The organism is Candidatus Pedobacter colombiensis (genome assembly GCA_029202485.1).
Classification (GTDB): Bacteria; Bacteroidota; Bacteroidia; order Sphingobacteriales; family Sphingobacteriaceae; genus Pedobacter; species Pedobacter colombiensis.
The window spans coordinates 3,402,617-3,517,959 of the sequence record CP119313.1 but is presented as its reverse complement, the minus strand read 5'-3'; the positions used below and the strand labels follow the sequence as shown (position 1 = coordinate 3,517,959).

General features: G+C 38.3%; 102 protein-coding genes, 3 tRNA genes and 1 pseudogene (2 of these 106 running past the window's edge). 56 read left to right on the top strand and 50 right to left on the bottom strand.

From position 1 onward, the window contains the following. The 11 genes from P0Y49_14790 to P0Y49_14740 all read left to right on the top strand — a co-directional run. Positions 1-229, top strand: the end of a protein-coding gene (locus tag P0Y49_14790) for a DUF5017 domain-containing protein (protein WEK18060.1). It extends 689 nt beyond the left edge of the window; only the last 229 of its 918 coding nucleotides appear in the window; its start codon lies beyond the left edge, outside the window; it ends in the stop codon at positions 227-229. Positions 230-333: 104 nt separating this feature from the next. Beyond that, on the top strand, positions 334-1,728 hold the full coding sequence (locus tag P0Y49_14785) for a DUF5009 domain-containing protein (protein ID WEK18059.1): 1,395 nt from the start codon (positions 334-336) through the stop codon (positions 1,726-1,728). 34 nt (positions 1,729-1,762) lie between these two features. Further along, entirely contained in the window at positions 1,763-3,079 is a 1,317-nt protein-coding gene (locus tag P0Y49_14780; protein ID WEK18058.1) for an MFS transporter, read from the top strand. 33 nt (positions 3,080-3,112) lie between these two features. Next, positions 3,113-3,787, top strand: coding sequence for a GDSL-type esterase/lipase family protein (locus P0Y49_14775; protein WEK18057.1), 675 nt, complete (start codon positions 3,113-3,115; stop codon positions 3,785-3,787). 1 nt (position 3,788) lies between these two features. Further along, positions 3,789-4,481, top strand: coding sequence for a GDSL-type esterase/lipase family protein (locus P0Y49_14770; protein WEK18056.1), 693 nt, complete (start codon positions 3,789-3,791; stop codon positions 4,479-4,481). Then, positions 4,478-5,413, top strand: a complete 936-nt coding sequence (locus P0Y49_14765) for a DUF4434 domain-containing protein (GenBank protein ID WEK18055.1) — start codon at positions 4,478-4,480, stop codon at positions 5,411-5,413. Before P0Y49_14770 ends, P0Y49_14765 begins: the two co-directional genes overlap by 4 nt. Positions 5,414-5,421: 8 nt before the next feature. Then, entirely contained in the window at positions 5,422-6,636 is a 1,215-nt protein-coding gene (locus P0Y49_14760; protein ID WEK18054.1) for an AGE family epimerase/isomerase, read from the top strand. A 101-nt stretch (positions 6,637-6,737) separates the two neighbouring features. Then, positions 6,738-7,628: a hypothetical protein gene (locus tag P0Y49_14755; GenBank protein ID WEK18053.1), complete on the top strand. Its 891-nt coding sequence runs from the start codon at positions 6,738-6,740 to the stop codon at positions 7,626-7,628. 86 nt (positions 7,629-7,714) lie between these two features. Continuing rightward, positions 7,715-9,877 (top strand): S46 family peptidase, encoded by a 2,163-nt coding sequence (locus P0Y49_14750; GenBank protein WEK18052.1) that lies wholly within the window; start codon positions 7,715-7,717, stop codon positions 9,875-9,877. Between the two features lie 184 nt (positions 9,878-10,061). Continuing rightward, a complete protein-coding gene (locus P0Y49_14745; protein ID WEK18051.1) occupies positions 10,062-10,529 on the top strand; it encodes a VOC family protein in 468 nt (155 codons plus the stop codon). Positions 10,530-10,584: 55 nt separating this feature from the next. Further along, positions 10,585-11,529, top strand: coding sequence for an SGNH/GDSL hydrolase family protein (locus tag P0Y49_14740; GenBank protein WEK18050.1), 945 nt, complete (start codon positions 10,585-10,587; stop codon positions 11,527-11,529). A gap of 28 nt (positions 11,530-11,557) precedes the next feature. Here P0Y49_14740 and P0Y49_14735 read toward each other — a convergent pair whose 3' ends face one another. The 7 genes from P0Y49_14735 to purL form a co-directional block, all read right to left on the bottom strand. After that, the gene (locus P0Y49_14735) at positions 11,558-12,739 is read right to left on the bottom strand and encodes an AIR synthase-related protein (protein ID WEK18049.1); all 1,182 of its coding nucleotides are present in this window, start codon (positions 12,737-12,739) and stop codon (positions 11,558-11,560) included. A gap of 87 nt (positions 12,740-12,826) precedes the next feature. Beyond that, a complete protein-coding gene (locus P0Y49_14730; GenBank protein WEK18048.1) occupies positions 12,827-15,013 on the bottom strand; it encodes a glutamine synthetase III in 2,187 nt (728 codons plus the stop codon). Between the two features lie 243 nt (positions 15,014-15,256). Beyond that, entirely contained in the window at positions 15,257-17,641 is a 2,385-nt protein-coding gene (locus tag P0Y49_14725) for a DUF2339 domain-containing protein (GenBank protein ID WEK18047.1), read from the bottom strand. A gap of 57 nt (positions 17,642-17,698) precedes the next feature. Next, positions 17,699-18,430 carry a DUF2807 domain-containing protein gene (locus tag P0Y49_14720; protein WEK18046.1) on the bottom strand — a complete coding sequence of 244 codons (732 nt, stop codon included), beginning with the start codon at positions 18,428-18,430 and terminating at the stop codon, positions 17,699-17,701. A 120-nt stretch (positions 18,431-18,550) separates the two neighbouring features. After that, positions 18,551-18,793 (bottom strand): hypothetical protein, encoded by a 243-nt coding sequence (locus tag P0Y49_14715; GenBank protein WEK18045.1) that lies wholly within the window; start codon positions 18,791-18,793, stop codon positions 18,551-18,553. 115 nt (positions 18,794-18,908) lie between these two features. Next, positions 18,909-19,871 carry a glycoside hydrolase family protein gene (locus tag P0Y49_14710; protein ID WEK18044.1) on the bottom strand — a complete coding sequence of 321 codons (963 nt, stop codon included), beginning with the start codon at positions 19,869-19,871 and terminating at the stop codon, positions 18,909-18,911. Between the two features lie 110 nt (positions 19,872-19,981). Next, positions 19,982-23,650: a phosphoribosylformylglycinamidine synthase gene (gene purL / locus P0Y49_14705; GenBank protein WEK18043.1), complete on the bottom strand. Its 3,669-nt coding sequence runs from the start codon at positions 23,648-23,650 to the stop codon at positions 19,982-19,984. 165 nt (positions 23,651-23,815) lie between these two features. On the opposite strand from purL, the gene P0Y49_14700 reads away from it, so the two are divergent. From P0Y49_14700 to fbp, 3 genes are read left to right on the top strand one after another with little or no spacing between them, the layout of a single operon-like run. Continuing rightward, positions 23,816-24,520 (top strand): methyltransferase, encoded by a 705-nt coding sequence (locus P0Y49_14700; GenBank protein WEK18042.1) that lies wholly within the window; start codon positions 23,816-23,818, stop codon positions 24,518-24,520. 6 nt (positions 24,521-24,526) lie between these two features. After that, positions 24,527-25,018 carry a metallophosphoesterase family protein gene (locus tag P0Y49_14695; GenBank protein WEK18041.1) on the top strand — a complete coding sequence of 164 codons (492 nt, stop codon included), beginning with the start codon at positions 24,527-24,529 and terminating at the stop codon, positions 25,016-25,018. Positions 25,019-25,039: 21 nt separating this feature from the next. Further along, positions 25,040-26,125: a class 1 fructose-bisphosphatase gene (gene fbp, locus P0Y49_14690; protein ID WEK18040.1), complete on the top strand. Its 1,086-nt coding sequence runs from the start codon at positions 25,040-25,042 to the stop codon at positions 26,123-26,125. A 94-nt stretch (positions 26,126-26,219) separates the two neighbouring features. Here fbp and rnhA read toward each other — a convergent pair whose 3' ends face one another. Further along, complete coding sequence (rnhA, locus tag P0Y49_14685) at positions 26,220-26,693, bottom strand: ribonuclease HI (protein WEK18039.1); 474 nt, start codon at positions 26,691-26,693, stop codon at positions 26,220-26,222. 178 nt (positions 26,694-26,871) lie between these two features. Between rnhA and P0Y49_14680 the strand changes: the two genes are divergently transcribed. Together P0Y49_14680 and P0Y49_14675 are read left to right on the top strand one after the other, a co-directional pair. Next, positions 26,872-26,948, top strand: a tRNA-His gene (locus tag P0Y49_14680). A 272-nt stretch (positions 26,949-27,220) separates the two neighbouring features. Beyond that, positions 27,221-27,997, top strand: a complete 777-nt coding sequence (locus P0Y49_14675) for an ATP-binding protein (GenBank protein WEK18038.1) — start codon at positions 27,221-27,223, stop codon at positions 27,995-27,997. Between the two features lie 79 nt (positions 27,998-28,076). Here the strand turns inward: P0Y49_14675 and P0Y49_14670 are convergent, their stop codons facing one another. Together P0Y49_14670 and P0Y49_14665 are read right to left on the bottom strand one after the other, a co-directional pair. Then, a complete protein-coding gene (locus P0Y49_14670) occupies positions 28,077-28,268 on the bottom strand; it encodes a cold shock domain-containing protein (GenBank protein ID WEK18037.1) in 192 nt (63 codons plus the stop codon). A gap of 92 nt (positions 28,269-28,360) precedes the next feature. Then, on the bottom strand, positions 28,361-29,332 hold the full coding sequence (locus P0Y49_14665; GenBank protein WEK18036.1) for a c-type cytochrome: 972 nt from the start codon (positions 29,330-29,332) through the stop codon (positions 28,361-28,363). 383 nt (positions 29,333-29,715) lie between these two features. Here P0Y49_14665 and P0Y49_14660 point away from each other — a divergent pair, with 383 nt between their 5' ends. Then, the gene (locus tag P0Y49_14660; protein WEK18035.1) at positions 29,716-31,845 is read left to right on the top strand and encodes an ATP-binding protein; all 2,130 of its coding nucleotides are present in this window, start codon (positions 29,716-29,718) and stop codon (positions 31,843-31,845) included. Here P0Y49_14660 and P0Y49_14655 read toward each other — a convergent pair. Next, on the bottom strand, positions 31,842-33,062 hold the full coding sequence (locus P0Y49_14655) for a dicarboxylate/amino acid:cation symporter (protein ID WEK18034.1): 1,221 nt from the start codon (positions 33,060-33,062) through the stop codon (positions 31,842-31,844). The two genes, P0Y49_14660 and P0Y49_14655, sit on opposite strands and share 4 nt — an antisense overlap. A 179-nt stretch (positions 33,063-33,241) precedes the next feature. Here P0Y49_14655 and P0Y49_14650 point away from each other — a divergent pair, with 179 nt between their 5' ends. Next, entirely contained in the window at positions 33,242-33,565 is a 324-nt protein-coding gene (locus P0Y49_14650) for a hypothetical protein (protein ID WEK18033.1), read from the top strand. Between the two features lie 3 nt (positions 33,566-33,568). On the opposite strand, the gene P0Y49_14645 is transcribed toward P0Y49_14650, so the two are convergent. The 7 genes from P0Y49_14645 to yiaK form a co-directional block, all read right to left on the bottom strand. Then, positions 33,569-34,339, bottom strand: a complete 771-nt coding sequence (locus P0Y49_14645) for a polysaccharide lyase family 7 protein (protein ID WEK18032.1) — start codon at positions 34,337-34,339, stop codon at positions 33,569-33,571. A 146-nt stretch (positions 34,340-34,485) separates the two neighbouring features. Then, positions 34,486-35,238 carry a glucose 1-dehydrogenase gene (locus P0Y49_14640; GenBank protein WEK18031.1) on the bottom strand — a complete coding sequence of 251 codons (753 nt, stop codon included), beginning with the start codon at positions 35,236-35,238 and terminating at the stop codon, positions 34,486-34,488. A 13-nt stretch (positions 35,239-35,251) separates the two neighbouring features. Next, on the bottom strand, positions 35,252-36,535 hold the full coding sequence (locus tag P0Y49_14635; GenBank protein ID WEK18030.1) for an MFS transporter: 1,284 nt from the start codon (positions 36,533-36,535) through the stop codon (positions 35,252-35,254). Positions 36,536-36,552: 17 nt separating this feature from the next. After that, positions 36,553-37,434, bottom strand: coding sequence for an alpha/beta hydrolase (locus tag P0Y49_14630; protein ID WEK18029.1), 882 nt, complete (start codon positions 37,432-37,434; stop codon positions 36,553-36,555). Between the two features lie 64 nt (positions 37,435-37,498). Beyond that, positions 37,499-39,634, bottom strand: coding sequence for a heparinase II/III family protein (locus P0Y49_14625; GenBank protein WEK18028.1), 2,136 nt, complete (start codon positions 39,632-39,634; stop codon positions 37,499-37,501). Between the two features lie 34 nt (positions 39,635-39,668). After that, entirely contained in the window at positions 39,669-40,406 is a 738-nt protein-coding gene (locus tag P0Y49_14620; GenBank protein WEK18027.1) for a FadR/GntR family transcriptional regulator, read from the bottom strand. A 67-nt stretch (positions 40,407-40,473) separates the two neighbouring features. After that, the gene (yiaK, locus tag P0Y49_14615; GenBank protein WEK18026.1) at positions 40,474-41,457 is read right to left on the bottom strand and encodes a 3-dehydro-L-gulonate 2-dehydrogenase; all 984 of its coding nucleotides are present in this window, start codon (positions 41,455-41,457) and stop codon (positions 40,474-40,476) included. A 221-nt stretch (positions 41,458-41,678) separates the two neighbouring features. On the opposite strand from yiaK, the gene P0Y49_14610 reads away from it, so the two are divergent. Then, a complete protein-coding gene (locus P0Y49_14610; GenBank protein ID WEK18025.1) occupies positions 41,679-42,920 on the top strand; it encodes an MFS transporter in 1,242 nt (413 codons plus the stop codon). Positions 42,921-42,922: 2 nt separating this feature from the next. On the opposite strand, the gene P0Y49_14605 is transcribed toward P0Y49_14610, so the two are convergent. Genes P0Y49_14605 through P0Y49_14595 form a run of 3 tightly spaced genes read right to left on the bottom strand, consistent with a single transcriptional unit; the run spans position 42,923 to position 45,642 of the window. Next, positions 42,923-43,504, bottom strand: a complete 582-nt coding sequence (locus P0Y49_14605; GenBank protein WEK18024.1) for an LUD domain-containing protein — start codon at positions 43,502-43,504, stop codon at positions 42,923-42,925. Beyond that, positions 43,497-44,876, bottom strand: a complete 1,380-nt coding sequence (locus P0Y49_14600) for a lactate utilization protein B (protein ID WEK18023.1) — start codon at positions 44,874-44,876, stop codon at positions 43,497-43,499. The genes P0Y49_14605 and P0Y49_14600 overlap by 8 nt, the downstream gene beginning before the upstream one ends. A 31-nt stretch (positions 44,877-44,907) precedes the next feature. Continuing rightward, positions 44,908-45,642 carry a (Fe-S)-binding protein gene (locus P0Y49_14595; protein WEK18022.1) on the bottom strand — a complete coding sequence of 245 codons (735 nt, stop codon included), beginning with the start codon at positions 45,640-45,642 and terminating at the stop codon, positions 44,908-44,910. 147 nt (positions 45,643-45,789) lie between these two features. Between P0Y49_14595 and P0Y49_14590 the strand changes: the two genes are divergently transcribed. The 5 genes from P0Y49_14590 (at position 45,790) to P0Y49_14570 (ending at position 50,853) form a co-directional block, all read left to right on the top strand. Beyond that, a complete protein-coding gene (locus tag P0Y49_14590) occupies positions 45,790-46,833 on the top strand; it encodes a LacI family DNA-binding transcriptional regulator (protein WEK18021.1) in 1,044 nt (347 codons plus the stop codon). Positions 46,834-46,889: 56 nt separating this feature from the next. Beyond that, positions 46,890-47,732 carry a 5-dehydro-4-deoxy-D-glucuronate isomerase gene (kduI, locus tag P0Y49_14585; protein WEK18020.1) on the top strand — a complete coding sequence of 281 codons (843 nt, stop codon included), beginning with the start codon at positions 46,890-46,892 and terminating at the stop codon, positions 47,730-47,732. A gap of 15 nt (positions 47,733-47,747) precedes the next feature. Next, positions 47,748-48,878 carry a DUF4861 family protein gene (locus P0Y49_14580; protein WEK18019.1) on the top strand — a complete coding sequence of 377 codons (1,131 nt, stop codon included), beginning with the start codon at positions 47,748-47,750 and terminating at the stop codon, positions 48,876-48,878. Positions 48,879-48,902: 24 nt separating this feature from the next. Beyond that, the gene (locus tag P0Y49_14575; protein WEK21802.1) at positions 48,903-49,667 is read left to right on the top strand and encodes an SDR family oxidoreductase; all 765 of its coding nucleotides are present in this window, start codon (positions 48,903-48,905) and stop codon (positions 49,665-49,667) included. A gap of 88 nt (positions 49,668-49,755) precedes the next feature. After that, on the top strand, positions 49,756-50,853 hold the full coding sequence (locus tag P0Y49_14570) for an SGNH/GDSL hydrolase family protein (protein WEK18018.1): 1,098 nt from the start codon (positions 49,756-49,758) through the stop codon (positions 50,851-50,853). A 3-nt stretch (positions 50,854-50,856) separates the two neighbouring features. Here P0Y49_14570 and P0Y49_14565 read toward each other — a convergent pair whose 3' ends face one another. After that, positions 50,857-51,726: a helix-turn-helix domain-containing protein gene (locus P0Y49_14565; GenBank protein ID WEK18017.1), complete on the bottom strand. Its 870-nt coding sequence runs from the start codon at positions 51,724-51,726 to the stop codon at positions 50,857-50,859. 387 nt (positions 51,727-52,113) lie between these two features. On the opposite strand from P0Y49_14565, the gene P0Y49_14560 reads away from it, so the two are divergent. From P0Y49_14560 to P0Y49_14545, 4 genes are all read left to right on the top strand, one after another. Then, a complete protein-coding gene (locus P0Y49_14560) occupies positions 52,114-52,680 on the top strand; it encodes a UbiX family flavin prenyltransferase (protein WEK18016.1) in 567 nt (188 codons plus the stop codon). A gap of 67 nt (positions 52,681-52,747) precedes the next feature. Then, positions 52,748-54,067, top strand: a complete 1,320-nt coding sequence (mtaB, locus tag P0Y49_14555) for a tRNA (N(6)-L-threonylcarbamoyladenosine(37)-C(2))-methylthiotransferase MtaB (GenBank protein WEK18015.1) — start codon at positions 52,748-52,750, stop codon at positions 54,065-54,067. Between the two features lie 31 nt (positions 54,068-54,098). Then, positions 54,099-55,253 (top strand): prolipoprotein diacylglyceryl transferase, encoded by a 1,155-nt coding sequence (locus P0Y49_14550; protein WEK18014.1) that lies wholly within the window; start codon positions 54,099-54,101, stop codon positions 55,251-55,253. A 12-nt stretch (positions 55,254-55,265) separates the two neighbouring features. Next, complete coding sequence (locus tag P0Y49_14545) at positions 55,266-56,057, top strand: inositol monophosphatase family protein (protein WEK18013.1); 792 nt, start codon at positions 55,266-55,268, stop codon at positions 56,055-56,057. A gap of 53 nt (positions 56,058-56,110) precedes the next feature. Here P0Y49_14545 and P0Y49_14540 read toward each other — a convergent pair whose 3' ends face one another. From P0Y49_14540 to P0Y49_14530, 3 genes are all read right to left on the bottom strand, one after another. Further along, entirely contained in the window at positions 56,111-56,662 is a 552-nt protein-coding gene (locus P0Y49_14540) for a NifU family protein (GenBank protein ID WEK18012.1), read from the bottom strand. 91 nt (positions 56,663-56,753) lie between these two features. Further along, positions 56,754-58,100 carry an adenylosuccinate lyase gene (purB, locus tag P0Y49_14535; GenBank protein ID WEK18011.1) on the bottom strand — a complete coding sequence of 449 codons (1,347 nt, stop codon included), beginning with the start codon at positions 58,098-58,100 and terminating at the stop codon, positions 56,754-56,756. A 138-nt stretch (positions 58,101-58,238) separates the two neighbouring features. Then, positions 58,239-58,454 (bottom strand): hypothetical protein, encoded by a 216-nt coding sequence (locus P0Y49_14530; protein ID WEK18010.1) that lies wholly within the window; start codon positions 58,452-58,454, stop codon positions 58,239-58,241. A 522-nt stretch (positions 58,455-58,976) separates the two neighbouring features. Between P0Y49_14530 and P0Y49_14525 the strand changes: the two genes are divergently transcribed. From P0Y49_14525 to P0Y49_14510, 4 genes are all read left to right on the top strand, one after another. Then, complete coding sequence (locus P0Y49_14525) at positions 58,977-59,543, top strand: sigma-70 family RNA polymerase sigma factor (GenBank protein ID WEK18009.1); 567 nt, start codon at positions 58,977-58,979, stop codon at positions 59,541-59,543. Between the two features lie 7 nt (positions 59,544-59,550). Beyond that, on the top strand, positions 59,551-60,639 hold the full coding sequence (locus P0Y49_14520) for a serine protease (GenBank protein ID WEK18008.1): 1,089 nt from the start codon (positions 59,551-59,553) through the stop codon (positions 60,637-60,639). 296 nt (positions 60,640-60,935) lie between these two features. Beyond that, a complete protein-coding gene (locus P0Y49_14515; protein ID WEK18007.1) occupies positions 60,936-61,421 on the top strand; it encodes a hypothetical protein in 486 nt (161 codons plus the stop codon). A gap of 481 nt (positions 61,422-61,902) precedes the next feature. After that, positions 61,903-63,396 carry a WG repeat-containing protein gene (locus P0Y49_14510; protein ID WEK18006.1) on the top strand — a complete coding sequence of 498 codons (1,494 nt, stop codon included), beginning with the start codon at positions 61,903-61,905 and terminating at the stop codon, positions 63,394-63,396. 803 nt (positions 63,397-64,199) lie between these two features. Here P0Y49_14510 and P0Y49_14505 read toward each other — a convergent pair. The 6 genes from P0Y49_14505 to P0Y49_14480 all read right to left on the bottom strand — a co-directional run bounded on the left by P0Y49_14505 (position 64,200) and on the right by P0Y49_14480 (position 67,500). Further along, positions 64,200-65,051 carry an IS3 family transposase gene (locus P0Y49_14505; protein ID WEK18005.1) on the bottom strand — a complete coding sequence of 284 codons (852 nt, stop codon included), beginning with the start codon at positions 65,049-65,051 and terminating at the stop codon, positions 64,200-64,202. Beyond that, a complete protein-coding gene (locus P0Y49_14500) occupies positions 65,048-65,326 on the bottom strand; it encodes a transposase (GenBank protein WEK18004.1) in 279 nt (92 codons plus the stop codon). Before P0Y49_14500 ends, P0Y49_14505 begins: the two co-directional genes overlap by 4 nt. Before the next feature lie 23 nt (positions 65,327-65,349). Beyond that, positions 65,350-65,667 carry a hypothetical protein gene (locus P0Y49_14495; GenBank protein WEK18003.1) on the bottom strand — a complete coding sequence of 106 codons (318 nt, stop codon included), beginning with the start codon at positions 65,665-65,667 and terminating at the stop codon, positions 65,350-65,352. A gap of 143 nt (positions 65,668-65,810) precedes the next feature. Next, positions 65,811-66,017, bottom strand: a complete 207-nt coding sequence (locus P0Y49_14490) for a hypothetical protein (GenBank protein WEK18002.1) — start codon at positions 66,015-66,017, stop codon at positions 65,811-65,813. Positions 66,018-66,116: 99 nt separating this feature from the next. After that, positions 66,117-66,710: a hypothetical protein gene (locus P0Y49_14485; protein ID WEK18001.1), complete on the bottom strand. Its 594-nt coding sequence runs from the start codon at positions 66,708-66,710 to the stop codon at positions 66,117-66,119. A gap of 553 nt (positions 66,711-67,263) precedes the next feature. Further along, positions 67,264-67,500 (bottom strand): hypothetical protein, encoded by a 237-nt coding sequence (locus tag P0Y49_14480; GenBank protein WEK18000.1) that lies wholly within the window; start codon positions 67,498-67,500, stop codon positions 67,264-67,266. A gap of 505 nt (positions 67,501-68,005) precedes the next feature. Here P0Y49_14480 and P0Y49_14475 point away from each other — a divergent pair. The 8 genes from P0Y49_14475 (at position 68,006) to P0Y49_14440 (ending at position 75,626) form a co-directional block, all read left to right on the top strand. Then, entirely contained in the window at positions 68,006-68,524 is a 519-nt protein-coding gene (locus tag P0Y49_14475; protein ID WEK17999.1) for a GNAT family N-acetyltransferase, read from the top strand. Between the two features lie 282 nt (positions 68,525-68,806). Beyond that, complete coding sequence (locus P0Y49_14470; GenBank protein WEK17998.1) at positions 68,807-68,968, top strand: hypothetical protein; 162 nt, start codon at positions 68,807-68,809, stop codon at positions 68,966-68,968. 204 nt (positions 68,969-69,172) lie between these two features. Then, on the top strand, positions 69,173-70,117 hold the full coding sequence (locus P0Y49_14465) for a DUF72 domain-containing protein (GenBank protein WEK17997.1): 945 nt from the start codon (positions 69,173-69,175) through the stop codon (positions 70,115-70,117). Between the two features lie 73 nt (positions 70,118-70,190). Then, a complete protein-coding gene (locus P0Y49_14460) occupies positions 70,191-70,826 on the top strand; it encodes a peroxiredoxin (protein WEK17996.1) in 636 nt (211 codons plus the stop codon). A gap of 162 nt (positions 70,827-70,988) precedes the next feature. After that, positions 70,989-73,100, top strand: a complete 2,112-nt coding sequence (locus P0Y49_14455) for a carboxypeptidase-like regulatory domain-containing protein (GenBank protein ID WEK17995.1) — start codon at positions 70,989-70,991, stop codon at positions 73,098-73,100. 34 nt (positions 73,101-73,134) lie between these two features. Next, on the top strand, positions 73,135-73,782 hold the full coding sequence (locus P0Y49_14450; GenBank protein ID WEK17994.1) for a hypothetical protein: 648 nt from the start codon (positions 73,135-73,137) through the stop codon (positions 73,780-73,782). Between the two features lie 4 nt (positions 73,783-73,786). After that, positions 73,787-74,878 (top strand): histidine kinase, encoded by a 1,092-nt coding sequence (locus P0Y49_14445; protein ID WEK17993.1) that lies wholly within the window; start codon positions 73,787-73,789, stop codon positions 74,876-74,878. Beyond that, positions 74,871-75,626: a response regulator gene (locus P0Y49_14440; GenBank protein ID WEK17992.1), complete on the top strand. Its 756-nt coding sequence runs from the start codon at positions 74,871-74,873 to the stop codon at positions 75,624-75,626. Before P0Y49_14445 ends, P0Y49_14440 begins: the two co-directional genes overlap by 8 nt. Before the next feature lie 36 nt (positions 75,627-75,662). Here P0Y49_14440 and P0Y49_14435 read toward each other — a convergent pair whose 3' ends face one another. The 6 genes from P0Y49_14435 to P0Y49_14410 all read right to left on the bottom strand — a co-directional run bounded on the left by P0Y49_14435 (position 75,663) and on the right by P0Y49_14410 (position 83,259). Beyond that, entirely contained in the window at positions 75,663-78,659 is a 2,997-nt protein-coding gene (locus P0Y49_14435; GenBank protein ID WEK17991.1) for a DUF2723 domain-containing protein, read from the bottom strand. Between the two features lie 134 nt (positions 78,660-78,793). After that, positions 78,794-79,978 (bottom strand): hypothetical protein, encoded by a 1,185-nt coding sequence (locus tag P0Y49_14430; protein ID WEK17990.1) that lies wholly within the window; start codon positions 79,976-79,978, stop codon positions 78,794-78,796. 8 nt (positions 79,979-79,986) lie between these two features. Further along, the gene (locus tag P0Y49_14425) at positions 79,987-81,261 is read right to left on the bottom strand and encodes an aspartate kinase (GenBank protein ID WEK17989.1); all 1,275 of its coding nucleotides are present in this window, start codon (positions 81,259-81,261) and stop codon (positions 79,987-79,989) included. A 4-nt stretch (positions 81,262-81,265) separates the two neighbouring features. Next, positions 81,266-82,072, bottom strand: coding sequence for a DUF3298 domain-containing protein (locus P0Y49_14420; GenBank protein WEK17988.1), 807 nt, complete (start codon positions 82,070-82,072; stop codon positions 81,266-81,268). Between the two features lie 11 nt (positions 82,073-82,083). Beyond that, positions 82,084-82,560, bottom strand: a complete 477-nt coding sequence (locus P0Y49_14415; GenBank protein WEK17987.1) for a GNAT family N-acetyltransferase — start codon at positions 82,558-82,560, stop codon at positions 82,084-82,086. A 6-nt stretch (positions 82,561-82,566) separates the two neighbouring features. After that, on the bottom strand, positions 82,567-83,259 hold the full coding sequence (locus P0Y49_14410; GenBank protein ID WEK17986.1) for a YggS family pyridoxal phosphate-dependent enzyme: 693 nt from the start codon (positions 83,257-83,259) through the stop codon (positions 82,567-82,569). A gap of 70 nt (positions 83,260-83,329) precedes the next feature. Here P0Y49_14410 and P0Y49_14405 point away from each other — a divergent pair, with 70 nt between their 5' ends. Together P0Y49_14405 and P0Y49_14400 are read left to right on the top strand one after the other, a co-directional pair. Beyond that, positions 83,330-83,884: a DUF4296 domain-containing protein gene (locus P0Y49_14405; GenBank protein WEK17985.1), complete on the top strand. Its 555-nt coding sequence runs from the start codon at positions 83,330-83,332 to the stop codon at positions 83,882-83,884. Between the two features lie 7 nt (positions 83,885-83,891). Next, positions 83,892-86,264, top strand: a complete 2,373-nt coding sequence (locus P0Y49_14400; GenBank protein ID WEK17984.1) for an endonuclease MutS2 — start codon at positions 83,892-83,894, stop codon at positions 86,262-86,264. Here P0Y49_14400 and P0Y49_14395 read toward each other — a convergent pair. Both P0Y49_14395 and P0Y49_14390 read right to left on the bottom strand, forming a co-directional pair. Then, positions 86,257-87,186 carry a hypothetical protein gene (locus P0Y49_14395; GenBank protein WEK17983.1) on the bottom strand — a complete coding sequence of 310 codons (930 nt, stop codon included), beginning with the start codon at positions 87,184-87,186 and terminating at the stop codon, positions 86,257-86,259. The genes P0Y49_14400 and P0Y49_14395 overlap by 8 nt on opposite strands. A gap of 1 nt (position 87,187) precedes the next feature. Then, the gene (locus P0Y49_14390; GenBank protein WEK17982.1) at positions 87,188-88,453 is read right to left on the bottom strand and encodes an MBOAT family protein; all 1,266 of its coding nucleotides are present in this window, start codon (positions 88,451-88,453) and stop codon (positions 87,188-87,190) included. Between the two features lie 368 nt (positions 88,454-88,821). On the opposite strand from P0Y49_14390, the gene P0Y49_14385 reads away from it, so the two are divergent. Together P0Y49_14385 and P0Y49_14380 are read left to right on the top strand one after the other, a co-directional pair. Continuing rightward, on the top strand, positions 88,822-89,523 hold the full coding sequence (locus P0Y49_14385; GenBank protein ID WEK17981.1) for a CoA transferase subunit A: 702 nt from the start codon (positions 88,822-88,824) through the stop codon (positions 89,521-89,523). 17 nt (positions 89,524-89,540) lie between these two features. After that, complete coding sequence (locus tag P0Y49_14380) at positions 89,541-90,197, top strand: CoA transferase subunit B (protein ID WEK17980.1); 657 nt, start codon at positions 89,541-89,543, stop codon at positions 90,195-90,197. A 37-nt stretch (positions 90,198-90,234) separates the two neighbouring features. Here the strand turns inward: P0Y49_14380 and P0Y49_14375 are convergent, their stop codons facing one another. Together P0Y49_14375 and P0Y49_14370 are read right to left on the bottom strand one after the other, a co-directional pair. Then, a complete protein-coding gene (locus P0Y49_14375) occupies positions 90,235-90,876 on the bottom strand; it encodes a uridine kinase (protein ID WEK17979.1) in 642 nt (213 codons plus the stop codon). After that, complete coding sequence (locus tag P0Y49_14370; GenBank protein ID WEK17978.1) at positions 90,866-92,038, bottom strand: LysM peptidoglycan-binding domain-containing protein; 1,173 nt, start codon at positions 92,036-92,038, stop codon at positions 90,866-90,868. The genes P0Y49_14375 and P0Y49_14370 overlap by 11 nt, the downstream gene beginning before the upstream one ends. A 186-nt stretch (positions 92,039-92,224) precedes the next feature. On the opposite strand from P0Y49_14370, the gene P0Y49_14365 reads away from it, so the two are divergent. Together P0Y49_14365 and P0Y49_14360 are read left to right on the top strand one after the other, a co-directional pair. After that, entirely contained in the window at positions 92,225-92,704 is a 480-nt protein-coding gene (locus P0Y49_14365; GenBank protein WEK17977.1) for a DNA starvation/stationary phase protection protein, read from the top strand. An 81-nt stretch (positions 92,705-92,785) separates the two neighbouring features. Further along, the gene (locus tag P0Y49_14360) at positions 92,786-94,618 is read left to right on the top strand and encodes a UbiD family decarboxylase (GenBank protein ID WEK21801.1); all 1,833 of its coding nucleotides are present in this window, start codon (positions 92,786-92,788) and stop codon (positions 94,616-94,618) included. Positions 94,619-94,673: 55 nt separating this feature from the next. On the opposite strand, the gene P0Y49_14355 is transcribed toward P0Y49_14360, so the two are convergent. Then, on the bottom strand, positions 94,674-96,209 hold the full coding sequence (locus P0Y49_14355; GenBank protein ID WEK17976.1) for a hypothetical protein: 1,536 nt from the start codon (positions 96,207-96,209) through the stop codon (positions 94,674-94,676). Positions 96,210-96,227: 18 nt separating this feature from the next. Beyond that, complete coding sequence (locus P0Y49_14350) at positions 96,228-97,160, bottom strand: hypothetical protein (GenBank protein WEK17975.1); 933 nt, start codon at positions 97,158-97,160, stop codon at positions 96,228-96,230. 104 nt (positions 97,161-97,264) lie between these two features. Between P0Y49_14350 and proS the strand changes: the two genes are divergently transcribed. From proS to P0Y49_14325, 5 genes are read left to right on the top strand one after another with little or no spacing between them, the layout of a single operon-like run. After that, positions 97,265-98,737 carry a proline--tRNA ligase gene (gene proS, locus P0Y49_14345; GenBank protein WEK17974.1) on the top strand — a complete coding sequence of 491 codons (1,473 nt, stop codon included), beginning with the start codon at positions 97,265-97,267 and terminating at the stop codon, positions 98,735-98,737. Between the two features lie 9 nt (positions 98,738-98,746). Then, positions 98,747-99,442, top strand: a complete 696-nt coding sequence (locus P0Y49_14340) for a hypothetical protein (protein WEK17973.1) — start codon at positions 98,747-98,749, stop codon at positions 99,440-99,442. Then, positions 99,439-100,578 carry a cystathionine gamma-synthase gene (locus P0Y49_14335; protein WEK17972.1) on the top strand — a complete coding sequence of 380 codons (1,140 nt, stop codon included), beginning with the start codon at positions 99,439-99,441 and terminating at the stop codon, positions 100,576-100,578. Before P0Y49_14340 ends, P0Y49_14335 begins: the two co-directional genes overlap by 4 nt. 6 nt (positions 100,579-100,584) lie before the next feature. Continuing rightward, on the top strand, positions 100,585-101,445 hold the full coding sequence (locus P0Y49_14330; protein WEK17971.1) for a TIGR02757 family protein: 861 nt from the start codon (positions 100,585-100,587) through the stop codon (positions 101,443-101,445). 41 nt (positions 101,446-101,486) lie between these two features. Next, a complete protein-coding gene (locus P0Y49_14325; GenBank protein WEK17970.1) occupies positions 101,487-102,002 on the top strand; it encodes a YdeI/OmpD-associated family protein in 516 nt (171 codons plus the stop codon). Positions 102,003-102,004: 2 nt separating this feature from the next. On the opposite strand, the gene P0Y49_14320 is transcribed toward P0Y49_14325, so the two are convergent. The 5 genes from P0Y49_14320 to P0Y49_14300 form a co-directional block, all read right to left on the bottom strand. Next, positions 102,005-102,742 carry a polyprenol monophosphomannose synthase gene (locus P0Y49_14320; protein WEK17969.1) on the bottom strand — a complete coding sequence of 246 codons (738 nt, stop codon included), beginning with the start codon at positions 102,740-102,742 and terminating at the stop codon, positions 102,005-102,007. Between the two features lie 103 nt (positions 102,743-102,845). Continuing rightward, positions 102,846-104,399 (bottom strand): peptide MFS transporter, encoded by a 1,554-nt coding sequence (locus tag P0Y49_14315; GenBank protein ID WEK17968.1) that lies wholly within the window; start codon positions 104,397-104,399, stop codon positions 102,846-102,848. 85 nt (positions 104,400-104,484) lie between these two features. Continuing rightward, on the bottom strand, positions 104,485-106,254 hold the full coding sequence (locus tag P0Y49_14310; protein WEK17967.1) for a peptide MFS transporter: 1,770 nt from the start codon (positions 106,252-106,254) through the stop codon (positions 104,485-104,487). Between the two features lie 104 nt (positions 106,255-106,358). After that, positions 106,359-107,282: a hypothetical protein gene (locus tag P0Y49_14305; protein ID WEK17966.1), complete on the bottom strand. Its 924-nt coding sequence runs from the start codon at positions 107,280-107,282 to the stop codon at positions 106,359-106,361. Next, complete coding sequence (locus P0Y49_14300) at positions 107,283-108,461, bottom strand: acetyl-CoA C-acyltransferase (protein WEK17965.1); 1,179 nt, start codon at positions 108,459-108,461, stop codon at positions 107,283-107,285. It abuts the gene before it with no gap. 242 nt (positions 108,462-108,703) lie between these two features. On the opposite strand from P0Y49_14300, the gene P0Y49_14295 reads away from it, so the two are divergent. From P0Y49_14295 to P0Y49_14285, 3 genes are all read left to right on the top strand, one after another. Next, positions 108,704-110,713, top strand: coding sequence for an HDIG domain-containing protein (locus P0Y49_14295; GenBank protein ID WEK21800.1), 2,010 nt, complete (start codon positions 108,704-108,706; stop codon positions 110,711-110,713). A gap of 68 nt (positions 110,714-110,781) precedes the next feature. Continuing rightward, positions 110,782-110,868, top strand: a tRNA-Ser gene (locus tag P0Y49_14290). A gap of 88 nt (positions 110,869-110,956) precedes the next feature. Then, positions 110,957-111,030, top strand: a tRNA-Pro gene (locus tag P0Y49_14285). Between the two features lie 658 nt (positions 111,031-111,688). Here P0Y49_14285 and P0Y49_14280 read toward each other — a convergent pair. Beyond that, a pseudogene (locus P0Y49_14280) lies at positions 111,689-112,672 on the bottom strand (recombinase family protein). A gap of 413 nt (positions 112,673-113,085) precedes the next feature. Here P0Y49_14280 and P0Y49_14275 point away from each other — a divergent pair. Further along, positions 113,086-113,802 carry a hypothetical protein gene (locus tag P0Y49_14275; protein WEK17964.1) on the top strand — a complete coding sequence of 239 codons (717 nt, stop codon included), beginning with the start codon at positions 113,086-113,088 and terminating at the stop codon, positions 113,800-113,802. Positions 113,803-114,061: 259 nt separating this feature from the next. Then, positions 114,062-114,901: an abortive infection system antitoxin AbiGi family protein gene (locus tag P0Y49_14270; GenBank protein WEK17963.1), complete on the top strand. Its 840-nt coding sequence runs from the start codon at positions 114,062-114,064 to the stop codon at positions 114,899-114,901. Between the two features lie 200 nt (positions 114,902-115,101). On the opposite strand, the gene P0Y49_14265 is transcribed toward P0Y49_14270, so the two are convergent. Continuing rightward, positions 115,102-115,343: the 3' portion of a hypothetical protein gene (locus P0Y49_14265; protein ID WEK17962.1), read on the bottom strand. The gene runs 382 nt beyond the window's last position; 242 of the gene's 624 nt are visible here — the last part of the coding sequence; the start codon falls outside the window, past its right edge; the stop codon is at positions 115,102-115,104.

Below are 115,343 nucleotides of genomic sequence, written 5' to 3'. Positions count from 1 at the left end.
TAGTACGTTGTTGCCTAGTGAGGATTGGGCGGTAAGCCGTGCTTTTTTACCAAATGCAACAAAGCCTGATGTTGGTGTTGGAATTAAGGATTATCTGAAGCCGATGAGAGACTACAAGTATACATTTACTAAAGAAGGTAAATACACAGTCACATTCGTCGGTAAAAATGTGAATAACCTTGGTGAAGAAGCGGTGGTTAAAACATTAACCATTGTAGTTACAAAATAAGACACACCACACATAATTGAAACTATTTTTAAAATTAACTTTTGCTTGCTTTTTCATCAGCCTTTGCGGGCTGGTGAAAGGGCAGTAAAAGCATTTTAACGGTGATGAAAAAAAGAGAAGAAGCTTTAGATGCGCTTAGGGGATTGGCCATATTGCTGATGGTTTTATCGAGCAGTATTTCCTTTGGGATTTTACCTGCATGGATGTACCATGCACAAGTGCCGCCACCTTACCATGTTTTTAAACCAGAAGTTCCTGGAATAACCTGGGTAGATTTGGTGTTCCCATTTTTCTTGTTTACGATGGGGGCCGCTATCCCACTAGCATTGCAAAAGAAACTAGAGGAACAGTCAGTTTTAAAGACAGTCTTACAGGTTGTTCAACGGTATCTATTGTTGGTTGTATTTGCCTTGTTTACCTTTTACGCACGTGCCTGGGTAATGAGTGGTACGGCAGGATGGAAAGAGCATTTGCTTTCTATTGGCTGTTTCTTTGTGCTTTTTCTGATGTATGCACGCTTTAATAATTTAAAGAATAAAGCGATTTCCTCTGGTATTAAAATCGTTGGTTTTGCTTTGGCTGCTACATTTTTAATGCTCTATCCATTTAAAAATGGATTTAGTTTAAGCTCTAGTGATATCATCATTATCGTCTTGGCCAATATGGCTTTTTTTGGAACCTTAATCTGGTGGCTTACACGCAATCAACCATTATTAAGGATTGGTATCCTACCCCTGCTCATGGCAATATTATTAACAGCTAAGGATGCCGGAACCTGGAATAGTGCCGTTTTTAACTGGTCGCCCTTACCTTGGATGTATAAATTGTATTACCTTAAATATCTATTTATTGTATTACCTGGGACGTTCGCGGGAGAATGGTTGCTAAATAGAAGTGCTTCGCCGATTCAGGATTTGATTGCAGGGGCTAAAGCAAAACTATTAAGTGTAGGTGCTTTATGCTGGCTATTGCTGATCTGTAATGTGGTTTGCTTATACATGCGATGGCTGGTACCCAATCTTCTGCTTACAGGAGCATTATCGTTATTGTTGCTGCAACGATTAAAAGGACTAAATGAAGGAAGCGATAAAACATTCTTTACAAAACTTGCAAATGCAGGAGTTTATCTACTCATCTTAGGTTTGTTTTTTGAAGCTTTTGAGGGGGGGATTAAAAAAGATATATCTACTTTTAGTTATTATTTTGTAAACACTGGATTGGCTTTCCTGGTACTGTTGTCTTTCACCATTTTTGAAAGGTTGGGCTATTTCTCAGCTATAATCACTTATCTGGGTAATAATGGCAAAAACCCTATGGTAGCCTATACGGCCGGAAACTTATTCCTGATCCCTTTATTGAAGCTTACTGGCACTGATGTATATTTGGACAGCGTGGCAAGTTTACCTGCTGGAGGATTTTTAAGGGGCTTAATATTTACCGGAGTGGTGTCATTAATTACCTTGTATTGCACTCGTGCCAAACTATTCTGGAAAACCTAATCGACCAAACTAATCATATAAAATCAACAATATTGTGTCAAAACTTAAAACGAAGAAAACCATAAATCCCATCTTTTGGATACCAACTACTTGGTTTGCTATGGGATTACCTTTTGTTGCACTATCGGGGGCAAGTTCTATCATGTATAAAAACATGGGGATTTCTGATACGCAAATTGCCTTCTGGACTTCACTAATTATGTTCCCATGGACGATCAAACCGCTTTGGGGACCATTTTTGGAAATGTATAAAACAAAGAAGTTTTTCGTTTATACCACCCAAATTTTTACGGGTTTATTGTTTGGGCTTTTGGCTTTAACCTTACAGATGGACCATTTTTTCAGTTTCTCCATAGCCATTTTAACGATAATTGCCATTAGTGGCTCCACTCATGATACAGCTGCTGATGGTGTGTATTTAAACGAGCTGAGCCCAAAGCTGCAGGCCAAATTTGTAGGTTGGCAAGGAGCTTTCTATAACATTGCAAAGGTTTTATCTGGCGGTGTTTTGGTATATATGGCTGGACAGTTGGAAAAGGAAATCGGTATTCATAATGCCTGGATGGTGGTTATGTTCGCCTATGGGATTATTATGGTCTTGCTTGGGGTATATAATATGAATGTCCTTCCTTCAGGGAATGAAGCTAAACAAGTTAGCTCTGTTCAGGAGGGCTTTGCTACTTTGAAGGATGTAATCATCACTTTTTTCCAAAAAAAGAACATTTGGTTTAGTCTGTGTTTCATCGTTTTCTATCGTTTTGCAGAAGGACAAGCCATTAAAATTGTTCCCTTATTTTTTAAAGCATCCAGAGAATCAGGTGGATTGGGTTTAAGTACTTCTGAAATTGGTTTGCTGTATGGTGTTTTTGGCTCAATAGCTTTCGTATTGGGATCTATCGTTGCTGGTTATTACGTTTCGAATAAAGGTTTAACCAAAAAAACGCTTCTTATTTTGTGTACCTTTTTTAACCTGCCATTCGCAGCTTATGCTTTTCTGGCTGTAACCATGCCTCAGAATATGTATATCATCGCATCGGCAGTGGCTATAGAATATTTTGGGTACGGGTATGGGTTTGTTGGTCTGATTCTGTTTATGATGCAGAATATTGCTCCTGGTAAATATAAAATGGCGCATTATGCTTTTGGAAGTGGCTTAATGAATTTAGGTTTTATGATTCCTTCCATGATCAGTGGTTTGCTGAGCGACTATTTAGGTTATAAGGAATTTTTTATCTGGGTGTTGATCGCAACAATTCCGGCTTTTCTGGTGACCTGGCTGGTGCCACTAATGCCTGTAGAAAAAGAATCAGAGGAAGAAATGAATACTGCTATAGAAGAGGCTATCGCTTAAAATAATTATATGATTAATTTAAATAGGTTTATAATGAAGGGACTTTTTATTGGAATATTACTCGCATTGCCTTTTTATGGTAGCTCACAAGAGCAAGTTGTAATAGACAGCAGTTATATCAATGGTCATTATTTACAAAGACTGGAATTTTTTAAAAAAGTGCCTAAGCAGAAAAATGAAATTGTTTTTCTAGGCAACAGCATTACCGAGGGCGGGAAATGGCAGGAGCTTATTCCCAATAAGCATGTGGTAAATAGGGGAATCAGTGGTGATGTAACTTTTGGTACAATAGCAAGGATGGATGTGATCTTGGCATCGAAACCTGACAAGATCTTTATACTGATTGGAATTAATGACATGAAACGTGGGATTCCTCAAGAGATTATCTTGAATAATTACAGGAAAGTGATCCATATGATTAAAACGCAATCGCCTGCTACAAAAATATATGTGGAAAGCATATTACCGGTAAATAAGGCAATGCTTCCTGCATCTTATGCCAAATTATCTAATCCGGCGATTATTGAAATAAACAACCAGATAAAAGTGATCTGTGAAAAGGAAAAGCTGAATTATGTAAATCTGTATGAGGTATTTGCCAGACCTGATGGCGAATTAAAAAAGGAATTAAGTATAGATGGCCTTCATTTAAAGCCGGTAGCCTATATTCAATGGGCCGATTATTTAAGGAAAATCAAAGCACTGTAAAATGAAACGTACTAAAATATTTATTGCGACTTGTGGTTTGCTAGGCATAACAATGGTTGCAAATGCACAAAAAGAAGTGAAGATTGACAGCAATTATGCCAACTCATATTATTTACAACGTATGGAGTATTTTAAAAAGATGCCTCATGTTAAGAATGAAATTGTGTTTTTGGGCAACAGTATTACCGAGCGGGGGGAGTGGCAGGAAATCTTATCCAATAGTCGATACCCAATTGTTAATCGTGGGATTGGTGGTGACAATTCATTCGGCATTTTGGCTCGCATGGATGAGATATTGACGGCTAAACCGAAGGCTATTTTCTTGATGGATGGAATTAATGATCTGTTTAGGAAATTACCTTATGAAGTAAGTATTTATAATTATAAAAGGATTATCAGAATGATCAAGGCAAAATCACCTAAAACCAGGATTTATATCGAAAGTGCTTTGCCAATAAATGAAGAAATGACTACAGCCGATTATACTAAGGGACGTAATGTAATGGTGCCGGTGTTGAATGCTAAAATTAAGCAGTTGGCAGAGGAAGAAAAGATTACTTATATCAATATAGTTCCTTTGTTTCAGGACGACAAAGGAAATTTAAAAAAGGAGATGACCATCGATGGTGTACACCTTAAAGCAAGCGCTTATATTGATTGGGTAGCTTATTTAAAAGAATTAAAATATTTATGAAAATAACAGGAACTTTTATAGACGAAATTTCGCACGATATTCCCCATCAAAATTGGGGTAGGGTAGAATGGGATAGAGATTTTGCGCACATGAAGTCTGTGGGGATCGATACTGTAATTATGATTAGAAGCGGCTACCGTCGCTTTATTACCTACCCATCAACTTACTTGCAAGACAGCTTTGGCTGTTATCGCCCGCCAGTGGATTTGGTAGAAATGTTTTTGCAACTGGCTGATAAGTATAACATGAAGTTTTACTTCGGTTTGTATGATAGTGGTAAATACTGGGATACGGGAAACCTCCAGCATGAAATAGATTCCAATCGCTATGTAATTGATGAGGTATGGAAGCAATATGGGCATTACAAAAGCTTTGGTGGTTGGTATTTGAGCATGGAGATCAGCAGAAGGACCAAAGGGGCTACGGAAGCATTTAGGACACTTGGGCAGCAATGTAAAGATGTGAGTGGTGGTTTGCCTACATTTATTTCGCCATGGATAGATGGTAAAAAGGCAGTAATGGCTGCTTCATCTGAATTGACCAAGCAGGATGCTGTTTCTTTACAGGAACACGAAAAGGAATGGGGAGAAATATTTGATGGAATACGGGGCGCCGTTGACGCGGTAGCTTTTCAAGATGGTCATATTGACTATCATGAGCTGGATGATTTTTTTGCCGTAAATAAAAAGATTGCTGATCAGTATGGGCTGCAGTGCTGGACAAATGCGGAGAGTTTTGATAGGGATATGCCGATCAAGTTCCTGCCAATAAAGTTCGAGAAATTGCGGTTGAAACTGGAAGCCGCCAAAAGGGCCGGGTACGATAAGGCCATTACATTTGAGTTTTCACATTTTATGAGCCCACAGTCTGCATATATGCAGGCAGGCCATTTATTTAACCGATATAAAGAATACCTAGGATTAACAATTTGAGTGACGCGATGAAGAACTACAGTGAAATTTACGAGCAGGAATTAATAGATAATGTGATTCCTTTTTGGATGAAACATTCGAAAGATGAAGTGGGTGGAGGCTATTTTAATTGCCTGGACCGTTTTGGAAACGTGTTTGATACAGATAAATTTATGTGGCTGCAGGCCAGGGAAGTGTGGACTTTTGCTACGTTATATAATGAGCAGGAGGCCAGACCGGAGTGGTTAGAAATGGCTAAGCATGGAGCCGATTTTATAGAAAAACATGGTCGGGATAGTGAAGGGAACTGGTATTTTTCATTGGAACAATATGGCAAACCATTGGTGCAGCCTTACAATATTTTCTCTGATTGCTTTGCCAGTATGGCTTTTGCAGCGCTTTATAAAGCTGATCCGCAGGAGAAATACGCCAGGATTGCAAAGGATACTTTTTATAATATCTTAAAACGTCAGGCTAATCCCAAAGGAGAATACAATAAAGCTTATCCGGGAACACGCAATCTTAAGAACTTCGCTTTGCCGATGATCCTGAGTAATTTATCACTGGAGATGGAGCATTTGCTTGATAAAAAAACCGTTGATGATTTGCTTAAAACAGTGATCCATGAAGTGATGGATGTTTTTTATCAGCAAGACAGTGGATTGATTCTGGAAAACGTGAATGTAGATGGTTCTTTTTCTGATTCTTTTGATGGTCGGCTGATCAATCCGGGACATACCATCGAAGCCATGTGGTTTATGATGGACTTGGGTGTTCGTTTAAAAGATCAGCAATTAATAGAAAAGGCTACAGAAATTGCCCTTCATACACTTGATTATGGCTGGGATAAAGAGTTTGGCGGTATTTTCTATTTTATGGATATAAAAAATCAGCCTGTACAACAATTGGAATGGGATCAGAAATTATGGTGGGTACATCTGGAAGCGCTGGTTTGTATGGCTAAAGGTTATGAGTTGACTGGTAGAGCAGAATGTATGGAATGGTTTGAAAAGCTACATGATTATTCCTGGGAACGTTTTAGAGATCCGGAGCATGGTGAATGGTTTGCTTATTTGAACAGACGGGGTGAGGTTTTATTGCCTTTAAAAGGTGGTAAATGGAAATGCTGTTTTCATGTGCCCAGAGCTTTGTTTCAAGTGAACAGAACATTTGATAAAATAAAAAATAACCATTCTCCTCTGAGTCTGGAACCTTTTGCCCTGAAGGAGAGCAAAACTTCCTAGGTCTCTTCGGAAAAGGTAATTTTTTCCTAAAGCAAGGTGGCTAGGCATGATGCTTAGCCATTTTTTTTCTTATAATTTTTATTCCTAACAATTTTTATGATATGAAGAACTTATTATTTGGGTTGGTGATTCCTCCCATTTTTGCATTGCTTTATGCGAATCATCATTATCCAAAGTCTATTGCAATTAATGATACAATTCCGAAAGGAGCTTATTCTTTTTTTGAAAATGAGGTGAAACCTGAGAAGAGCAAACCTTGTTTTAATGGTGCTTATTATAGAAAGGTTGTGTCTAGTAAAGACATTTGGTTAGGCATTGCAGGAACTGTTGTATTGCCAAAAATAACATTTGATACCTCAAGACGAAATGAACATAAACCAGGGCAGTTTCTAGATAATCCATCTATTTATATGGGGGGAAGTATGAACGGGCAGGAAACTGATGTAGGCCTGACCTGGGCAGTGATCAGGGAGGAAGATGGGAAAGTTAGTGCGGAAAGAAAAGCATTTCGTCCATTCTTTAGGAGGGCAGCGTACCCGAAAACCGGGCAAAAGGATAGGTGGCAGGATGCTCCGGCCAAAAAGGAATTTTATTGGTATCCCGGAGAGAAGGTGAGCATGTCGATTCAGATTGTAGGTGATGGTAAACTGAAGTTTATTGTTGAGGGGGCGGGAAAGCGTTTTGAATCGGACTTTGAAAGTGACGGATATAGGATGAACGAGATCGGAGAGTTTAAGCGGGTTAATGCTATTGATCAGGTTAGAAATGAAGGAAAGCCGGCACAACCTACCGGAACACGTGTGGAAAAGGCAGTTTGGAAAGAAACAAAACTATTTAGGATGCATGATGGAAAAGTTGTTCAGGTTCCGATGCATAAATATAGGTTTACAGACATGCGTTGTCCGGATGAGAAGTATATCAATGTTAGCTCTAGTAAGAAGGAACAGGAGATAGGGGCTGAAACCATTAGCCTGTATGGGAGTGCAAATTAATCCAATCATATAATTATACATTGGGGATGAGTACATTTGATTTATCATTATTAACTTTGCGATAACACTAACTAATATATTATCATATGAAAAGAACAGTTTATCTGCTGTTGTGCGTAATGTTATTGTCTTTCGCCAACATGGTGAAGGCAGACGAAGGGATGTGGATCCCGATGCTGATAGGTAAGAACTATGAGCAAATGAAAAAGCAAGGTTTTAAGTTGACTGCTAAAGACCTATATAATGCAAATGGTTCCAGTTTAAAAGACGCAATTGTTCATTTTGGCGGCTTTTGTACAGGTGAGATTGTATCAGATAAAGGTTTGATCTTTACCAATCACCATTGTGGTTATGATGCTATCGCTTCTAATTCTACGCCTCAGAATAACATTTTAGATAATGGCTTCTATGCAAAGAATTATGGAGAGGAAAAACCTATCAATGGGTTGTTTGTCCGCTTCTTGCAAAGAATGGAAGACGTTACTGCTAAAGTTGACCAAGCTACTAAGGGCCTGAAAGGAGCTGAAAAGGAAGCAAAAATGACGGAGGTTTTTAATGAGATTGCCAAGGCCGCCATAACGGGTCCTTCAATTGAAGCCAATGTAAAGGATTTTTATAAATCTAACCAGTTTATCCTTTTTGTTTATGAACGTTTTGATGATGTTCGTTTGGTAGGTACACCTCCTCAAAGCATTGGTAAATTTGGTGGTGATACAGATAACTGGGAATGGCCACGTCAAACAGGTGATTTCTCGGTATTCCGTGTATATTCATCAACAGGTAACCAACCAGCAAAATATAATGTTCAGAACGTTCCTTACAAGCCTAAGAAGTTCCTTCCGATTTCTATTAAAGGGGTAAAAAATGGCGATTTTTCAATTGTTTACGGTTATCCCGGTCGTACGGATAGGTACCTGACTTCTTATGGAGTTGATTTGGCTACGGAGAAAGTAAATCCAACAATTGTTAAACTTCGCGATATCCGTTTAAAAGCATGGAAGGCGGAAATGGATAAAGACGTAAGTTTGCGTTTAAAGTTATCTTCGAAATATGCGCAGATTGCAAATTACTGGAAATACTTTATCGGACAAACAGAGCAATTAAAACGCTTAAAAGTGGCAGATGCTAAAAGAGCTGAAGAGAAATCCTTTACACAATGGGCTGCACAAAAAACAGAGTTTGCAGGTTTAATGGAGCAGTACGATCAGATTTATAAAGAGATCGATCCTATTTCTGTACAACGTACTTACATCAATGAAGGTTTTATGGCTTCTCAATGGGTTGCCAATGCACCTGGTATAGGTAAAGCTTTAATCAGCTTGACTAAGAAAAAGGATGATGCCGCTTATGTTAAGCAAATTCAAGGTAATCTGGCTACTGCAGTAGCTACTTATGATGAAACGTATACTGAAGCTGCCGACAAGAAGATCTTTGCGCAGATTCTTACTTCATTCTATAAAGATGTTCCGGTTAAGTCGCAGCCTAAATTCTTTGCAGAAATTGCTGAAAAATATTGGTCTGGAACTCCGGAAGCTACTTTTGAGAAATTTGCGAATTACCTTTGGGAAAATAGTAATTTTATAAAACCTGCGAAATTGAAAGCATTTATTGCTTCAAATCCTTCTGCTGATGCAGTAACTAATGATCCGGGCTACCAGTATGCTTTAAATGTTATCCCAGCTGAATATGTTAAGACTAATTTCGGGTCATTGGTAGCTGATTTTGAGAAGAAAAAAGCAGAATTGGATCATTTATATCTGAACGCAATTTTAGAAAAGAATGCTGGTAAAATTATGTATCCGGATGCGAATTCTACCATGCGTCTTTCTTATGGAAATGTTCAGGATTATTCTCCAAAAGATGGCATCGTGTATAAAACTACAACTACAATTGAGGGGGTTATGCAGAAATATATTCCGGGAGACAGTGAGTTTGATTTGCCTGCAAACCTGATTGAAAACTATAATAAAAAGAATTTTGGTCAGTATGGTAATGATGGTACATTAACTGTTGGGTTTATTACTAACAATGACATTACTGGTGGTAACTCTGGTTCTCCGGTTATCAATGGAAATGGTGAGCTGATCGGTCTTGCTTTTGATGGCAACTGGGAGGCTATGAGTGGTGATATCGCTTTTGATAAGAAATTTAAACGTACGATTAGTGTTGATGTTCGCTATGTGTTGTGGTGTATTGATGTGTTGGGTGGAGCGAAGAATCTTATTAATGAGTTGAAAATTGTTAAGTAAAAAATAACCGCCTTCTTCAAGAGTTGCATTAATTCTCGCAGAAAAAGCTCGAAAGAATGCTGAGGCTCTTTCTGAGAGCGTGATTTTTTAGAAAGCAGGGTGGCCAGGCAAGATGATTGTCTGGCCTTTTTTTTTGTTTAATTTGGTTATTTTTAAATGATGAAGATTTTTTTGATTTTAGATTATGAAAGCATTTATATTAACCGCATTATTAGCCATTATATTGACACCCTTTCAAAGCGCTATGGCACAAACAGAAAAGAAGAAAAATACAGTGGTTTTAAATCACATTGCAGTATATGTAGCAGACTTAAAAGTCGCTACTGATTTTTACCAAACTGTATTTGACCTGGAGATTATTCCAGAGCCATTTAAAGATGGCAGGCATACCTGGTTTTCTATTGGCGCAGCTGGCCATTTGCATTTAATTCAGGGGGCGAAAAGCAACGTGGTACATGAGAAGAACGATCATTTGTGTTTTAGTGTAGCTTCTGTAGATGAGTTTGCGGAAAAATTGAAGGTAAAGCAGATTAATTTCGAAAATTGGGCAGGTGCCCATAATACGATAACCAAAAGGGTGGATGGGATAAAACAAATTTATTTTAAGGATCCTGATGGACATTGGCTTGAAGTTAATGATGATTATAAGTGAAAATAGCTGAATTAATAGCTAATTCTAAATAGCACTAAAGTGTTAATTTAGGAAGATGAAATCATTCATTACATCAAGGGTATTTGTATTACTGATCTTGTTCTTTTTAGCAAGCGTTTCAAATGCACAACCATTTTCTGCAGGAACTAAAAAGATACTTTTTTTAGGGAACAGCATCACTTATGCCGGCCAATATATTACGGATATTGAAGCCTATTGTGCCATAAATTACCCAGATCGCAAAATGGAGTTTATCAATATGGGACTACCTAGTGAAACGGTTGCCGGATTGTCTGAGCCAGGACATGCCGGAGGTAAGTTTCCCCGGCCTGATCTTCATGAGCGTTTGGATAGGGTATTGGAAGTTACCAAGCCAGATCTTGTTTTTGCTTGCTATGGGATGAATGATGGATTGTATATGCCTTTTGATCAGGAACGCTTTGAAAAGTTTAAGGCAGGTATAAACTGGTTGCATGATAAGGTTGCAGGTACCGGTGTAAGAATTATTCATGTTACACCACCAATTTATGATGAATTGAGAGGAGGAAAGCAAGGTTATGCGGTTGTGCTGGATCGGTATGCAGATTGGTTACTTGGTCAGAAAAAAACTGCCGGATGGGAGGTTGCTGATATACATTATCCGATGAAGAAGTACCTGGAGGCACATAGGAAGATTGATGCAGCTTTTAATATTAATGGATTCTACTTAGCCGCTGATGGTGTACATCCTGCTGAGGTGGGACATTGGATTATGGCGAAGGAGTTGTTGCTTTATATGGGTGAAAAACAGGTTGTTTCGGGGACTGATGTGCTGGCTGTAATTAAACATTCTAAAAAGGAAGAATTGTTTAAGTTGGTTGCCCTAAAACAATCGATGATGAAAGACGCCTGGTTAACAGCTGCGGGGCATAAGCGCCCAATGAAGGCCGGACTACCACTAGAGGAGGCTAAAAAGAAAGCTGCTGAAATTGATGAACAAATCAGCAGCTTAATAAAGTAGTATTTTTATTTATAGGTCTGCTTTTTACTTAGAAGTAAATGAAATTCCCTTTTTCGCTGTTAATGGTAACTTGCTTTTGAGCGGAGCTTTCTACGCGACCAATGATTTGCGCATCAATATTGAAACTTTTAGAAATCGCAATGATATCTTCCGCAATTTCTGTAGGAACATAAAGTTCCATACGATGACCCATATTAAAGACTTTATACATTTCTTTCCAATCTGTACCTGATTGCTCCTGAATCAATTGAAATAGAGGCGGAACAGAGAATAGATTATCTTTAATGATGTGTACATCATTGTTTACAAAATGAAGCACTTTAGTTTGTGCACCACCACTGCAATGTACAATACCATGGATTTGACTTCTGTAACCTTCTAATATCTTTTTAATTACCGGCGCATAAGTACGGGTAGGAGATAAGACCAGTTTACCTGCCGTAACTTCTGTATTTTCATCAATCTTAATTTTATCAGTTAGTTTTTTGCCACCTGAAAATACCAGGTCAAAAGGTACAGCGGGATCAAAGCTTTCAGGGTATGCATTAGCAATAGATTTATCAAACACATCATGACGCGCAGAAGTTAATCCGTTAGAACCCATTCCACCATTGTATTCAGTCTCATAGCTGGCTTGTCCTGAAGAAGATAATCCAACAATCACATCACCAGCCTGTATATTGTCATTGCTGATGATTTTATCACGCTCAATACGACAAGTTACTGTAGAATCTACAATGATTGTACGTACCAAATCACCTACATCGGCAGTTTCACCACCTGTAGAATAGATAGAAATACCTTGTGAACGTAGTTCGGCAAGGATCTCTTCTGTACCATTGATAATGGCTGCAATTACTTCGCCTGGAATCAGGTTTTTGTTACGGCCAATAGTTGATGACAGGAGGATATTATCTGTAGCACCCACACAAATCAAATCATCAATGTTCATGATGATAGCATCCTGAGCAATACCTTTCCATACAGAAATATCGCCGGTTTCTTTCCAGTAAACATATGCCAGAGAAGATTTTGTACCCGCACCATCAGCGTGCATGATGTTACAAAATGCATCATCATTACCTAAAATGTCGGGGATGATCTTACAGAAGGCTTGTGGGAAAATACCTTTATCTATATTCTTGATGGCCTGGTGCACATCTTCTTTCGAGGCAGAAACGCCACGTTGGTTGTACCTGTTATCACTCATGTTGATGCAAAGATAGAAAAAAATAACCCCTGCCAATTAAGACAGAGGTTATAAAACTAAAAAATAGTTAAAGTATTGTGGTTTGGTTTATTTTAAAAACAATAACTCTCTGAATTTAGGTAGAGGCCATACACTGTCGTCGACAATTTGCTCTAATTTATCTGTGTGGTAACGGATCGTATCGAAGTGTGATTTAACTTTCTCATCGTAAGCAATTGCTTTATCACGGCTATCCTCGATCGTATTTACTTTTTTACGTTGCTCCAGCATTGCATCAATGCTGGTTTTAACAACATTTAAGTGCTCAGATAATTTGTTAATGATCGTTAACGGAGTAGCCAAAGCGTCACCAGAAAGACCAAGATCTTTTAATCCTTTAGCATTTTCAATTAACGTATTTTGGTAAGCAATAGCAGCAGGAATGATCATGCTGTTGGTAACTTCACCCATTACTCTGGCTTCGATTTGGAGTTTTTTGAAATAGCTTTCTAACAAGATTTCGTGACGAGCGTGTAATTCACGTGCACTAAAGATATTTAGTTTAGTAAATAACTCAGTAGATTTTTCGCTAACGTAAGCATCTAAAGCTTTAGGTGTAGTTTTGATGTTTGATAGACCACGTTTTTCAGCTTCAGCAGCCCACTCATCGCTGTAACCATTACCTTCAAAACGAATATCTTTAGATTCTTTGATATATCTTTTTAATACAGTTAATAGAGCAACATCTTTTTTCTCCCCTTTTTTGATCAATTTGTCTACTTCAACTTTGAACTTGATCAATTGCTCTGCAACGATAGCATTTAAAACTGTCATTGGTGCTGAGGAATTTTCAGAAGAACCAACTGCTCTTAATTCAAATTTATTTCCTGTAAAGGCAAATGGTGAAGTACGGTTACGGTCAGTCGTATCAAAAGAAATCTGAGGGATTTTAGGGATACCTAACCATAAAGAATCTTCATTTTTTACTTTCTTGATAATGCTTCTTGAAGATTCGATTTCGTCAAGGATTTCATCTAATTGAGAACCAAGGAAGATCGAAATAATTGCTGGAGGAGCTTCATTAGCACCTAACCGGTGATCGTTGCTTACCGAAGCAATACTTGCTCTTAATAAATCTGCATGCTCATGTACCGCTTTGATGGTGTTAACGAAGAACGTTAAGAACATCAGATTGTTTTTAGGCGTTTTACCTGGCGACAATAAGTTTTTGCCAGTATCAGTAATTAACGACCAGTTATTGTGTTTACCTGATCCGTTAATACCTGCATAAGGTTTCTCATGTAAAAGCACTTTAAAGTTATGTCTTAAAGCAACTTTTTCCATTAAGTCCATTAACAATTGGTTATGGTCAATGGCAAGGTTAATTTCTTCATAAATTGGTGCACACTCAAATTGAGAAGGAGCAACCTCATTGTGACGGGTTTTCAAAGGAATACCCAGTTTCAATGCTTCATTTTCGAAGTCAACCATGTAAGTAAATACACGCTCAGGAATAGACCCGAAATAGTGATCTTCTAATTGTTGTCCTTTTGCAGACATATGTCCGAATAATGTACGGCCGGTTAAAGCTAAATCCGGACGTGCATTGTATAGTGAAAGGTCAACCAGGAAATATTCCTGCTCGATACCTAATGATGCATTAACTTTTGTGATGCTTTTATCAAAATACTGGCAAACATCAACAGCGGCTTTATCCATAGCAGAAAGTGCTTTTAATAAAGGTGCTTTATAATCTAAGGCTTCGCCGGTGTAAGCAACAAATACGGTTGGAATACAAAGCGTTTTACCGGCTTTTCTTTCCATAATGAAAGCTGGAGAAGAAGGGTCCCATGCAGTATAACCACGGGCTTCGAAAGTGTTACGGATACCACCATTAGGGAAACTTGAAGCATCCGGTTCTTGTTGAACTAATGCACTACCGGCAAACACCTCAATTGCACCATCGCTGCTTGGCTCAAAAAAAGAATCATGTTTTTCAGCAGTTGTACCTGTTAATGGTTGAAACCAGTGCGTATAATGTGTAGCTCCCTTGCTCATTGCCCAGCTTTTCATGGCTGTTGCGATGTGATTGGCGTCTTCGTGGTTAATTAATTCACCTTGGTCAATTGATGAAATAAGTTTCTGAAATACTTCTTTTGATAAGTAGTCTTTCATCTTTTTCTTATCGAAAACATTCACGCCAAAAAACTCAGAAATTTTAGTCGAAGGAGACTTTATCTCTGGTGAAATTCTTGTTTGTGCCTCTTTTAATGCAATTGTTCTTAAGCTTTTCATTTATTTGTTTAAAGTTTGGTCAAAAATAGGTTTTTTATCAGTTGTTTTCAATGAATTGTTTGTAAAAATACGAATGTCGGTAGATATTCAAAGAAATATTTGATTTTTTAGACAATTTATGGTAAAATAATGTGGAATTAGTGAAAAAGTCATTTTTTTCTCTTTTGCATTTCCTTTACTATATGATAGGATGCATACCCGCAGAGTACAATTACTGAAATTAATATGGTCCAAATACGTGATTTACTCATTTTTTTTCTTGTCGCTAGCTAATAACAGGTTTTTTAAACGTTGATACATGAATGAGATAACCAATAGTAGTATTCCCAATGATATAAAGGCCGCAATTTTGCCGCCCTCTGATAAGCCTCTTAAATCAAAGATGAAGAGTTTAAGTAAAGTAATGGCAAAAATGGTGATAGAGACGATACGAATATTTTTCGATTTAAATCGCATACCTATATATATACATATGAAAGCAAAACAGCCCCATAAAATGGCAAACCCGATTTTATGGCTATTGTCGAGAATATCACTTATGGATTTATCTTTTGCATATTGCGACATCACCAGAGAATGATCCAGCTCGGCACTGGCTACATAAAGTACAATAAAGGCGATAAACCACTGTAAAGCTGCTAAGCCTACCGGAGAGTTTATGCGTTTTTCATTCCTATATAATGTATAGAGGCTGAATGCCATTAAAACTACCAGAAGGTAATGGAAAAGGTAATTGTTTAGGCTGCTTGTATGGAGCTGGAGGTAACTGTTTCTTAAAAAGATGGTTTCCGGATTAAAAATTAGGGGATAGCACAACAAGCAAATTGCGGTTAGCGCTCCAACAATATATTTAAACTCTTCTTTTTCTTCGTTGCGTATAGCAATCAGCAGGATGGAGATAAACAGATAACTATAACAACCCAGAGCAAGTATCCTTGTTAGCGGGAAATAATAGTATGCCTGATAATTTAATTCAAGGGCAAAGACAAGGTAGGCAATAATAACTCCGGCAATAGCCAGGATAGTTCTTGATATTTTAATTTCTCGAAATAGAATAGATTTGATTTCGGATTTAAGCAATTTTGAATACAATATCAATGCGATGACTACCATGATGCCGGTTATAAATCCTTTGTTTACCAAAGGGCTGAGGTGATTGTTTGCGTGGTTTAAACCACTTCTGTAAATCTGCTGCCAGTCCATTACTAGGCTGATTGTCAATAATACCAGTACAATTACTGATGACTGTTTGATGAGGGTAATTCCGGATTTTTGCGATAGCCACAACAGTAGTACACTTTCGGCAGCCCAGAACAAAGTAATATGGTTTCCTTTAAGCTGTACCGGAGCGGCCAAACTGATAAAGGTAAGTACCAGGCCAATTAGTAAATAAATGAGGTTCCTGTCTATTTTATCATTTTTATATAAGGTGTATGCAAAGATCAGATTAATCACACCTATCAATGCGGTGAATAGCCCCTGGTAGTTACCTCCACCGGTATGGCTTAGAATCAACATTCCGGCAGTATAATACAAAAAAGTATTACTAAGTAATATTCCAATTTCTAATGCATTGAATTCTGTTTTTTCTTTAATGTTGTTGACGATGTTCATCAGTAGGAACACCAGATAAAATAAGGTTGCAAATATTAAAGCACCCATATATGGCGGTGTTTTCTCGTCGGTAATTAATAGTTTGGTAGTTAACCAACCTCCAAACAGTATAATGGTAAATGCATAGCAAACAATATTTATGATTGCCCACTTTTTATAATATGCCAATACCAGCATTCCAATATTTAATGTCAATAGGTAGGTGAAAAGTACAATATAATTGCCCTCACCTGTACTCACCATAAAGGGGGCGCCAAAGCCACCAAGGATGGCAAAAAGCGCAAGTTCTTTACGGTCGTAGTTGAGGGACAGCAATACGGTAAATGCTGTTGTAAGTATGGTAAGGATAAAGGCTAGTGTTTGACTAAACAAGTGATATTCCTGAAAGCCTATGGTCACTGTAAAGTATAATATGGCTACACCACCGCCCACCAGTACAGAACTGAAAGTCGAAAATGATTTGCGGAGCCTATGGGCAAGTCCAATTAAAAGACCACCACAAATGAAACCGATACTTAGGCGGCCTACCTCATTGATCCAGTCTTTATCGATCGCGTATTTCAGGAAGAACCCCATGCCCAGGACCAGAATTACAATTCCTATTTTATTAAATAAGTTCTCTCCTATAAATTTTTCCAGATCGGGGTTTCGCTCGCTGAAAGAAGAAGTTTTAATTGGAGGAGGGGACAAATGTTCAGTCCCAATAGTTGCAGTGTTCTTTTCTTCAATGATAGTTTTTTCTGCTTCAAAGATTACAATTGGTTCTGCTTTGATTTTTTCTTTCGGTGTATCTGGGATGAAAGATTTTTTCGCTTCTTGTTGAACGGTTTGTTTTGCAGGTTTTTCTACAATAGGCTTTTCAACAATGGTAACATTTTTTTCGACCAGTTGACCGGACAGTTGTTCAATTTTAAGGTATAAAAAATCAAGTTTCTCAGCTACATTCTTTTTTAATTGGAGTACAATAATTAGAATTACAACGACGAGAATAAATACAATTGTTTCTAAAAACATAGAGGGCAGAAATTGGTTTCAATTTAAAGATAATAAAAACCTAAGTCAATTGCCCCCTTATTTCTTGCTTACTCCACCCGCCCCAAGAGTTGTTTCTTTAACTTCAGCGTCACCACTATAATAGATATGTCCTGATCCACTAATAAATGCTTTTATTTTAGTGTGGGCAGTAATGTTAATCGTGCCTTTTCCACTTATTCTTGCTGAAAGTTCATTTACCGAAAGTGTTTTATTACCAAAGGTACCAGGGCCACTAAGTGTAACACTGGCAACATCGGCTTTGCCTGTAATGTTTGCTGTTCCGGAACCACTAATTACTCCCGTAATCTTATCTGCCTCTATGTTTGCCTTAATTGTACCTGATCCGCTTAGGGTGGTTGCAAATTCTGCGGCTTTAATTGTACCTGATACGGTAATGCTACCATTACCACTCATGGTTAAGCTGCTGATCTGTTTAGCTGTAACGTAAGCAATGATTTTTTTATTTTCGTATTTTCTCGCCCAACTGGTCCAGCTGTTTTGTGGCCTGATGATCAGGATATTACTTTTTACTTCGCCAACTAAAGTTGCAATAGCCTCTTTATCACCTTCAAATCTTAAGCTTTCTTTATCACCAAGTTTAATAATGACCTCAATGGGGCCACCAGCTACTACACCGGTAAAGTTTTTGACTTCTCGTTCATCAGAAGTTTGTACAGTTTTATTTATGGTAGAAGGCAGTGCCGCATGTATGCCGTTGGCCTGCGAAAATAATAATGATCCAAGGAGGATGGTGACTAATGATTTCATGCGCTTATCTTGTAATTGTTCTCAAAATTAAAATGATTCCTGTACTTGTAGTTATAAGACGAATGAAATTAAGGAATGTTGCATGGGGAGAAAAAAATAGGATCAATTTAGCGCAAATAGTTATTTGGCCAGGACGCCATCGTGAAGTAGAATTCCATCTTTAATGGCGTTTAATAAGAAAAGATCAACGCTGCAATCCAGACTTTGTCTGTAGTGTTCTGGATCCTGATTGTCTATTTCAATGGTTGCAACACGCACATGTTGCTCGTTAAAAATCCGGTATCGCTCATTTTTAAGCGGCTTAATTGTAAACGAATGGCCGTGACCTTGACTATCGGCTGCTTCGATATTAAATTTTTTCATGGTTGAAAGGCATTTTGTACTAGCTCTTAACAAATTGAATAATAGAATGTTCTACTATTATTCTTGTTTTGTGTAAAAAATGTCTAACCAGGTGAAAGTGCTGATAGAACCTTATTTAAGGTACATAATTTGCCACATCCTGAGCAACAATCCACGATTTTTCCTTGCCATCTGGAGTCTGGGTAAGGCAGGATGTGAAAAATGCAGTAACCTGAGCTTTTTCATTTACATATACAAAAGGACGCTCCCTTCTTCTAAAAGTTTGCGAGCTTCCATCATCATAAAGCACCTTTTTAGTATAGACAGGTGTTTTTGAAACGAGCTTATAATTTATCCCATCTTTTGAAGCATATTGTGCACCACCTTTATCCATTCCTGTAGCTTTTCCTCTAAAGTCACTCAGGATGACATTGTATTGTCCGGATGCCCACCATATTGTAGGGTCTTCTAGCTGACAGGAATCGGGTAATAAATTGTTTCCGCCATTTAACAACGTATATTTTGCATTAAAAGCGGGAGCGGTATAAGCTTGAGCTACACGGATATTGTTGATTGATTTTCTGCCAAATACGTAAATGCTTCCATCACTTTTAACCAGAGGTGCAGGATTAGAAAATGGCATAGCCAATTGATCTATTCTTGTCCATGGTCCTTCAATGGAAGATGACGAGGCGTATCCGGTTTCATTGGCTGAAGAGATATAGTATAAAACATATTTATTACCTGCTTTTACTATTTTAGGATTGTGTGCACGGTCGTTATCCCAAAAAGCTTCTCTTTTTTGGATCACTACTTCCTGAAAAGTATAGGGGCCAAGTAGATCCTTCGAGGTTGCACGCACAATTTCAGAATGTGTCGTCCATCCACCCAGTCCATATTGTTCCGGCCAACGTGAGGCAAACATATGGTAGGTGCTGCCAACTTTAATAACAGTAGGACACCAAAGGATGTAGCCCTCCATTTTAAAACCAGTGTTTTTATTTGCCGGTTTTATTGAAGATTCAATGGTTTGAGCATTGGAATTTAAACTAAAATTGCTGCTTACAAAAAGCAGGACGGCCATTAGGAATTTATGCATATAATAAAAAAATTATTACTCAGTTGATACATTACTTTGCTACAGTATTGTAATGCAATTGAGTAATAATTTGTAATTATTTAATGCGTTGAATTGGCCGTGTAATCAGCTTATTTGGCATTCTTTTCTACCCACTTACGGGCATTTACAAATGCTTCCATCCATGGAGTTACCTCATCTTTACGGCCTTGTGGATAATTAGCCCAATGCCATTGGAATAATGAACGCTCAATGTGCGGCATCATCACCAGGTGGCGACCAGACTCATCACACATCATGGCAGTATTGTAATCAGACCCATTTGGACTAGCCGGATAGCTTTCATAAGCATATTTAGCCACGATACGATATTTGTCTTCTGCATAAGGCAATTGGAAACGACCTTCACCATGTGAAACCCATACGCCCAGTGTACTGCCGGCTAATGTAGAAAGCATTACTGAATTGTTTTCTTGTAGGGTTAATGAGGTAAAGATACTTTCGTGTTTACCACTCTCATTATGTAACATTTTTGGTTTCTCAGCATGATCTTTATTGATCAGTCCAAGCTCTACAAAAAGTTGGCATCCATTACAAACGCCTACAGATAGGGTATCTGGACGGTTAAAGAAATTCTCTAATGCTACCCTGGCTTTTTCGTTGTACATGAAAGCACCAGCCCAACCTTTGGCAGATCCTAAAACGTCAGAGTTAGAGAAACCACCTACAGCACCAATAAACTTGATGTCTTCAAGGTTTTCCCTTCCCGAGATCAAGTCGGTCATGTGTACATCTTTAACGTCAAATCCTGCCAGATACATGGCATTAGCCAATTCGCGTTCAGAGTTACTTCCTTTTTCGCGAAGGATGGCAGCTTTAGGGCGAGGTTTGCTTTCGTCAATAGCAGGTTTCTTTCCGTCAAACTGGGTAGGGAAGGTGTATTTTAATATATGGTTTTTGTAGTTGTCAAAACGCTCTTTAGCTTTAACCGGTCCACTTTGTTTTTTATCTAATAGATAAGAGGTTTTAAACCATACATCACGTAAGTGATCAATGTCGAAGTTTAATGAAGCTTCAGCGCCATTTTTAATGGTCAGTGTAGCTGAGTTGCTAACTTTTCCGATTTTATGGTAAGCAATTCCATTTGCTTCAAGCGTAGCTTCAACCGCTATATCAGCCTGGAATACGATACCGATATTTTCTGAGAAAAGTAATTTAACATTATCCTGCTCGCCTAAAGCGGATAGGTCGATATTTGCACCCAGATCACGATCTGCAAAGCAAAGCTCCAGGAGGGTTGTGATTAAACCCCCGCTGCCTATATCATGTCCAGCTTGTATTTTTTCTTCTTTAATTAACTGCTGAATAGTATTAAATGCATTTTTAAATTGAGCTGCATCTTTTACATCAGGTGTTTCGTTGCCAATTTTATTTAAAATTTGAGCGAATGAAGAACCACCCAATTTGTAAGTGTCATTAGAAAGGTTGATGTAATAAATTGACCCTCCATTTTTTTGTAATACCGGTTCAACAACCTGAGTAATATTATCGCAGTTACCACCTGCAGAGATTATCACTGTACCTGGTGCAATTACATCGCCATCTTTGTATTTCTGCTTCATTGACAGGGAATCTTTTCCTGTTGGAATATTGATTCCAAGACTGATTGCAAAATCAGAACATGCTTTTACAGCTTCATATAACCTTGCATCTTCACCTTCATTTTTACAAGCCCACATCCAGTTGGCCGAAAGTGATACACTTTTCAGTCCATCTTTTAATGGTGCCCATACAATGTTTGAAAGTGATTCTGCAATGGCAATGCGGCTACCTGCGGCAGCATCAATCAAGGCTGAGAGAGGAGCGTGGCCTACAGATGTAGCTATGCCTTCTTTTCCTTGGAAATCCAAAGCCATTACACCACAGTTGTTTAGTGGCAATTGTAAGGGGCCGGCACATTGTTGCTTGGCTACACGGCCACCCACACAACGGTCAACCTTATTTGTTAACCAGTCTTTTGAAGCTACTGCCTCCAACTGTAATACTTGTTCAAGGTATTCGTTCAACAGGTTCGAATCATAAACAACAGGCTGGTATTTTCTGTCTATGGTTTTATCGTCCATAATCACCTTCGGAGAACTGCCGAACATGTCTTTCAGTTCTAGATCCATAGGTTTAACACCTGTTGTTGCCGATTCGAAAGTGAAACGATGATCTCCTGTTACTGTACCTACTGTGTACATTGGAGAACGCTCGCGATCTGCAATTTTTTGAAGGGTATCTATATCTTTTTGACCAATCACTAAGCCCATACGCTCTTGTGATTCGTTACCAATGATTTCTTTTGATGATAGGGTAGGGTCTCCTACAGGAAGTTTATCCAGATCGATCTTCCCCCCGATTTCTTCAACCAATTCCGAAAGACAGTTTAAGTGTCCACCTGCACCATGATCATGTATAGATATAATGCTGTTGTGGTCACTCTCTACCATACCGCGCACTGCATTGGCTGCTCTTTTTTGCATTTCAGGATTTGAACGTTGAATTGCATTTAATTCAATTCCGGAACCTAGAGCACCTGTGTCGGCAGAGGATACTGCTGCACCACCCATCCCAATTCTATAATTTTCTCCACCCAGGATAACAATTTTGTCGCCGGTTGAAGGTTTGTGTTTTTGTGCCTGGCTAGCTTTTCCATAACCTACACCACCTGCAAGCATGATTACTTTATCGAATCCTAACTTGCGCGAATCTTCTTCATGCTCAAATGTTAACACAGATCCTGTGATCAGTGGTTGTCCGAATTTATTTCCAAAGTCAGTAGCTCCGTTAGATGCTTTGATCAGGATGTCCATTGGAGTCTGGTATAACCAGGCTCTTTCCTCAACTCCTTTTTCCCACGGACGGTTTTCTTCCAATCTTGATAAAGCAGTCATGTATACTGCAGTACCCGCAAGTGGTAAAGAACCCTGTCCACCAGCTAGCCTGTCTCTGATCTCACCACCGGATCCGGTCGCTGCACCATTAAAAGGTTCAACTGTTGTTGGGAAATTATGTGTTTCCGCTTTGATAGAGATTACAGATTCGAAATCACTTAAAGCATAATAATCAGGTATATCGGCACGTTTAGGCGCAAATTGCTGAATTTTTGGACCTTTAATAAAGGCTACATTGTCTTTATAGGCAGAAACAATATCATTAGGATTTTCTTCTGAAGTCTTACGGATCAGCTTAAATAATGATGTAGGTTGCTCTACACCATCGATCACAAATTTACCATTAAATATTTTATGACGGCAATGCTCGGAGTTAACCTGTGAGAAGCCGAATACTTCTGAATCGGTAAGTGGTCTGCCCAGTCTTTCAGACAGCGCGTTTAAATAATCTACTTCCTCCTCGCTTAATGAAAGACCTTCCTGCTTGTTGTAAGCTGCAATGTCAGTAATTTGAAGGATAGGTTCTGGCTGTATATTTATGGTATATATATCCTGATCAAGCTGATCGTATTTTTGCGAAAGCATTGGATCGAAGCCTGCAAAATTCTCGTCTACTTTTTGAAACTCCTCAATACGGATAATGTCCTGAATATCCATATTTTGAGTAATCTCTACAGCGTTGGTGCTCCATGGGGTTACCATTGCAGCGCGAGGGCCAACAAAAAAATCAGTTAATGTTTTTTCTTGCTGTAGTTTTGCGCCGCCAAACAGCCATTCTAGTTTAGTAATATCAGTTGTGAATAGGTTTCGTTCTATTTGTAAAGCGAAAACCGTATTGGATGGGCTTAAGAAGAAATAAATCATGCTTTTTTTTTGAAGATGCAAATTTAACGTTAAAATTTTAAAACAGTGTGATCGTGTGTAATATATCATTCATTTTATTGCAGTATCTGACGGTTTTGTTAGATTTCTTTAGCTTTGTGATGGTTTTTAAGAGAAAATAACCATTTTACATGATTGCATGAGTTTATGGGGAGTGTTTTTAAGTTTAAAAAATTTGAAGTAAACCAGTCGGGCTGTGCCATGAAAATTAATACCGATGGGGTATTGCTTGGAGCCATTGCAGCTCAGGAAGGAGCGAAGCAAATTCTTGATATTGGAACGGGAACCGGAGTGATTGCGATGATGCTGGCACAGCGTTTCGAGGATGCTCAGGTTGATGCGGTTGAAATTGATGAACAGGCTGCACTTGCAGCCAAGGGTAATTTTAACAATTCGGTTTTTGCTGCCAATTGCAATGCGCATCATAATGATATTTCTCTATTTCAAACAGACAGAAAATATGATCTTGTGGTTTCAAATCCTCCATATTTTGTGAATGACCTTAAAAACCAGGAACACAGAAAAGGGATTGCCAGACATGCGGGTGCACAGTTTTTTGAATCTATGTTGAAACGTGTAGCCGAATTATTGGATAAATCAGGAAGTTTCTGGTTTATTTTGCCTGTAAAGCAAGCAGAGTATATGGTTAAGATCGCTTTTGCTTATGGTTTATCTCCATCTGTAGTGGTTCACCTTCATTCGGACGATAGTAAACCTGAATTCAGGTGGATCGTTTGTCTTGATTATACGGGTCAGATAACTCTGCATAAAAATTTAAACATTTATGAAACGGAAGGTGTTTATACAGCTACTTACAAACAGCTGTTAAAAGACTTTTTTCTAGCTTTCTAATAGACTATGAAAAAAATTGGACTGATGTCAGATACGCACGGATTTTTAGATGATGCTGTTTTTAAGCACTTTGATGATTGTGATGAGATATGGCATGCCGGGGATTTTGGGCCTGATGTAGCTGAACGCCTTGCAGCCTTTAAACCTTTGAGGGGTGTTTATGGAAATATCGACGATAAAGAGATTCGTGCTGTGTATCCGGAACACCTTCGTTTTTACTGTGAACAGGTGGATGTATGGATGACACATATTGGGGGATATCCAGGTCGATATGCACCCCAGGTGAAGAGTGAAATTTACACTAAGCCTCCGATGTTATTCATCTCCGGACATTCACATATTTTAAAAGTTATGTATGATAAAAAAATAAATTGTCTGCATATAAATCCCGGTGCAGCTGGTAATTCTGGTTGGCACAGAGTAAAAACTTTGGTTAAGTTTTGTATTTCGGAAGAAAAAATACATACCTTAGCCGCTATAGAAATAGGCAATAGATAACGTATAAAATACACTAAGTATATGTCGGGTATAAAAACACTTGGTCAATTCATAATCGAGAAACAAGCTGATTTCTCTTATGCAAAAGGGGAGCTTTCCAGATTGCTGAGAGATATCGGGATTGCGGCCAAAATAGTAAACCGTGAAGTAAACAAAGCTGGTTTGGTAGATATTTTAGGTTCAGCCGGGACAGTCAATATACAGGGCGAAGGACAGCAAAAATTAGATGTATTTGCTAATACACAGTTTATCAGCGCGCTTACAAGTGGTGGCGAATGTTGTATTGTAGCTACAGAAGAAGAGGACGACTTTGTACCTATTGATTCTCCGGTATCAAAAAATGCCAAGTATATTGTTTGTATTGATCCATTGGATGGTTCATCAAATATTGATGTAAATGTTGCTGTCGGAACAATCTTTTCTATTTATAGAAGGAAATCAACCGAGGGTATGGCAACATTAGCTGATGTGTTGCAAAAAGGTACTCAGCAGGTTGCGGCAGGTTATGTGATCTATGGATCATCGACTATGCTTGTATATACTACAGGAAAAGGAGTGAACGGTTTTACTTTAGATCCTTCCATAGGTGAGTTTTGTTTGTCGCATCCGAATTTGAAAATACCTGAGAATGGCAATATCTATTCTATCAATGAAGGTAACTATGTTCACTTTCCGGAAGGTGTGAAAAAATACATTAAATATGCTCAGGTGGAGGATAAAGCGACTAACAGACCTTATACATCAAGGTATATTGGTTCCATGGTGGGCGATATACATCGGAATCTGATCAAAGGCGGTATTTATATTTATCCAACCACTTCCAGTTCTCCGAATGGGAAGCTAAGGTTACTTTATGAATGTAATCCAATGGCCTTTATCGTTGAACAGGCTGGAGGAGTAGCTTCTGATGGATTTAATAGAATATTGGAAATTGAGCCTACAGAGTTGCACCAACGTACTTCTATCTTTATCGGGTCGCCAGCAATGGTTAAGGTTGCAGAAGATTTAATGGTTCAGTACTCTGCGGAAAAGAATAATGCTACAGTTAATGGAAATGCAGTGAAAATTAATGTAGATGCGATACCTGTAAATGGCAGTGCCGATTAAAAAGATTTATAAAAATTAATTAGAAAGGCCTTATCGTTTGAAAGTGATAAGGCCTTTTATATTCTGGAGCAGATTATTTAGGTCGAACTCTTTACTAAAGTAATGAAGGATTGTTTCTTTCTGCTTCAAATTCTACATCAATAGCTTGTGTAGCTTTGTTTTTTGATGCTGCTACGGCAAGCTGATCACAGCGTTCATTTTCCGGATGATTATTATGACCTTTAACCCATACAAATTTAACATCGTGTAATTTATATACATTTAAAAAGCGCATCCAAAGGTCTTTGTTTTTTTTTCCTTTAAAACCAGTCTTTAACCATCCAAATACCCATTTCTTTTCTATTGAATCAATTACATACTTGGAGTCAGAAAATATAGTGACTTGCTGTCCGGGTGTTTTTAAAGCCTGTAGTGCTACAATCACAGCGAGTAGCTCCATTCTATTGTTGGTAGTCATTCTAAAGCCTGCACTCAATTCTTTATAGTGTTGTCCAGATCTTAAAATTACGCCATAACCACCTGGTCCGGGATTTCCACTTGCTGCTCCGTCTGTATATATTTCAATCATATTTGAAACAAATCTACCTTTTTAAGCTTTAAAAGCAATTTGCAAGGAGTAATTAATATTTCTATGTAAAATAAAATAGCTGAAATATAATTGGTTAAGAAAAATGTTTAGGATAATGATTAAAAATATTTGAATAAAATGTTTTTAATCGTACTTTTGTAGCGTTGAAAAAAACATGGTGGTTTTAGCTCAGTTGGTTAGAGCATCGGTTTGTGGTACCGAGGGTCGTGGGTTCGAGCCCCATATTCCACCCCAGTTTTAAAAGCAGTTCTTTTTTGGAACTGCTTTTTTTGATTTAAATGGTTTATTTTCGAAATATTGATATTTTGTAGGCTGATGAAACAATCTGCTTTTTTACAAAAACGTTACTTTATCCAATTTTTTTGAAAATAACCTTGTTCAATCAACTCACCCATAAAATAGTTAGTGTCTAACACGGACTGCTCTTAACTCAATAATTCTGATTTATTTTTTAAGAATAGTAGCTGCACGATTTTTGTACATTTATTTACCAAAAATCATGAACTATGGAATCTAAAATGGAACCTGAAAACAGTATTCCCTTTGCTCAGAAAATAACCACGAACTTGAGCTGGAATGATATCATTTTAGATCATACAATTCGTGAGCGGTTAGAAGAAATTAGTAAACAACTTATCCAAGGGCAAACATCGATGAAAACGTTTTTCTTTGGCTCGCCTGGCACAGGAAAAACATTGGCAGCAATGTTAATAGGAAAAACTGTACAGCGCGATGTTTATAGGGTAGATTTATCAAGGATTGTGTCTAAGCATATTGATGAAACTAAAGAAAAACTAGATAGAATATTCGACACTGCAACAAATAACGGTTGGATCTTATTTTTTGATGAGGCAGATGCATTATTTGGAAAAAGATCTTCTGTTAAAGGTGCTCATGATCGGTATGCAAATCAAGAAGTTGCTTATTTGCTGCAAAAGATTGAAGAATTCCCAGGTATACTGATCTTGACTTCCAATTCGAAGGAAAATATGGATAATGCATTTATCAGAAGGTTTCAGTCGATCGTTAATTTTAAAATGCCTTCAGCTGTAGAACGTTATCAGATTTGGAAAAATGCATTTGCTGGTACTGTCAGCCTGAATAACGACATTGATCTGCATCAAATTTCAGAACAATATAAATTGTCTGGCGGATCAATTATGAATGTAGCACGCTATTGTGCCTTGTCAGCTCTTAGACGAAATGATACAATGATAAAAAGCGAAGAGCTTTTGGAAGGGGTTAAAAAAGAATTCAAGAGGGAAAACAAAAAGGACATTTAAAAGACATTATTTAGATAAAAAGGTCGGAAATAAAAAAAGCACCCTTATAAAAAAGGATGCTTTTTTTGATGTCTTAGGCCTAGCTAAGTTTTACTTTCGTAGCATTTAAGCCCTTTTTACCATTTTCAACCTCGTAAGTAACGTGGTCGTTTTCTCTTACCTTATCAATAAGGCCTGTAACGTGTACAAATATTTCCGGGTCACCATTTGATGGTACGATGAATCCAAATCCTTTTGACTCATTAAAAAATTTTACTGTTCCTTCTGGCATTGCAATGTTAATTTAAATTAGAATAAAGTGGTAATTATAGTTAAAAATAACAAATATTCAACAATAATGTAAAGCAAATTAAAAATAATAATTTATAAACTGCTTCTTGTTTCCACTTTGTTGTCCAGGGGCTTTAAGCTTTTTAAATATGTATATATAGCTCCCAGGTCGTCCTTAGTCATTCCGGCAAACATAGTCCATGGCATAGGAGTGTTTAATTCATTCTTATTCATGGCAGGTAATTTATTGTTACTATCGGCATACATCTTAAATTTTTGGACAAACATTTCCTTTGTCCAATTACCCAATCCATTAGTTTTATGCATGGTAATATTGCAAGATCGGATGATACCACCAGGTTGTTTAAATTCCATCCCACCTCCAAATTCAGTGCCAGCTATAACGGCACCCTTGTCAGTTTTACTATGACATTCCACACATCCGGCGGCATTAACCAGATAAGCTCCATATCTAACTGTATCCTGCATGGCTGGGATTTTTTGAAAATCTGCAGGTCTAGGCATCGTGTTATTGATCAGGCTTACAGGGAAATTTAATTCGGTATTTGGTACTTCATTTCTTATTGGTTTTAAGCTGCGGATATAGACAATGATGCTATAAATATCTTCTTTATCCATTTTTCCAAATCTTTGGTATCCCATCAAAGGAAATAAAGCTTTTCCATTTTTATTAACACCTGTAGTAATGGCTCTTAAAATTTCTCCGTCAGTCCAATTCCCTAGTGCATGTGGGGTAATATTGGCTGCGTAAATTTTCCCCGGAAATCCCATGTTTTCATCAAAAAGCTCACCGCCTTTGCCCAAAGATTCACTTAGGGGTGGACCTGAATATAAAGCCCAGTTGCGAGTGGCATGACAATCCATACAAGCTGACACATGATTTGCCAGGTAACGACCGCGTTCTAAGCGAGCTGGAGTTGGTTCAATTTTTACTATTGATGCTGCTCCAGTATCCGGTAAAGCACTGTGAATGTACAAACCACCGGCGAAAGCAAGAACAATTACAATTGCGATGACGATCCCGAGTATTTTTAAAATTTTCATTTTTAAGTATTTTAATTAGAATTAAAAATTTATATAATTATTTACTTATTAAAAATAATACAGATGCAAATACTTATTTCGTCGACGAAATACTAAAACAGTTTTATTCATCGCATATCCTTTTCTCTTTTCAGAAATCTACACTTGTATACGTGTGAGTTGGTTTTTTTGTTGTTTTTGTTTATTATAAGGTATCTTTTCTTTCTTAAATATAGAAATTATTAATTGAATAACAATAGGTGCGGGAAAAATATTTTGATTTAAGATTTCTTATCTTTTAATTCTGGCATACTTATTGGCAAAAGGATGGCATCGTAGTCCAACAACTAAAATTATCTAAGAAACCATCATGGGTAGTTGAAGGTTAAAACAAATTTATATTGATGAAAAAAAATCAACGTTCTTTTCTGGTCATATTTGGCATTATTATAGTTTTTATAACATTTCTATTTCGCAATTCAATTAAACAGCAGTCAGAACAAAAAGTTTTAACTGCTACTCTGGGCGAATTGGAAACAAACAATCTTCAGATCTCTAAGCTGGATACCATTACCTTAAATTTACAGGTTGCAGAGAATAATTTTCGAATGTACACGGCATTATGGAAGCCCGAGTATTTTGTGAAATATACTGAAGAGATAAAATCCATTTCCACTATGCTGGCCAGCCTTTCTGTGGAAGATAATGGGAACATTTCTGGCAGTATTGCGGGTGATTTGGCAAGCAAACGCAAGCAGATGTTGTTTTATGGAGAAATTAAGAAGCTTGCCGATTCGATTATCAATATTAATTTACAGCTTAATGTAAATAAGATAGGTAATTTATTACCTATAAAAAGCTTTCCAAAACCTACTGTAAAGAAGGTTGTGGAAGTAGAGGAAATAAAAACTGAGCCGGCTGTAAAAAAGAAAAAGTTATTTCAGCGACTTAAAAGTGCAATTTTAAACAAGTCTGATCAGACCGAAGCTTCCAAAGTAAGAAAAACTGAAACGACTTACGAACCTGTTGAAAACGGGGTGGAGGCTTACAACAAAAAGCAATTGCAACGGATTGGCGATTATTACAAAGGCTTGTTGGAGGATCAAAAAAAGAATCATGTTAAATTAACTGAAAAAGAGCAAGCCATCTTGACTTTAAATGAGCGGATATTCGAAAATATTAAGCTGTTATTTAAAGAATATAAAGACAATATTAATGTAAGTGAGGCTGCAAGAAAAATAGCACTCAAGAATAAAGCGAAAAATTCTTTGAATAATATTGATTGGTCAGGTAAACTTAGTTTTGCTATCAGTTTATTGTCTTATCTGGGAATTATATTTTTGTTGTACAAGCTTTATCGGTCTTATCATAAGACCATGAAAGCAAATAAATTGGCCGCAGAGCAGGTGGTTAGTAAAACCAGACTATTTACCAACATAAGTCATGAGATGCGCAGCCCGCTAAATGCAATCATTGGGGTATCTGAACAACTTAAATCAACCCATCTAAATGAAGACCAGCAGGCGATGTCAAAATTGTTAGATACTTCATCATCTATGTTACTATCTGCTGTTAATGAAGTATTGGATTTTTCTCGTCTCGAAACCAGAAAGTTGTCTCTTGCTAAAACACCTTTTAAGTACAAACGAATTTTAAAAGAAGTAGCAGACACAACAAGAGTGTTGGCAGATCAGAAAAAATTAAAACTCGAATTGCTTCAGGATACTCCTGATTTATTGCTGGATGGAGATCCCTACCGTTTAAAGCAGATCATCATGAATTTAACTGCTAACGCCATCAAATTTACTGATAAGGGTAGTGTTAGCATTAAAGTAGATGTTAAAAAAACTGATGAAAAGGATGTGATCCTGATCATTAAAATCATCGATACCGGTATAGGGATATCGGCGACAAATATTCCTGTCATCTTCAACGAGTTTTCGCAGGTGATAGATTCCAAACGCAATGATTGGCAAGTAGGCTCCGGACTTGGGCTGACCATTAGTAAAAAACTGGTGGATTTACATAAAGGGAAAATAAGCGTTGAAAGTACACCGGGTAAGGGGACAACCTTTACGGTAGAGCTGCCCTATAAAATTGCCACCGATGGAGAAGAAAATCTTGAGCAGCAGCAAGAAATGATCATCAATAGCGATCATTTTAAAAACATTCACATTTTAGTCGTTGATGATTCTGAAATGAACCACCTTGTAATCAAAATGATCTTTAAGAAGCATGGAATTAGTTATGATACCGCAACAAGTGCTGCTGAAGCACTTCAGTTTATCGACAAAAATAAATATGATATGGTACTTACAGATATCCAAATGCCCGAAATGGATGGGATAGAGTTGACTAAAATAATCAGAGGGAGTAAAGATCATAAGAAAGCTATTATCCCAATAATAGCATTAACCGGTGAGATTAGTGTGGAGGCCCATGATACTTATCTTTCTGCCGGATTAAACGATTACATCATTAAGCCATTCACGGAGATAGAACTAATGGAAAAGATCCTGGATTATATGGATTAAAAACTGTTTTTCATCCACTGCCTGCCTTCAGTAAACCTGGTAACCAACATTGATGCCACAGTATCACCAGTGGCATTTAATAAAGTAGCCATTGGATCCACCAATGTCCCAATGATCATTGCAGGTGGCAAAGCTTCTATAGGCAAGCCGTAAGCGGAAATAAACAAAAGCTCACCCACATAACCTCCGTTTGGTATTCCCCCTTCTACAATACTTACTAATATGGTCATGCCTAGTGCTAGTATAATTGCATCGGCTGTATCAAATCCTTTCCCAAAAAGCGCAAAGACTACGGCCATTTTAACAATTGAAGATATACTCGAACCATCTTTGTGTAAGGTTGCACCAAGGGGGATAGTTACATTGGCAATGTAATCTGGAATACCCATTTTCTTCGCTGCGTCCAGATTTGCTGGGATAGTAGCAATGCTACTACAGGTACCTACGGCTGTTGCAGAGGGGATAAGGTTATTTTTCCAATACCGCTTTATTCCCCTTACACCCCCGGCTATGAATGCGTATAGGCTAAACATGATCACAAAATAAAATGCGCCAAAGCTATAATATAGGCCTAATGACTTTGCATAGGTGCCAAACAATTGGGGGCCAAATACGCCAACCTGATAAGCAAAGTATGCCCCAAGTCCAACCGGACCAACTTTCATGATCAGAATAAATACGTTTTTAAATACTTCATTTCCCGCATGAAGAAATGATGCAAAGCGGGTGCCTTCTTTTCCGGATCTATGAGTTGCAAAGCCAATAATAACGGAGAAGATGATCATGGCCAGCATACTCTTACGAGAGAGTAGTTCAAAAAACTCTGAAGTTGTAAAAAGCCCTGCAAGCTGATCAGCAAAGGGTTTTTCGTCTATTTTTTCAGTAAGAGAAGCAGCGCTTAAGGATTCATGTATTGGGAATATTTTAACGGCAACTATGGTTAATATAGCGGATATTAAGACGGTAGCCAGGAATACCACACCAGTGATTCCCATCATTTTGCTTAATTTTTCGGATGGTTTAATATTCGCAATAGCCGATGATATAGCGAAAAAGACCAGAGGTATAACAGCCGTAAATAAAAGATTTAAAAAGATATCACCTATTGGTTTTAAAACTTCAACTTTTTTACCAAATATCAATCCTGCTATGCTCCCAACTATAATTCCGGTCAATAGCCAGATGATTCCACTGTAGTTTTTTACGTAACCTTTCATTTTATGGCGTGTTGGTTATCTAAATATATTAAAATATTAATGATGGATAGCTTTTATTAATAAGCTGAAATCCATCATCTCTTTTTTTTCGTAAGTGTTAAAAAGTATAGCAAGGTTGCGGGTTGGTGTAAGGGGCTGTACTTTGTATTTGACATCTTGAAATATAACGCAAACTTAACATGACCACAGATTTAGATGTATTTGAAGACATTGTATCCAGTATTATGGATGGCACTTATGTAGATGAAACAGCAGATCGAGAGTTTCTGGATAAGTGTAGAGAATTACGTGAAGACGCCGAGATATTTACTGCGCTGAACCCAGATAAATCCGGATATTATCTGGTCCAGCGAAAGTTAATTGTATACAGGATCATCTCAAAGATGACAACAGAAAATGCCAGTTTCGACGATAAACAAAAGGAAAGATTAGCGTTTATTGAAAAAGGTCTTTTGGGTTTATATTGGCTGTATATGGAACTAATTGTTGAGATTAAAGAATGAAATTTAAAGCTCGTGTTTTACCCAGACTTTATAGATTTCAACCGCCCCATAAGCATCACAAGCCTCTCCTTCAACTTTTCTTTTCCCCTGACACGATGATTGTACATAGGCGCCCGCTTTAAAATAAGCACCTGTAAAAGCCTTGAGATAAGTAAACTTCAGTTTCTCGTTATAATAGCATTCAGTCTGGTTATTGCTCACCTTAAACATCATTGTAAACCGCGTGCCTAATTGGTAGTTTTCATCCAATACTGGTCCCTTATCATTGCCCATTTTTACAAATAGTTTATTCTTTTCTAACCTAAACACAATGATATCGTCATTGGCATCATGGATCTGACCAACCACAATATGCGGTTTTTTAACAGGCAAGTGAATGATGCTTTGATCGATAAATAGGGTATGTGTGCCTGTTTCTGATGACCATGAGGCATTCTTTGTTCCATTGTCCGTCATTTCCCTAAGTTCAGAGCGGGGATAACCCGAGCCTTTAGTCGTAGTTCCGCCTGTTATTGCCCGGAAAACAACCGCGTTGCCACCTCTGTTCACATAGAACCAATTTTCATTGCTATAGGTTTGTAATTCCGGCTGTCGGTATTCATCTGATTCACAGGGAGTTTTAATACCCTCGGGTATATTCAGTTTCCAATTACCCAGATCCAGAACTTGTGCAGGAAGTTTTTTGGTTTGCTGAGCAGAAACGTTAGTGCTAAGGAGTGTAATTAGCCCTGCTGAAAGGGCTAATGTGAGTATAGTCTTTGTTAAATTTTTCATTTGATAGTTATTTGGTATTGATGTTTCCTGCCTGGTAAAATCTCTTTTTTACTGCAGGGACAGTACTTCGCCGCGCCACCAGGTAATGTGTTTAAAGGGTGTCTAATTTCTGGTTACAGTATTTAAACACCCCATAGTGTTTTATATTATGAAAAATTTAAACCGCCGTTGATATCGATATTTGTACCGGTAACATAGCTGGATTGATCAGTAGCCAGATAAACAATCAGATCTGCAACCTCTGATGCCTGCCCTTCTCTTTTCAGTAAAGTAGCATTGGCTACATTAACACGCACTTCAGGTTTACTAAATGTATCATGAAAAGTAGTAGCAATCATTCCCGGCAAAACGGCATTTACACGAATGTTTTTAGGGCCAAGTTCTTTGGCCAGTGCTCTGGTATAGGTCATAATACCGCCCTTCGCCGTTGCATAAGCACTTGCTCCAGGTCCACCACCATCTCTTCCTGCAAGAGAAGAAAGGTTTACTATTGAAGCACCTGAGTTCATATAAGGAATAGTCGCCTTGCTCATCAGATATACGCTTTTTAAGTTCAGGTCCATCACGGCATCCCAAAAATCTTCGTCCAGTTCTAAAGTTGGTTTTCTGGCTACCATGCCTCCTGCAACATTCACAAGGATATGGATTTCATCACCAAACGCTGCCCGGGTTTGATCAACCAGCTCGGCAACTTCGGCAGATTTAGTTACATCCCCTTTAACAATGATGGCTTCGCCACCATTAGCTGTGATTAGTTTTAAGGTCTCCTCCGCATTGGCTACATTGCTATGGTAGTTGATCACCACTTTTGCACCTTCTTGTGCAAGTTGACATGAAACTGCTCTACCGATATCTCTGGACCCGCCAGTTACAATTGCGACTTTATTTTTTAAACGCATATTCTATTATTTATTAATTAGTTATTTTTTTAGATGTCATATATTTTATACAAATCCATGCCATAGGAACCAGCACCGCTGCCAGCACAAAGAAGGAAACGTAACTTGTTTTTGTGATAATAGGTACGGCCCATGTGGTCAGCAATGTTCCGGCCACTGCTGCAGTACCACCCATGCCGGCCACTGTACCCACATTTTTGCCATTAAAATAGTCGCTTGGCAAGGTTTGAATATTTCCGATAAGAAACTGAAAACCAAATAGTGTAGTGCCAATTAATACCATAGCAAGGGTAGGAGTGTCTTTAAGGGTATCGAGGAAATAAACGATTGCAACTAAGGAGAGCAGCATGACGCCACAACCTATGGCAATTGAGTTTTTTCTTGCTTTTACGGCGGTAATACCCTGTTTAATTTGCCAGGAGGAATGATAGCCACCAACTAAACTGCCTATGGCGGCAAAAAGGTATGGCAACCAGGTGAAGGTCCCAATCTGTTTAATGTCGAACAGGAATTGTTCTTTTAAAAAGGTAGGCAGCCAGGTTACAAACAACCACCATACCGGATCAATAAAGAACCTGCTCGTGATGATACCCCAGGTATTTCTGAATTTTAGTAGCTCCCTCCAGGTCAGTACTGGGGCCACCTCAACAGAAGCGTTGGCGTTAGGCTCAGCATCCAGGATGTAATTGCGCTCTTTTTCTGTTAACCAGGGATGTTTTTCCGGTGTTGCCTTGTTGATCACCAGCCATGGAATAATCCAGATCAATCCCAATGAGGCAATGAGTACAAAGGTCATCTTCCAGCCAAATGCAATATATAACAGGGCAATAATAGGAGCCGAAACTACCGAGCCTAAGGATGCACCAGCACCGAAAATGCCTTGCGCAATAGCCCTCTCTTTTGCCGGAAACCACTCTGCATTGCTCTTTGTAGCGCCGGGCCAATTTCCTGCTTCTGAAAAGCCGAGCATAAATCTGAAGATATTGAACGACATTAATGAACGGGCAAAGGAGTGCAACGCAATAGAAATGCTCCAGCCAATGATAGAAATCGTCATCCCCAGTCTGGTACCTACAGCATCCATCAGCTTGCCTGTAAAAGTTTGCCCAAGGGCATAGGCAATCATAAAGAAGGTAGTAATTAGCGCCAGCGCACTTTTATTGTCAACATCAGCAATCCCAAATTCCTTATAAATATAAGGCCACATGATGTTGATGGCACTACGGTCTACATAGTTGATCACCGTTGCAAAGGCAATCAGTGCAATAATGTACCATCTTAATCCTTTTACTTTCATCTCTTTTTATAATACAGTTATAGTCCCAGTCCCTTTAAAAAATCTATAATTTTTGCATTGACTATTGCGTTGTCTTCAGGGGTAAATTTGCCGTGCTGACCACCTTTAACAGTAACAAATTCATTCTTTACGCCTAGTTCATCCAGTTTTACTTTAAGCGCAACGGATTGCTGATAAGGCACTGTTGGGTCTGCGTCGCCATGTACAATAAATACCGGGGGACTGGTTTTCTTTACCAGGTATAGCGGGGATAGAGACATGGCAAAGTCTTTATCTTTTGCTTTAGCACCCAGCCAGCTGGTGGCTGATTTGCTGGTCTTGTCAAGACCATAACCCCAATCCCATACATCGGTAATGCCATATTTGTCTATAATGGCCGCAACTTTAATTTTCTCAGTCCCCATACAATTGGTGTCGAAAATGTGGTTGTTCTCCAGCAGTCCACCCATTAGGGCAAGGTGCCCACCGGCAGAACCGCCCATAATTACAATTTTGTTGACATCAATATTGAGTTTCTTAGCATTGCTGATCAGGTAAATCAATGCACAGCGGGTGTCTTCAACAGCTGCCGGCGCAGTTGCAACACCCGTAAGCCGATAAGCAATATTAGCTACTGCATAGCCCTTTTTAAAGAAGCCACTAAATCCGGTTTGCGATTCCTTATTTCCTTTGTTCCAGCCACCGCCATGGATATTGATGACCAGCGGACTTGGGCCATTTTTGGCAGGGGGGAGGTATAGGTCGAGTTTACCTTCCCAATCTTTAACTTTGGTGTAAACTACATTTAACTGCTCCGTAAAGCCTGCCGGATAGGTTACCTTTTTTACGACTACTGTATCCTGAGCACTAAGAGCGTAACCCGTAAAGAGTAGCCCGCAAAGCATGATCATTTTCTTCATCTTGGTTTATATTTAAGGTTAGGTTCAAAGGAAATCTTCCCGGTGTGGGGAGAATACATCCGTATCAATTAAGTTTTATAAAGTTTTCTTTGTTGTTGTAATTGATCTGATAGGTGTACAATTTATCTTTTACCTTAAATGAAACTGTAACCTGGTCTTTATTGCTGCTCAGAATCTTTAAATCACTAACCTTACTCTTGGCGCCGGTTGTAGTTTCATCAACCGGATTGCTGTTCCCATGTGTCTCTATAATGTTAAAAAAGATCTGATTATTCGATTTAGGAGAAGATAGCATAAAGGCTTTGCCCTCTACCAGGTTCATTTCCGGATCATTAGCACCAAGTGACAATGTTTTTAAATTAACTGTGGTATCGGTGGCAAAATGGATAGTATAAAAGCGTTTGTTATTTAAAATGCTCAGATATCCGGTCTTTTCTTTAATCGGCTGATCTGCATTTAGCCAGATATGTTGATAGCCATATTTCTCACCTAATGGCTTTAACTGATCTGTAAAAGCATTGATCTTTACAGAAGCATCAACAACATATCCTTTATACCAAAAAGGGAGGTCGTATTGATGCGATTTATCAGATAATGCCTGGAATATATCAATCACCAATGGTTTACTGAGTTCTGCAACTTTGAGCAATGCCGATGTTCTGATCATTTGCACACCTGGATAGGCATTACGTTCGGCAGCGCTGACTACCTGTAGGTTTTTATCATTTTTAAAATACAGAATCTCAGGAAAGTTCTGTTGGGCAACATCAGGGTTTCCTTTGTAGTTGGAAGTTTGATCTACCACCAGGGTATTGTGTGCAACAGTTTGTTTTGCCCATGATTTATTCTCTGGCAAATAATCTCCACCCCTTTTAGATTCTATGTTGATAAATCTGGCTGACCCATAATCTGGTAAAACTTCAACACCATTGTCGTAGTACAATAAGTTTAGCCTGTCGAAATGCCCATGTCCCATACCTTGTGAAGCAGCTTTTAACAGTAAGGTTTGTTGGTCTTCATTGCTGCCGTGTCTTAATATCCCTAGTCCACCTTCCTTCCCTAAAGCGCCATCTTTTATAAGTTGTGATTGGTAAGCAAAAGGCTTGGCTTTGCCGGCACTTAGATCTGCAGCTACCTTTAACCCAGCATCTGAAACAACAACTTCGTTCTGTTTCTCGGCAATGTCGAGCAGATCGGGCATAGGTTTGATATCCGCATAGGCAATGTCAACACCATATACCAGTTCGGCAGTTTCGTATGTTTTACCTTTTATAGCATCATTGATAGGAAAAAAAGTACCATCAGTATAGGTGAGTTGTAAAGAAGTGTTTATGGCCTTAGCTAAGAGTTGATTACGGTATTCAAAGATCTTTAACTCCGGTTGGAAGTTATTGATCGTTTTTGCGAAAATGATAAAAGGAAGCAGGGCATATCTTTGATAATAAGGTCCCTCTGTATAGTATCCATCCGGAGAAAATAATTGATCTATTTGCGCCATATAACCGGTCTTACCATCCTTTGCTGATCCTTTTAGCGCCATTTCTACATATTCCGGTTTGTTGAGAACATAGCCGGTCATACCTACCGCCGCAATATCCCAGGTGCCATGGTTATGGATTTTATCAAAGGTTTCTTTACAATCAATGGTAAAGAATTTAAGCATAGGTTCAAATAAACCGGCATTTATAATGACTCTGTTTTTTGGAGATATGGCATCATAAACCATATCATAACCTTGTATGGTATATACCTGCCATACAAAATCATTCAGGCTTTGCCAGAAGATTTTTCCGGCCTCATGATTTTCTTTTCTTTTGGGATGCAGCGGCCATTTGCCATAGTCGGCAGCATATTTTAGCAACATACTTTCTACATAGGCTGCATACTTTTTATCACCCGAAATTTGATAAGCAATACCACAGTTCAGCATATTGGTATAGTTTTTTTTATGCTGTTCGTGTGTGGCACCACCACCTGCATCTTTAGGGGTCGGTACACTGATGGGTTCTGCAATGGCTTTATCCGCATCAGCTTTAACCTTCTGATATGATCCTTTTAGTAAAGAATAAGTAGCCGCTCCCTTTCTTACCGCTTCAATATTTTTTTTGGTAAGCATGATATTGGGGTGTTCCTGTGCAATTGCAGGTAGGGTACACATCAGACAAAGCACGGCCATTACCAACTTTTTTAAGTAGTTCATACGCATTTTAAGAAATAAGAGTTTTTGTGTTTAGTTAGTTGTCATTAATAATATTTTGCGCGGAAAAACCGGCTTTGCTAATTTGAAACATGTCGTCAAGGTGGGCCGCAACTGCATTTTCTGCTGCATCTATATCTTGATTTTCTATGGCCATGAGTATATTTCTATGCTCGGCAATAGCCAGTTTGCCACGATTGTCTCCGCAGATCTTGTTTTCTACAATACTTTTGATCAGGTCGGGAATCAAAATAAGAATCATAGATTCAATGACAGAGTTTTTTGAAGCCCTTGCAATGGCAATATGAAAAAGCATATCCTCTTCAATTGCATCCTGATTGTTATTCGTTTTGTTTTCATAATCAATCAGTGCCTCCTTAAGATTCACCAGATCTTGCGCTGTCCTTCTTTCTGCAGCCAGCTTTACCGCATCCAGTTCCAGGTAATACCGGGCTTCTAAAAGTGCATTAAAATCTTCCTTATTAAATTTGATGATGTCAGTAATGATATTGTCTAAAACCTTAATGCTTAAACCGGCAACATAGGTTCCACTTTGTGGATTGGTTCTGAGTAAACCGTAAAACTCAAGTTTTAAAATGGCTTCACGAACATAACTACGACCTACACCAAATTTTTCAGCCAATATTCTTTCTGCAGGTAATCGGTCGCCAGGTTGCAATTGCCCCGAAGTAATGAGCTGTTTTAGCTGTCCTATGATTTTATCAACAGGAGATTCTACTTCGATTGACCTGATGGTCTCTATAAATGATTTCATACAATATATTTGGTCGACCAATTATTGGTTAACCAAATATAGAGAATAAAATAAGTATTCCAAATTTTTACATACTTTTTAGCTGTAGCCAGATTTCCTCATTTACCGGGATGCCATTTTTCTCATTTTCATGGCGGGTTTGCAAAGTACGCTCACCGGGAAAGCTAACCGATTTCGGGGATGATACCGGGGCGCTGCTCTTTGTGAAAGCTAGTATTTCTTCTATAAGAGCGCTGTGCATATCAGGTTGGTGTAAACAAATAAAGCACTGGGATACTCCGGTTTCGTATTCACGCTCGGTTATTTTGGCAGTAGACTGTCCACCACTAAGAGCTACCGCAAGGATATCCAGCATAAGGGAAAGACCGGAACCTTTCCAGAAGCCAATGGGTAAGGCCAGCTTTGTTTTGCGGATTGTAGCAGGGTCGGTACTCAAATTATCCTGTTCGTCGTAGCCACCCGGAAAGGGGAGTGGTTCATTTTTCAGTTCATATTCCTGCATTTTTCCATAGGAAAATTGAGACATCGCCATATCCAGTACCACATGTCCTTCGGCACGAGGGACAGCAATAACTAATGGATTGTTACCTAAAACAGTCTTATTGCCTCCCCAGGCAGGCATATTTGCTGTGGCATTGGTAAAACAGATACCAATACAGCCCGCATCTGCAGCCTGCCAGCCATAAGTACCCCCACGCATCCAATGATTGGTGTTTTTGATCGCTACACAACCAATGCCGTTGTTTTTTGCCAGTTCAATAGCACGGTTCATACTATGGGTAGCATTAAACATACCGGGTGCAAAGTTTCCATCCCAACGTTCAATAGCGCCATTTTTGTCGAGTAATATTGGTACTGCATTAGGTTTTACCACTCCTTTTCTTACGTGCTGTACAAATACAGGAAACCTGTTTAATCCATGCGAGTATATGCCATCTCTACTGTTTGATGCAAATATTGTTGCACAGATTTCAGCTGTTTCCTCCGGAAATGACAGTTTCAAAAGCACCCTTTTAAATTCTTCCTGTAATTCTTCAAATGATACACGCATAATGATGGGAGTTTATGCTCAAATATACTATCTTTCATCAGGAATATAATTTGACCTTTAAAGGTTATGAAGCTATTACGAGTTTACTAAAATCCTTTTAATGGACAGCTTTCAGGCTTGTATTTGTATCTTAAAAAATAATTTTAAAATGAATAAAATAGTTAATTATAAAAATAAATATCTTAGTATTGTACAATAAAAAACCAAACTATAAATATTAAATGACCAACCTAACCAAAGAGAAAAGCGCTGCAGCCTATTTGCTCAGCGCTCCTGTCATCGTAGCTTCTTTAGGCTATTTTGTAGACATCTATGACTTGCTTTTATTCGGTATCGTACGCATACCCAGCTTAACAGAACTTGGCCTCAATGAAGCTCAGGTTTCTATTGAAGGAGCAAGTATCTTAAACTGGCAGATGACAGGTTTGCTACTTGGAGGGATCTTATGGGGTATTTTGGGTGATAAAAAAGGCCGTCTATCTGTACTCTTTGGCTCTATCATTACTTATTCTATTGCAAACTTTGCCTGTGGTTTTGTACATGATGTCACCATATATAAACTGCTCCGCTTTATTGCAGGTATTGGTCTTGCCGGAGAATTAGGAGCAGGTATTACCCTGGTTTCAGAAAGTTTACCTAAAAGGTTAAGAGCAATCGGCACCTCTGTTGTTGCAGGTGTAGGATTGATGGGCGCTATTGCCGGGTATTTTACGGTAGAACTGTTCAGCTGGAGAAACGCATATTTCATAGGAGGAGGCATGGGAATTTTGCTGTTGTTTTTAAGAATAGGCGTATTTGAATCTGGTATGTTTCATACAATGAAAGAAAAGAGTCATGTAGCTAAGGGGAATTTTCTATCTTTTTTCACAAAGAAAAGCAGGTTAATCTTGTATTTGAAGTGCATTGGCATTGGTTTGCCAACCTGGTACGTGATCGGTATTCTAGCTACTTTTAGTAATGAATTTGGCAAGGCGCTAGGCATTAGTGAGGCCATAAAACCAGGACTAGCAGTAATGTGGTGTTATGTCGGACTTTCGGCTGGAGATTTGGTGAGCGGATTGGTGAGCTATTGGCTGGAATCACGTATACGTGCTGTAACCTATATGATGATCTTCACCGCAATAGGAGCAGTTATATATCTTTTTGCTGGCATAAATACAGCAACCGGACTTTATGCAATGTGCCTTTGGGTAGGATTTGGTATTGGTTACTGGGCCATGTTTGTAACCATCGGTGCAGAACAATTTGGTACCAATGTAAGGGCAACAGCAGCCACCACCATACCAAATATGGTAAGAGGAACCGTGGTGTTAATGACTACCATATACACCACTCTAAAACCTCATGTTTTCGAATTAAAAGCTGCAGGGATCCTCGGACTGATTTGTTTCGGAATAGGGTTTTATTGTATCAGAACCATTCCCGAAACGCATCACAAAGACCTCGATTTTATTGAGGAATAAAACTAATCCATCACAAAAACAGTCATACCCTTTGGTCCGTGAGCACCAAGAACCAATGATTGTTCTATATCGGCTGTTTTAGACGGTCCGGCAATGAAACTTCCAAAACCATAATCAGCGGTGCCTATTTTTAAATAGGCATCGTGCATGGTTTGCACAATCTCCTTTTTGCTCAGTACTACGGCAAGTTGCTGGCAAATGAATGGTACCGCACGCTGGTGCATTAAATCTTCAGTAATCCATAAAGCAGCATTTTCAGCAACACCAAAATGAGCACTGATCACTGCAAGGTCTACATTCGCATAACTATGCGGATCCTGATGCTCCCAACCTTGTTCCGACACCGCTACGAGTTCCGGTAAAGTAGAAACAATGCGCTGACCTCCAAAATGTTCAAGGACGTATTTTTGAATAGCCTGATAATCTGAAACTTCAACAAAGTTACCGCCAATGGTAGTTAATACCGTAGCAAAAGCCTGCACAGGATCTGCTGCCGGAAATACGGTTAACAGATCAGCCGGTAATGGTCGTGTATCAGGTTGGTTTTTCAATACTTTCGCTAAAATCTGTGCTCTGCTAGTCATTCTTTTTATTTTTCTTGTACCACTCTTCAAATGATTCTTTAGGAACTTCAGGCATCTCACGATGTTGGTACCAAAGGTTTAGTTTATTGTTTACTGTAAATGGAGCGTGTTTCATAAACCAACGTCCTACTTTTCCTGCATTTTTGTATACGAAGGGGCTGGATAAGGTAAATTCCATAGCTTTCATGGCCAGTTTCTTTGTAGGATCGGCATAACCCTCCTTAACAATCACTTGTCTCCATTTGTAAAGTTGTTCGTGAATATTGATCTTAACCGGACATACATTGCTGCATGAGCCACATAGCGTAGAAGCGAAGGGCAAATCCGAATATTCCTTCATATCCAGATTTGGAGCTAGAATAGAGCCTATCGGTCCTGCAACAGCCGTATGGTAGCTATGCCCGCCACTTCTACGATAAACAGGGCAGGTGTTCATACATGCTGCACAGCGGATACATTTTAACGAATTGCGGAAATCAGGGCGACTCAATTGAGTTGTTCTTCCATTGTCAACCAACACAAGGTGCATTTGCTGGCCAGGTCTTGGTTTTTTAAAATGGCTGGAATAAGTAGTAATCGGCTGTCCTGTGGCACTTCTGGTTAATAGCCTTAAAAAAACACCCAGATTTTTACGCTTAGGAATGATCTTTTCAATGCCCATACAGGCAATGTGTACATCGGCAAGGTGCGCACCCATGTCTGCATTACCCTCATTGGTACAAACCACAAATTCACCGGTTTCGGCCACAGCGAAATTTACACCCGTAATAGCTGCTTTGCGTGTTAAAAAGGTTTCACGCAAGTGTTCCCGGGCTGCGGCAGTTAAAAATACCGGGTCAGCCATGCCTTCCGGTGTACCCAGATGCTCATGGAACAATTCGCCGATCTCTTCTTTCTTTTTATGGATACAAGGCAATACAATATGACTTGGTGGCTCCTGCGCCAGTTGCACAATGCGCTCGCCCAGATCGGTGTCAATTACCTCAATTTCATTTTGTTTTAGGTACTCATTTAAATGGCATTCCTCCGTAAGCATCGATTTACTTTTGATCAATCGGTTTACGCCATGTTCCTTCAATATCGAATGTACAATTTGATTGTGTTCGGCCGCATCAGCTGCCCAATGTACAGTAACACCATTTTTCTGTGCCTGCTCCTCAAATTCAATTAAGTAATTGTGGAGGTTAGAGAGTACATTGTTTTTAATCTGAGAAGCTGCTTCTCTTAATGATTCCCATTCGGGGATATTGTGAGCGGCTTTATCGCGCTTGGCGCGAACAAACCATAAAGTCTCGTCGTGCCAGTCTACCCTTGCTTCATCCTTATTAAATATGTCTGATAAAGCAGCGTGATCTTTTGTTCCTGAACTCATGTATCTTTATTGCTGTACTTTCCTGTTAAAACTATTGTGCATTTAATATTTCTGCAATGTGCAGCACCTTAACATTGCTGTTTTGCCTACGCAAAATACCTTCCATATGCATTAAGCAAGACATATCTGCTGCGGTGATGTACTCCGCACCATGATTTATATGATCCGCTACGCGGTCCTTACCCATCTTTACGGATACGGCTTCTTCGGCTACACAAAAGGTCCCGCCAAAACCACAACATTCATCAGGTCGGCTCAGTTCAACCAATTCCAGACCTTCTACCATTTTTAATAAATGTAAGGGCTTTGAAAAAGGAGCATCTACCAATTCAGTCATTTGGGCAAGCATCAAACCACGCTGACCGTGACAACTTTGATGTACACCCACTTTATGTGGAAAACGAGCCGAAAGTTTATCAACCTTAAGTACATCTGTTAAAAACTCTGTCAATTCGTAGACCTTCTTTCTAATGCCTGAAGCTTTGTCTTCTGCTGCAGCTGAGTGTAAATGATCTTTTATATGCAATACGCAACTGCCCGAAGGAGAAACGATGTAATCAAATTCTGAAAAGTTGTCAATAAACAAGTCATTACAACCTTGTGTCAGGTGCTCAAAACCCGAGTTGGCCATTGGTTGTCCACAGCAAGTTTGGTTGACAGGATATTTTACTGTTATGCCAAGTCTGCTTAATAAATTTAAAGTAGCAATGGCAGCATTTGGATAAAATTGGTCGATGTAACAAGGTATAAATAGGCCTACGTTCATGTATATAGGGTTTTGCGGTTAAATATAGTATTTTTAAATAATCGCGCCATCCTGTGCTGTCATACCATGGGTAACAATTATGCTAATTTATGCAAACGTTTTCAGATGACTGAAAAAAATGCTAGCTTGCCAATTATTAATTGTTTTATGGCTAACGGAAAAAAGAATTACCAGAATACCATACTCGATATTGCGGAAGCGTTAAAGCTTTCACCTGCAACAATTTCCCGTGCTTTAAATAACCATCCTTATGTAAGGGAAAAGACCAGAAATGATGTGTTGGAGATGGCAACCAAGCTAGGTTATCGTCGAAATCACATGGCATCCGGCTTACGTAGCAATAGGACACATACTGTCGGGCTTATTATTCCACGGGTTTCTATGTTTTTTCATGCAGAGGTGATCACAACCATACAAAATAACTTGCATAAACATGGTTATAATCTGATCATCTGCCAATCTAACGATTCGGTAGCGATGGAACGGGAATTGGCCGAAACACTTTACGGTTCGAGGGTTGATGCTTTGATTGCTGCCTGTACTTTACAAACTGTAGATTTTAGTCACTTTGATAAATTTGTTGAACGCGGTACTCCCGTAATTTTTTACGATAGGGTTCCGGTAGCGGATTATAAAGCAACCTTGATTAAGGGTGATGATTTTAAAGGTGCTTATTTGGCTACCCATCATTTGATAGCGGCAGGTTGCAAAAGAATTGCACACATTTCAGGGCCTTTAACTTCCAATCTTTATCAGGATAGGGCAGCAGGTTTTTTAAAGGCAATGGAAGAACATCAGCTACCCGTAAATCCAGATTGGGTTTTTCACCAGGAACTTACACATGAAAATGCAATGGTAGCCATGCAACAAATGTTTTCAGCTGGAACAGTACCTGATGGTCTGTTTGCGGATAATGATACCAGTGCCATTGCAGCTATTGAATATGCCAAAGAAAAGGAGATTACTGTGCCTGAGACATTGAAAATTACAGGGTATTCTAATGATCCGCGTACAGCGATCATTACTCCGGCTGTTACTTCGGTCGAGCAGTTCCCCAATCTGGTAGGTAAAAGAATTGTCGAAACACTGGTAGAGCTATTGAAGAATGATGAAGAGGGACCTACCTATAAAACAGAGCCGGTAATTATTCCCGTAGAGCTGATCAACAGGAAGTCAACCAGCACAAATTAATTAGTAAAACACAATAATATCCCATTGGGATACACGAATAAATAAAAAACAAAACAATGAAAACATCTTTTGAAAGCCGCTATGCAGTTAGTCCGGGTGAAGCAAAGCAATTTGATACTGCTGCTTTACGCAAGAATTTTTTAATGGAAAGCTTATTTGAAGCAGATTCGATTAAGCTTACTTTATCTCATTTCGACCGTTATATCACAGGAGGTGTAATGCCGGTAAATGAAGCCGTAGCATTGTCTAATCCTGAAAACCTGAAGGCTGCTTATTTCCTGGAAAGAAGAGAATTGGGTATCATTAACGTTGGTGCAAAAGGTAAAATTGTTGCTGATGGTGTGACTTACGAATTAGAATTTAAAGAGGCTTTATACCTTGGTAAAGGTACAAAAGAAGTAAGTTTTGCTTCTGAGGATAAAAATAACCCTGCAAAGTTCTACATCAATTCTGCACCTGCACACCATACTTATCCAAATAAAAAAGTATCTAAAGCAGATGCTGAAATCGTTGAGCTAGGTACACCAGAGACGGCAAATCACCGTGTGATTAATAAATTGTTGGTAAATAGTGTATTGCCTACTTGTCAGCTGCAAATGGGTATGACTGAGCTGAAAAGCGGAAGTGTATGGAATACCATGCCGGCACATACGCATGACAGAAGGATGGAAGTATATTTCTATTTTGAAGTACCACAGGGACAAAGTGTTTGTCACTTTATGGGTGAGCCTCAGGAAACCAGACACATCTGGATGCAAAATGAGCAAGCCGTAATTTCGCCTAACTGGTCTATCCACTCTGGAGCAGGTACCAGCAATTATACTTTTATCTGGGGAATGGCAGGTGAAAATTTAGATTACGGCGATATGGACCATTGTGCAATTAATGATTTGAAGTAAGAACTAGCTGATAAAATGATGAAAAAAATAATTGGTCTTTTATTGTTGTTTCCGGCTTTATATGTACCGGTAATGGCACAAACTAAAGCGACGATAACGGTATCCAACCCTTCAAAACTGGACAGAACAAATGCAATTGTTCCAGTAAGCTGGAGCAGCATTGTGGCTAAATATCCGCGTTTAGATATCGCTAATTTTAAGGTTGTAAATTCAGAGACCAAAAAGGAAGTTCCTTTTCAGCTGGAGCGTCGCGGACAAGCTGAGGTGCAAAACTTATTGGTTCAGGTAAGTTTAAAAGCAAATGGCAATGCCAGGCTATCAATCGTACCTGGTAAACCGGCTCCTGTTGCCAAAAAAACTTATGGTCGTTATGTCCCGGAACGTTATGATGATTTTGCATGGGAGAATGATAAGGTAGCTTTCCGTATGTATGGAAAAGCACTGGAAGGCAGAAAAGACAATGCCTTTGGAACGGATGTTTGGGTAAAAAGACCTAATAAGTTTATCATCAATGAGTGGTATAAAACAGGTGATTACCATACCGATCATGGTAATGGACTGGACTATTACAGTGTAGGTCTTACGCTGGGTGCCGGAGATATTGCTCCATTTGTGAAGGATTCTGTTTTCTTCTCTAAAAACTATCACTATTGGAAAACATTGGATAATGGCCCATTGCGTACAACTTTTGAGTTGGGGTATGATGCCTGGGATGTAGCAGGAAAATCTGTTAAGGTTACTAAAACCATTTCTTTGGATGCAGGATCGCACTTGAATAGGGTTGAGGCTGTTTATACTTATAGCGGTGATGTTTTACCTGTTGTAGTAGGGATCGTAAAAAGAAAAGAACCTGGAGCCATTTTAATGGACGAGGTAAAAGGTATTGTAGGTTACTGGGAGCCTCAACATGGTGTTGATGGTACCACCGGTGTAGCAACGATTGTATTGGGTGGACAGTTAAGTATGGGCACAGATAAAATGCATTTGCTGACACATACATCAGCCAAAAACAATCAACCTGTAGTTTATTACAATGGTGCGGCCTGGACCAAAGGCAACGAGATTACCAACGCACAAGAATGGTTTAATTACCTGAATAACTTTAAAAAACAATTGGAACAACCTTTAAAGGTTAGTGTTCTGTAAGCATTAAAAAATATAGAAATGGCAATACTTGATTTATTCAATTTAAAAGGGAAAATAGCTTTGGTTACCGGTTGTAAACGCGGTATCGGTAAAGCAATGGCTGAGGCTTTGGCTGAAGCCGGAGCAGACATTATTGGTGTATCTGCAAATCTGGAGCTGAGCGGAAGTGATGTGGAAGGTACTGTAAAAGGATTAGGAAGGAACTTTTATGCTTATCAGTGTAATTTTAACGACCGTGATTCCCTCAAATCTTTTTGCGAGAAGGTGAAAGCTGATCACCCGGTAATTGATATTCTGGTAAACAATGCAGGTACAATCCTTAGAAAGCCGATTGCTGAACATCCGGATGAGTTTTGGGATGAAGTGATCGCTGTAAACCAAACTGCACCTTTTATCCTGACCAGAGAAATTGGTCGTGATATGGTAGCCAGAGGTAGCGGAAAGATCATTTTTACAGCTTCCCTGTTAACTTTCCAGGGCGGTATTACGGTTCCTGGTTATGCAGCCAGTAAAGGTGCAATTGGTCAGTTAACTAAAGCATTTGCTAACGAATGGGCAGCTAAAGGTGTAAATGTAAATGCGATTGCGCCAGGTTACATCTCAACGGACAATACCACCGCATTAAGAGCAGACGAAAACCGTAGTCGTTCTATCATGGAGCGTATCCCGGCTGGCAGATGGGGTGAAGCAGAAGATTTTAAAGGTCCTGTTTTGTTCCTGGCTTCCGAAGCTTCCAACTATATGCATGGTACTGTGATGACAGTAGATGGCGGATGGATGGGCAGGTAACCGAGTATACATTTTAAATAATATTTAAAAGCAGGCTATAGTTAGTCTGCTTTTTTATTATATTCGAAAACCAAACAAATGTAAACTCATGAAACAAAGTCTTTTATTAACCTTTTCATTGCTGATAGGCACCAATGTCACTTTTGCTCAACAGCAAGCCAGTTATAAAACCTGGAATCCCGCAAAGGACCAGACAAGTGTTGTAGCCGGACAGGGGTGGCATAGCGGATTACAAAGTTATTATGACCGCTTGCCTGCAAAAGCAGCATCGTCAGTACGTAAAGAGGTATGGAATCTATCTAAAAACAGTGCCGGTCTCAACCTTCGCTTCAAATCGGACGCTCCGGAGATTACCATCAAATATGCTGTGTCGGGTTACATGCGAATGGATCACATGCCTGCTACCGGAGTAAGTGGAGTAGATTTGTATGCACAAGACGCTAAAGGTAAATGGCTGTGGGCCGGTGGTAAATATACATTTGGTGATACCGTTGTGTATAAATACACAAACCTGAATACGACAGATAAGGTGGCGCGAGATTACACTTTGTACCTGCCTTTATATAATACCGTGAAATGGATGGAAATCAGTGTGCCAGAGCAAAGCGTTTTCACACCTTTACCTGTTTCTACAGAAAAACCGATTGTAGTTTATGGCACCTCCATTGCACAGGGGGGATGCGCAAGTCGTGCGGGTTTGGCCTGGACTTCAATTTTAAGCCGCAGACTGAACCGACCACTCGTTAATTTGGCTTTTTCGGGTAATGGTCGTCTCGAAAAAGAAGTTTTTGAACTATTGCCTGAAATTGATGCCAGCTTATACATATTGGATTGTTTGCCTAATTTAACCGGAGCGGGCAGCGAAGAAATTATAAAGAGAGTAGAGGCTACTGTTGCCCATTTACAGTCGAAGAAGCCAGGAGTACCCATTTTATTGACCGAGCACGATGGGTATACGGATGAGGGTTTAAATGCTACAAGGAAACAAGCATATGAGCTTGCCAATGTTGCTTTACAAACAGCTTTTACAAAACTTAAAGCAAAAGGAGTGAAAAACATCTACTATTTGTCTAAAGCAGCCATCAATCAGGATATTGAAAGTATGGTTGATGGTACCCATCCAAATGATATTGGCATGATGCATTATGCTGATGCTTATGAAAAAGTAATCCGGAAAATAAAATAAACCTTATTTACTGAGGTAAGATTTCTGGTAGTTTAGCGGACTTTGTCCGGTGATGATCTTAAAATGCTTATGAAAGCTGGCGAAATTATGAAAGCCGCTTTCATAGCAGATCTGCTTTACATTCATGCTATCTTCAATCAGTAGTTTGCAGGCATGACCAACCCGTATTTCACTAATAAATTGTGTGTATGTTTTTCGTGTTCTTGTTTTAAAATACCTGCAAAAGGAATTTGGGCTAATGTTCGCCACTGCAGCCATTTCCTCCATCTGGATTTTTCTTTTAAAATGGGTTAATGAATAATTGTAAATCGCATTGATCCTGTCATTTTCAGTTTCTTCAAAATTATTACGGAATCCCATTGAAGATAAGGGCTTAGCCTGAGCACTGCTTTCTATAGCAAGTATGGCTTCCATCAAAAGAATAATTCTTCTGGGGCCTGTAGCTGATAGGATTTCTTCCATCAGTTCTCCAATATGTCGTTTGCTTTTATCAAGGATCTGAATACCTCTTTGGGCCCTTTCCAGCGTTAACTTCATTCCTTTGTTTTCCGGTAGTGAAAGGAAGTGACTTCCCCAAAAGTTTTCACAAAAATGAACCACCACCACATCTGCATTGTTTGCTTCGCCCTCGTTAAAATAGCTGTCATCAAATTTCCAATAATGCGGTAAATGCGCACCAACGAGTACAATGTCGCCCGAGCTAAAACGTTTGATATTATCTCCAATAAATTGTGTGCCGCTACCTTTTTTAAAGTAAATCAGCTCCACTTCGGCATGGTAATGCCAGCGATTGTTAATGTAGGGTACCTTGTCTCTCCTTGCGCTAAAAGAATTGACCAGGTTATTGGAGACTTTAAGTAGTTGTGGTTTCATAATATTTGGTTAGGATGATCAGCTTAAATGTATAGAAATCTTTCATAAATACTTCTTTTCTGCCAATATTGCGATAGATTATGCTAAAATCACTTAATCATTAAGTTGTTGTTAAATTTTATAATTAAAATCCATAAAGTTGCTTTATTCCGAAAATAAAATGTTAACCAAATATTTGTGAATTGTTAATTTTTTCTGTTTGGCTATAAAATTTTGTTGTTAAGAAAAAGAGTTGAAAAAAGTATGTTTAAACTTTTATTTATTAAAAAAGATAGTTACATTTGAGCTTACCCTTTCGAGGGTATGTTTTTCATAGGTAGATGTAGGGTCGAAATTAATTTTTCGGCCCTTTTTTGTTTGCAGTGCTTCCGTATCTTTATTGCCGCTATGAGGAAGAAGAAAATAATTGTTGCAATTACCGGAGCGAGTGGCTCTATTTACGCTAAATTGCTATTGGATAGTTTGTTGAAATTGTCTGATCAGGTAGATAAAGTTGGCGTAGTGATGTCCGATAATGCAAAAGAGGTTTGGCGTTTTGAGTTGGACAATGAAGATTATGATCTTTATCCGTTTACATTTTACCCTAAAATGGATTTCAATGCCCCTTTCGCATCAGGCTCTGCAAAATATGACACCATGATTATTATTCCTTGCTCGATGGGAACCCTTGGCCGGATAGCCCATGGAATTTCGAATGACTTAATTTCAAGGGCGGCTGACGTGGTACTTAAAGAACGTAGAAAATTGATCGCAGTGGTGCGTGATACGCCTTTTAGCCTCATCCATATCAATAATATGAAAACTGTAACCGAAGCAGGAGGGATCATTTGTCCAGCCAGCCCCTCGTTTTATAGCCTTCCCAAAACCATTGAAGAAGTGGCGCAAACGGTGGTAAGCAGAGTTATTGACCTGGCAGGGCTAGAGCAGGATAGTTACCGTTGGAATGAGGAATAAATCATCTAAAACCTTACCTTTGCAAATTCTCATACGGCTGATCGCTGTTGGGTTACCATAGAAAAGGATGAAGAAAGTTGCATTTTATACATTGGGCTGTAAGTTGAATTTCTCTGAAACATCAACCATAGGCCGTTTATTTACCGACGCCGGATATGCTGTAGTGGATTTTACAGATGCGGCGGATGTATATGTAATCAATACATGTTCTGTAACAGAACATGCAGATAAGAAATGTCGTAAGGTTGTAAAAGAAGCCTTAAAATATTCACCCAATGCCTATGTTACCATTGTTGGCTGTTATGCACAGCTAAAACCAACAGAAATTGCAGAGATTGAAGGTGTGGATATGGTGTTGGGCGCTGCAGAAAAGTTCAGAATTGTTGAATTTATCTCCGATCTGACGAAACAACCAAAGGCAGTAGTTCATCAACAAAACATAGAGAAAGTAAACCATAATTTTATTGCGGCTTATTCTATTGGTGATCGCACCCGTACCTTTTTAAAAGTACAGGATGGTTGTGATTATCCTTGCACCTATTGTACCATACCATTGGCACGCGGCGGCAGCAGGAGTGACACCATCGAAAATGTAATCAATCGTGCTCAGCAAATTGCCGAAAGTGGTGTTAAAGAAATCGTATTGACAGGTGTAAATCTGGGCGATTTTGGTATCCGGAATGGACAGCGAGAAGATAAGTTCTTCGATCTGGTAAAAGCGCTTGATGAAGTTGAAGGTATTGAAAGGATCAGAATTTCTTCTATTGAACCGAATTTGCTAAGCAACGAGATCATTGAATTTGTGTCAACCTCAAAAAGGTTTGTGCCTCATTTTCATATTCCATTACAATCCGGTTCCAATAAAATATTGGGACTAATGAAAAGACGTTACCAACGTGAACTATATACTGAACGCGTTGCCAAAATAAAAGCCGTAATGCCAAACTGCTGTATTGGTGTCGATGTAATTGTGGGCTTCCCGGGTGAAACACATGAAGACTTTCTGGATACTTATCAGTTCCTGAATGAACTTGATATTTCATACCTGCATGTCTTTACATACTCTGAACGTGAGCAAACTGAGGCCGCCGAAATGAAAGGCTGCGTTGCAGGAAGTGCACGTGCAGACCGCAGTAAAATGCTTCACATCTTATCAGATAAAAAGCGCAGAGCCTTCTATCAGTCGCAGTTAAACACGATTGGTGAAGTTCTTTTCGAAGACGATCAGAAGAACGGATTTATGCATGGTTTTACTAAGAACTATGTGAAAGTAAAAGCAAAGTACGATCCCGTAATGGTTAATGAAATCAAAACCGTTAAACTGGTCGAGCTTACTGCTGATGGAGAGGTAGAAGTTGCAGAAACACAAGAAGTATTAGCGCATTAATCTTATATTCGCATAAAACTTTTTTTATTTTATGTTTCCAACCGTATCTCATTTTATAGCATACCTTTTTGGTATACAGGTTCCGCTTCCGTTTAATACATTTGGTGTTTTTGTTGCTTTGGCATTTATTGCAGGTTACTGGGCTTTTACCAAAGAATTTAAGCGTAAAGAAGCACTTGGTATCCTTCATCCGGTAAAGAAACTAGTTACGATTGGTAAACCTGCCACTATAGTAGAAATTGGTTCTAATGCGGGTTTTGGCTTTCTTATTGGCTATAAATTGGTTTATGCATTGCTAAATTATCAACTTTTTGTAAGTGATGCCCAAACGGTACTGCTTTCTGCCAAAGGAAATATCCTGGGTGGTTTGTTTTTTGCAGGCTTATTCGCCTATTGGGATTATCAGGAAAAAAATAAAGTAAAACTAGATAAGCCTAAAACAGTAGAAGTTACTCAGCATCCTTACGAGCTGATGGGCACACTGATTGTTTGGGCTGCGGTATGGGGCTTTTTAGGCGCTAAAATATTTGATAATCTGGAGCATTGGGATTCCTTTGTAGCAGATCCTATCAATAGCCTGCTTTCTTTTAGCGGTTTAACATTTTATGGTGGATTGATCTGCGGCGGAGCTGCAGTACTGTATATTGCTCATAAAAATGGCATTAAAGTATTGCACATGTTGGATATCGGTGGACCGGGAATGATGCTTGCTTATAGCGTTGGCCGTATTGGTTGCCACATGTCAGGTGATGGCGACTGGGGTATCACAAACTTAAATCCTAAGCCATTTTCATGGCTTCCAGACTGGCTTTGGGCTTATACTTATCCAAATAATGTAGCTAACGAAGGTGTACACATACCCGGATGTGTTGGTAAGTTTTGTAATGAGTTGGCTCAACCGGCATATCCAACACCTCTTTATGAGGTTATCGTTTGCTTTATCTTGTTTTTGATTTTATGGAAAATCCGCGACCGTATTAAATCGCCGGGTATGATGTTTGGAATTTACCTGATGATGAATGGTGTAGAGCGTTTCTTTATCGAGCTGATCAGGGTAAATACGAAGTACAATGTTGCAGGTATACACTTTACACAGGCAGAATTTTTATCTTGTGTGATGTTCATATCTGGCTTGCTTCTTGTGGTCAATGCAGTAAAAAACAAAGAAAAATTAGCCAACTATTAAAATCTACCCGATTTGGATTACGAAATATTGTGCTCAAAGGTTATTGCTATAGCCCGGCTTACAGGTAATTTTATCAGAAAGGAATCCATGAACTTTGATGCGAAAGCAATTGAGTACAAGGGGCTGAATGATTTGGTGTCTTATGTGGATAAGACTGCTGAAAAACAATTGGTCAGGAATTTAGCTAAAATCCTTCCGGAAGCCGGTTTTACTACAGAAGAAAAAACAACCAGTCGTAAGGGCGCAGTGTACAACTGGATTATTGATCCACTTGATGGTACCACTAACTTTATTCATGGATTACCTACTTATTCCATTAGTATCGCTTTGTATGAAGAAGATAAACCGGTAATTGGGGTGGTTTATGAGATTACCAGAGGCGAGATGTTTTATACTTATCAAGGCGGTGCTGCTTATTTGAATAACAAGCCCATCACCGTTTCTTCACGTCCTAAGTTGTCGGACTGTTTGTTGGCTACAGGCTTTCCTTATTATGAATTTGACAAGCAGGCTCAGTACATGCAGCTCTTTTCTGAAATGATGCGCAGGTGTCATGGATTAAGAAGGATTGGATCTGCTGCAGTAGATCTTGCATATGTGGCTTGTGGTCGCTTTGATGCCTATTTCGAATACAACCTGAACTCATGGGATGTTGCTGCCGGCGCATACCTTGTACAGCAGGCAGGCGGACAGATCATGAACTTTAGTGGAGGTGATGAGTTTATTAAGAAACGAGAGATTCTAGCTACCAATGGGTTGCTTGATGAGGAACTGCTGGAGCTGATGAATAAGCATTTTAACTAAAAAGGGTTCATTTTTATATGAACCCTTTTTAGTTATCCGTTATTAAAGACTTTCTACAAAGCTTCTGAAACTACTTCTTTCACTTCAGGAACCATACGTTGTAATAAGTTCTGAATTCCCGATTTAAGTGTGATGGTAGAAGAAGGGCATCCACTGCAAGAACCTCTCAGTTCTACGGTTACTACACCTTCATCAAATGATTTATAGCTAATTGCGCCACCATCCTGTTCAACCGCAGGGCGAACATAATCGTGCAGGATTTGCTGAATTTTAATTTCCAATTCAGTTCCTTCAAAAGCAGGTGCTTCGGCCGAAGTGTCTTCTTTTATTTTGTATTCAGATTCAACTGCTCCTTTTACAAATTCCTTCAAAATAGGCTCAATATCTGCCCATTCTGCATCTTCTGTTTTGGTGATAGTTACAAAGTTACTTGCAAAAAAAACACCATTCACGAAGTTGAATTTAAACAATTCTTTTGCAAAAGGAGAGTGCTCAGCACTTTCTTTAGTTGCAAAATCTTCGCTGCCATTGATCAATAATTTATTGACCATGAATTTCATTGTAGCAGGATTTGGTGTTTGTTCTGTATATACGTTGATCGTCATTGTCTTATTTTTTTATACAAAAGTAAATAATTCATAGATTCAATTCTCTTTTACAGGTGTCTGTTTTAGGTCATTATATCTTAAATCATTATTAAAACACACCTGTGTAGTTAAATGGTGTGATTTGCTTTAGTTCTTCTTTAATCTCATCGCTCACATTTAGGCCGTCAATAAAATCAGCCATAGTCACTGCAGTAATTTTTTGGTTGGTACGGGTTAAATCTTTAAGTGCCTCGTAAGGGTTTGGATAAGCTTCTCTTCTAAGGATGGTTTGTATTGCTTCTGCTACCACTGCCCAGTTGTTTTCCAGGTCGGCCGCAATTGCATCGTTGTTTAATAAAATCTTATTTAAACCTTTTAATGTAGAAGAGATTGCAATCACTGTATGTGCCATTGGTACGCCTATATTTCTGAGTACAGTAGAGTCTGTTAAATCTCTCTGCAGACGGGAAATAGGTAGTTTAGCTGCGAAGAATTCGAATAAAGCATTGGCAATGCCTGCATTACCTTCTGCATTTTCAAAATCAATTGGGTTAACCTTATGTGGCATAGCCGATGAACCTACTTCACCTTCTTTTATTTTTTGCTTAAAATAGTTCTTAGAGATATAGGCCCAGATGTCTCTGTCCATATCAATAATGATGTTGTTAATTCTTTTCAAGGCATCACATTGTGCTGCAAACTGATCGTAATGTTCAATTTGTGTAGTGTGTTGTGCGCGGGATAAACCTAAAGCTTCATTTACAAAGCGATTAGAGAAATCTATCCAATTGATTTTTGGATAAGCAATGTGGTGTGCATTGAAATTTCCTGTTGCACCGCCAAATTTGGCACTGTTTGGAATGGCTTTGAGGTTATGTAGTTGAATTTCCAGGCGTTCAGCAAATACAAGGAATTCTTTACCCAATTTAGTAGGAGAGGCCGGTTGTCCATGCGTATGGGCCAATAATGGCACATCTTTCCATTCGTTAGCCAACTCTCTTATTTTGGCAATTAATTGAGCAATAGAGGGATAATATACTTCGTTTAGGGCTAATTTAAAGGTGTAAGGGATAGCGGTGTTGTTAATGTCCTGAGAAGTTAAGCCAAAATGAATAAACTCTTTGTAGCTTTCTAATCCAAGAAGGTCGAACTGTTTTTTAATAAAATATTCAACAGCTTTCACATCATGGTTAGTTATTTTTTCAGTGTCTTTAACCTCCTGAGCATGTTCATCGTTAAATTGTTCATGAATTAAATGGAGTTTAGGGTAGTTTGCTTTGTCAAACTGATCTAGTCCGGGTAATCCTGCTTCACACAAAGAAATGAAGTATTCAATTTCTACATAGACTCTGTATTTAATTAATGCAGATTCCGAAAAATATTTAGAAAGGCTGTGGGTTGTATTTCTATAACGCCCATCAACCGGAGAAATAGCTTGAAGTGGAGATAAATTCATGAATGTAACGGTTTTTACAATCACAAAGGTAACATTATTAGCCGTTTTTAGGAATTATGGGGGAGCGAAATTGAATTATAGCGCAATAAAAAAAGGCCTTGGGAAACCCAAAGCCTTCTTTATAAAGTCTAATTTAGCTTAGTGAGCTGGTTTAGCTTCAGGAGTAGTAGCTTTAGCTACAGTATCTTTTTTAGCAGCAGTATCAGTAACTGTAGTATCAACTGTAGTTACAACAGCAGAAGTATCAGTTAAAGTAGTATCTGCAGATTCACCAGTTTTTTCAGATGATTGACAAGCTGCTACTGATAAAGAAATTGCTAAAGCTAAAAAGCCAAATTTAAATGCGTTTTTCATTCTAATTTTATTTTAAATAATTAATTAATTTTTACTGATTAATACCTGAAAGTTTAAAAGGTAACCCAGTGATTTCAAAAAAAAGTAAAATTAATTTAATAAAAATGCTTTTTCTTTGTATTGTGCTGTTTTACAATCGGATAAGTTTTTCAGGTCCTAATTCCGAGCCGCAAATATATCATCATTTCTTTATTGTTCTCAAATTTATTTTCTTTTTATTTTAATAATATTCGTTTTGTGTTTGTAATGAGTGTGATATGTGCCCAAGCTGAGTTCATAGTAACTCCGCCTTCCTAATGCAATCCGAGCGCGGTGAGTCCGCCTTTTTACTGGAAAAAGGCGGACTCACCGCGGACTCATGGCGGACTCACTGTGGATTCACACGAGGAGCATATTGAACTCTGACAGTACTTATCAAACACTTATCATCGCTGTTAATTTATGTTTTAATAGATAATAGCAATAAAAAATATTTTTTTTAGTTAACATTGGGTTACCATTCACGTATAAAGGTATTAATTGGTGAGTAATAAGTTAAGCAGTTCAGTTCCAACAGATAGAGAGGTTGTTTTAGGGATACTAAATAACTCAGAAGAAGCGCTAAATAAGTTGTATACGGGGTATTTTCCGATGATTTTACAATTTATTCTGAATAATAACGGTGACGAGGATGATGCAAAAGACGTGTATCAGGAAGGGATTATTGTTTTATACAATAAGATTAAAAGCGGTAATTTTGAATTAAGCAGTAAACTAAAAACCTACATATATTCAGTTTGTAGACGAATTTGGTTAAAGAAGCTTTCACAGCAAAGCAAAAAAACAAATGATGTCACAGACTTTGATGATTTGATATCAGTTGAGGAGGATGTGGAACAGCACGAGGAGAAGGATCTGCAGTTTGAAAAAATGCAATCAGCTTTGCTTCATCTGGGCGAACCCTGTAAAACGATTATTCAGGATTTTTATTTAAATAACCTTTCAATGCAGAATATCTGTGAGAAATTTGGCTATACCAATACGGATAATGCCAAAACACAGAAATATAAATGCCTTCAAAGGTTAAAGAAATTATTTTTTCAATCTTAATACTGATATGTGGAACGAGATAGAGTTAGAAGGTATAATTGAGGATTACCTGAATGGTAAACTGAACGATGAAGAAGCAAAAGCTTTTGAGGAATTGTGTTTAAAAGATCCTTCGGTTGATCATAAAGTGGTTGCTCATAAAGTATTTTTGCAGTCATTAAACGATTATGCTGCAATTTCTGATCTGAAAAATAAAATGAATCAGGCGCATGCACAGATTGATGTAGACACTTTAAGTAAACAGTTAGGTCCACATCCATCATTCATTGTAAATATTTGGCGTAAAAATAAGGCAGCAATTGCTGTCGCTGCCTCATTTATCTTGCTAACTGTAGTTACACTTTATTCGATACAACAAACTACTCAGCAAAGTGGAAGCGTGGAGTTGGTGAGCAGAGAGCTGGCTAAGATTAAAAATTCTCAGAGTAACCTGATCAGAAAAATAAACTCGAATAATGCAAGCAAGAATTTGAAGCCTGCTAATTTTGGTGGTACCGGATTTGCATTAACCGCTAATGGTTATATTTTAACAAATTTACATGTCGTTGCAGATGCGGATTCTGTGTATGTTCAGGATAGCAAAGGCAATTCATTTAAAGCGGTTGTAAAACGTAAGGATTCGCAATACGATCTGGCGATTCTTAAAATTGAAGATGAATCATTTAGTCCCCTATCTAATTTGCCATATAGATTAAAGCAAAATGTGATCGGAATGGGCGAGTCAGTATATACATTAGGTTTTCCTAAAGATGATGCTGTATACGGACAAGGTTATGTAAGTTCTAAAACAGGTTATAATGGTGATACTACGCAGTATCAGGTATCGATTCCGGTTAACCCAGGTAATAGTGGCGGCCCTCTATTGGATCGTGATGGTAATATCATTGGTGTAATTAGTGCCAAGCAGAATCAGGTTGACGGCGCTACATTTGCTGTTAAATCGAAATATATTCAAGAGGCATTAAACTCTATTCCTAATGATTCTTTAGGGAGAAGGGTAGCATTTAGCAAAAGAAGTTCACTGCAAGGCTTAAGCAAGCCGAAGCAAGTTGATAAAATAAAGGATTATGTATTTATGATCAAGGTTTATAAATAATAGTTCTTCTTTAAAAGAATTGAAACCCCGAAACTATGTACTAGTTTCGTTTATCCCCTTAAATCGTGTATTTGAGGGGGTTTTTATTTAAAAGGGAAAATATGAAGAAATATATATAGATCAGGCCAGTTATATTATTGTAGTGTGACCATAGTTAAAAGATGCAATTTCAGTGATAACATCAATTATGTCTAAGTTGCTTAAAAACTTGATTTTTTTAAAGATTGTTTTATTGCTATAACCTATAGTAAAATTTAACTTATATTGATTGTTTTTATTTAATTTATGAAATAACTATGGCAAGAGGAATTTTTTTTAGTTGCGAAGATGTGCATTTAACTATTGATTTTGGCACTTATGCATTGTTGATGTACTATTCTATGTTAACCAATTATCCTAAAGCACAGAAGTTGTTTGATGCAACATTAACTGAATGGCAATTTAGGATTGAATATGATCTTCCAAGGGATAGCTTTACATCTAGTGATATCGATGCCCATTTTGTACCATCTGAAATACAAGAGTCCATCGAATTTATAGATAATGAAGTAATTCCAGCTCTAAATAATGAAACTCAGGATTTGATAGTTAAATATGGCGGAAGGGATAGATTCAGTGATACAATCAATGGCAGTGCCGATTTTATCGGTGCTTTGGGAATTGAAGATGATGAGTTTTATTATGATGCCCCAGAGTCGCTTATAGGGATAATTACAAGTCTCAAAGAATTTTTTCAATATGCATCGTTGGTAAATAGACAATACAAAATATATGTGCATTAAATACAATTCCTAAAATGGAAATAAAATATTAACCTACTTAAGGGATAATCCTGATGCTTATCCTAATGACCCCAATTATAAAAGTTCAATTGAACCGATTTCCTTGGAAGAGATTTCTCAATTGGAGCAACTATTTAATAATAACAACTCTTTTCCGAAAGCATTAAAGGAATTGTTGTTTTTGGCAGGTGGGGACTGCTATGTGGTGCTTCAATAATGCCATTGCCACCAGAAAGCATCATTTCATATTTAAAGCAGCTATTTCTGTAATATTTTGGATCTGAACCGCAGCACTTTAAAAATCGTGCTCAATAACCTGCTTTAAATGGTTCTCTAAGTGATGAACATAATTGCTAATCAAAAATCCAATGATATGATTATTTTTAAATATTAAATAATGATATCAAAGTGTTTTATTATAGACTTAAGCTCAGGAGTCCAATAGATAAAAATTATTATCTTGGTTGCTTAAAGAAAATCTATGAAACGCCTTTTCATGCCAATTTTTCACCTAGATCTGACATCTAGGTTAGTAGCAAAACTAATTCTACTGTTGCCACTTTTCATTTCCTCTTTATTCTCTTATGGTCAAAGAGTGCCATATAGAGAGGGTAAGCTCTGGGGATTGGCAGATACTTTAGGGAAAATTGTAGTGAGTCCATCATATACAGAAATAACACCAGCTGGAAACTATGTATATGGAAATACGACAGGTAACTATTTCATTGTAAAGCAAAATGAAAAATTTGGAATGTTAAATAATGATCGTATCATCATGTCTCCCAAGTACCAAAGGCTACATGCCGATTCTGTATTTATAAAGGAAACGGTCAGCAAATACAGTCAGTTTAAGCTCTACAATTTAAGAGGCGAACTTTTATTGAAAGACACAGTGAATTCCATAGAGAGTTTAGGAATTCAAAGTTATCATTTGTACCTGATTTATACGTCTGGTGGTGCAGGTATATTTTGGTATAATACGAAAAATCAAACTATCCAGCAATGGGTAAGTAGGGGACTAAAAGGTGTAACAATTTATCCGAATAAAGATATTTTTATAAAGTCCAAAAAATATAAAATTGTTTTAGATCCTCAGATAAATAATTTTAGCATGATACCTGTAAATGATAATAGTAAAGAACCACTGATAAGAGGAGATGTTATGCCTGTTGATGGATTATATTATGGGAGTAGTTCGGAAGCTGTGACTCAAAGGGTGAACAGCGACTTTATGATTAAGATCTTTTCATTTGCAATTAGGGCTAACAAAATCAAATTGATTACTAGTTTACAAAAGTATAATTCGGACTATAACAGAAAGATAGACAGTATGGATTTTAATATAAACTACCAAAAGGCGTTTATTGGAAAATATGATTCAGAAAAAATCATCCCACATCATTTCAATATTGATGTAACGAAGGTTGATACTAATAATGTTTACTCAAACTACATTAAATACACTGAAGGAGGTAAGTATGGAGTTATTGCTTCATATAAAATCATACCTGCAGTTTATGATACGCTGGAATATTTTAGCAACGGACTAAAAAAGAACTATTTTATAGTAGGGAAGTATTTGAAGGGGACTAGTCAGATAAAATGGGGGATAATCAACTCGGATAATGAAATGGTATTGCCTGTTATTTACGATGAGATTAGCCGAAAACATACAGGAGATTTCTGGATGCTTAAAATAGAAGGTAAGTATGGTTTGGCTAATTATGCTGGCAAAATAGAATTTGAGGCTAAATATGACAGTATCGTCTCAAGGGATTCCTTCTATTCCACATTCTTCATATCAGATAATAATAAGTATGGATACATTAATCCGTATGCAAAATGTTTTCCTGTACTCCCATATAAAATTAGTGGGTATAAAGAAAATGGGAATTATATCACATTCTCGTTAGTAGATGAGAAGGAGAATCCATTAGGTTATGGAGATAAAAAAGGTTTTTTATACTTCAAGTAGTCTTACTTGTTTATTGCAGTATAATTCATCTGTATGGGGCACAGTGTCTTAAATTTTTAAGCAAAAAAATATAAAAAATATTTTTTGAAATTGGCTTTTCAAATGAGCTAAAAAACCAAATTTCAGAACCCAAAAATGCCCTTGGTTTGCGAAAAGGGTACCACGTCCCTGGGTAAAAAAGGGGGGGCATTATGGAGGAAGAGGATACGGAGGACTACCGTAATAAATCAGGGTTCCAAAAAAAAACATGTTAATGAATTAATTCTGTAGTCCATTTAACCTTAATTATTAGAGGGTGCCAACCATTATCAGGGTGTCATATACAACGATAAGATTGCAGTAGGAGCATGTAAAAATCATATGCATTTTAAGATAATCGTTCAATTAAAACATTGTCCCATAAGCTATAAATAAATTACATTTTAATGAGTATTAGTATAGCTAATAGGTTGCTTAGCTTAGCCCTAGTTGGGCAGAATAATAAAATGCCCTGCACTTCGACCGTCATAAACCATGATGGTTTAGCTGCCTTTTAGATTCATTATAATCATTGTTGTAGAAATAAAAATAACTCCTAAATACCTTATTATAAAGTTTTTCATTCCAGATATCAAAGCAGAATGCTGAAGTGGTGCCTAGTTTTCTATAAATATTTAATAATTTTTGATGGATCATTGGTTCATCCACTTTTAAACAGCGGATGCCCAGAAAAAACATATCATTTTGATCAGATGATTCCTTCTCCAAGTCAAAGTGAAGTACTCCCGGTTTGCTGGACAGCTATAGGTCAAACTTAAGATTATTTAGGACACTTTTTTATTATTTTGATAGAATACCTCATTTGGCGTAAGATCGTCCATTGACCGATGCCTTCGTTCATTGTTATAAAATTCCACATACCGTTTTATACCCTGGAATAATTCCATACCACCGTTAGGTGGGTTAAGATAAATATACTCCTGTTTCAAAGATCTCCAGAATCGCTCAATGAACACATTATCCAAGGCTCTTCCCTTGCCATCCATAGATATACTTACATTACTGTCTTTAAGTGCTTTAGTGAAGATCGGACTGGTGAACTGTGAGCCTTGATCCGTATTAAATATACCAGGTGTACCATGTTCTTCAATGGTTTCAAGCAGTACATCTCTGCACCATTCTACGGTCATGGTATTTGAAATGCTCCATCCGACAATCTTTCGGCTGTACACATCAATAATGGCAAACATATACATGAAGCCTCTGAACATGGGAATATAAGTGATATCAGCCTGCCAAACCTGGCCCGGCCGATCTATTTTCAAGCCTTTCAGCAAATATGGATATTTATGGTGTGCCGCATTAGCCTTGCTCAGGTTCTTTTTAGGATAAATTGTCCGCAGGTTCATCACACGATAAAGACGACGTATACGCTTGTTATTCACATGACATCCCAAATCTTTGTTAAGATACGCAGTCATCCGGTCCACGCCGTAAAACGGGCAGTCAAGAAACTTACGGTCAATCAAATTCATTATCGACTGGTTGAACAGCGACTCGCCTTTAGGCTTGAAATAATAGCAGCTGCGCTGCAAGTTCAGTAGCTTGCACTGACTGGCAATACTCAGCGCCTGGTGCTCCGGGGAAATAAGGCTACGCCTTTCAATTATACTCATTTCCCCAAGACTTTTTTTAGGAAATCAACCTGGATCTGAAGTTCGCCAATCTTGGAGTACAGTTCCTTCTCTTTAGATTCTTCCTTTTCATCTGGTTTCTCTGAACCAAACACCGTATCGGCTTTCTCAAGAAATTCACGCTTCCACGCGGTGATCTGTGTGGGATGGAGACTGTATTTGGACGCAAGTTCTTGCATGGTACTACTTTCCTTAATTGCTTCAAGCACCACTTTGGTCTTGAAAACAGAACTGAATTTTCTACGCTCTTTTTTCATTTTCAACTGTTAAATTTATGAATTTAATCAGCTGTCCAATATTTGGGGAGTATTATAAAGTAAACAAAAACCTGTTCATCAGATGTACTGTGAAAAACCTCAACATCATGGTTCTGTTGATTATTATACTTAGTTTTTAGTATTTCAAAATCAACCTGTACATTGAGTGTTTTCAGAATTTCTGATAACTCTGAGCCATCTAGGTTTGTCTTCCAATATGAGTCTTCACTGTTGAAAAATTCATAAAAACATGCATGGAAATAAAATTCAACATAGTTCTTAGAGGAGTCTTTCCCACTGCGATGGAGATCTATTTTTTCTCTAATCTCTAATTCAGTCATTTCGATGCATACCTTTTCTAACTGCTACTTGTATTCCTACAGCCAATATACACACTATTATCATTGAAACTATAGATACACTTAACAATCGTTTTAAGAGGAATGACCGAGGTACATATTAATACTGAATTTTTTAATGCCATTTATTGCATGAATCCTGTCAAACCATCTTTGTGGGCATAATAACAGCCCTGACTAAATAAGCGAGATAAATTTTTGTTGTCAATCCATGGGTATTGGTTTAACATGAAGTTTTTAAAACTTTCTTTTAGTTGGCTTTCTTTTATTGTTTCTTCTTTATCAAATATGTCAGCTAGTGACTTATAGATAAATTCATGTCCGATTCTCATTGCTTCTGTACATTTTAAATTATACTCTTAAACATTGTGTTGTATTGGGTTTAAAAGCTTTAATGGGTAGAAAAAGATAAGAGAAAAACAAAACGGAACTTAGTGTGATATCCTTTTGATAATCCTTTCTTTAATGTCAATGAGGAATGGAAATATAATTAAGACCGTTAGGACTAGCTGTAGCATATATAGTATTCGGCTTTTCCATGATAAAATTTTGAAAATGTTCTGATCCTGCTGCACACTTTTCATGAAAGTATCATATGCAAATTGACTCAGAGGTAAACCTCTATCTTTTACTAGATTTTTATTTTTATCGATCCTCTCAATATTGCTGTCTATTTTAGAAATATGAGATTTAATGATATCGATTATATGCTCTTTTGATGGTGAATATGGGGTATCGAAATATTTGATAAAAAAGGTTCTATTTTGATCTCTATCGTTTATTTCGATACTTTGATTGTTTTTAATAATCGATAGTGAATAGTTGTATCCTTCATTTGGATCTTTTGGGGGCTTTATTGGGTCGATTGGAATTGGGGTCGTCCACCTATTCAACTCCAGTGCCATATCACCAGATGTTAACTCATAAGTTTTAATTCTATTGGTTTTTACTAGAAATGGAATTGGGTACCTATCTTTTTCAGATATTTTTAGTTTGTTTCTTGCTAGATTGGCAAGAGACTCCATGCAATGAGTTTTTTCGAAGATAAGCTTATGTCTAATTTTGTCAAATGCATCGTATTCGTCTTTGATTTGATATTTGTTGATGTCTTCGTCAATAATAAAAGAGCTTTTATCATACAGATACAGGATGTAATGCATTGAACCAACAAAAAAGGATGTGCTAATTAGTAATGACAGTACAAAAATTATATATACTATCAGGCTGTTTTTTAATAAAGTTCTATACTTTTTGCGAAGCAAAAACAGTATTGATGATATGATGAATGTGAAACAAAGAATAACCCATGTGGATTCATTGGTTATCTGAGGATAAAGATAATAGTAAGTGTTATCATGGAATTTAGATATTACAAAAGCACATGCTAATGCTAAGAAAATTATGCCGAATGAAATCAATTTCGGTTTAATCTGTTGTCTACTACTAGAAGAGCGCATAAGTTTAATTTTGATATTGAGCTGTAAAATGAAAGAAACTAGAGATTCTGTGCATTTAACATACAATTTTAAGCCTAAGTATCATTTCTGTAAAGTTATAATTTCTCAGAGGAAAATAATTTTAAAGCCTTCTATCATTAAATTTATTCATCAAAATAACAAATTTGTCCGCTTGCTTGCCTTTTAGCTTTGAATGGATATTATTCGGAATGAATGGATGGCCACCTAGGTCCCATGTGATTGTTGAATTTGTATTCCAAAGCTTCTGTAGCTCTTCAGATGACTCCATTACTAATAAATCGAATAGTCTTTGGAATTCTTGTTTTTGTGCTAATGTTAATTCTGGTTTTTTGATCATATTCAAATATAACATTTAGGAGTATAATACGGGAATTGTATATGGTAACTAGCCAATGCACAGAAAATAACAAATAAGGGTACATGATTTTTTGTAACATTGTTCCCATGCATGGTTTTCGGCAAGATTGAATGGGAAAATAAACTGTGCTCAGTTGGCAGGAAAATTTTTGTTCAAAAGGGTGGCGTATTAGATAGGTCAACTGGTACAATTGAAACAGATAAAAAATTCTTATTAAAGCCAAATTCTCAAATGATTGCCAAGGAGCTTAAAAAAGGGCTTACAATTAGACAGGTAGCTAAATTGACTGATTCATCAACCAAGACTGTAATGAAAGTTAAAAAGCTTTTACTGGATTCGCACATGATTCTATAAGACGTACTTCCTCTTTATTCTTAATCCGTGAAATTATGCAAACATCAATTCTTTAACTGGCAATGCATCCAATGAATTTGATGTGGTGATTTTGTGCTGATTTTTTCAATAAATTAGTGTAAAATTCTATTTGGATAAAAAGCGTGCTAGCCAACAGGAGCATGTTACATTTAATTCACTAATCAACAGAATGGAGATATTTAGAGTAAACAATACACAAGGAAATTTGATTTTCGACCTATTTGACCAATACAGAGTATTTTACAAACAAGAATCTGATATTAAATTGGCTGAGGATTTTATTCAGGCGAGATTGGATAATAATGAATCTGTAATTTTTGTAGCAGTAATAAATGACAAGTCAAAACCAGTCGGATTCACCCAGCTATACCCCAAATATTCATCCGCACGTGCAGTTAAAAATTGGATACTAAATGATTTATATGTTGCGAAGGAACACCGCAAGCAAGGAATTGGCGAAAAACTTATAAAAATGGCAATGGCTTTTGCTAAAGAAAATAATGCTAAGTTCGTTGAACTCTCAACAGCAATTGACAACTATACCGCACAAAGTCTATATGAGCAGATAGGTTTTGAGATCCAAAATCCAGAAATCGATTTCTATACTTATAGAATTAGTTTGACATAGATTAGAATTACTAAACGTAAGCTGTAGGATTTACAGACCAGAAATCATCTTTTTATTAAAGAAACTTGACCTAAGTGATAGTAGCTGTGTTCAATAACACCTTCAATATTTCGCAAATAGCTTCCATATTTTTCATTAACAAATGGCTGATCCAGCAGATTATCTGGTAATTGCTCAACTTTATGTGCAAATTTTTCGGAGTATACGCCAGAAGAGTTTTACAGTATCTACAGCAAAGATGAATATACAAATCATAGAATTTCAGTCATCTTAGAGAATATTGTGATACGTGACCCTATTGGAGGAATTGAAGCAGGACATAAACAATTACAAAAATTAAAGGGTAAAAACAGAGCGGATGAATCAGTTTTAGAAGTCAAACTTGAAGCCTTTGCAAAAAAGGCTATAGATTATTACAGCCAAAAAAATATTAAACGAAGTTAGATTGGTATAAGGTTATTTTGTAAATTTAATCGTGTATTTAAGATCTTGAAAAAAGGGGAAAAATATTTTTTTACAATTTTTAAAACCCTGTTTAAAGCACTTTAAATACATATTTTAAAATTAGGAAACACCAAAGAGTCTTGATTTTTTGAAATTAAACTTATTCACTAGTTTCGGGGTTTCTTTTTATATAAAACTTTCAATATGGACTTTGGAAAAGTAGCAGTAAATGAGCTTGGATCTGTAGATTTTACACTGCCTGAAGATGGGAAGCAGACTGCCATAACACTTTCGGGAACTAAAGCAGTTAAAGATCCAGCATTTTACATTGGTTGTGCAAAATGGGGTCGGAAGGAGTGGTTGAATATGATTTATCCTCAAAAAACCAAGGAAGCTAATTTTTTGGATGAGTATGTAAAACACTTTAATTCTATCGAGTTAAATGCTGTTTTTTACAGTATTCCCAATGCCGAGCTGATCCGCAAATGGCGTGTTAAGGCTGAAGATAATGCCAGTAATGGCTTTTTATTTTGTCCTAAATTTTCCAGAACCATCAGTCATATTAAAAGGTTAAAAGATGCAGAGGTACCTACTGATCTTTACCTGACAAGTATTCATGAGTTCGGACAGTTTTTAGGTCCTTGCTTTTTGCAATTGGGCGACAACTTTGGTCCTAAAAACTTTGATGTACTGGAGAATTACATTAAACACCTTCCTGTAGATTTAGAAGTTTTTGTGGAATTGAGACACGAGGACTGGTTTTGGGACGCGGCTGCGAGAGCTCAGCTTTTTGAAATGCTGGCGAGATATAAAAAAGGAGCTGTAATTACTGATGCCAGTGGCAGAAGAGATTGTGTGCATATGGAACTGACTATACCCGAAATATTTATCCGCTTTGTTGGAAATGGTCAGGAACATAAAGATTCAGATTTCGCAAGAATTGATGACTGGGTAGTCAGAATTAGAACCTGGTTGGATAGGGGATTAGAAAAGGTATATTTTTTTCTGCACCAGCATGATGAAAAGGATACACCGATTCTTGCCAATTATACGATTGAACAATTTAATAAACATTTAGGCGCTAAGATTGCACCCATTAAATTTATAAATGATCCTAATGATATGACAAAACAAAGAGAATTATTTTAAATAGTATACTTAATTTGTAGACATTATTTGTTACCTTGTAATCGTAATTATTTACACGTAAAAATATAAAATTATGAGTTTAAGAATAGGGGACGCAGCTCCCAATTTTAAGGCACAAACTTCTATCGGTGATATTGATTTCTATGAATTCTTAGGAGATAGTTGGGGAGTTTTATTTTCTCACCCTGCTGATTATACTCCTGTATGTACTACTGAATTAGGACGTACTTCTGCATTAAAGGGGGAGTTCGAAAAAAGAAACGTTAAGGTATTGGCACTTAGTGTGGATTCTGCGGAATCGCATAAAGGCTGGATTAAAGATATTAATGAAACTCAAAATACCAATGTTGAGTTCCCAATTATTGCAGATGAAGATAAAAAGGTGGCAGATCTTTATGATATGATTCATCCAAATGCATCTGAGACATTAACTGTACGTTCATTGTTCATTATCTCACCTGATAAGAAAGTAAAGCTGATGTTGACTTATCCGGCTTCTACCGGACGTAATTTTAATGAAGTATTAAGAGTGATTGATTCTTTACAGCTTACTGCTAATTATAGCGTGGCTACACCTGCTGATTGGGAAGATGGAGAGGATGTAGTTGTTATGAATAGTATTAAAACGGAAGATATTCCGGCTAAGTTCCCTAAAGGACATACAGTAATTAAACCATATTTGAGGATGACACCTCAACCAAACAAGTAATCTCCTTTTAAATTACTGAATAGGCTTTCCTTACCTGAAAGCCTATTTTTTTTTGTCCTGAATTTTTACCACTCATCCGTCAGATACTGCAAGTCGTCGGCTTTTCATTTGCAATCCATCTGCTGCTGCACATATTTGATCATGATTTCAAAACAGCAGGTCATGAAAAATATATCGCTTACGCTCTTAATGATCTTCACGGCAGCTTGCCTTCAGGCGCAGACCCGTATCAGTGGTTCAATCAAAACTTCGAAAGGTAAAGCTATAACAAATGCCAGCATCAGCATTAAAAACAGCTACGACGGCGCATCCACAGATAGCGCTGGTCACTTCGACTTTAGCACTACAGAAAATGGAATTCAAATGCTGATGTTTTCGGCGCTGAACTTTGATGCGGATTCCCTGCAGATCAATATAACAGGCAAAGTCATGACGCTTAATCTGTTGATGAAAGCCGCTGTCAACGAACTGGAAACGGTAAAGATCAGCGCCGGCATATACACCACCGGCGATGCAAAAAAAGGCGCAATATTGGGATCTGTAGATATCGCTACGCTGGCCGGATCCCGGGCTGATATTATCGCAGCAATGCAAACCCTACCCGGAGCGCAACCAGCCGGGGCCGAAACGGGTCTGTTTGTTAGAGGAGGTACCGCTGCAGAGACGAAAACATATTTTGATGGCATGCTTGTAAAAAGTCCGTTCAACGCAACCGTACCTGATCAGGCTTCCAGAGGTCGGCTGTCCCCTTTCCTGTTTAAGGGCACTTCATTTTCTTCAGGAGGTTATTCTGCCCAATATGGGCAGGCACTAAGTTCTGCGCTTGTGCTGGAGAGTACAGATTTGCCAGAGAAAACAACAACGGGAATCACTGCACTTACAGTGGGTGGAGGTATAGATCAGAACATAAGATTTAAAAATAGTGCGCTTATACTAGGTGGTTATTACTACAATCTGGTCCCGCAGTACAGTATTTTCAAACAACAACAAAACACTTTTGTAAAGATACCTGAACAAGGTGGTGGTAGCATACAGTACAAAGCTAAAACATCTGAGACTGGAATGTTTAAATTCTACGCGGCATATGGAGCCGCTGTAGTGAGCCTATATAGTCCAAATATTGATGTACCAACCTCTCCGAGCTACTTTAGCAACGATAATAGTAACGTTTATATGAACAGCACCTATAAAGACTACCTGAACAGTTCATGGAAAATTGAAGCGGGTGTTTCCTATAACCGGGATCGTGATGCGGGCTTAATGACTGTAAACAACTACAAACGTGTTGACAAACTATTAGAAGGCAAGGCTACACTGACACATTATTTCGGGCGTCTTTCTAATCTGAAATTTGGTTTGGAAACATTTAATATCGGCAGAACGGAAAGCTTGAATACCTTAGGCCGGTCCTACACAGATCAGTTGAGTTCGGCATTTGCAGAAACAGACGCGTATTTAAGCAGCAGACTGGTAGCAAGAATAGGACTACGTACTGAGTACTCAAGTTATCTTGTCAGATATAACCTGGCACCTCGTGTTTCTTTAGCCTACAAAACCACAACTTCATCACAGGTTTCATTTGCGTATGGTCGATTTTTCCAGAATCCGGAAGACGGTTATCTGATTCAAAAGCCACTTGACTATGAGCAGGCAGACCATTACATCTTAAAGTATGAACTTAACCTGGCCGACAGGCTGTTGAGAGTTGAAGGTTATTATAAGGATTACGCGAACCTCACTAAAGTGAATGGTACTTCGTTAGATAATTCCGGTTATGGCTATGCACGTGGATTTGAGCTCTTCCTGAAAGACAAGAAAACGATTCCTAACGGAGATTTCTGGATATCCTATTCCTTCCTGGATAGCAAAAGGGATTTTGCGGATTATCCTATGCTCGCCAGGCCATCGTTTGCGGCAAAACACACGCTGTCTGTAGTAGGGAAACAGTTTATACCCAAGCTGAATTCACAGATTGGTGCAACATACGTTTTTGCTTCCGGGCGTAGCTATGTAAATCCAAACAATCCCGTCTACCTGAGCGATATGACCAAAAGTTTAAACAACCTGAGTTTGAGTTTGAGCTACCTGACGCATGTACTCAAACAGTTCAGCGTATTGTATGTAAACGCCAGTAACGTAGCCGGTTTCAAGAACATCTATGGTTACAAGTATAGTACCGACGGACTTAACCGCCGTGCAATACAACCCTCGTCACGCAGGGATATCATTTTAGGGATTATTATGACAATCGGTGATGACAACTTCGTACGCTAAATCAAAAATAATATAAACCTTTAAAAACAACGACATGAACACATTAACAAAAACGCTGACTTTAGCTTTAGTAGCTTTCAGTCTGAATACCTTTGCACAGAGTGCGACAGAGAAATTTCAAATGGGCATGAAAAAAGGTCTTGAGATGCTGGAAAGTGCTAAGGGCACTGATGGCTTCAGCAGTACCGCAAACTATTTTGACCGCGTTGCACAGGCCGAAGTAAAGCAATGGACGCCATTTTACTATGCAGGATATAGTAATTTAATTGCCGGACTAACAACTACCGACAAGGCGATTAAAGATCAGTATCTGGACAAGGCACTTTCGGAGATCGATAAAGCAGATGCACTTTCGCCTGATAACAGCGAGATCTATGCTTTAAAGGGGTATGTGCAGTACATTAAGCTGAGTATTGACCCGCAATCGAGACTAGCGATGATGAGTGCTTCTGCCGCTTCTCTGGCCAAAGCCAAAGCCTTAAATCCTGAGAATCCAAGAATCTATCTGATCAGCGGGCAGAATATTTTCTATACCCCTGAAGCATTTGGTGGTGGTAAGGCAAAAGCTAAAAGCATTTTAGAAACCGCATCGGCAAAATTTGCTATATTTAAACCGGCTACGCCCATTGAACCAAACTGGGGTGCTGATCGGGCAAAAGAGTTATTAGCGCAAATTAAATAATCTGATGAAGGACAATTGCAGTACGGAAACCGATAGCAGAAGAATTGAAGTCTTCAGAAATCCTGGTTTTTTTCAGCGCAATCTAACCTATCTGTTGATCGGGTTTGGTATAGGTTGTGTACTATCTGCGTTAATCTCCGTGTTTAGCGGGCATTTTATCGGGTTCCGTTCTGTAAGTTATGAAATACTATTCAGCGTAATCATCTCGCTGGCCATCGGCAACAGCGTCTATCTTTCGCAAAAACTATTGAAATTCAACAGGGATCAGATCTGGTTGTTTATTATCTTGTATTACGCCAGCAGCCTTGCTGCCATGCTGTTAGCTATAGAATCCATTTACTTTATCAAATGGTTGCTATTCAACGAACCTTACCAGCTGTTTCATCCCCATGATTATCTCGTAAGTTCCATGCTTGTCGTGATTATCTGTACTATTTTCTATATCTACAATTCGCAAAAGGCCCGGCTGCATGCAAGAATCAGAGAAAGGGATCTTGATGTATTGAAGTTAAGGCAGATGAAAACTCAGGCGGAACTTGCAACACTACAATCGAAAATCAATCCCCATTTTCTGTACAATGCATTGAACGCTATCGCAAGCCTGATTCACGAACAGCCTGACCAGGCCGAAGACATGACATTAAAGCTGAGCAAACTGTTTAGATATAGCATCAATAACAATCAGGACGACCTCGTAACAGTGGCAGAGGAAATGGAAATCGTGAGCACTTACCTGGATATTGAGCAGATTCGTTTTGGTGATCGGATCAGTTTTATATTAGACATCGACCCTGCACTGAAGCAGGAAAGGATTCCCCGGTTTCTGATACAGCCGCTGATAGAAAACGCTTTGAAGCATGGCCTGAAAGACATCGCAGCGGGAGCTGAGTTGCGGATTACGATCCGTAAAGATAGTCGGCTGGTGATTGCCATTAGTGATAATGGCGCTCCCTTCCCTGATGAACTGAATATAGGTTATGGCCTGCAAAGTACTTTCGACAAGCTGAACTTGTTGTACGGATCAGCATATGAATTGCAGCTGCTAAACAAGCCCATAAAACAAATAGAAATAAAAATACCGATGCAGCATGGCTAAACAATGGAACGCTGTAATTATCGAAGATGAACCGCTGGCAAGGCAACGGTTGAAACGTCTGTTGGCCCAACATGAGACGATAAATATAATAGGCGAAGCCTCCAATGGTATGGAGGGACTGTTGTTAATCGAACTGCATAATCCCGATCTTGTTTTTCTGGATATTGAAATGCCAGTACTGAATGGCTTTGATATGTTGAGCAGGTTAAAGAAGGCACCAAAAGTAATTTTTACTACAGCCTATGATCAGTATGCCGTTAAGGCCTTCGAGGAAGAATCGATTGACTATCTCCTGAAGCCTGTTGAAAAAGAACGGCTTGCCAAAGCAGTTAGTAAATTACAGCAGTTTGAAGGTCTGTCTGACTACATCATTCCGCTCGATTTGCTCATGAAGCAGCTGAATGTAAAAAAGGAAGTTAAAACACTTACCGTAAAGATAGGCGATCGCATACTGCTCATAAAATTGCAGGAGCTGGCCTTCATCAACGCAGAGGAGAAGTACATATTTTTAAATACCGTTGATGGCAAATGCCACCTCACAGATTTTACCTTGTCTGGTTTGGAAGAAAAACTGCCTGACCAATTTGTGAGGATCAGCAGGGGCTGCATGCTTAATGCCGATCTGATCAAAGAGATCAGAAAAGGGTTTAACGGAGCTTTCTTTTTTATCATGAATGATAATGCAGGCAGCAAGCTAAACTCGAGCAGAAGCTACGGCCCAGCCCTGCGTGAACGTTTTGATCTTTAAAATGTTCTGAGATGTTGATGAACAGCTTGATGGACGTTACCCCAAAGACTTACTGAATGTATCTTCGAGTTCCTTATACTTATTCCTGATCCTTTTATTGAGCTCAGTTTCATTGGTAAGTTCGCCCAAGCCATTTAAAACGTACATCCCTATCTGAATATCTCTAAAAGACGCTTGCTGCTGTTGTACGGGTAATGAAGCGATATAGCTCAATTCCTGATCCAAAAACGAAGCTGTTTTGCTAGCTAACAAGTTCGCATCCTGTTGATTATTTAAGTTGTGAAGTATCCGGATAGATTCAAGCCTGTTCAACGTATCATGAATTGAATAGAGTTTTAATGGAAGTTCTTTAATGCTTTTTGTGATGATTTGTTGAGCCTGAGCTTTCTTGCCTTCCGAAATCAGGTTACTTGCAAGTGTATTTTGGAAAGCCCAGCTGTCGGTAGCAATCCTTCTGCTTTCCGGATCAAGATATTTTGCTTTATTAAAACCAGAAAAATCCATTTTATGTAAGGTATTGCTATACATGACATCAGAATTGGTCATTTCTGATTTATCACGGTTATCTTTAGGATCTCTTTTAAGCGGTAGCAAACGATAAGCATAGCCTTCCAGGTAAAGATATTTATCTAAGCCTATGTAAGTGTCTTCGGAGAGTGAAGAACCAAAATAGACAGGTCTTTCCCAGTTGTTAGTAACCAGTATATCAAATATCGCGAGGTCCGCTTTGCCCGCAAAATTCTTTTTAAAATCCCATTCCATTTGCGGTGCTATTTTGTCTTTATCTTTTGCCTGAATGTTATTTGTTTTAACCAGTTGATTGGCATCAATACTTAACTTTAACTTTTTGGTGGGCAGGAAGTTTTCAAATGAACCACCTTGCATTTCTACTTTATCGTCCTTATTGTCGGAGGTCAACACAGTAAGTAAATCTTTCAGTTCAACACTATCTTTAAAACCATAATCTATAAAGGGAAGATAATCACGAACACCTTTCTGATATTTATCCGCAGTCATAGCGATGGGTAGGGGGGCAGATTGGTTGGCCGGCGTTTTCATCTGATTGATATAATCACTGTCAGCTAAAAATTGGAGACAAACTACTCTTACATCAGTTCTGATCCCTTCAACCTCCTGGGCATACCATAGGGGGAAGGTATCGTTGTCGGCATTGGTAAATAGGATGGCATTTGGTGCGCAAGAATTGAGGTAATTGGCAGCCCAATTTAATGCCGTTTTTTTATCAGAACGGTCATGGTCGTTCCAACCTTGCATACCCATAATTACCGGCGCGGCTAATAGGCCTGTAATAGCGGCGACAGCCAGACTTAATTTCTGCGGTGCGATATGTGATAATGTTTCTTTGATGGCCAATACACCGAAGCCTATAAAAATAGTAAAAGCATAAAATGAGCCTACATAAGCATAATCTCTTTCGCGCACTTGCAATGGATCCTGATTTAAATATAGAATAATAGCTAGTCCGGTAAAAAAGAAAAGGGTGACAATGACCATCGTGATCTGTTTATTTTTTCGGTATAAAAAGATCAGCCCTGCAATACCTAAGAGCAGTGGTAAGCCAAAATAGATATTATTCCCTTCGTTGGCGGTGATGGATGGGGGTAACTTGCTTTGGTCTCCAAGTCTGACGCCATCCAGACTTTTAATTCCTGTAATCCAATTTCCTTCAGTTAAACTGCCTTGTCCCTGAACGTCATTTTGGCGACCAGCAAAGTTCCATAAAAAATAACGCCAATACATAAAGCCTACCTGGTAAGAGCTAAAGAAGCTTAGATTTTGGAAAAAGCCTGGGCTTTCATTTTCTTTGAGTCCCATCCAGTTCTTATAAAATTCTATATGTCTGGGTTTGTTGCTATAGGTCCGTGGAAAGAGCAGGTTTTTATCATAGCTTAATTGATAAGCCTTACCGGATTCTTCATATTTTTTAGCCCCTTTTCTATATTCAGTACCCGTTTCTTTAATTTCGGTTTGTTGCGCGTCGAAAGTTCTTCCATACAGTAAAGGGGTATCGCCGTAATTGGTGCGGCCCAAATAATTGAGTAAAGCAAATGGATTGTCTGGATTTGATAAGTTGATATTTGTTTTGGCATTGGCCCGGATCACAATCATGAAATACGAACTAAAACCAAAAAGGATGAAGGTTAGGCAAACCATTGCAAGATTAAGGTTGTATTTATGATGTTTAATCGAATAGGAAATGGTATAAGCAATAGAACAAGCTAGTATTGCAATAAATACCATCGCTCCCCAGCCAAAGCTAAAACCAAGAGTGTTTACAAAAAAGAGATCAAATTTTGCGGCCAGGAGTACCAGGTATTGTACAATTACAAATTGTACCAGTCCCACCAGAACACAGCCAACTGCAAAGGCCTTTATTGTACCAATTAAATTAGGCTTCGCTGTTTTTTTGAAATAATAGATCAATACAATTGCTGGAATAGCGAGCAGACTAAGCAGGTGAACACCAATGGAAAGGCCAACTAAAAAAGCAATGAGCACCAGCCAGCGATTATCCATATTGCGTTCCCATTTTAGGATGGCCCAAAATACAACGGCCGTAAAGAGGGTAGAAAGTGCATAAACTTCTGCCTCTACTGCCGAGAACCAGAAAGTATCTGAAAAAGTGTAAGCCAATGCGCCAGTTATTCCGGCAGCAATTACACTGAGAATTTGTAAGGAACTTTTTTCTTTAGGATATAGTTTTGAAGCCAAAGCGGTGATGGTCCAATATAAAAACATGATAGTCGCCCCGCTAGACAATACAGAACTGAAGTTTATCCAATAAGCTATTTTAGCGGTATTGCCCATAGCTAAGAGCGAGAACATCTTGCCAATCATTAAAAATAAAGGTGCTCCGGGTTGGTGACCTACTTCCAGTTTATTGGATGCCGAGAGAAATTCACCGCAGTCCCAAAAGCTGGCGGTAGGTTCCATAGTAAGCCAGTAAACAATACTTGCAAAGGCAAAAAGAATGAAGCCCGTGAGGTTGTTGATGCGTTGGTAGTTCTTCATGATTTAGGTTTTTGATTTATGGTTAATCAAAAATAATTAAATCATTAAATTACACTTGGTTATGAATGTTAAAGATTGTTAAAGTTTGTTAAAATTTGCGCCAAGGTTTAGTTCCAGGATGCCTTTGCACAGGACTAATAGTGTTGCTCAATTGTGGCATCGATTACAATATAGCCATCTTTTTTGCTTTCGGTAAAGATGAGGAATCGGTGGTTGTCAGGCTTTATTTTATATTTTTTGACAAGATTTTCTGCTTTATCTCTGTAATTTCTAACCACTACATTACCAACAAGCTGCTTTTCTTTTTTTAATTCTCCGGAACTGATGATCCTGTTTATTTTAAATATCCTTCCCGGAAAGCTACTGTTGATTTGGTCGCCGCTGTAGAGTTGTGTTTGTGTGTTCAGTTTCTTTAATCCGTAAGTTAAGCCGATCAGGTTAAAAGCGCCACTCTTTAGTAAAGCGGTATCTGGTTCGTACAAATAACCCGAAGGTGTTTCGGTCAGTATTTGTGGCTGACTGGCTTCTTCATCTCCTTTTAAAAAACTAAAGTGCTTTTCAGTTTCGTTTAGGGTGCTGCAGGTTATTTTTATATTGGAGACTTCCTGCTTTTCTATAACCCATAGCAGCTCTTTGCATTCATTTTTTACACTTACAATATGGATTTCAGCAACATTATTTAATTCTTTTATACCAGCGGAGAGGTCTAAAAGAGGGGCTGTTTTAACGATAATTCTGGCAGACTTTTTTAGTAACAGATCCAAATGCTCCACCACATTTGGTGTACAGTCTTTTAACATAAAGACCTTACCGGCGCTGCTTCTTCTTGCCGGATCTATATAAATGGTATCGAAAGTAGCTGCCGTATCTTGCAGGTAAGCAATACCATCAGTGGCCAGGAAGCTCATATTGTTTTGCCCCAATACTTTTGCATTGTGCGCTGCTATTGCTGATAGCTCGGGGTTTATTTCGCAATGTACCACCGAGTCAACAGCTTTTGCAAAGTAATAACTATCTACCCCAAAGCCTCCTGTCAGATCAATCAAGCTATTTCCTATAGCCAATTTTGCTTTGTAGGCAGCAGTTGTTTCGGATGAGCATTGCTCTATGGAAAGCAGGGGCGGGTAGTAAATAGATTCAGTATGATACCACCTGGAAAGTTTCTTTGCAGATTTGTTTTTTGCAGCAATTTGATTGGCCAGTTCGCGGGCCTCAACTTCCTTAAAAGGACTTTTGGCCATAGCAATTTTATGGACATCATCATTTAAGTGATGGCTGATGAATTCCTGTACCGGCTGATCTAAAATGTGCTTGTTCAAGGATCTGTTTACTCCGTTTCTTTTTTATCTTTCATTACAATCTGACAGGTATTTCTACTTTTTACCTCCAAAAGAATGTTCTTATTTACCGTTACGCGATCTATTGTTTCCTGGTTGTAATACCTGATGGTAACCAATTCTACTCCGGTATTGTATTTCGTTTTGTAATCCTTAGATAAATCTGCGATTAAAGCTTCCAGTTTTTTCTCATCATAATCAAAGCTGATGGAAAAACTGATGGCAGAGTTGAGCATGGTATTGATTTTAACCCTGTGTTTATGGAACAGGCTAAAAATATGACTCAGGTTCTCTTCAATAATGAACGAAAAATCTTTAGGGAATATAGATAATAAAGCCTGGTTTACTTTAAAAATAAAGGAAGGTACATGCAAATGGTTCTTTAGATCGGTAATAGCTGTTCCTTCAGCATTTGGATGAAGAAATGAGCGTACATATAAAGGTATATTTTTGTTTTGTATAGGCTTGATGGTTTTTGGATGGATAACGGTGGCACCATAATAGGACAGTTCTATTGCATCATGGTAAGAAAGCTGAGGAATTCTTTCTGTTTCATCAAACCATTTAGGGTCGGCATTTAAAACGCCGGGTACATCTTTCCAGATGGTTACCGATTCTGCATTTAAACAGGCAGAAAATATGGCTGCAGAATAATCAGAACCTTCACGCCCTAACGTAGTCGTAAAGTTTTCGCTGGTACTACCAATAAATCCCTGCGTTACGACAATATTTTCGGCCAAAATTGGTTCCAGATTCTTCTTTATTTCTGTTTCCGTTTTTTCCCAGTTTAGTGAGGCTTCACGATAGGTATTGTCGGTATGGATGAAATTGCGGGCATCTACCCATTTTACATTGTCACGTAAAGTTCCCAACCATGCTGCTAATATTTTAGTGGAAACAATCTCGCCGATAGAAACGATCTGGTCGTAAATATAATCGGGCGCATCATCAGGTTGCTCTTCAATCAGCCAGTCTATCTCTACAAACGTATTTACAATATCATTAAATATTGGGTGATTGTGATCTGGAAAGAGTTGATTTAAAATGTTAAAGTGGTATAGTTTTATCTCTTCAAATATTTGCAATACATCGTCCTGATTGTTTAAATAAGCCTTAGTCAGGTCTTCCAGTCTATTCGTCATTTTTCCCATTGCGGAAACAACAATGAGTAATTGATGACCTTCGTGGTTATTGATGATTGACGCGACGTTTCTCACTCCATCGGCATCTTTAACAGATGCTCCTCCAAATTTGAATACTTTCATTTTTTTAATTAGCGGGGTTAAGTAAGCTGTTTGGTTTTGCGATATCCTTTAAATCGGCAAAAGGAATAACCAGCTCAGTAATTCCGTAGGCATAAGCTTTAATTTCATATGGATTATAAAGGAACTTTAGACCTTTTTTGGTAATGCTGAAATTTTGATTTAAGCTAAACTTATCGTTTTCAAAGAAGTAATTGTCTTTTAAACTCGCAGTTGGGGATAGCTTTTCATTTTTTCTAAATACCTTTTCTGCTATAGCAGTTAATTTTGGCATTGAGCCGGGATTGATCAGTGAATCTAAAACAACCTCCTTATGATTTTGCGGATCGTAATTCAGGTAGGTGTAAGCGCTGTTAGGATGTGCACCGCCTTCATAATTTACAAAAGTGAGCAGAAAAGAAAGGTACTGTGGGTGCTGTTCTTTAACCTCTACTTTTGCATCCATAAACCAGGTTTGTCCATAATCTTTATTCTCCGTGCTGAAAGAGTCAAAATTCTTAACAAAAGCATTGGTGAAATCTTTGTAGGTGGTATAATGCTCACCCTCATTTGCACAATTCATTACCTTTTGCTCAATAAACTGGTTGATTTGCTGGTCTTGAAATACAGGATACCTGATGACCGCTTTTGTGGTGTCCGTTGTATTTTCATTGCTCTTAATTACGAAATTACTGGATACTTTTACCGAGTCATATTTAAAAGACAGGCTGGTGTAATCCGTTTCATTTATATTGTCTGAACCATTAATGGTTTTTTTCTCATTCTGACAAGCTATAAAGCTTAGAGAGATGAATAAAAGAGCTAATTTTTTCATAGGATAGGTTTTTATTGATATGATTTCATCTTTAATTGCTCAGTAGAGAAGGAGGCATTAAGCCAACCTGTATCCAATTGCGCGTCATATTTATTGTAAAAGTTAAGCGCTGGCTCATTCCAATCTAAAACCTGCCAGTTCATACCATTATAGTTTTTATCTTTTGCCTCTTGTACGACACGCTCAAAAAGTAATTTGCCAATGCCTTTACCTCTGTAAGATTCTGTTACAATAAAATCTTCCAGATATAGGCGACAGCCTTTCCATGTGGAGTATCTGGTATAATAAATAGCAAAACCTGCAATAAAACCATCCACCTCAGCTACAAAAGCATCCCACACCTTATGTTCGCCAAAACCTGCGTCAATAAACTCTTCCAAAGTAACTGTAACCTCCTCAGGAGCCTTTTCGTAAAGCGCCAGCTCATGTACCAGTTCCAGTAATCTTACACAATCTTCTTTTACAGCTACCCTTATATTTATGTTCATTCTTCCTTACAACTCTTCTTTATAATGTTTAACCTTTCTCTTCCCAAAAATGCTGCTGCCAATGCGTACCATTGTACTACCTTGTGCAATGGCTAGTTTATAGTCACCCGACATACCCATTGATATTTCTTTAAAATAGTCTGCCTTTCTAAAGAAACTTAGCTTAATCCCATCAAACAATACTTTTAATTCATTAAACTCATCAGAGGTTTGTTTTTCCAATGCATTGTTGCTGGCGATACCCATAATGCCTACAATGCGTATATTTTGCAAAGCGGCAAACTCATCAGAGCGAAGCAGTTCTATGGCTTCATCAAAACCCAGTCCAAACTTGGTATCCTCATCAGCAATATAGATCTGAAGGAGGCAATCAATTACCCGTTTGTTTTTAAGGGCTTGTTTATTGATCTCCGTCAATAATTTTAAGCTGTCTACCGATTGGATCAAGCTAATAAAAGGAGCGATGTATTTAACCTTATTGGTTTGCAAATGGCCTATCAGGTGCCATTCTATATCTTGCGGTAGCTTGGCTTGTTTATCAACCAGTTCCTGTACAATATTCTCACCAAATACCCTTTGTCCGGCATTATAAGCTTCCAAAACAGCATCAGCTTCCTGGTATTTAGACACCGCAATTAGTTTAACGGATATAGGATCTAATTCGTTTTTATATTTTAATAAGTTATCTGCTATACTCATTTATCAGTATTTTTGGTAAAATTAACAACCTTAGCGAACTTTGTCTAAGAAATAATGATGTTTTAACATAATGAGGAACTTTCTATATATCGTAATTATCTTTTTTTTTAGCTCAGGATGTAAACCCGGTATCCCAAAAGATATCATACAGCCAGATGAGATGGCTAAGGTATTGCACGATATACATATTGCGGATAGCTATCTTGGCCAGCTTGCCCGTCCCGATTCAGTTAAAATAATCGCTGCGGGCTACTACAAAAGCATTTATAAGAAATATGATATCGATTCAGCCTTGTATGCGAGGAGCATGAATTACTATTATAAAGAGCCCCAGGTATTAAATGATATTTATGTAAAAGTTACCGGCCAGTTGAAAAAGGAAAGGGATGCCATTGTAAAGGCAGATTCTATTTTTAATGCAAATGAAATGTTAAAAATAAAGATGAAAACGATTCGGGATTCGACCAGAACCGCTGATTCAACTTTCTGGGCTGACTTTTTGTTGAAAGATCGGACTAAACTGAAGGGGGCTAAGTTAACAGATACCGCTAAGTTAAAAGATACGGTTAAAAAGAATATTGACGTGATCAGATTAAAAATGGACTATAAAGTCCCAAAGATTTAAAATAAGTATGTTATATCCGGAGAATTGTTTGGAGCGTTTGGGGTTTAATGAGGTAAGGCAACTTATTTATAAACACTGTTTGAGTCCAATGGGACAAGAAATGGTTGGGAAAATGCAGGTAATGACCAAGTTTGACCAGATCAATAAGTTTTTGAGGCAAACGTATGAGTTTAAAAGTATCCTCGAAAACCAGGAGCCTTTGCAAATCAGTACTTTTTTTGATATTAAGACCTTTGCTGAAAAGATCAGGGTAGAAGGGGCTTACCTGGTTGAAGAGGAATTGTACCAGATGTATGTTTCTTTGCAGACGGTATTTTCTGTTTTGCGATTTTTTGAAGAAAGGAAGGATGTTTATCCTAATCTGGAAGCCTTATTTGAACACCTTCCGGTAGAAAAAAATATTCTTAAAAAAATAGAGACTGTTCTTGACCCAAAGGGGAAAATTAAGCCCAATGCTTCGCATGAACTGCAAAGTATTATTGGCGATATCGCCAAAACTGAGCATGATGTACGCAGGCGGATGGATTCGATCTATAAGCAAGCTGTTGGTAACAATTGGGTAGCTGATGGAAGTTTAACCATTCGTGATGGCCGGATGTGTATCCCGGTACTGGCTGAGAATAAAAGGAAGTTGCGTGGTTTTATTCATGATGAATCTGCAAGTGGACAGACCGTTTATATAGAACCGGAGGAAGTTTTTACGTTAAACAATAAGCTGCGCGACCTTGAGTTTGATAAGCGAAGGGAAATTATTAGGATATTGATTGCATTAACCAATGATTTAAGGCCTTATACGCCTTTATTGTTGTCGTACCATGGCTTCTTGACCAAGGTAGATTTTGTTAGGGCAAAGGCTTTGTTTGCGATAGATGTGGAGGCGGATATGCCTGTGTTGATCCCTGCAGCAAAAACTAAGCTGATCAATGCATCGCATCCACTGTTGTATCTTTCCTTTAAAGAAGATAAAAAGACAGTTGTTCCACTGAATATTCATATCAATGAGGAGTTGAGGATTATGCTTGTTTCCGGACCTAATGCCGGTGGTAAATCTGTTTGTATGAAAACAGTGGGTTTACTTCAGCTGATGGTACAATCCGGATTGTTAATTCCCGCTCATGAATCGAGTGAAGTGGGGATATTCGATCATATTTTTGCTGACATTGGTGACGATCAATCTATTGAAAGTGACCTGAGTACATATAGTGCGCATTTAACCAAGATGCGGTATTTTGTAGCTCATGCTACACCTAAATCGTTGGTGCTGATTGATGAGTTCGGTACCGGTACTGACCCACAATTTGGTGGGCCAATTGCTGAGGCCGTATTGGAAGTTTTGAACAATAAAAAGGTGCGGGGCGTAATTACTACCCACTATTCTAATTTAAAGCTATTTGCCGGTAACACACCTGGACTGGAGAATGCTTCGATGTTGTTTGATAATGACAAAATGAAACCTTTGTATGTTTTGGAAATTGGCAAGCCCGGAAGCTCTTATGCTTTTGAAATTGCTCAAAATATAGGTTTGCAAAAAGAGGTGCTTGAATTGGCCCGCGTAAAAACAGGAACCAATCAGAATAAGCTTGACAGTTTGTTGGTTGATCTGGAACGGGAGAAAAAGCATATTTATGATACTAAATTGAATTTATCTACCCAGCAGAATAAAGTGAAAAATCTGGTTGCTGAGAATGAGAAGCTGAAGTCGTTCCTGGAAGAAAACAAGAAATTGCTGATTAAAGAAGCAAAGCTGGAGGCTCAATCTATCATCAAGAATGCAAATAAGCTGGTTGAAAATACCATTGCAGAGATTAAAGAGAAGCAAGCCGATAAAGTGGTGACCAAGGAACTGAGACAAAATCTGCAAAAGGTTTTGGTACAACATCAGGTAAAGGAAGAGAAAAAGCCGGAAGTGCCTCAGCCTTTAAATACGCCTATTGAAGTGGGGGATTTGGTGCAATTGAAAGGGACTGAAACCATGGGCCAGGTTTTAGAAATTAATAGAGATAACCTGGTATTGGCACTTGGCGATCTACGGTCTATAGTGAAGAAGAACAGGGTGCAAAAGATTAGCAATAAACAGGCCAAGAAAATTGTACAAAGTAATTCTTATTCCGGCAGTATTTCTGAAGCGATCAGTAGTTTTAATGCTGAATTGGACTTAAGGGGAATGCGCACAGAAGATGCACTGCATGAGGTAGAGAAATATCTCGATAAGTCGATTATGCTTGGCTTTCCGGTTGTTAAATTGATTCACGGTAAAGGAGATGGTATCCTTAGAAAAATGATCAGACAGTACCTTAAAAAATATAGTCAGATAAACCGTGTTGAAGATGAACATGCTGACAGAGGTGGGGATGGTATTACCTATGTTTATTTTAATTAAGATTGTTGGCTGTCAGATGGATATGGTGGATTAATGCATCAAGTTCAATAGAAAGTTTTTTAGCACCTAAAGTGTTTAAATGATCCGCATCATGGAAGTCTGAAAACTGGAATGAGTTATCTTTTAATAAATTTACATAAGTCACATTATGACAATGTGCGGCCAGATCCACCATTAGATGTGTTGTCTGGTTCAATTGTTTTGCATTGAGGTGCTCTATGTAGGTTATGTAGGCTGGTGGTGTATAAAATAATATTTGTATATGTCTTTGTTTGGCAAAGCTAATCATGTGCTCTAAAATAGCTTTATTCTTTGCTAAATGTTCATTATCCATACCGCTATGCCTTTTTGCAGCTTCGATTCCGGCCATAAGGAAATCAATTTTATGCTCAGGCTTCTTGTATATGCCCCAGCCTAAATTTGAAGAGCTGATGAAGCTATTTTTTTTAATAAGGTACAAATAGAGCTTGTACATGTTTTGTTCAAATTTACTAAATATTTCAAAGTGATTAGAAAGGTCGCCCGTCCTGATTCCATAATAGATCTCATAGTTTTTCAGTCGCCAGCTTTCTTCGTTATCCTTTAAAGAGCTAAATAAACTAAAATAAGAAATAGGTATGGCAATGAGTTTTAAGTTTGTCAAGTCCCCACTATGTTTTTCAAGGATCTTTTCATCTAAATCTAGCGATTGAGAAACATAAGCCGCATTGAAGGATTTCTCTTTCACATAGGCTGGATTAACTCCATAAAAGGCATGCGAACTCCCCAGGAATAAGATGGTGATCTCCTTTCCGTGCATTGTTAGGTAATTATTTTTAAGTTCATAATCATTTGGAATATGACGAAGGAGAAATTCGGCAGAGGCTCCGAAAACCATTAACGGTAGCAGAAATAGTAGTGTAGATTTTAGGAACTGTTTCATATTAAAACTGGAAATAAATAAATTGTTGCTTTTCGCCAGCAAACCAAACAATTGCTGCCACCAATGTATAATAAAAGGACCACCTTACTGGCTTAGGGAAGTTAAACCCAAAATTGGCGATCGCATACTCCTGTGTTCTTCCCCGCCATTCTATCAGCATAAACATCATGATCAACAATATAAGGTGTAGAGGAAGTAACTGTGGTTTGCTGAAGGCCGAGGTGGAAAACATGCCGCCTAGATATTCAAAAGCATGATGAAGGTTCTTTGCTCTGAAAAATACCCATGCAATCACAGTTAGTCCAAAAGTTATACCCATAGCTATAGTTTCCTTTAGATTGGGAAAAATTCTGCCCTCAGCTACAACATCCAGATTTCTCCTATTCGTTTCAAAGAAAATCGATGGCATAATATATAGGGCATTTAAAAGTCCCCAGACAATAAAGGTCCAGTTAGCTCCGTGCCAAAAACCACTGACCAGAAATATGATAAACGTGTTTCGGATCTTTTTCCAGGTGCTACCTTTACTTCCCCCCAAAGGGATATATAGATAGTCTCTAAACCAGGTTGACAAGGAGATGTGCCACCTGCGCCAGAACTCGGCAATATCTCTTGAAAAATAGGGGAATGCAAAGTTTTTTAACAGATCAATACCAAAAAGACGAGCTGTGCCTAAAGCAATATCTGAATAACCAGAAAAGTCGCAATAGATCTGGAAAGTGAAAAATAAAGCACCTAAAATTAAAGTGCTGCCGTTGTATTCAGATGAATGGTTAAATATCATATTGGCATACGCTGCACAACCATCTGCGATAACAATCTTTTTAAACAAGCCCCATAAGATCTGCCTTAGCCCGTCTACCGCTTTAGAAACATCAAAACTCCTTTCTTTTTTTATTTGTGGCAAAAGATGGGTGGCCCTTTCGATCGGTCCGGCAACAAGTAAAGGGAAAAAGCTTACAAAGAGCGAATAATCTACAAAATTGCGTTCTTCCTTTATCCTGCCTTTATAAATGTCTATGATGTAAGATAAACCATGAAAGGTATAGAATGAAATCCCAACAGGTAGCAACACATTTAATGTTAAAAAACTAGTCTGAAAGCCTAATAAGGAAAGTCCATCAGCAAAAGAACTTGCGAAGAAATTGAAATATTTAAAAACAGCTAAAAAACCTAAGTTTATACTAATACTTAGCCAGAGCCAAAACCTTTTTACTTTTTTGCTGCTGGACTTGCTTATTTTTATTCCGGAATAGTAATCCAGCAAGGTCGAGAAAATTAGTAGAAACAGGAACCTGTAATCCCAGCAGGCATAAAAATAATAACTAGAAACCAGTAGTAATCTATTTTGAAGCTTAAGATTACCTCGAGTTACAAACCAGTATAGCAGAAAAACTATCGGTAAAAAAAGAGCAAAACTTAAGGAGTTAAATAACATATACTCAAGAAGCATTAGAGCCATAATTAAATTTAATAACTTTCAAACCGTTTATTATGCAGCTTGTTACTTATGTAAAGTGTTTTGTTCATTAGTTATACACTCTTATTCGACATTAATGATGATTTTTATATAAATCGCTAAATATTTGGTCGGTACGCGAGATATAGTATAATTTAGTAGCAAAATCAAATGATATGATCAATAAAGTTGTTTCAGGTGCTGAGGAGGCTATAAAGGACATCGAAGACGGTGATACTTTAATGCTCGGTGGATTCGGTTTATGCGGTATTCCCGAAAATTGTATTGCTGCGTTGGTAAAAAAAGGTGTTAAGAAATTGACTTGCATTTCTAACAATGCAGGGGTAGACGATTTTGGAATAGGCTTGTTGCTGCAACAGCGACAGGTAAAAAAAATGATCTCTTCTTATGTGGGTGAAAATGCTGAGTTTGAACGTCAGTTATTGAGTGGCGAGCTTGAGGTGGACCTTATTCCACAGGGAACTTTAGCTACCAAATGTATGGCTGCCGGTTATGGTATGCCTGCAATTTTTACTCCGGCAGGAGTAGGCACTGAAGTAGCCGAAGGTAAAGAGGTGAGAAACTTTAATGGTAAAGATTATCTGATGGAGTACGCTTTTGATGCTGATTTTGCAATTGTAAAAGCTTGGAAGGGTGATACTGCCGGGAATTTGATCTACCGTTCTACCAGTAGAAATTTTAATCCTGTAATGGCTATGGCCGGTAAAGTGACCATTGCAGAAGTTGAGGAGCTGGTCGAGGCCGGTGAGCTTGATCCTGATCAGATTCATACACCTGGAGTATTTGTTCACCGTATTTTTCAGGGGGCAAATTATGAGAAAAGAATAGAACAACGTACAGTTAGAACTAAAGGCTAATCCTATAAAATATTTATATGCTGGATAAAAATGGAATTGCGCAGCGGATCGCAAGAGAAATACATGATGGATATTATGTGAATTTAGGGATTGGTATTCCGACTTTGGTAGCCAATTATATCCCTGAGGGAATAAATGTAGTACTACAGTCGGAAAACGGACTGTTGGGGATGGGCCCTTTCCCTTTTGAAGGAGAAGAGGATGCTGATTTAATTAACGCCGGAAAACAAACCATTACTACTTTGCCCGGGTCATCAATCTTTGATTCGGCATTGAGCTTTGGAATGATCAGAAGTCAGAAAATTGACCTGACCATCCTTGGTGCTATGGAGGTGTCGGAAAATGGCGACATTGCCAATTGGAAAATTCCGGGTAAAATGGTAAAAGGTATGGGCGGTGCAATGGACCTTGTTGCTTCAGCTAAAAATATAATTGTAGCCATGCAGCATGTAAACAAGGCCGGAGAAAGTAAGTTGCTTCCAAAATGTACTTTGCCGTTGACGGGTGTAAATTGTATCAAGAAAATTGTGACGGAGTTGGCTGTTTTAGATGTATTGCCGGAAGGGGGCTTTAAACTGATTGAACGTGCACCCGGCGTAAGTGTTGATTTTATCAGACAGGCTACACTAGGTAAGTTGTTCGCCGATGATAATGTACCTGAAATGGTATTTTAATGGTATAAAAAAGGAGCTTGTTAAAGCTCCTTTTTTATTACTTAATTCTACAGTACTTTTCTTTCAAATCCACAGAAATCTCTTCTGTTATTTTAATGATATCATCAGGAGTATCATTATTATTAATCACAATTGTGTCGCATATTTCCTTGTAAGGGAGTAAGAACTCTTTGTAAGCTGGTACCACATGGTTATGCCATTTGTACAATACATCGTCTTCAGGATATCCACGCTCCATACCATCGCGTTTTATACGGCGTTGTAAAGCAATCTCTTCTTCAGCTTCCACGAAGATTCGATGATCCAGTAAAGCAGAAATCTCTTTAAAATGGAGAATAAAAAGTCCCTCAACAATGATGATTGGTGCAGGGTTGATTTCCAGTATTTTAGTTACCGCTAAAGGGTTGTTGAAATTGTATTCCTTTTTATAGATGACTTCGCCATTGATGAGTTTTTTTATATCCAATAAAAATTGTTGATCATCAATGGTTGTTGGCAGATCAAAGTTGTACAGTTTATTCTCTTCCTGGGTCATTTCGCCGGCAGGGAAGTAGTAGTCATCCTGAGAAACCAGGGTAACTTCATCATTCTTAAAATGATGTAAAAATGAGTTTAAAAAAAAGGTTTTGCCGGATCCACTTCCTCCCGCTATACCAATAATGAAGGGCTTATTGTTCATTGTCTTGTCCGCCGTATGTTAAATTGCAATAAAATCTTTTGTCTAAAGCGCCAAGTGCATCAGCAACGGCTTTAGTCATTACAATGATAACATCTTTTGTCGATTCATTCTCTGTGAATTTACCAACAACTTTAGCGAAGGTCGACCGGTTGGTCATCGGGTTGGTGATTTTCATTACCGTTCCAACAGGAGCAGTACGGTGTAACACAAGCATTTTCGAAGGGTCAAGATCTGCATCTGCAATCCACATACCTGTCCCTTTTTCGTCGATCTGATTTAAGCCATATCTGCTGGCAGGATATCTTAATGCCGGATCTTTGATAGAATTTAAAGTGTCTGCATGATTTTCCGGTGCAGGAGGTTGAACATTTTTCGGCGGATATTGTCCACTGATCAATAACTTTTGCCCCACGCGTAAGGAATTATCAGTCAGATTGTTTTTAGCTTTTAACTGATCCATGGTCAGTTTATAGCGTGTAGCGATAGAATATATAGTTTCATTTGAAGCTACTGTATGTTCAATAAACTCTTCAGGCTTAGTAGTTGCTCCGGCCTTTTTTTCCGGTGTTTGCTCAGGCTTTTTGTATCTGTTTTCTGGAGCTATATTCGTTTTTACGGGAATTTCCTCTGCTTTTTGCTGTACAGGAGGTATTTGTACGGGTTGTGTACGTTGCTCTGTTGCAGGTTCCTCAGCAGGCTTTCCCGGGATTTTTAACAATTGTCCAATCTGAAGGTTACTGGAATTGAGGTTGTTTACCCGTTTGATCTCATTAACCGTTGTGCCATATCTTTCGGCAAGCATATTCAGGTTTTCCTTTTTTTGTACCGTATGTTCGGTAAGGTTGCCATCTGTAGTAGTTGATGCAACAGGTGCCTGATTTGTTTTGCCTGAAGTAGTTGAAGCCGTAAAAGGAATGCTGGTAGGTACTTTAACGATGACACCAATCTGTAAGAACTTGCTGTCGTTAAAGTTCATGATATCCTTCGGAGATACATTATAACGTCTGCCGATTGAATAATAAGTGTCTTTGGCATCAACCTGGTGAATAATTAATTTCTTTCCGTTGCGATTTTCTACTCCTATTGAATCCCTTGTGATGGCACTTGCTGTCGACAAGTTAATCAGGAGTGCAAGAATGGATACTATATAATATTTATGCATTAATGTCTTTGTAAAATTTAAAGGGCAATTATACGAATAATATAAATAAAGCGTCGAATTCGAATATTAAACGTTCTTTTTAATGTCCTATTGCATGGTTTTAACATTTTTCCAAACCATTTATGGTACCACCTGTTGTTAAAGGAGACAAATACTGTTCTCGAAATAAAATTTAAAGTTAATACTATGGACGCGAAAGAAATCAGTTTAAAAGAAAAGGAAGTAAAATCAGTAGTTGATATGTTAAATGATTACCTGGCTAATTACCATATACATTATCAAAAATTAAGAGGCTGCCACTGGAATATTAAAGGCCAGAATTTCTTTACATTACATATCAAGTTTGAAGAGTTGTATACCAATGCTCAGTTAACCATTGATGAAATTGCAGAGCGTGTACTGACCTTGGGTAAGCCGCCACATAGTCGTTTTGCAGATTATATTAAAGAATCAGCCATTAAAGAAATAAACACCATTGGAATGAATGATCTGGATATGGTGGAGGCCATTTTGGATGACATGGCCAGATTGATCGGATTGGAGCGTGATCTGTTGGATGCTACAGTTAAGGCAGGCGATGATGGCACCAATGATATGGTAAACAGGTTTTTGCAGTTTAAGGAGAAAAATACCTGGATGCTGCGTTCGTTTGCCGGTAAAAAATAGTCCATACATTAATTTTCTATACAAATCGCCATGTTGAATTTATTTCGGTATGGCGATTTTTCTTTTAATATCTTTGAGGCGATGGGATATAAAAGTTTAGCCGATTGTGTTGCTGATTTAGAGCAGCATGGTCATCTGATTCGGATAAAAGAAGAGGTTGATCCTTACCTCGAAATGGCAGCCATTCATTTGCGCGTATATGAGCAAAATGGACCGGCTCTTTTTTTTGAAAATATTAAGGGCAGCAAGTTTCCAGCGGTTTCTAATTTATTTGGCACATTGGAACGCTCGAAATTTATGTTCAGAGATAGCCTGCCTAAAGTAGAGCAGTTGGTAAACCTTCGCTCGGATCCGGTTAAGGCCTTAAAGAACCCATTAAAATTACCCGGTGTTGCCTTTACTGCACTTACCGCATTACCATTAAAACAAACTTTTAAATCAGTATTCAGTAAAACCACCATTGATGCCTTGCCACAAATTGTAAACTGGCCTATGGATGGCGGTCCTTTTATTACGATGCCACAGGTATATACTGAGGATATTGATAAGCCAGGGATCTTAAATGCTAACCTGGGGATGTATAGGATACAGCTTGCTGGTAATGATTACGAATTGAATAAAGAGATTGGATTGCATTATCAAATCCATAGAGGAATAGGGGTACACCAGTCTAAAGCCAATGCCAAAGGACAACCTTTAAAAGTGAGTATTTTTGTAGGTGGTCCACCATCACATCCGCTGGCTGCGGTCATGCCTTTGCCGGAAGGTTTGTCGGAAATGACTTTTGCAGGTGCATTAGGCAACCGAAGGTTCAGGTATTTTTATGATGAAGAAGGCTTTTGTTTATCAGCCGATGCCGATTTTGTGATCACCGGAACGGTTTATCCACATGAAAATAAGCCTGAAGGACCATTTGGAGATCATTTGGGCTATTACAGTCTTACGCACCCTTTTCCTTTAATGAAGGTGCACAATGTTTACCATCGTAAGGATGCGATATGGTCGTTTACCGTAGTGGGAAGACCGCCGCAAGAAGATACGAGTTTTGGTGCTTTGATCCATGAAATAGCCGGATCGGCTTTGCCTAAAGAAATTCATGGCTTAAAAGAGGTGAATGCGGTTGATGCTGCAGGGGTTCATCCTTTATTGTTTGCCATTGGAAGTGAAAGATATACACCATATTTAAATGAGCGCAGACCTCAGGAGATTTTAACCATTGCCAATCATATTCTGGGTAAAAACCAATTGAGTCTGGCCAAGTACTTATTTATTGCTGCAAGGGAAGATGATGAGCATTTGGATACCCATGATCTTGCGGGCTTTATGCAACATATCCTTTCGCGAATGGATTTCCGTACAGATTTGCATTTTCATACCCATACCACAATCGATACACTGGATTACAGTGGGGATGGTTTAAATAGTGGCTCGAAGGTTGTTTTTGCAGCTGCAGGAGGTCAAAAGCGAATACTTAAAAATGAGTTACCTAATGGGTTTCATTTGCCTGAGCCATTTAATCATTATCAGATGGCAATTCCAGGGGTATTGGCTATCAGTGCTCATCCTTATGTGGATGCTGCCCATGCCGAACAGGAAATGGTATTATTAAGCAAGGATTTAAAAGATCAGGAATTGGATGGTTTGGCCTTAATTGTGGTTTGTGACGATGCTAAGTTTACTGCGGCAACGATCAACAACCTGGTATGGGTTACTTTTACCCGAAGCAATCCGGCCTCTGATATCCATGGGGTAGGGAGTTTTATCAGTAATAAACATTGGGGTTGTACAGGTCCGGTTATTATTGATGCCCGTAAAAAGCCGCATCATGCGCCGGAATTGATTAAAGATGAAGCGGTAGAAAGACATATAGATCGGCTTGGCCTTAAGGGTGCTTCCTTGCACGGAATCCTATAAAACAGCAAAGCCCGGACTTATCAAATCCGGGCTTTGCTGTTCAAATCGTTAGGGATTAAAATCGAATTCCAAAAGTTAAGAATACATTGTTGTTGGCATTTTTAATCATGGCTACCGGTTCTGCTCCATCACTCAGTACATAGGGACTATTTGTCTCTTTTGATTGAACACGCTGATAAGCGATATCAAAATAGTATTCATTAAAGCGGTATCCCAGGCCACCACTATAAAATTGAGTACCATAAGTATTTTTAGAATCATTTTTGATAGGACTTCCGTTTAATCCGTAACCTGCTCTTAAGCTCAGGTTATCGATTTTATATTCTCCACCAACTCTATAATTTACAGCTGAGGTATAAAAGTTTTTAATGTCCGCATTGCTATCCATAATTGCTTTGTCAAGTGAACCACCTCCATCTTGTGATAGGCGGGCACTTGCATAATCGATAAAATCCACATCAGCAGAAATAATAGCTTGTCCAGCTATGACATAACTAGCACCCAATGAGCCTTTTGCAGGTGTCTTTAGGTTGTAAGTATAGTTATAGTTTAAAGGTCCTATATCATTCGAAAGTCTTTCACCAGATAAAGTGGTGAATAGGTTTTCTGAAAATGAATCTTCCATATACAACCAGGTTGGTGTTTGATAGGTTGCACCGATCCTGAAACTTGAAACAGGTCTGAAGATTAAGCCTATTCTACCATTAATTCCTGAACCATGGGTTTCCTGACTGGTTAGATAGGAGAAGCTGTAGTTTTCTTGCGGTCCATAACCCACAGTACCATTTGCAGGATCTCCATTGTAAGTTTGTAGTATACCTTTTTCTCTATATTCTGAATCATTAAGGTAACGAACATTTACCATTCCTATACTTGCACCAATATACAATTGGTTAGAAATATTAAGTGCTCCCGAGAAATTTACTTCAGAAGTAGAACCTGAAGCAGTTTGATTTTTACTCTGCATATTGCTGCCAATAAATGGATCGGCTGTATGCACGGGGCCACTGGTCGGCGTATTGTAGTTCATCAGGTAGTTCTGATAAGCTAAACGCTCCAGAGAGTTTTTAGGAAGAACTCCTTGAGCATTCATGCTGCTATTTGCTAACTCCGCAAAATAATCACGCATTGTTGTCGTGTTATTGTTGCCGCCGTAATTGTAACTTTGCGTAAAATCGTTGTTTCTGCTATAGCCAATACCAAATACAGCACTCAAAACACCTTTTTTAGTGTCTTGTCCCTGTGCCTTGAAAGTAGGGTTATACCAGACAATACCGGCCTGGTTTATATTTAATTTATTGTCTGAAGCCTTGTCTTGTTGTCCCAGGTAATCAGATTTTGAAGTTGCATTGTTAAATTCGGGAGTAAAACTAAATTCTGATCTGGTAAAGAGACCTAAACCGGCTGGGTTGCCATTTAAGGAACTCATGTCTCCGCCTACGCCAATTTGCGCATTCCCCATCCCTTTAAATCTTGCAGAGCTGCCGTAATTACTGTTCGAGAATCGGATTGCGTCTCCGGCATATTGTGCATATGTTGTGCCTGTGGTCGCTACTATAGCCACCATAAGTATCTGTGTAAATTTCTTCATCTGTGTATTTCGCTTAAATTATCTGCCGCCTCTTGATGGTCTGCTTGTACCGCCACCGCCGCCTGAGCTACCACCGCCATAGCTGCCACCGGAACTACTGCCTTCACTTCTTGAAGGAGGAGTATACGAAGGAGGTGGGGTATAGGACTCTCTTGTTGGTCTTGCCGGAGCTTCAGTTCTGCTTGGTCTTGAACTTTCTGTTGTTGCCGGTCTTGCAGTTTCAGTTCTGCTCGGTCTCGAACTTTCGGTCGTTGCTGGTCTCGAAGTTGTACCATAATTACCATTGACGCTACCTCTTGAAGGTCTGCCAGAAATTACACTTACACCATTATTGCTTTGTGTTCTGGACGACCTTGGAGAAAGATAGGCATCATTTCCATAACCTCTATTACCGGTGTACCCATTGTTACCACCTCTGTTTGGTCTAGGTCTGTAGTCTTGCACATTGGTTGTTCTGCCGGTATAGAAACCGCCGCCCCAGTAGCCACCACCCCATAAACCGCCACCATAATAGCCACCGCCATAGTAGTTGTTATAACCATAAAATGGAGAATAATAACTACCCCATGCGTTGTATGGGGAATTCCATATAGAGCCATAAAAAGGGCTATAGCCAAAACCAAGACCAAATGACAGGCCATAGTTGCCATACCACCCGCTATCAAAGAAAGGGTCATAATATCCTCTCCATGAAGGTCCTGTATAGTAAAATCTGTTTATACGTGATGAGTAATCCATATCATAATAAGGATCACTTGTTCCATAGTACTCATCCTGAGTATCATAGCCGGATTCTCTTACGGGTACTTGTTGTTTATACTCCCTTGCCTGCGCTACAGAGTTATAAACATCATCATTCGAATTTTGCTGCGCTAACCTTGGCGCAGAGCATGACGTGACAACTATGGTCGTCAGGGCCAGCATACTGGTGAATAAATAATTTGATTTCATAACTATATCCCTTCTTTGTGTGTTGTGTGTTTTGTAGGTATAAATTTATAGATTTGTAGCCTACATTACAAGTCATTTAACACAAAAAACGTTCCAAAACAGTTATGAGCAAAGGTATTACAAGCAAAAACGAAGATTATTCCCAATGGTATAACGACATTGTTATAAAAGCCGACCTGGCAGAGCACTCCTCCGTTAAAGGATGTATGGTAATTAAGCCATATGGATATTCCATTTGGGAGAAAATGCAGGCGGTTTTAGACCAGAAATTTAAAGAAACAGGCCACAGCAATGCTTACTTCCCTTTATTCATCCCCAAGTCGTATTTTTCTAAGGAAGCGTCGCACGTTGAAGGCTTTGCTACTGAGTGTGCCGTTGTGACACATTACCGTCTTAAAAACGATGGAAATGGTAACATCATTGTTGATGAAACTGCAAAGCTGGAAGAAGAACTGATCGTAAGACCAACTTCTGAAACCATTATCTGGAATACTTATAAGGGCTGGATTCAATCCTATCGTGATTTGCCTATCCTTGTAAACCAGTGGGCCAATGTTGTACGTTGGGAAATGCGCACACGTTTGTTTTTACGTACTACAGAATTTTTATGGCAGGAAGGGCATACTGCTCATGCAACTGCTGATGAAGCTATTGCAGAGACAAAACAAATGTTGAATGTATATGCTGATTTTGCAGAAAACTGGATGGCTTTGCCGGTAGTTAAGGGTGTAAAAACGCCTAACGAACGCTTTGCAGGCGCTTTGGATACTTATTGTATTGAGGCCTTAATGCAGGATGGAAAAGCACTTCAGGCTGGTACTTCTCACTTTTTGGGGCAGAATTTTGCTAAAGCATTTGATGTGAAATTTACAAATAAGGAAGGTAAGATAGAACATGTATGGGCTAGCTCATGGGGTGTGTCTACCCGTTTAATCGGTGCCTTAATTATGGCGCATAGTGATGATGCCGGATTGGTATTGCCTCCAAAACTTGCACCTATACAGGTGGTTGTTGTTCCAATATATAAGCATGACGAAGAGCTGCAAAAGATCACTGCTTTTGTGGATGAACTGATATCGAAGCTAAAACGGATGGGTATTTCTGTTAAATACGATGATCGTGATACGCAACGTCCAGGGTTTAAATTTGCTGAATATGAATTAAAAGGTGTGCCTGTTCGTGTGGCAATTGGTAGCAGAGATATGGAAAATGGAACTGTCGAACTTGCCCGTAGGGATACAAGAGAAAAACAAAGTGTATCGCAAGATGGTTTAGAAATACATATAGCTCAATTGTTAGAAGAAATTCAAGAGAACATTTATAACAAAGCACTCAACTACAGAACTGAGCACATTACTGAGGCCAATTCATATGAGGAAATGAAGGAACTGTTAGATACTAAGGCTGGATTTATTGCTGCACATTGGGATGGAACGCCTGAAACAGAGCAGAAAATCAAGGAAGAAACAAAGGCTACCATCAGATGTGTACCTTTAGATAATAAGCTGGAAGATGGTGTTTGTATTTATTCAGGTAAACCATCTAAACAGCGTGTGTTATTTGCCAGAGCCTATTAATTCATAATAATGGATACAGAAAATTATAACAAGATATTAACTGAGTTTGAAAACAAAGCCTCCTTAAAACAGGCTATCTATCGCAATACAGCAGAGGTATTTGGCTTGTTAAAAAAGTTATTGGCGGAGATTGCGCTGAAATTGCAGCATGATTATAGTGCTAAAGATCCTTCGGTAGAAATTAATTTCAAGGAGAACAATAAGTTTGAAGGACAGCTTAAATTTTCTGGCGATATGCTTATGGTATCTATGCATACCAATATTTTTAATTTTGACCCTTCACATTCTATATTTCAGAGTGAATATATTAAAGATGATGAGTCCTTAAGCTATTGCGGGATCATTTATATCCATAATTTCTTAGCTGATTCTATAAAATATAATCGGCTGGCAGATGAGGGGACTTTGATTGCCCGGATTTTGATCAATAGGGATAAGCACTTTATGGTTGAAGGAGAAGGGGCACTCGACTTTTTATATCAGGACTTTGTCAACAATCTGATTACCGAAGAAAAATTAACGGATATCATTGAAAGATCGATCCTTTACTGTCTGGATTCAGACCTACTGATTCCGCCTTTTGCCCAGGTAAAAGACGTAACTTTAAATCAGAAACAATCTATGTTGGTTGCCAGTGGTTTTCCTACCGGTAAGAACATTGGCTACCAGTTTAAATCAGAAATAGAGCAAAATAATAACATATGAAATTTGCAACAAAAGCTATCCACGCCGGTCAGGAACCTGACCCAACTACGGGAGCAGTAATGACCCCAATATATCAAACTTCTACCTACTGGCAGAGATCGCCTGGTGACCATAAAGGTTTTGAATACTCAAGAGGTACCAATCCAACACGTGTAGCTTTGGAGGCTTGTTTGGCTGCTTTAGAAAATGCTAAACATGGATTGGCATTTTCAAGTGGTATGGGCGCTACTGATGCGGTCATGAAACTATTGCAGCCCGGAGATGAGGTGATTACAGGAAATGACCTTTATGGTGGTTCTTATCGTATTTTCACTAAGGTTTACGCCAAGTACGGTATCAAATTTCATTTTCTGGATCTTTCGAGACCGGAGAATATTGAGCTGTATATCAATGATAAAACGAAACTGGTTTGGATAGAAACACCGACAAATCCAACCATGCAAATTGTTGACATTGAGGGTATCGCTAAAATTACTAAACAACATAATTTATTGTTGGCTGTAGACAATACATTTGCTTCTCCTTACCTGCAAAATCCGATGGATCTGGGTGCTGATATTGTGATGCACTCGGTTACAAAGTACCTTGGCGGTCACTCCGATGTGGTTATGGGTGCTTTATTGGTAAATGATGATCAGCTGTACAAAGACCTGTGGTTTATTTACAATGCATGTGGTGCAACTCCTGGTCCACAGGACGCATTTTTAGTGCTTAGAGGGATTAAAACACTTCATTTACGCATGAAAGCACATTGTGAGAATGGAGCAAAGGTTGCGCATTTCCTTAAGAAACATCCTAAAGTAGATAAAATCTACTGGCCAGGCTTTGAAGATCATCCTAACCATGATATTGCTAAAAAGCAAATGCGGGATTTTGGAGGAATGGTGTCTTTCACTTTAAAAGATGCTGACTTAAAGGAAACTTTTAGGGTCGCTGGTTCATTTAAGGTGTTTACACTGGCCGAATCTCTGGGGGGGGTAGAATCCTTGATCAATCATCCAACGAGTATGACTCATGGTTCTATTCCAAAGGAAGAACGTGAAAAAGTAGGAGTAGTTGATAACCTATTGCGTTTAAGTGTTGGGGTAGAGGATATTGATGATCTTATTGCTGATCTGGAACAGGCACTTAAATAGAAAGAATTGGAATTTTTAGAACTTAAAGATTTTTTGGATGTTAAGGTCGACCAGTACAATAGACCCAACTTTATTCAAAACGATCCCATTTGCATTCCACATCAGTTCTCTAAAAAACAGGATATTGAAATTGCCGCATTTTTTGCGGCAATTTTAGCTTGGGGGCAGCGCAAAACCATTATCAATAAATGCAATGAACTGTTTGCGAGGATGGATAATGACCCGTATAATTTTATGCTACACCATAGTGATGAGGATCTAAAAAGGCTGCTTGGATTTAAACACCGGACCTTTAATGATACAGATCTGTTATATTTTATAGCCTTTTTTAATCAACATTATCAACAATTTGATAGCCTGGAAGCAGCTTTTTTGCCCCCGGGTGATCTATTTCAGACTGATTTTGTATCGGGACAGGTTTTGGGGAATTATAAAGGATATGCTTCATCAAGTTGTATGCTTTCTGAGCTAAACCAACAGGAACCTAAAATAGAAAGGGCTTTGAATTACTTTAGATCGTACTTCTTCTCCTTGCCTGACTATCCACGTCGTACGATTAAGCATGTTTCATCACCGATGCAGAAGTCTACCTGCAAGCGCTTAAATATGTTTTTGAGGTGGATGGTGCGTAAAGACAATAAGGGGGTCGATTTTGGGATCTGGAATAGGATTAAGCCTGCAGATTTGATTTGTCCCTGCGATGTGCATGTAGATCGTGTAGCCCGTAAACTGGGACTCATTGAACGCAGGCAGACGGATTGGCGTACGGCGGTAGAGCTTACTGCTCACTTGTTGTTGTTAGATCCTTTAGATCCTGTGAAATACGATTTTGCTTTGTTTGGACTGGGGGTCGAAGAGAAATTCTAAAACTTTTTTCGGATACATATTCTTTATACCTTTAATTTAAGATGATCACTTTTAAAGCAGAAATAGAACGTTTTGGCGAAATGGGCGAAAAAACAGGCTGGACCTATGTTTTTGTTCCGCAAGCTATTGCCAATCAGATTAAGGCCGATTGTAAGAAAAGTTTTAGGGTAAAAGGCCACCTGGATCATGTAGAAATCGAGGGTGTGTCATTGGTTCCCATGGGCGAAGGAAACTTTATCATGGCCTTGAATGGTGGGATACGTAGACAACTACGAAAAGAAGTTGGTGGTGTATTGGTCTTATCTCTGGAAGAAGATGTAACTTTTAAAATCGAGATGCCCGAGGATCTGGAACTTTGCCTTTCTGATGAGCCGCATTTACTCAAAAACTTTTTAAAGCAGCCCAAGTCGCATCAAAACTGGTATATCAACTGGCTCAATAGTGCCAAAACAGAGCCTACCAGAACCAAGCGAATTGTAAAGATCGTTTCGGCTATGGATAAAGGATGGGATTTTGGAACTATGATGAGAGATGGGAAACCACGGGAAGAAAAGTAAGCCTAATCTTTAGGTTTATCGTATTTCCTAAACCAGCTCCAAATTTTCATTTGTATTACGCCTATAAATGCTTCCCTGAATATTCTGGTACTCATTTTTGAACTGCCTTCCGTACGGTCGGTAAAGATGATGGGTACCTCAACTACGTTAAACCCGTATTTCAAGGCTGTAAATTTCATCTCTATCTGGAAAGCATAGCCCACAAATTTAATCTTATCAAGTGGTATAGTGGCTAAAACCTTACGGCGGTAGCATTTAAATCCGGCAGTGGCATCCTGTATGTTAATGCGCGTAATCAATCTTACATACATGGAAGCAAAATAAGACATCAATACCCTGTTCATTGGCCAGTTTACTACATTAACCCCATTTACATAGCGGGAACCAATGGCTACATCGGCACCATTTACGCAAGCTGTTCTCAGGCGGATCAGATCGTCGGGGTTGTGAGAAAAATCAGCATCCATTTCAAAGATGTACTGGTATTTGGGATGCGCTAATGCCCATTTAAATCCATGTATATAGGCTGTACCTAAGCCTAATTTACCGCTGCGCTGTTCTAAGTGAAGGGCAGGATATTCTGATTGTAGTTTCTTTACAATATCAGCTGTGCCATCTGGAGAGCCGTCATCAATAATTAAGATTTCAAAAAAGTAGTTTAATGAAAAAATCTTTCTGATGATTTTTTCAATGTTCTCTTTCTCGTTGAACGTAGGAATAATAACTAGGCTATCTGACACGCAAATTAAATTATTTAGCGAAATTATGGATTCTAAACGAAAAACCCGTAGTATATGGATATACTACGGGTTAAATTATGTTAAAAATTAGAATTTCGCAGGTTTATTTTACTTCCTGCATCAGTTTTTTTACAAGCGGAGAAATTACAATCAGGATAACACCGGCAATTAAAGCATAAATGCCTAGTTGTTTGTATCCTTCTGTATAGCTCATTAGTTTCTGTAATGGCGTGTCATGTTCACTGGCTTGAGCCAGTCCTGCACCAAGTAAACCAGCAACATATTGACCATAAGCACTTGCCAGGAACCACATACCCATCATTACACCCTGTAATTTTACCGGAGATAATTTAGTCATAATAGAAAGACCGATAGGAGAAAGACAAAGCTCTCCAAAGGTCATCACCAGGTAGGCGGCGGTAAACACATCAAGTGAGGCAATACCCTGGGCATTCGCGAAAAATCTGGTCATGTAGAAAGTAAAGAAAGAACCTGCCAGAAATAAAAAGCCAAGTCCAAATTTTATAACCGTATTTGGTTCAATTTTTTTCTTTGCCAGTCCAATCCAGATTAGGCTGAATAAGAAGGCAAAAATGATCACAAAAAAGGAGTTTGCCGAGTTGTTAACACCATTTGGATCTAGTTTTATGACGCCAAGTAGGTTGTTGTTTAAGTTTCGTGCAGCGAATAGGCTTAAAGAGCCTCCGGACTGCTCAAAAAATGCCCAGAATAATATAGAGAACAGGATGAAGATTAATGCGGCAATTAATTTCTTGCGTTCTGCCCATCCATATCTGGTCATTTCAAAAATGATATATAACAATGTTACTGGGCCAATGATATACATAAACCAATCTGTATATTGTGTTTTAGCAACCATGATCATGATTACCGGGATAATGGCCAGCGAGCCTGCATATACAGCGTAATCGTACCATTTTTTGTTGGCCGCTTTGCGATGTATAACTGCGGGTTGGCTTGGTACTTTATCATCTATGCCGGTCAGTGCAACATCAGTTACTTCTTCATCATTTCCTGGAGGCAAGCCAATAGGACCTAATTTTTTTTGCGTGAAAAGGAAAGTGATCAGACTGATGGTCATTACAATTGCTGCAAGTCCAAATGCCAGGTGCCAGGAGTATTCCTTACCAATAGTTATACAGGCATAGCCCCCCAATAAAGCACCAATGTTTATACCTGCATAGAATACCGAGAAACCTGCGTCTCTACGGGCATCATCTGCTTTATATAGCTTCCCAACCATTGTAGAGATATTGGGTTTAAAAAAACCTGTACCTACAACGGTAAAACTGATCCCGAGGAAAAAGAATTGATGTGGGTCGTAGGCTAAAATGCCACTTCCGACAATCATTAAAATACCACCCCAGAATAGTGATTTTCTGAACCCGAGTATTTTATCGGCAAACAAGCCTCCAATAAAAGTAAATGCATAAACAAAGGCTTGTGTTGCACCGTATTGCAGGTTTGCATCCACATCCTTCATAAATAATTGGGTAACCATGAAGTAGGTCAGCATTCCCCGCATTCCATAGAAGCAGAAACGCTCCCACATTTCAGAAAAGAAGAGTGCCCAAAGCTGTTTTGGATATTTACCCTCAAAGTTCTGAATCTCTTCTAATGACATTTGTCTGGCCATATTAGTTTTTTATAAAATATAAATGTAAAAATAAAAGTCTTTAGAATGTGCTCTAAAGACTTTTATAAGATAGTGATTTTAAGTTTTATTTTACACCGTGCATTAACCGTTTAAGAACCGGGGTAAGCATGATGATGATGATCCCCAGACCCACCGGAATAAAGGTGAAGATCAGGAAGAAGGTACTCATCGAATATTTAGAAGTGATTTCGTCAATCATACCACCCATGGTACCGGCAATTTTATTACCAATCGCAATGGCCAGGTACCAGATACCAAACATAATGGCGATCATCCTTCCGGGTACCAGTTTACTTACATAAGATAAACCTACTGGTGAGATAAACAATTCGCCCATCGTATGGAAGAAATAAGCCAATACCAGCCAGATCATACTTACTGATGCAACTGCTGCACCTTGAGGAATGGTACTTGCTCCATAAGCCAATACTGCAAAACCAGTACCTAGCAGGATCATTCCGAAACCATTTTTATAAGTTGCAGAAGGGTTGTATTTACTTTCCCAAAGTCTAGATACCAATGGTGCAAAGCTGATGATGAACAAGGAGTTCAGGATACCAAACCAGGTGGCTGGAACTTCGGATTTCACTTCACTGTACTGGCTTTTTAGCATGTAGATTACAATAATCCAGATGATTACAAATCCTGAAGCTAAAATAATGTTACCGAGAGAGTATTTGCCAAAAGTTTTGGCGAAGAGTTTTAAAAGGACATAAGAAATGATAACCAATGGAATTACAGTAATCAAGGTGTTTACTACATTGAAGATCAATTTTGAATTGCCAACCAATACCCTTTGTGTATAATCTTTTGCAAAGATAGTCATAGAACCACCTGCCTGTTCAAATGAAGCCCAGAAGAAGATGGTAATGAAAGCCAGTACAATTACGGCAATCATTTTATCTCTTAAAACAGGTGTGTATTGAGCTATTCGTTTTACTAAGATGAATAAAAACAGGACCAGTGCAGTGATGATCATGAAGTTACTGCCTTCTAAAGTTCCTATTTTAAAGCTGAATAAATTTAAATGTGTGATTTTTGAAATCGGGTCGTTGATGATCCATGACAAGCCGATTACAGCAATTAAGCCAATTACTACCAAATCAAATTTAGAGAAGGGGTTGCGGGTTGATTCTTCCGGAGTTTCTGAAAGATCTTCTACATCATTTTTTAATGGTTTTAAACCAATTTTACCAAAAATACCTTGTGTAAAATAGAACTGTAACATTCCGATAAACATAAAGATACCGGCTAAACCGAATCCATAAGCCCATCCCCAATCTTTGTTTTCGCCAATGTATCCGCAAAGCAGCATTCCTAAAAATGCACCGGCATTTACGCCCATGTAGAAAATGGTGTAAGCACCATCTTTTTTCTCAGGGTGCTCTTTATACATTTGTGCAATGATAGAAGTCATGTTTGGTTTAAAGAAGCCGTTACCCAATACCAATAGACATAGGCCCAGATACATAAACGTATGGTCTATTTCGATCGCCATAGATAAATGTCCCAGGGTCATGAGTAAAGCACCTATAATAACTGCCCAACGGTAACCAATAATCCTGTCGGCAATGTAACCACCTAAAATAGGGGTTAAGTAAGCCAGACCGGTATATGAACCGTAGATTGCCAGCGCGTACTCTCTTGGCCATCCCCATCCTGGATTATCTCCAATTAATGAGGAGGTAAGGAATAGCACCAATAAGGCTCTCATGCCATAGTAAGAAAATCTTTCCCACATTTCTGTGAAGAACAAGACAAACAATCCCGCCGGATGTCCGATTACCTTGTTCTCGAAAAAGTTATTTGGAGTGTCCAAACTCTGTGTATTCATTTTATTTTTTTATGTGTTATATAAAGTTTAGTTAGTTGCGCAAGATAGGTACACGAAGGCAAACTCACAAATTTTAGACATGGATTGAGTTTGGATCATGACAATTAAAGTTTTTTTGGAGCTTTATTCTGCTTATCCTTTGGGTCTGCATAAAAATCATCCATAGCGTTAGGCTCATTTTTCATCTCTACATTTTCTACCAATTTGAGTCTGCCGCCAATAATTCTGTAGGCATCAAAGCTTAAGTCGGAAGCATAAAATTCAAAGTTTCCCTGCATTTCCGAAGAAAAAGGAGCGAGGTGATCAAATACGATCATATTCACCGTCCTGTCGAGGGTTAGTGTCATCGAATTTAGCTTGTTATATTCAAATACAATTCTATTCTTAACGGCTTCACCTTTTAAACCATCAAATATGGCTTTTCCAAATACCGGTTGGTCCGCTTTGTCGAAAGAAAGTATGTCGATTACTTTTTTAGAAGTCCTGGCATTGTTACCTTTCCAGCCAAGGAGTATATAATAAGGCTGTCTGCCGTTCATCACAATCGGTATGATCTGATAATATCGTGCACCATACCAGTTTTTGTTTCCGGTGATCTGATTTACATCTTTAATGTTATTGGTATCGTCAATCAGCGGGTACATTTTTAATTTTCCGTCTTTTGTAGCCATTTGTATCGTGCCAAAAAAACGGTAAGTACCATCATCATTAGGGACATACCAGGAAAAAATCCTTAAGGTATTGTCGGGAGATTTCATCACTGTGATCCTTTTTAAAGAATCGAAAGGGAAATTAAAGGATGAAGGGGTTTTTAACGCAGCAACGAGTGTTTTGATGAACAGAGCATTCGCCGTAAGACGATCCTGATCATTTGATGCATTGTAGGTTGCATTACTCATGCGCTGTAACGAGTCCTGATAAGTTTTCAGGCGCGATACATTGAGGTCAAAACTATGCTGTGCGGAAAGCTTTGTTCCTGCACAGCATAATATAAAAAGTATTATTAAAGGTTTTAAAGCCTTAATCATTTAGTTTAGGTTTTCTATGACCATTGCACTGGCACCGCCACCGCCGTTGCAAATTCCGGCTACGCCGATTTTGCCTTTGTTTTGCGATAGTACGGAAATTAAAGTAACTACAATTCTGGCCCCCGAAGCTCCCAGTGGATGTCCTAAAGAAACAGCACCACCATTTACGTTTACCTTTTCGCTATTTAACCCCAGCTCTTTATTATTTGCCAACGAAACTACAGAAAAAGCTTCATTTATTTCAAAATAATCAACATCCGCAATACTTTTGTCTGCTCTTTCAAGGGCTAACGGAATAGCTTTAGCTGGCGCTGTGGTAAACCATTCAGGTGCTTGTTGTGCATCTGCATAAGCCAGGATTTTGGCTAAAGGCTTTAATCCCAGTTCTTTTGCTTTTTCTGCGCTCATTAAAACCAGTGCTGCAGCACCATCATTTAGTGTGGAAGCATTAGCGGCTGTTACTGTACCATCTTTTTGAAAAACCGGTTTTAGTGCAGGTATTTTATCAAATTTTACAGCATAAGGCTCTTCATCTTTATTAATTAAGGTAATATCACCCTTGCGATCTTTAACTTCTATTGCAACAATTTCGCTATCAAACCTGCCTTCTGTTTGTGCAGCTTGTGATTTTTTATACGAACTGATGGCGAAAGCATCTTGTTCTTCGCGACTAAAGCCACATGTTTTTGCGCATAATTCGGCTGCGGAACCCATGTGGTAATCATTGTATACATCCCATAAACCGTCTTTAACCAGTCCGTCGGTAATCTGACCATGACCTAAACGGTAGCCATTTCTTGCTTTATCCAGGTAATAAGGTACATTACTCATGCTTTCCATACCTCCTGCTACTACGATGTCATTTTGACCTAAGGCAATGCTCTGTGCAGCAAGCATGATCGCTTTGGTTCCTGATGCACATACTTTATTGATGGTGGTAGATGGGACATCCGGTAAGCCGGCAAATTTGGCTGCCTGTGTTGCAGGAGCCTGGCCAAGGTTGGCAGATAAAACATTGCCCATATAAACTTCTTGAATATCAGCTGGTTTTATTCCTGCTTTTTCTACAGCTGCTTTAATGGCAAAACCGCCGAGTTGTGTAGCAGAAAATCCAGATAATGCGCCTCCAAAACTCCCTATTGGGGTTCGTACTGCAGATATAATTACTACTTCTTTCATTAATGTTTTTAAGTTAGTTACAAACAAAGTTAAGTAATTACCATATAAGGGTGGTTAAAATGCAGGTAATATAACTGTTAAACTCTGCCTGGGACTATAGTGATCACCATTAAAATAGGATATACTAATGAAATTATATTATTTTTGAATAGAAATCAATTTGCATCGCTTTGGCTAAAATCAGAAAAAATTCTCATAAGGTACTGTACAGGAAGTATTCATCAAATATCAAATACATTATGATGGTGCTTTCAGTGTTGATTATAACTACATTTTTACCCAAACAACCACGTTTTAGATACGAATTTGAAAAGGGCACCATCTGGAAAAATAAAGACCTGATTTCCCCATTTAGTTTTGCCATTTTAAAAACTAATCCTCAGGTTATTATAGATAAAAAAGATGCGCTTGATAATGTTTTGCCTATTTATAAGCTAAACAAAGATTTGTTTAATGTTGTGGAGGAAGCTTATTTGAACGAATTTGACGTTAAATGGCGAACCAACACTTTTCCTGAAAGTGAAAATGCAATCAATAAGCAAACCTCTGTTAAATTACTTAAAACTATATACGATAAAGGGATCGTTGCTATAAATTTAAAGCATCAGAAAGGAAATTCGGGTAATTACGACTTCTCGTTGTTAAATAATAATATCTCAAAAACCGTAAACACGCAGGATGTTTTTACGGTACAAACAGCCCTGGAGTATTTTAAAAACAATTTTAATTCAACAAATCAAAAAGAAAAGGATGTTGTGGTAAATCTGGTTGAGGACCATTTACAGCCTAATATTGTTTTTGATGAGAAATTGACCGCTGTGGTGCAGACCAGTACAGTGAATAGCTTGTCTACTACAAGAGGGATGGTACAGAAGGGGGAGCTGATTATATCTAAGGATAATGTGGTGGATGATGAGGCCTATCAGAAGTTGCTGTCATTTAAAGAGGCTTATGAGGCTCAAACCAAGACTATAGGAGATAGTACAGTGGTTTATTTTGGGCAAATCTTATTGGTTGGCTTTATTGTAAGCTTGTTGATGGTATTTCTGAGGTTATTCAGGAAAGATATTTTTGCAGATAACAGACAGTTGTCTTTGATCCTATTGGTCATTACTACTATGTTGCTGGCACTAACCTGGGCCATTAAACTAGATCTGCCTAGTATATATTACATTCCTTTTTGTATTGTCCCCATTATTATCCGTATATTATTTGATACGCGTCTTGCGCTTTACCTGCATTTGCTGGTAGTGCTCATTTCGGGTTTCTTTGTACCAAACAGTTTTGAGTTTGTGTTTTATCAGGTTACTTCGGGGATGGTCGCTATTTATAGTATCCGAAATTTGATTAAGCGGGAGCAGCTACTCTTATCTGCCTTATTTATCCTTTCTGCTTACTTTGTGGCTTTTGTTGGGATTTCCTTATTGCGTGAGGGATCTTTTGCGCAGGTAGCCTGGCTTAATTTCGTGCCGTTCATTATTAGTGTACTTCTTTCTTTATTGGCATATCCGCTTATCTATGCTTTTGAAAAGATGTTTGGTATTACTTCAGATGTGGCTTTAATTGAGTTAACAAATACCAATAATAAATTGTTAAGGGAGCTGGCTTTTAAAGCTCCGGGAACTTTTCAGCACTCCTTGCAGGTGGCGAACCTTGCCGAAGCGGCTATATTTAAAATCGGGGGGAACTCTTTATTGGTTAGGGCAGGGGCATTGTATCATGATATCGGGAAGATAGAGAACCCACAATATTTTATAGAGAACCAGAATACAGCCTTGAGTCCGCATGATAAGCTGCCTTATGAGCAAAGTGCTCAGATCATCATAAAGCACGTTCATAAAGGTATAGAAATTACGAGGAGACATCAATTACCAGAAAGTGTGATTGATTTTATCAGAACACACCATGGAAATACAAGGGTGGATTATTTTTATCAGTCGTTTTTAAAGAATTCTCCTGAAAAATTTGTTGACGAAAATATTTTTAGGTACCCCGGACCGATTCCTTTTTCTAAGGAAACAGGTGTTTTAATGTTGGCAGATTCGGTCGAAGCTGCGTCCAGAAGTCTCAAAAATCCGGATGCTCAGAGCATAAATGATCTGGTTGAACGGATCATTAGCTATAAATTGGAACAAAATCAATTAGATAATTGCGATATCACCTTAAAAGATATTGAAACTATAAAGTTGATTTTCAAGACGATGCTGATGAGCATTTATCATGTGCGAATAGATTATCAACAAACTCTGTAATTTTTTTTTGCAAACATAAATGAATTACTATATTTGCACTCCCTCAGCAAGGATATGCTGAGTAAATCGGAGGGATGCCTGAGTGGCCGAAAGGAACAGTTTGCTAAACTGTCGTACTGGTAACGGTACCGAGGGTTCGAATCCCTCTTCCTCCGCTGAAATAATAAGTTAGTCACAGTAGGATTTGTCATTTTAAAATCGTTACTTTGCACTCCCTTCGAAAAAGGGAAAAGATACCAAGTTCGGGGTGTAGCGTAGCCCGGTATCGCGCCACATTTGGGATGTGGAGGTCGTAGGTTCGAATCCTGCCACCCCGACTTTAGAGGACAAAGTGGAATAAAATCCATTTTGTCCTTTTTTATTTCCTTGTAATTCATTGATTCCCTTGTAGTTTCCCTTATTGATAACTACTCCATCTTCGGTTCGAAGTACTCTACTTTCAAGATTCGTCATCAAAGACATATTATTGTTACCCAAAGGAGGGTCGATAGATTTTAATAGGCTCTCTATCTGATAGATATAGTTTACTACCTCATTTATAGACCCGGTTCGAAGTGTTTTGTTTTCGAAAAATAATTTATCCTGAAATATCGAACTTAAAACTACATGCTTCTTTCTAATGTCCCCATCCTCATAGATGTAATCCAATCTTAGGAGATTATCTATACCTACATCCAAAAGATTTTCGAAATTGAAATCTTTATTGTTTTCCAGAGATGTTAGCTTAACTGTTAACCGTTCTAATCTATTCCCGTAATCAGATTTCATTTCCCTAAAATCATCCGGTTCGATCTGTTGCGAGAGGAGAAGTTCCCTGGCATATGCTACCCTGCCCTCTAGCTCTTTGATCTGTTTTAACAGCATCTTTTTATCTTCGTCTTGCTTGCCAAACTTATCTCCCCATGACTCTTCAATTAATCTTTTATAAACAGGTATCATTTCTTCGGAAGGAATATATTTCCGTAATTCATCCATCAGTTGATCATTTACTACTTCAGCCCTCAACCTGAATTTACAGCTATCGTAACAGTGGTAATAGGAATAGTATTTATTCCTGCCTTTTGAAGCACTTCCTGTTAAAACCTTTCCACAATCGGGGCAAATAAGAAATCCCCTTAATGGCAAGGATTCATCTGCGACGACTTTCAGCCGATAATTACGCTTTCTGCCATCAAGCACATCTTGTACTTCATAAAAAAGCGCTTCGGAAATTATAGGTTCATGAAGGGCCTTTGCAAAACAGCTTTCTTCATCTTTATACTTGGGGACAAAAATCTTTCCACAGTAAACGGGGTTTCTGATAGCGAAATAAAACAAACTCCTGGTCTTGGTTAATCCTTTTGCTTTTGCTTCCTTAAATAACTGCTCCGCATTATATACCCCTTTAGCCAGTTCTTCAAAAACCCACCTGAGAATACTTGCTTGAGGCTCTTTAGGCGAAATATATTTCCTGCCTGCTTCATCTATTTTATTCGTGTAGCCTAATGGAGCAAGCCCCATATAACGCCCTTCTTTCCTAGCCCTTCGCATCCCAACAATCACATTCAATGCCCGCCTGTCATTCTCCACTTCTGGCGCTGCGAGGTAGAATGCAAGCATCATTTTATTTTCGGGGATAGAGAGATCCAGTGGCTGCTCAATTGCTTGCGGTTCCACGCCTAATTTGCGCAATGTATTAATCATTTGGTAAGCATCTCCTGCATTACGGCTAAACCTATCCCATTTCAAAAATAATATAAGGTCCGACTTTCCCTTTTGCCTACGCAGATCGACTAGGTATTTTTTCCATTCGGGACGGTTGAATGTTTTGGCTGAATGATCCTCAAAGATTACATTCCTGATCGAAATATTATTTATGTTGCAATACTTGCGTAACAGCTCTTCCTGCCCACGTTGAGAATACCCTTTATCCGCTTGTTCGTCTGTGGATACCCTGATGTATAAATCTGCTATTGACATAATAGGTGTAATTAATTTGATAAACAAAATGAGCCCATCAGATATAAAATAAGAATCCTACTCCTCAAGATAATTTGACACTACAATGTTTGCCATTTCTCTTAAGAATGCTAATATTAATGCTGCCTGTTCCAGGGTAATCTCTTTACCTTGTTTACATAGCATTTTTCGAACCTCTTCAGGTTTTAATTTTTCATTTTGCACATCTCTCCAATTTTCAATCCCACAAATCCCGTGCAACGGTTTACTATTATATTGCTAAACTAAGAAAAAAGTTTGTATAAAAATAATATTAAGTAAACTTGTTTTAGAATAGACACGAATTTTAACTATGTTTGTACCTGGAAGAGGAAGTAGAATGTAATCTCTAGCTATTATCCGCAATAAGACAAAGGGGAATAAAACTGTTTTGAATGAAACAAGCCTACAAGGTAACCTACAAACTACTTTTCAATGAACAATTGAAGAAAGTATCTTATCTGGGCGTACTCACGCACCCTTTGTATATACAGATCACCTATAAAAGAAAAACCACCAATATCAAGAGTAGCTATTTTGATATCCTTGCAAGTTCACTGTTTCATAGTTATCAATTAAAACAAATAAAGATTCCTTCTATCGAAAAAATTATCATACTGGAGCGTGAATTGATAGATTTCACTATTGAAAAATTAGCTGAAGGCTTTTCTTTGGAATCATTCAGAAATGCATATGAATTTTATGGAACGAACATTTGTGATGAATTAGAAAAGGGATTCAGGGTTTATCTCTTTATGCATTTTAATGAAAAGGGGCTTGGAAACCTCGGAAAATCAATTGCTGAAGGGAGCGAGCAAAGAAACTTATATCTAGTCCTCCAGGAAATGAAAAAGGCGATAAAACCGGAAATTTATAACCTATTAATCAAAAACTCTTTCTCTGCTAACCAGCCCTTTTTACCTCTTTATGATTTTTTCTTACAGAGTAATATGAAAGTGCCTTTCATTAATATAATGCAATTCCAGAAACCATCAATTCAATCTTCCTTCAATGATTTCATAAATTCAAAATACAATAAGGCTGATTGTGACAGGATAAATAAAGGACTTAATTTCTGGCTAGATCAGTTAGAGAATTATGCAAATATCTAAAAGCAATTTCCCAAATAAAGTCAAATAATGGATTTCAACTCTCTAATTTCAAACCTTTCAAAGTCGATGCTTATATACTAAATGTGAATACTTCATTTTCTTTAGAAATTGAGATTCCAGGCAGCAGTACCATGAATAGTGATATTCGTTGATATCAAAACCTAGGTAACTGAACCTAAACAATTCTAACTGTAACAAATAGTTGCTTTTACCTAACTTTGATCTGATACCAAGATTAAAAAGTTACCTCATTGTCATTATGCAAAGATCTTATGATTCCTTATTTCATTTCACTACAAACATAGATGTCCTTATTTCTATATTGAAGAAAAAATTCAAGGGAAGCTATTGTAGGGAAGAATTTAGATATGGAGATCAGACCATTGAGCAGTTTGTACCAAAAATATCTTTTTGCGATATTCCGGAGGGTACTTTGGATATATATAAGAATTATGGTGGTTATGCTATCGGGCTAAGTAAGGAATGGGCCAAAAGCAAAGGACTAAATCCCGTGCTTTATGTGGAAAGCCATTCACTGTTAGCTAAATCGTTGATCGATGCTTATAACGGTAACAGGCGTGCTTTGGATTTTCTTGGCGCAACTGCTGAAGCAATATGGGCATCGTGGAGGCGATCGGAAGACGATGTTCTGAAATCCCCCATAAAGATTGATCTCCAACAAGCTGAGGAATCCTACCAACACGTTAAGGATACACTCATGGCGGTCAATTATAACCAATATTCGCTTTGCTATATAAAACCCTACGAAGCTGATTTGGAGAGGCAAGAGGGATTAATTGAAAATTATCGCTTTTATGATGAGCGAGAGTGGTGCTTTGTTCCAGATTTTAAAATATTCCTTGAAAAATATAATATTGTTCGTCCTCAGTACCTTGAGTGGCGTGGCAATGGGAATTCCAAACCATTGTTGGATGAATTGATGTTGGATTTCGAGTATGACGATGTTTCCGAACTGTTAGTGGCAAGCGTAGAGGATCTGGAGGATCTTTCCGATATGATAGACACACTACCTGACGAATATTTTAAAGAAACCCTTGGTAAAAGTAGATTAAAATCGAAAATTAGAATTTCTGATTAGTAATACTTTTAGGCAGTTAAAAGATTGCTAGTGGAGTAGGCCAATTCGAACGCAGATAAAAAGATATTTATCTGCTGTTCGGAAGTTTCCCAAAGAGTGAGTGGTACCTGTCAAATCTATATAATAACTGTTGGGAGAATCTGTAACAGGTTAGGGGTACACCTTGAAAAGAAAAGATGCTTAAAGCCTTAATATTCACCTTACCTTGTCCTTACTTTCATTTTGTTTATTTTCCATTTCTTATTCGTTTTGATAAGTGCTACGCCCCATCCTGATTCTCCTCCCTTTCCTCGACCGAAATTCCAAATAAAGTATAGGTATGCTTTTTTATTATCTTTAGTGTACAAAATAGTAGAAAAAGAAAGTTTTTTATTCATAATTCTATGTTCTTGTAGTGCACAAGGATACAAGTCTCCATAGTCAACAGAATCGATATTTTTAG

Excerpts from the sequence above, each read along its gene's own strand:
- purB (WEK18011.1), bottom strand. The coding sequence starts at position 58,100 with ATGAATTTATCTCCACTTCAAGCTATTTCTCCGGTTGATGGGCGTTAT.
- P0Y49_14660 (WEK18035.1), top strand. The coding sequence starts at position 29,716 with ATGAAAAAAAATCAACGTTCTTTTCTGGTCATATTTGGCATTATTATA.
- P0Y49_14700 (WEK18042.1), top strand. The coding sequence starts at position 23,816 with ATGGGGAGTGTTTTTAAGTTTAAAAAATTTGAAGTAAACCAGTCGGGC.
- P0Y49_14455 (WEK17995.1), top strand. The coding sequence starts at position 70,989 with ATGAAAAATATATCGCTTACGCTCTTAATGATCTTCACGGCAGCTTGC.
- P0Y49_14710 (WEK18044.1), bottom strand. The coding sequence starts at position 19,871 with ATGCATAAATTCCTAATGGCCGTCCTGCTTTTTGTAAGCAGCAATTTT.
- P0Y49_14675 (WEK18038.1), top strand. The coding sequence starts at position 27,221 with ATGGAATCTAAAATGGAACCTGAAAACAGTATTCCCTTTGCTCAGAAA.
- P0Y49_14420 (WEK17988.1), bottom strand. The coding sequence starts at position 82,072 with ATGAAAAAATTAGCTCTTTTATTCATCTCTCTAAGCTTTATAGCTTGT.
- P0Y49_14465 (WEK17997.1), top strand. The coding sequence starts at position 69,173 with ATGGACTTTGGAAAAGTAGCAGTAAATGAGCTTGGATCTGTAGATTTT.
- P0Y49_14605 (WEK18024.1), bottom strand. The coding sequence starts at position 43,504 with ATGACTAGCAGAGCACAGATTTTAGCGAAAGTATTGAAAAACCAACCT.
- P0Y49_14610 (WEK18025.1), top strand. The coding sequence starts at position 41,679 with ATGACCAACCTAACCAAAGAGAAAAGCGCTGCAGCCTATTTGCTCAGC.
- rnhA (WEK18039.1), bottom strand. The coding sequence starts at position 26,693 with ATGATTGAAATATATACAGACGGAGCAGCAAGTGGAAATCCCGGACCA.
- P0Y49_14650 (WEK18033.1), top strand. The coding sequence starts at position 33,242 with ATGACCACAGATTTAGATGTATTTGAAGACATTGTATCCAGTATTATG.
- P0Y49_14730 (WEK18048.1), bottom strand. The coding sequence starts at position 15,013 with ATGAAAAGCTTAAGAACAATTGCATTAAAAGAGGCACAAACAAGAATT.
- P0Y49_14645 (WEK18032.1), bottom strand. The coding sequence starts at position 34,339 with ATGAAAAATTTAACAAAGACTATACTCACATTAGCCCTTTCAGCAGGG.
- P0Y49_14770 (WEK18056.1), top strand. The coding sequence starts at position 3,789 with ATGAAACGTACTAAAATATTTATTGCGACTTGTGGTTTGCTAGGCATA.
- P0Y49_14560 (WEK18016.1), top strand. The coding sequence starts at position 52,114 with ATGAGGAAGAAGAAAATAATTGTTGCAATTACCGGAGCGAGTGGCTCT.
- P0Y49_14695 (WEK18041.1), top strand. The coding sequence starts at position 24,527 with ATGAAAAAAATTGGACTGATGTCAGATACGCACGGATTTTTAGATGAT.
- P0Y49_14325 (WEK17970.1), top strand. The coding sequence starts at position 101,487 with ATGATCACTTTTAAAGCAGAAATAGAACGTTTTGGCGAAATGGGCGAA.
- P0Y49_14415 (WEK17987.1), bottom strand. The coding sequence starts at position 82,560 with ATGAACATAAATATAAGGGTAGCTGTAAAAGAAGATTGTGTAAGATTA.
- purL (WEK18043.1), bottom strand. The coding sequence starts at position 23,650 with ATGATTTATTTCTTCTTAAGCCCATCCAATACGGTTTTCGCTTTACAA.
- P0Y49_14565 (WEK18017.1), bottom strand. The coding sequence starts at position 51,726 with ATGAAACCACAACTACTTAAAGTCTCCAATAACCTGGTCAATTCTTTT.
- P0Y49_14745 (WEK18051.1), top strand. The coding sequence starts at position 10,062 with ATGAAAGCATTTATATTAACCGCATTATTAGCCATTATATTGACACCC.
- P0Y49_14550 (WEK18014.1), top strand. The coding sequence starts at position 54,099 with ATGTTTCCAACCGTATCTCATTTTATAGCATACCTTTTTGGTATACAG.
- P0Y49_14725 (WEK18047.1), bottom strand. The coding sequence starts at position 17,641 with ATGTTTTTAGAAACAATTGTATTTATTCTCGTCGTTGTAATTCTAATT.
- P0Y49_14500 (WEK18004.1), bottom strand. The coding sequence starts at position 65,326 with ATGAAAAAAGAGCGTAGAAAATTCAGTTCTGTTTTCAAGACCAAAGTG.
- P0Y49_14275 (WEK17964.1), top strand. The coding sequence starts at position 113,086 with ATGAAACAAGCCTACAAGGTAACCTACAAACTACTTTTCAATGAACAA.
- P0Y49_14485 (WEK18001.1), bottom strand. The coding sequence starts at position 66,710 with ATGGAGTCTCTTGCCAATCTAGCAAGAAACAAACTAAAAATATCTGAA.
- P0Y49_14760 (WEK18054.1), top strand. The coding sequence starts at position 5,422 with ATGAAGAACTACAGTGAAATTTACGAGCAGGAATTAATAGATAATGTG.
- proS (WEK17974.1), top strand. The coding sequence starts at position 97,265 with ATGAGCAAAGGTATTACAAGCAAAAACGAAGATTATTCCCAATGGTAT.
- P0Y49_14410 (WEK17986.1), bottom strand. The coding sequence starts at position 83,259 with ATGAGTATAGCAGATAACTTATTAAAATATAAAAACGAATTAGATCCT.
- P0Y49_14590 (WEK18021.1), top strand. The coding sequence starts at position 45,790 with ATGGCTAACGGAAAAAAGAATTACCAGAATACCATACTCGATATTGCG.
- P0Y49_14600 (WEK18023.1), bottom strand. The coding sequence starts at position 44,876 with ATGAGTTCAGGAACAAAAGATCACGCTGCTTTATCAGACATATTTAAT.
- P0Y49_14310 (WEK17967.1), bottom strand. The coding sequence starts at position 106,254 with ATGAATACACAGAGTTTGGACACTCCAAATAACTTTTTCGAGAACAAG.
- P0Y49_14640 (WEK18031.1), bottom strand. The coding sequence starts at position 35,238 with ATGCGTTTAAAAAATAAAGTCGCAATTGTAACTGGCGGGTCCAGAGAT.
- kduI (WEK18020.1), top strand. The coding sequence starts at position 46,890 with ATGAAAACATCTTTTGAAAGCCGCTATGCAGTTAGTCCGGGTGAAGCA.
- P0Y49_14395 (WEK17983.1), bottom strand. The coding sequence starts at position 87,186 with ATGAAACAGTTCCTAAAATCTACACTACTATTTCTGCTACCGTTAATG.
- P0Y49_14570 (WEK18018.1), top strand. The coding sequence starts at position 49,756 with ATGAAACAAAGTCTTTTATTAACCTTTTCATTGCTGATAGGCACCAAT.
- P0Y49_14595 (WEK18022.1), bottom strand. The coding sequence starts at position 45,642 with ATGAACGTAGGCCTATTTATACCTTGTTACATCGACCAATTTTATCCA.
- P0Y49_14540 (WEK18012.1), bottom strand. The coding sequence starts at position 56,662 with ATGACGATCAACGTATATACAGAACAAACACCAAATCCTGCTACAATG.
- P0Y49_14385 (WEK17981.1), top strand. The coding sequence starts at position 88,822 with ATGATCAATAAAGTTGTTTCAGGTGCTGAGGAGGCTATAAAGGACATC.
- P0Y49_14635 (WEK18030.1), bottom strand. The coding sequence starts at position 36,535 with ATGAAAGTAAAAGGATTAAGATGGTACATTATTGCACTGATTGCCTTT.
- P0Y49_14670 (WEK18037.1), bottom strand. The coding sequence starts at position 28,268 with ATGCCAGAAGGAACAGTAAAATTTTTTAATGAGTCAAAAGGATTTGGA.
- P0Y49_14510 (WEK18006.1), top strand. The coding sequence starts at position 61,903 with ATGAAACGCCTTTTCATGCCAATTTTTCACCTAGATCTGACATCTAGG.
- P0Y49_14765 (WEK18055.1), top strand. The coding sequence starts at position 4,478 with ATGAAAATAACAGGAACTTTTATAGACGAAATTTCGCACGATATTCCC.
- P0Y49_14295 (WEK21800.1), top strand. The coding sequence starts at position 108,704 with ATGGTGCTTTCAGTGTTGATTATAACTACATTTTTACCCAAACAACCA.
- P0Y49_14300 (WEK17965.1), bottom strand. The coding sequence starts at position 108,461 with ATGAAAGAAGTAGTAATTATATCTGCAGTACGAACCCCAATAGGGAGT.
- P0Y49_14405 (WEK17985.1), top strand. The coding sequence starts at position 83,330 with ATGAGGAACTTTCTATATATCGTAATTATCTTTTTTTTTAGCTCAGGA.
- P0Y49_14440 (WEK17992.1), top strand. The coding sequence starts at position 74,871 with ATGGCTAAACAATGGAACGCTGTAATTATCGAAGATGAACCGCTGGCA.
- P0Y49_14315 (WEK17968.1), bottom strand. The coding sequence starts at position 104,399 with ATGGCCAGACAAATGTCATTAGAAGAGATTCAGAACTTTGAGGGTAAA.
- P0Y49_14270 (WEK17963.1), top strand. The coding sequence starts at position 114,062 with ATGCAAAGATCTTATGATTCCTTATTTCATTTCACTACAAACATAGAT.
- P0Y49_14445 (WEK17993.1), top strand. The coding sequence starts at position 73,787 with ATGAAGGACAATTGCAGTACGGAAACCGATAGCAGAAGAATTGAAGTC.
- P0Y49_14305 (WEK17966.1), bottom strand. The coding sequence starts at position 107,282 with ATGATTAAGGCTTTAAAACCTTTAATAATACTTTTTATATTATGCTGT.
- P0Y49_14735 (WEK18049.1), bottom strand. The coding sequence starts at position 12,739 with ATGAGTGATAACAGGTACAACCAACGTGGCGTTTCTGCCTCGAAAGAA.
- P0Y49_14480 (WEK18000.1), bottom strand. The coding sequence starts at position 67,500 with ATGATCAAAAAACCAGAATTAACATTAGCACAAAAACAAGAATTCCAA.
- P0Y49_14655 (WEK18034.1), bottom strand. The coding sequence starts at position 33,062 with ATGAAAGGTTACGTAAAAAACTACAGTGGAATCATCTGGCTATTGACC.
- P0Y49_14740 (WEK18050.1), top strand. The coding sequence starts at position 10,585 with ATGAAATCATTCATTACATCAAGGGTATTTGTATTACTGATCTTGTTC.
- P0Y49_14380 (WEK17980.1), top strand. The coding sequence starts at position 89,541 with ATGCTGGATAAAAATGGAATTGCGCAGCGGATCGCAAGAGAAATACAT.
- P0Y49_14775 (WEK18057.1), top strand. The coding sequence starts at position 3,113 with ATGAAGGGACTTTTTATTGGAATATTACTCGCATTGCCTTTTTATGGT.
- P0Y49_14665 (WEK18036.1), bottom strand. The coding sequence starts at position 29,332 with ATGAAAATTTTAAAAATACTCGGGATCGTCATCGCAATTGTAATTGTT.
- P0Y49_14620 (WEK18027.1), bottom strand. The coding sequence starts at position 40,406 with ATGAAATCATTTATAGAGACCATCAGGTCAATCGAAGTAGAATCTCCT.
- P0Y49_14625 (WEK18028.1), bottom strand. The coding sequence starts at position 39,634 with ATGAACTACTTAAAAAAGTTGGTAATGGCCGTGCTTTGTCTGATGTGT.
- P0Y49_14460 (WEK17996.1), top strand. The coding sequence starts at position 70,191 with ATGAGTTTAAGAATAGGGGACGCAGCTCCCAATTTTAAGGCACAAACT.
- P0Y49_14495 (WEK18003.1), bottom strand. The coding sequence starts at position 65,667 with ATGACTGAATTAGAGATTAGAGAAAAAATAGATCTCCATCGCAGTGGG.
- P0Y49_14360 (WEK21801.1), top strand. The coding sequence starts at position 92,786 with ATGGGATATAAAAGTTTAGCCGATTGTGTTGCTGATTTAGAGCAGCAT.
- P0Y49_14490 (WEK18002.1), bottom strand. The coding sequence starts at position 66,017 with ATGAGAATCGGACATGAATTTATCTATAAGTCACTAGCTGACATATTT.
- P0Y49_14375 (WEK17979.1), bottom strand. The coding sequence starts at position 90,876 with ATGAACAATAAGCCCTTCATTATTGGTATAGCGGGAGGAAGTGGATCC.
- P0Y49_14355 (WEK17976.1), bottom strand. The coding sequence starts at position 96,209 with ATGAAGAAATTTACACAGATACTTATGGTGGCTATAGTAGCGACCACA.
- P0Y49_14715 (WEK18045.1), bottom strand. The coding sequence starts at position 18,793 with ATGAAAAAATTTAATATCGAAGCAGCCGATAGTCAAGGTCACGGCCAT.
- P0Y49_14400 (WEK17984.1), top strand. The coding sequence starts at position 83,892 with ATGTTATATCCGGAGAATTGTTTGGAGCGTTTGGGGTTTAATGAGGTA.
- P0Y49_14515 (WEK18007.1), top strand. The coding sequence starts at position 60,936 with ATGGCAAGAGGAATTTTTTTTAGTTGCGAAGATGTGCATTTAACTATT.
- P0Y49_14365 (WEK17977.1), top strand. The coding sequence starts at position 92,225 with ATGGACGCGAAAGAAATCAGTTTAAAAGAAAAGGAAGTAAAATCAGTA.
- P0Y49_14450 (WEK17994.1), top strand. The coding sequence starts at position 73,135 with ATGAACACATTAACAAAAACGCTGACTTTAGCTTTAGTAGCTTTCAGT.
- P0Y49_14370 (WEK17978.1), bottom strand. The coding sequence starts at position 92,038 with ATGCATAAATATTATATAGTATCCATTCTTGCACTCCTGATTAACTTG.
- P0Y49_14720 (WEK18046.1), bottom strand. The coding sequence starts at position 18,430 with ATGAAATCATTAGTCACCATCCTCCTTGGATCATTATTATTTTCGCAG.
- P0Y49_14580 (WEK18019.1), top strand. The coding sequence starts at position 47,748 with ATGATGAAAAAAATAATTGGTCTTTTATTGTTGTTTCCGGCTTTATAT.
- mtaB (WEK18015.1), top strand. The coding sequence starts at position 52,748 with ATGAAGAAAGTTGCATTTTATACATTGGGCTGTAAGTTGAATTTCTCT.
- P0Y49_14435 (WEK17991.1), bottom strand. The coding sequence starts at position 78,659 with ATGAAGAACTACCAACGCATCAACAACCTCACGGGCTTCATTCTTTTT.
- yiaK (WEK18026.1), bottom strand. The coding sequence starts at position 41,457 with ATGCGTGTATCATTTGAAGAATTACAGGAAGAATTTAAAAGGGTGCTT.
- P0Y49_14750 (WEK18052.1), top strand. The coding sequence starts at position 7,715 with ATGAAAAGAACAGTTTATCTGCTGTTGTGCGTAATGTTATTGTCTTTC.
- P0Y49_14530 (WEK18010.1), bottom strand. The coding sequence starts at position 58,454 with ATGAAAAACGCATTTAAATTTGGCTTTTTAGCTTTAGCAATTTCTTTA.
- fbp (WEK18040.1), top strand. The coding sequence starts at position 25,040 with ATGTCGGGTATAAAAACACTTGGTCAATTCATAATCGAGAAACAAGCT.
- P0Y49_14755 (WEK18053.1), top strand. The coding sequence starts at position 6,738 with ATGAAGAACTTATTATTTGGGTTGGTGATTCCTCCCATTTTTGCATTG.
- P0Y49_14340 (WEK17973.1), top strand. The coding sequence starts at position 98,747 with ATGGATACAGAAAATTATAACAAGATATTAACTGAGTTTGAAAACAAA.
- P0Y49_14425 (WEK17989.1), bottom strand. The coding sequence starts at position 81,261 with ATGAAAGTATTCAAATTTGGAGGAGCATCTGTTAAAGATGCCGATGGA.
- P0Y49_14630 (WEK18029.1), bottom strand. The coding sequence starts at position 37,434 with ATGAAGAAAATGATCATGCTTTGCGGGCTACTCTTTACGGGTTACGCT.
- P0Y49_14350 (WEK17975.1), bottom strand. The coding sequence starts at position 97,160 with ATGAAATCAAATTATTTATTCACCAGTATGCTGGCCCTGACGACCATA.
- P0Y49_14520 (WEK18008.1), top strand. The coding sequence starts at position 59,551 with ATGTGGAACGAGATAGAGTTAGAAGGTATAATTGAGGATTACCTGAAT.
- P0Y49_14335 (WEK17972.1), top strand. The coding sequence starts at position 99,439 with ATGAAATTTGCAACAAAAGCTATCCACGCCGGTCAGGAACCTGACCCA.
- P0Y49_14785 (WEK18059.1), top strand. The coding sequence starts at position 334 with ATGAAAAAAAGAGAAGAAGCTTTAGATGCGCTTAGGGGATTGGCCATA.
- P0Y49_14505 (WEK18005.1), bottom strand. The coding sequence starts at position 65,051 with ATGAGTATAATTGAAAGGCGTAGCCTTATTTCCCCGGAGCACCAGGCG.